Annotated in this window: 105 protein-coding genes (1 of these 105 running past the window's edge); 49 read left to right on the plus strand and 56 right to left on the minus strand. The window is 48.2% G+C overall.

The genetic code is table 11. The features are described 5' to 3' along the window. Positions 1-81: 81 nt before the first annotated feature. Positions 82-1,575, plus strand: coding sequence for a sensor domain-containing diguanylate cyclase (locus CBE68_RS03400; RefSeq protein ID WP_087504658.1), 1,494 nt, complete (start codon positions 82-84; stop codon positions 1,573-1,575). A 485-nt stretch (positions 1,576-2,060) separates the two neighbouring features. Here CBE68_RS03400 and CBE68_RS03405 read toward each other — a convergent pair whose 3' ends face one another. Together CBE68_RS03405 and CBE68_RS03410 are read right to left on the minus strand one after the other, a co-directional pair. Further along, the gene (locus tag CBE68_RS03405; RefSeq protein ID WP_087504659.1) at positions 2,061-2,729 is read right to left on the minus strand and encodes a DUF4386 family protein; all 669 of its coding nucleotides are present in this window, start codon (positions 2,727-2,729) and stop codon (positions 2,061-2,063) included. 163 nt (positions 2,730-2,892) lie between these two features. Beyond that, positions 2,893-3,888: a LacI family DNA-binding transcriptional regulator gene (locus tag CBE68_RS03410; protein WP_158100481.1), complete on the minus strand. Its 996-nt coding sequence runs from the start codon at positions 3,886-3,888 to the stop codon at positions 2,893-2,895. Positions 3,889-4,042: 154 nt separating this feature from the next. Here CBE68_RS03410 and CBE68_RS03415 point away from each other — a divergent pair, with 154 nt between their 5' ends. Further along, complete coding sequence (locus CBE68_RS03415) at positions 4,043-6,502, plus strand: beta-glucosidase (protein ID WP_087504661.1); 2,460 nt, start codon at positions 4,043-4,045, stop codon at positions 6,500-6,502. A gap of 36 nt (positions 6,503-6,538) precedes the next feature. On the opposite strand, the gene dbpA is transcribed toward CBE68_RS03415, so the two are convergent. Further along, complete coding sequence (dbpA, locus tag CBE68_RS03420) at positions 6,539-7,927, minus strand: ATP-dependent RNA helicase DbpA (protein ID WP_087504896.1); 1,389 nt, start codon at positions 7,925-7,927, stop codon at positions 6,539-6,541. 85 nt (positions 7,928-8,012) lie between these two features. Here dbpA and CBE68_RS03425 point away from each other — a divergent pair, with 85 nt between their 5' ends. Next, positions 8,013-8,804, plus strand: coding sequence for a CLCA_X family protein (locus CBE68_RS03425; RefSeq protein WP_087504662.1), 792 nt, complete (start codon positions 8,013-8,015; stop codon positions 8,802-8,804). A 581-nt stretch (positions 8,805-9,385) separates the two neighbouring features. Further along, complete coding sequence (locus tag CBE68_RS03430) at positions 9,386-10,132, plus strand: hypothetical protein (protein WP_143824474.1); 747 nt, start codon at positions 9,386-9,388, stop codon at positions 10,130-10,132. 40 nt (positions 10,133-10,172) lie between these two features. On the opposite strand, the gene CBE68_RS18625 is transcribed toward CBE68_RS03430, so the two are convergent. Both CBE68_RS18625 and CBE68_RS03435 read right to left on the minus strand, forming a co-directional pair. Then, entirely contained in the window at positions 10,173-10,364 is a 192-nt protein-coding gene (locus tag CBE68_RS18625) for a hypothetical protein (RefSeq protein ID WP_143824475.1), read from the minus strand. A gap of 82 nt (positions 10,365-10,446) precedes the next feature. After that, on the minus strand, positions 10,447-13,653 hold the full coding sequence (locus CBE68_RS03435; RefSeq protein WP_087504664.1) for a S41 family peptidase: 3,207 nt from the start codon (positions 13,651-13,653) through the stop codon (positions 10,447-10,449). Between the two features lie 248 nt (positions 13,654-13,901). Here CBE68_RS03435 and CBE68_RS03445 point away from each other — a divergent pair, with 248 nt between their 5' ends. Further along, positions 13,902-15,227, plus strand: a complete 1,326-nt coding sequence (locus tag CBE68_RS03445) for an MFS transporter (RefSeq protein ID WP_087504666.1) — start codon at positions 13,902-13,904, stop codon at positions 15,225-15,227. Positions 15,228-15,421: 194 nt separating this feature from the next. Further along, positions 15,422-15,715, plus strand: coding sequence for a hypothetical protein (locus CBE68_RS03450; protein ID WP_087504667.1), 294 nt, complete (start codon positions 15,422-15,424; stop codon positions 15,713-15,715). A gap of 47 nt (positions 15,716-15,762) precedes the next feature. Here the strand turns inward: CBE68_RS03450 and CBE68_RS03455 are convergent, their stop codons facing one another. After that, entirely contained in the window at positions 15,763-17,979 is a 2,217-nt protein-coding gene (locus CBE68_RS03455; RefSeq protein WP_087504897.1) for a S9 family peptidase, read from the minus strand. Positions 17,980-18,274: 295 nt separating this feature from the next. Here CBE68_RS03455 and CBE68_RS03460 point away from each other — a divergent pair, with 295 nt between their 5' ends. Beyond that, positions 18,275-19,717 (plus strand): tetratricopeptide repeat protein, encoded by a 1,443-nt coding sequence (locus CBE68_RS03460; protein ID WP_087504668.1) that lies wholly within the window; start codon positions 18,275-18,277, stop codon positions 19,715-19,717. Between the two features lie 55 nt (positions 19,718-19,772). Here CBE68_RS03460 and CBE68_RS03465 read toward each other — a convergent pair whose 3' ends face one another. Next, the gene (locus tag CBE68_RS03465) at positions 19,773-20,255 is read right to left on the minus strand and encodes a YajQ family cyclic di-GMP-binding protein (RefSeq protein ID WP_087504669.1); all 483 of its coding nucleotides are present in this window, start codon (positions 20,253-20,255) and stop codon (positions 19,773-19,775) included. Positions 20,256-20,258: 3 nt separating this feature from the next. Continuing rightward, positions 20,259-20,714, minus strand: a complete 456-nt coding sequence (locus CBE68_RS03470; protein ID WP_143824477.1) for a hypothetical protein — start codon at positions 20,712-20,714, stop codon at positions 20,259-20,261. Positions 20,715-20,935: 221 nt separating this feature from the next. Here CBE68_RS03470 and ccoN point away from each other — a divergent pair, with 221 nt between their 5' ends. The 11 genes from ccoN to ttcA all read left to right on the plus strand — a co-directional run bounded on the left by ccoN (position 20,936) and on the right by ttcA (position 30,883). Then, positions 20,936-22,384, plus strand: a complete 1,449-nt coding sequence (gene ccoN, locus CBE68_RS03475) for a cytochrome-c oxidase, cbb3-type subunit I (protein WP_087504671.1) — start codon at positions 20,936-20,938, stop codon at positions 22,382-22,384. 11 nt (positions 22,385-22,395) lie between these two features. After that, entirely contained in the window at positions 22,396-23,004 is a 609-nt protein-coding gene (gene ccoO / locus CBE68_RS03480; protein ID WP_087504672.1) for a cytochrome-c oxidase, cbb3-type subunit II, read from the plus strand. 8 nt (positions 23,005-23,012) lie between these two features. After that, positions 23,013-23,201: a cbb3-type cytochrome oxidase subunit 3 gene (locus tag CBE68_RS03485; protein ID WP_087504673.1), complete on the plus strand. Its 189-nt coding sequence runs from the start codon at positions 23,013-23,015 to the stop codon at positions 23,199-23,201. Next, positions 23,194-24,144 carry a cytochrome-c oxidase, cbb3-type subunit III gene (gene ccoP / locus CBE68_RS03490; protein WP_087504674.1) on the plus strand — a complete coding sequence of 317 codons (951 nt, stop codon included), beginning with the start codon at positions 23,194-23,196 and terminating at the stop codon, positions 24,142-24,144. Before CBE68_RS03485 ends, ccoP begins: the two co-directional genes overlap by 8 nt. Positions 24,145-24,254: 110 nt before the next feature. Further along, positions 24,255-24,749 (plus strand): FixH family protein, encoded by a 495-nt coding sequence (locus CBE68_RS03495; RefSeq protein ID WP_158100482.1) that lies wholly within the window; start codon positions 24,255-24,257, stop codon positions 24,747-24,749. A gap of 16 nt (positions 24,750-24,765) precedes the next feature. After that, positions 24,766-27,171, plus strand: a complete 2,406-nt coding sequence (locus CBE68_RS03500) for a heavy metal translocating P-type ATPase (protein ID WP_087504676.1) — start codon at positions 24,766-24,768, stop codon at positions 27,169-27,171. Positions 27,172-27,173: 2 nt separating this feature from the next. Continuing rightward, positions 27,174-27,344, plus strand: a complete 171-nt coding sequence (gene ccoS / locus CBE68_RS03505) for a cbb3-type cytochrome oxidase assembly protein CcoS (protein WP_087504677.1) — start codon at positions 27,174-27,176, stop codon at positions 27,342-27,344. Then, positions 27,341-28,018, plus strand: coding sequence for a sulfite exporter TauE/SafE family protein (locus CBE68_RS03510; RefSeq protein WP_087504678.1), 678 nt, complete (start codon positions 27,341-27,343; stop codon positions 28,016-28,018). The genes ccoS and CBE68_RS03510 overlap by 4 nt, the downstream gene beginning before the upstream one ends. Before the next feature lie 65 nt (positions 28,019-28,083). Beyond that, entirely contained in the window at positions 28,084-28,839 is a 756-nt protein-coding gene (locus CBE68_RS03515) for an FNR family transcription factor (RefSeq protein ID WP_087504679.1), read from the plus strand. A 143-nt stretch (positions 28,840-28,982) separates the two neighbouring features. After that, a complete protein-coding gene (gene uspE / locus CBE68_RS03520; protein WP_087504680.1) occupies positions 28,983-29,912 on the plus strand; it encodes a universal stress protein UspE in 930 nt (309 codons plus the stop codon). Between the two features lie 83 nt (positions 29,913-29,995). Then, positions 29,996-30,883, plus strand: coding sequence for a tRNA 2-thiocytidine(32) synthetase TtcA (ttcA, locus tag CBE68_RS03525; protein WP_087504681.1), 888 nt, complete (start codon positions 29,996-29,998; stop codon positions 30,881-30,883). Positions 30,884-30,905: 22 nt separating this feature from the next. Here ttcA and CBE68_RS03530 read toward each other — a convergent pair whose 3' ends face one another. Genes CBE68_RS03530 through cobB form a run of 3 tightly spaced genes read right to left on the minus strand, consistent with a single transcriptional unit; the run spans position 30,906 to position 32,856 of the window. Further along, positions 30,906-31,499, minus strand: a complete 594-nt coding sequence (locus CBE68_RS03530; RefSeq protein WP_087504682.1) for a DUF2987 domain-containing protein — start codon at positions 31,497-31,499, stop codon at positions 30,906-30,908. Further along, positions 31,496-32,134, minus strand: a complete 639-nt coding sequence (locus CBE68_RS03535; RefSeq protein ID WP_087504683.1) for a LysE family translocator — start codon at positions 32,132-32,134, stop codon at positions 31,496-31,498. Before CBE68_RS03535 ends, CBE68_RS03530 begins: the two co-directional genes overlap by 4 nt. Positions 32,135-32,160: 26 nt before the next feature. Beyond that, positions 32,161-32,856, minus strand: a complete 696-nt coding sequence (gene cobB, locus CBE68_RS03540; RefSeq protein ID WP_087504684.1) for a Sir2 family NAD+-dependent deacetylase — start codon at positions 32,854-32,856, stop codon at positions 32,161-32,163. A gap of 103 nt (positions 32,857-32,959) precedes the next feature. Between cobB and CBE68_RS03545 the strand changes: the two genes are divergently transcribed. Then, positions 32,960-33,820: an NAD-dependent epimerase/dehydratase family protein gene (locus CBE68_RS03545; RefSeq protein ID WP_158100483.1), complete on the plus strand. Its 861-nt coding sequence runs from the start codon at positions 32,960-32,962 to the stop codon at positions 33,818-33,820. 8 nt (positions 33,821-33,828) lie between these two features. Continuing rightward, positions 33,829-34,284: a tellurite resistance TerB family protein gene (locus CBE68_RS03550; protein ID WP_087504686.1), complete on the plus strand. Its 456-nt coding sequence runs from the start codon at positions 33,829-33,831 to the stop codon at positions 34,282-34,284. A gap of 6 nt (positions 34,285-34,290) precedes the next feature. On the opposite strand, the gene CBE68_RS03555 is transcribed toward CBE68_RS03550, so the two are convergent. Continuing rightward, positions 34,291-35,334: a GMP reductase gene (locus tag CBE68_RS03555; protein ID WP_087504687.1), complete on the minus strand. Its 1,044-nt coding sequence runs from the start codon at positions 35,332-35,334 to the stop codon at positions 34,291-34,293. A 216-nt stretch (positions 35,335-35,550) separates the two neighbouring features. Here CBE68_RS03555 and moeA point away from each other — a divergent pair, with 216 nt between their 5' ends. Continuing rightward, positions 35,551-36,780, plus strand: a complete 1,230-nt coding sequence (gene moeA / locus CBE68_RS03560; RefSeq protein WP_087504688.1) for a molybdopterin molybdotransferase MoeA — start codon at positions 35,551-35,553, stop codon at positions 36,778-36,780. Here moeA and moaE read toward each other — a convergent pair. Genes moaE through CBE68_RS03590 form a run of 6 tightly spaced genes read right to left on the minus strand, consistent with a single transcriptional unit; the run spans position 36,777 to position 40,041 of the window. After that, a complete protein-coding gene (gene moaE / locus CBE68_RS03565) occupies positions 36,777-37,232 on the minus strand; it encodes a molybdopterin synthase catalytic subunit MoaE (protein WP_087504689.1) in 456 nt (151 codons plus the stop codon). The genes moeA and moaE overlap by 4 nt on opposite strands. Before the next feature lies 1 nt (position 37,233). Then, a complete protein-coding gene (locus CBE68_RS03570; RefSeq protein WP_087504690.1) occupies positions 37,234-37,485 on the minus strand; it encodes a MoaD/ThiS family protein in 252 nt (83 codons plus the stop codon). Beyond that, positions 37,482-37,958 carry a cyclic pyranopterin monophosphate synthase MoaC gene (gene moaC / locus CBE68_RS03575; RefSeq protein ID WP_087504691.1) on the minus strand — a complete coding sequence of 159 codons (477 nt, stop codon included), beginning with the start codon at positions 37,956-37,958 and terminating at the stop codon, positions 37,482-37,484. The genes CBE68_RS03570 and moaC overlap by 4 nt, the downstream gene beginning before the upstream one ends. 1 nt (position 37,959) lies before the next feature. Further along, positions 37,960-38,481 carry a molybdenum cofactor biosynthesis protein B gene (moaB, locus tag CBE68_RS03580; RefSeq protein WP_087504692.1) on the minus strand — a complete coding sequence of 174 codons (522 nt, stop codon included), beginning with the start codon at positions 38,479-38,481 and terminating at the stop codon, positions 37,960-37,962. Positions 38,482-38,499: 18 nt separating this feature from the next. After that, on the minus strand, positions 38,500-39,048 hold the full coding sequence (gene mobA / locus CBE68_RS03585; RefSeq protein WP_087504693.1) for a molybdenum cofactor guanylyltransferase: 549 nt from the start codon (positions 39,046-39,048) through the stop codon (positions 38,500-38,502). Positions 39,049-39,084: 36 nt separating this feature from the next. Beyond that, positions 39,085-40,041 (minus strand): DUF481 domain-containing protein, encoded by a 957-nt coding sequence (locus CBE68_RS03590; RefSeq protein WP_158100484.1) that lies wholly within the window; start codon positions 40,039-40,041, stop codon positions 39,085-39,087. 485 nt (positions 40,042-40,526) lie between these two features. Here CBE68_RS03590 and CBE68_RS03595 point away from each other — a divergent pair, with 485 nt between their 5' ends. Then, a complete protein-coding gene (locus CBE68_RS03595; RefSeq protein ID WP_143824478.1) occupies positions 40,527-40,910 on the plus strand; it encodes a hypothetical protein in 384 nt (127 codons plus the stop codon). A gap of 163 nt (positions 40,911-41,073) precedes the next feature. Here the strand turns inward: CBE68_RS03595 and CBE68_RS03600 are convergent, their stop codons facing one another. Genes CBE68_RS03600 through CBE68_RS03625 form a run of 6 tightly spaced genes read right to left on the minus strand, consistent with a single transcriptional unit; the run spans position 41,074 to position 48,596 of the window. Continuing rightward, positions 41,074-42,441, minus strand: coding sequence for an MFS transporter (locus CBE68_RS03600; RefSeq protein ID WP_087504696.1), 1,368 nt, complete (start codon positions 42,439-42,441; stop codon positions 41,074-41,076). A 45-nt stretch (positions 42,442-42,486) separates the two neighbouring features. Next, complete coding sequence (locus CBE68_RS03605) at positions 42,487-44,100, minus strand: glycoside hydrolase family 43 protein (protein ID WP_087504697.1); 1,614 nt, start codon at positions 44,098-44,100, stop codon at positions 42,487-42,489. Between the two features lie 29 nt (positions 44,101-44,129). Continuing rightward, on the minus strand, positions 44,130-45,710 hold the full coding sequence (locus CBE68_RS03610; protein ID WP_087504698.1) for an aldehyde dehydrogenase (NADP(+)): 1,581 nt from the start codon (positions 45,708-45,710) through the stop codon (positions 44,130-44,132). After that, complete coding sequence (locus tag CBE68_RS03615; RefSeq protein ID WP_087504699.1) at positions 45,707-46,894, minus strand: fumarylacetoacetate hydrolase family protein; 1,188 nt, start codon at positions 46,892-46,894, stop codon at positions 45,707-45,709. Before CBE68_RS03615 ends, CBE68_RS03610 begins: the two co-directional genes overlap by 4 nt. 22 nt (positions 46,895-46,916) lie before the next feature. Next, a complete protein-coding gene (locus CBE68_RS03620; RefSeq protein ID WP_143824479.1) occupies positions 46,917-47,786 on the minus strand; it encodes an SMP-30/gluconolactonase/LRE family protein in 870 nt (289 codons plus the stop codon). Between the two features lie 9 nt (positions 47,787-47,795). Next, a complete protein-coding gene (locus CBE68_RS03625) occupies positions 47,796-48,596 on the minus strand; it encodes an SDR family oxidoreductase (protein ID WP_087504701.1) in 801 nt (266 codons plus the stop codon). 408 nt (positions 48,597-49,004) lie between these two features. On the opposite strand from CBE68_RS03625, the gene CBE68_RS03630 reads away from it, so the two are divergent. After that, positions 49,005-49,949: a C-terminal binding protein gene (locus tag CBE68_RS03630; protein ID WP_087504702.1), complete on the plus strand. Its 945-nt coding sequence runs from the start codon at positions 49,005-49,007 to the stop codon at positions 49,947-49,949. Between the two features lie 50 nt (positions 49,950-49,999). Here CBE68_RS03630 and CBE68_RS03635 read toward each other — a convergent pair whose 3' ends face one another. Together CBE68_RS03635 and pyrC are read right to left on the minus strand one after the other, a co-directional pair. Further along, positions 50,000-51,133, minus strand: coding sequence for an endo-1,4-beta-xylanase (locus CBE68_RS03635; RefSeq protein WP_087504703.1), 1,134 nt, complete (start codon positions 51,131-51,133; stop codon positions 50,000-50,002). Positions 51,134-51,407: 274 nt separating this feature from the next. Continuing rightward, positions 51,408-52,445 carry a dihydroorotase gene (gene pyrC, locus CBE68_RS03640; protein ID WP_087504704.1) on the minus strand — a complete coding sequence of 346 codons (1,038 nt, stop codon included), beginning with the start codon at positions 52,443-52,445 and terminating at the stop codon, positions 51,408-51,410. A 246-nt stretch (positions 52,446-52,691) separates the two neighbouring features. Here pyrC and CBE68_RS03645 point away from each other — a divergent pair, with 246 nt between their 5' ends. From CBE68_RS03645 to CBE68_RS03680, 8 genes are all read left to right on the plus strand, one after another. Beyond that, complete coding sequence (locus tag CBE68_RS03645) at positions 52,692-53,393, plus strand: spondin domain-containing protein (protein WP_087504705.1); 702 nt, start codon at positions 52,692-52,694, stop codon at positions 53,391-53,393. Between the two features lie 12 nt (positions 53,394-53,405). Then, positions 53,406-54,119, plus strand: coding sequence for a spondin domain-containing protein (locus CBE68_RS03650; RefSeq protein ID WP_087504706.1), 714 nt, complete (start codon positions 53,406-53,408; stop codon positions 54,117-54,119). A 78-nt stretch (positions 54,120-54,197) separates the two neighbouring features. Then, positions 54,198-54,899, plus strand: coding sequence for a response regulator transcription factor (locus CBE68_RS03655; protein ID WP_087504707.1), 702 nt, complete (start codon positions 54,198-54,200; stop codon positions 54,897-54,899). After that, positions 54,889-56,379: a sensor histidine kinase gene (locus CBE68_RS03660; RefSeq protein WP_087504708.1), complete on the plus strand. Its 1,491-nt coding sequence runs from the start codon at positions 54,889-54,891 to the stop codon at positions 56,377-56,379. Before CBE68_RS03655 ends, CBE68_RS03660 begins: the two co-directional genes overlap by 11 nt. 109 nt (positions 56,380-56,488) lie before the next feature. Further along, a complete protein-coding gene (ppnP, locus tag CBE68_RS03665; protein WP_087504709.1) occupies positions 56,489-56,800 on the plus strand; it encodes a pyrimidine/purine nucleoside phosphorylase in 312 nt (103 codons plus the stop codon). A gap of 69 nt (positions 56,801-56,869) precedes the next feature. Further along, positions 56,870-57,529: a hexitol phosphatase HxpB gene (hxpB, locus tag CBE68_RS03670; protein ID WP_229744637.1), complete on the plus strand. Its 660-nt coding sequence runs from the start codon at positions 56,870-56,872 to the stop codon at positions 57,527-57,529. A 2-nt stretch (positions 57,530-57,531) separates the two neighbouring features. Continuing rightward, positions 57,532-58,263 (plus strand): pteridine reductase, encoded by a 732-nt coding sequence (locus CBE68_RS03675; protein ID WP_087504711.1) that lies wholly within the window; start codon positions 57,532-57,534, stop codon positions 58,261-58,263. 61 nt (positions 58,264-58,324) lie between these two features. Then, on the plus strand, positions 58,325-58,525 hold the full coding sequence (locus CBE68_RS03680) for a CPXCG motif-containing cysteine-rich protein (RefSeq protein ID WP_087504712.1): 201 nt from the start codon (positions 58,325-58,327) through the stop codon (positions 58,523-58,525). Positions 58,526-58,530: 5 nt separating this feature from the next. On the opposite strand, the gene CBE68_RS03685 is transcribed toward CBE68_RS03680, so the two are convergent. Then, on the minus strand, positions 58,531-59,157 hold the full coding sequence (locus CBE68_RS03685; RefSeq protein ID WP_087504713.1) for a riboflavin synthase subunit alpha: 627 nt from the start codon (positions 59,155-59,157) through the stop codon (positions 58,531-58,533). 88 nt (positions 59,158-59,245) lie between these two features. Between CBE68_RS03685 and CBE68_RS03690 the strand changes: the two genes are divergently transcribed. From CBE68_RS03690 to CBE68_RS03700, 3 genes are read left to right on the plus strand one after another with little or no spacing between them, the layout of a single operon-like run. Beyond that, positions 59,246-60,628, plus strand: a complete 1,383-nt coding sequence (locus tag CBE68_RS03690) for an MATE family efflux transporter (RefSeq protein WP_087504714.1) — start codon at positions 59,246-59,248, stop codon at positions 60,626-60,628. Beyond that, positions 60,613-61,704: a DUF3080 family protein gene (locus CBE68_RS03695; protein ID WP_087504898.1), complete on the plus strand. Its 1,092-nt coding sequence runs from the start codon at positions 60,613-60,615 to the stop codon at positions 61,702-61,704. Before CBE68_RS03690 ends, CBE68_RS03695 begins: the two co-directional genes overlap by 16 nt. A gap of 58 nt (positions 61,705-61,762) precedes the next feature. Beyond that, positions 61,763-62,293: an SRPBCC family protein gene (locus CBE68_RS03700; protein WP_087504715.1), complete on the plus strand. Its 531-nt coding sequence runs from the start codon at positions 61,763-61,765 to the stop codon at positions 62,291-62,293. A 52-nt stretch (positions 62,294-62,345) separates the two neighbouring features. On the opposite strand, the gene uvrB is transcribed toward CBE68_RS03700, so the two are convergent. The 3 genes from uvrB to CBE68_RS03715 form a co-directional block, all read right to left on the minus strand. Next, the gene (gene uvrB / locus CBE68_RS03705) at positions 62,346-64,361 is read right to left on the minus strand and encodes an excinuclease ABC subunit UvrB (protein ID WP_087504716.1); all 2,016 of its coding nucleotides are present in this window, start codon (positions 64,359-64,361) and stop codon (positions 62,346-62,348) included. Next, a complete protein-coding gene (locus CBE68_RS03710; protein ID WP_087504717.1) occupies positions 64,358-65,737 on the minus strand; it encodes an MATE family efflux transporter in 1,380 nt (459 codons plus the stop codon). The genes uvrB and CBE68_RS03710 overlap by 4 nt, the downstream gene beginning before the upstream one ends. A 477-nt stretch (positions 65,738-66,214) precedes the next feature. Next, positions 66,215-66,721, minus strand: coding sequence for a redoxin family protein (locus tag CBE68_RS03715; protein WP_087504718.1), 507 nt, complete (start codon positions 66,719-66,721; stop codon positions 66,215-66,217). 131 nt (positions 66,722-66,852) lie between these two features. Here CBE68_RS03715 and CBE68_RS03720 point away from each other — a divergent pair, with 131 nt between their 5' ends. Further along, positions 66,853-67,680, plus strand: coding sequence for a DUF2989 domain-containing protein (locus CBE68_RS03720; protein WP_087504719.1), 828 nt, complete (start codon positions 66,853-66,855; stop codon positions 67,678-67,680). A 7-nt stretch (positions 67,681-67,687) separates the two neighbouring features. Here the strand turns inward: CBE68_RS03720 and msrB are convergent, their stop codons facing one another. The 9 genes from msrB to zwf all read right to left on the minus strand — a co-directional run bounded on the left by msrB (position 67,688) and on the right by zwf (position 81,344). Further along, a complete protein-coding gene (gene msrB / locus CBE68_RS03725) occupies positions 67,688-68,062 on the minus strand; it encodes a peptide-methionine (R)-S-oxide reductase MsrB (RefSeq protein WP_087504720.1) in 375 nt (124 codons plus the stop codon). A gap of 23 nt (positions 68,063-68,085) precedes the next feature. Further along, positions 68,086-68,781: a pyrimidine dimer DNA glycosylase/endonuclease V gene (locus tag CBE68_RS03730; protein WP_143824480.1), complete on the minus strand. Its 696-nt coding sequence runs from the start codon at positions 68,779-68,781 to the stop codon at positions 68,086-68,088. A gap of 85 nt (positions 68,782-68,866) precedes the next feature. Continuing rightward, entirely contained in the window at positions 68,867-70,387 is a 1,521-nt protein-coding gene (gndA, locus tag CBE68_RS03735; RefSeq protein ID WP_087504722.1) for an NADP-dependent phosphogluconate dehydrogenase, read from the minus strand. A gap of 75 nt (positions 70,388-70,462) precedes the next feature. Further along, the gene (glgX, locus tag CBE68_RS03740) at positions 70,463-72,541 is read right to left on the minus strand and encodes a glycogen debranching protein GlgX (RefSeq protein ID WP_087504723.1); all 2,079 of its coding nucleotides are present in this window, start codon (positions 72,539-72,541) and stop codon (positions 70,463-70,465) included. Between the two features lie 85 nt (positions 72,542-72,626). Continuing rightward, positions 72,627-74,816: a 1,4-alpha-glucan branching protein GlgB gene (gene glgB / locus CBE68_RS03745; protein WP_087504724.1), complete on the minus strand. Its 2,190-nt coding sequence runs from the start codon at positions 74,814-74,816 to the stop codon at positions 72,627-72,629. 149 nt (positions 74,817-74,965) lie between these two features. Next, the gene (gene malQ / locus CBE68_RS03750) at positions 74,966-77,182 is read right to left on the minus strand and encodes a 4-alpha-glucanotransferase (protein ID WP_087504725.1); all 2,217 of its coding nucleotides are present in this window, start codon (positions 77,180-77,182) and stop codon (positions 74,966-74,968) included. A 232-nt stretch (positions 77,183-77,414) separates the two neighbouring features. Then, positions 77,415-78,407: a type I glyceraldehyde-3-phosphate dehydrogenase gene (gene gap, locus CBE68_RS03755; RefSeq protein WP_087504726.1), complete on the minus strand. Its 993-nt coding sequence runs from the start codon at positions 78,405-78,407 to the stop codon at positions 77,415-77,417. A 302-nt stretch (positions 78,408-78,709) separates the two neighbouring features. After that, positions 78,710-79,672, minus strand: coding sequence for a glucokinase (locus CBE68_RS03760; RefSeq protein WP_087504727.1), 963 nt, complete (start codon positions 79,670-79,672; stop codon positions 78,710-78,712). 202 nt (positions 79,673-79,874) lie between these two features. Then, positions 79,875-81,344 (minus strand): glucose-6-phosphate dehydrogenase, encoded by a 1,470-nt coding sequence (gene zwf, locus CBE68_RS03765; protein WP_087504728.1) that lies wholly within the window; start codon positions 81,342-81,344, stop codon positions 79,875-79,877. Between the two features lie 335 nt (positions 81,345-81,679). On the opposite strand from zwf, the gene CBE68_RS03770 reads away from it, so the two are divergent. The 3 genes from CBE68_RS03770 to CBE68_RS03780 all read left to right on the plus strand — a co-directional run bounded on the left by CBE68_RS03770 (position 81,680) and on the right by CBE68_RS03780 (position 85,580). Continuing rightward, on the plus strand, positions 81,680-82,543 hold the full coding sequence (locus tag CBE68_RS03770) for a MurR/RpiR family transcriptional regulator (protein ID WP_087504729.1): 864 nt from the start codon (positions 81,680-81,682) through the stop codon (positions 82,541-82,543). A 238-nt stretch (positions 82,544-82,781) separates the two neighbouring features. Continuing rightward, positions 82,782-84,218, plus strand: a complete 1,437-nt coding sequence (pyk, locus tag CBE68_RS03775; RefSeq protein WP_087504730.1) for a pyruvate kinase — start codon at positions 82,782-82,784, stop codon at positions 84,216-84,218. Positions 84,219-84,359: 141 nt separating this feature from the next. Further along, positions 84,360-85,580 carry a GGDEF domain-containing protein gene (locus tag CBE68_RS03780; RefSeq protein WP_087504731.1) on the plus strand — a complete coding sequence of 407 codons (1,221 nt, stop codon included), beginning with the start codon at positions 84,360-84,362 and terminating at the stop codon, positions 85,578-85,580. On the opposite strand, the gene CBE68_RS03785 is transcribed toward CBE68_RS03780, so the two are convergent. The 3 genes from CBE68_RS03785 to CBE68_RS03795 all read right to left on the minus strand — a co-directional run bounded on the left by CBE68_RS03785 (position 85,577) and on the right by CBE68_RS03795 (position 89,638). After that, complete coding sequence (locus tag CBE68_RS03785; RefSeq protein ID WP_087504899.1) at positions 85,577-86,494, minus strand: DMT family transporter; 918 nt, start codon at positions 86,492-86,494, stop codon at positions 85,577-85,579. The genes CBE68_RS03780 and CBE68_RS03785 overlap by 4 nt on opposite strands. A gap of 166 nt (positions 86,495-86,660) precedes the next feature. Next, on the minus strand, positions 86,661-88,979 hold the full coding sequence (locus CBE68_RS03790) for an acyl-CoA dehydrogenase (RefSeq protein ID WP_087504732.1): 2,319 nt from the start codon (positions 88,977-88,979) through the stop codon (positions 86,661-86,663). Continuing rightward, positions 88,976-89,638: a TetR/AcrR family transcriptional regulator gene (locus CBE68_RS03795; RefSeq protein WP_087504733.1), complete on the minus strand. Its 663-nt coding sequence runs from the start codon at positions 89,636-89,638 to the stop codon at positions 88,976-88,978. Before CBE68_RS03795 ends, CBE68_RS03790 begins: the two co-directional genes overlap by 4 nt. A gap of 472 nt (positions 89,639-90,110) precedes the next feature. Between CBE68_RS03795 and CBE68_RS03800 the strand changes: the two genes are divergently transcribed. After that, positions 90,111-91,928 (plus strand): M2 family metallopeptidase, encoded by a 1,818-nt coding sequence (locus CBE68_RS03800; protein ID WP_188708073.1) that lies wholly within the window; start codon positions 90,111-90,113, stop codon positions 91,926-91,928. Between the two features lie 143 nt (positions 91,929-92,071). After that, on the plus strand, positions 92,072-93,226 hold the full coding sequence (locus CBE68_RS03805; protein WP_087504734.1) for a Na/Pi symporter: 1,155 nt from the start codon (positions 92,072-92,074) through the stop codon (positions 93,224-93,226). Positions 93,227-93,264: 38 nt separating this feature from the next. Here the strand turns inward: CBE68_RS03805 and argA are convergent, their stop codons facing one another. Then, on the minus strand, positions 93,265-94,587 hold the full coding sequence (argA, locus tag CBE68_RS03810) for an amino-acid N-acetyltransferase (protein WP_087504735.1): 1,323 nt from the start codon (positions 94,585-94,587) through the stop codon (positions 93,265-93,267). Between the two features lie 191 nt (positions 94,588-94,778). Here argA and CBE68_RS03815 point away from each other — a divergent pair, with 191 nt between their 5' ends. Both CBE68_RS03815 and CBE68_RS03820 read left to right on the plus strand, forming a co-directional pair. After that, positions 94,779-95,324, plus strand: coding sequence for a DUF1415 domain-containing protein (locus CBE68_RS03815; protein WP_087504736.1), 546 nt, complete (start codon positions 94,779-94,781; stop codon positions 95,322-95,324). 87 nt (positions 95,325-95,411) lie between these two features. Further along, the gene (locus CBE68_RS03820; RefSeq protein ID WP_087504737.1) at positions 95,412-96,593 is read left to right on the plus strand and encodes a cystathionine beta-lyase; all 1,182 of its coding nucleotides are present in this window, start codon (positions 95,412-95,414) and stop codon (positions 96,591-96,593) included. 41 nt (positions 96,594-96,634) lie between these two features. On the opposite strand, the gene CBE68_RS03825 is transcribed toward CBE68_RS03820, so the two are convergent. From CBE68_RS03825 to CBE68_RS03835, 3 genes are read right to left on the minus strand one after another with little or no spacing between them, the layout of a single operon-like run. Continuing rightward, positions 96,635-97,915 (minus strand): CinA family nicotinamide mononucleotide deamidase-related protein, encoded by a 1,281-nt coding sequence (locus CBE68_RS03825; protein ID WP_087504738.1) that lies wholly within the window; start codon positions 97,913-97,915, stop codon positions 96,635-96,637. Positions 97,916-97,940: 25 nt separating this feature from the next. Continuing rightward, positions 97,941-98,405, minus strand: a complete 465-nt coding sequence (locus CBE68_RS03830; RefSeq protein WP_087504739.1) for a SixA phosphatase family protein — start codon at positions 98,403-98,405, stop codon at positions 97,941-97,943. A 9-nt stretch (positions 98,406-98,414) separates the two neighbouring features. Beyond that, complete coding sequence (locus tag CBE68_RS03835; RefSeq protein WP_087504740.1) at positions 98,415-99,266, minus strand: putative RNA methyltransferase; 852 nt, start codon at positions 99,264-99,266, stop codon at positions 98,415-98,417. A 123-nt stretch (positions 99,267-99,389) separates the two neighbouring features. Here CBE68_RS03835 and yciA point away from each other — a divergent pair, with 123 nt between their 5' ends. The 3 genes from yciA to CBE68_RS03850 all read left to right on the plus strand — a co-directional run bounded on the left by yciA (position 99,390) and on the right by CBE68_RS03850 (position 100,808). Then, positions 99,390-99,794, plus strand: coding sequence for an acyl-CoA thioester hydrolase YciA (gene yciA / locus CBE68_RS03840; RefSeq protein ID WP_087504741.1), 405 nt, complete (start codon positions 99,390-99,392; stop codon positions 99,792-99,794). A gap of 138 nt (positions 99,795-99,932) precedes the next feature. Next, positions 99,933-100,391 carry a GNAT family N-acetyltransferase gene (locus CBE68_RS03845; protein ID WP_087504742.1) on the plus strand — a complete coding sequence of 153 codons (459 nt, stop codon included), beginning with the start codon at positions 99,933-99,935 and terminating at the stop codon, positions 100,389-100,391. Positions 100,392-100,406: 15 nt separating this feature from the next. Further along, positions 100,407-100,808, plus strand: a complete 402-nt coding sequence (locus CBE68_RS03850) for a hypothetical protein (RefSeq protein ID WP_087504743.1) — start codon at positions 100,407-100,409, stop codon at positions 100,806-100,808. A gap of 39 nt (positions 100,809-100,847) precedes the next feature. On the opposite strand, the gene CBE68_RS03855 is transcribed toward CBE68_RS03850, so the two are convergent. From CBE68_RS03855 to apbC, 5 genes are all read right to left on the minus strand, one after another. Then, the gene (locus CBE68_RS03855; RefSeq protein WP_087504744.1) at positions 100,848-101,156 is read right to left on the minus strand and encodes a GNAT family N-acetyltransferase; all 309 of its coding nucleotides are present in this window, start codon (positions 101,154-101,156) and stop codon (positions 100,848-100,850) included. 91 nt (positions 101,157-101,247) lie between these two features. After that, positions 101,248-103,335 (minus strand): elongation factor G, encoded by a 2,088-nt coding sequence (gene fusA, locus CBE68_RS03860; RefSeq protein ID WP_087504745.1) that lies wholly within the window; start codon positions 103,333-103,335, stop codon positions 101,248-101,250. 269 nt (positions 103,336-103,604) lie between these two features. Beyond that, on the minus strand, positions 103,605-104,084 hold the full coding sequence (locus tag CBE68_RS03865; RefSeq protein WP_087504746.1) for an ATP-binding protein: 480 nt from the start codon (positions 104,082-104,084) through the stop codon (positions 103,605-103,607). Continuing rightward, entirely contained in the window at positions 104,071-104,661 is a 591-nt protein-coding gene (gene dcd, locus CBE68_RS03870) for a dCTP deaminase (RefSeq protein ID WP_087504747.1), read from the minus strand. Before dcd ends, CBE68_RS03865 begins: the two co-directional genes overlap by 14 nt. Positions 104,662-104,759: 98 nt before the next feature. Next, entirely contained in the window at positions 104,760-105,836 is a 1,077-nt protein-coding gene (gene apbC / locus CBE68_RS03875) for an iron-sulfur cluster carrier protein ApbC (RefSeq protein ID WP_087504748.1), read from the minus strand. Between the two features lie 250 nt (positions 105,837-106,086). Here apbC and metG point away from each other — a divergent pair, with 250 nt between their 5' ends. The 4 genes from metG to CBE68_RS03895 all read left to right on the plus strand — a co-directional run bounded on the left by metG (position 106,087) and on the right by CBE68_RS03895 (position 111,232). After that, positions 106,087-108,129, plus strand: a complete 2,043-nt coding sequence (gene metG / locus CBE68_RS03880; protein ID WP_087504749.1) for a methionine--tRNA ligase — start codon at positions 106,087-106,089, stop codon at positions 108,127-108,129. A gap of 16 nt (positions 108,130-108,145) precedes the next feature. Beyond that, positions 108,146-109,048 carry a 1,4-dihydroxy-2-naphthoate polyprenyltransferase gene (locus tag CBE68_RS03885; protein ID WP_087504750.1) on the plus strand — a complete coding sequence of 301 codons (903 nt, stop codon included), beginning with the start codon at positions 108,146-108,148 and terminating at the stop codon, positions 109,046-109,048. Between the two features lie 73 nt (positions 109,049-109,121). Beyond that, positions 109,122-110,693, plus strand: a complete 1,572-nt coding sequence (locus CBE68_RS03890; protein ID WP_087504751.1) for a SulP family inorganic anion transporter — start codon at positions 109,122-109,124, stop codon at positions 110,691-110,693. A gap of 140 nt (positions 110,694-110,833) precedes the next feature. Then, a complete protein-coding gene (locus tag CBE68_RS03895; RefSeq protein ID WP_087504752.1) occupies positions 110,834-111,232 on the plus strand; it encodes a hypothetical protein in 399 nt (132 codons plus the stop codon). A 27-nt stretch (positions 111,233-111,259) separates the two neighbouring features. Here the strand turns inward: CBE68_RS03895 and cobO are convergent, their stop codons facing one another. From cobO to dnaX, 5 genes are all read right to left on the minus strand, one after another. Further along, the gene (gene cobO, locus CBE68_RS03900; protein WP_087504753.1) at positions 111,260-111,859 is read right to left on the minus strand and encodes a cob(I)yrinic acid a,c-diamide adenosyltransferase; all 600 of its coding nucleotides are present in this window, start codon (positions 111,857-111,859) and stop codon (positions 111,260-111,262) included. 49 nt (positions 111,860-111,908) lie between these two features. Next, on the minus strand, positions 111,909-112,901 hold the full coding sequence (locus CBE68_RS03905; RefSeq protein ID WP_143824481.1) for a FecCD family ABC transporter permease: 993 nt from the start codon (positions 112,899-112,901) through the stop codon (positions 111,909-111,911). Beyond that, a complete protein-coding gene (locus tag CBE68_RS03910) occupies positions 112,891-113,694 on the minus strand; it encodes an ABC transporter ATP-binding protein (protein ID WP_158100486.1) in 804 nt (267 codons plus the stop codon). The genes CBE68_RS03905 and CBE68_RS03910 overlap by 11 nt, the downstream gene beginning before the upstream one ends. A gap of 287 nt (positions 113,695-113,981) precedes the next feature. Further along, on the minus strand, positions 113,982-114,308 hold the full coding sequence (locus CBE68_RS03915; RefSeq protein WP_087504756.1) for a YbaB/EbfC family nucleoid-associated protein: 327 nt from the start codon (positions 114,306-114,308) through the stop codon (positions 113,982-113,984). 54 nt (positions 114,309-114,362) lie between these two features. After that, positions 114,363-115,343: the end of a DNA polymerase III subunit gamma/tau gene (dnaX, locus tag CBE68_RS03920; protein WP_087504757.1), read on the minus strand. Its footprint extends 1,602 nt past the window's final position; only the last 981 of its 2,583 coding nucleotides appear in the window; its start codon lies beyond the right edge, outside the window; it ends in the stop codon at positions 114,363-114,365.

Below are 115,343 nucleotides of genomic sequence, written 5' to 3' on the forward strand. Positions count from 1 at the left end.
TTTACTGCTTGGGTTTTAAATTCATCGGTAAAACGTTGGGACATGTTTCCTCCTCAGGACATTCAATTGTAATGCAATTGAGTGTCTAGAGAAGGCTGGTCGATTCATGTCGCCTATAGTCGAGCAATTTCACTGCATCGCGAAATAAGCCGGCACATTGAAACTCTGCGTACATTGGCAGCTATATATGAAACACAACCCAACGTCAGCTGGGAACAGTTCCAACAAGTGTCGACCCCAATACTCGAAAGTTACGTGCACACCCAAGCACTTCAATGGCTTCCAAAAGTTGCTCACTCTGAGCGCAAACTTTATGAGCAAGCGATGAAAAAGCGCTTTCCAGAATTTCGGTTCACGCATCAACAAAACAACAAGATGGTAAATGCCGCCAAAAGAGAAGTGTATTACCCTATTTACTATCTAAATCCGTTAAAGGGCAATAATGAGGCTTTAGGTTACGATGTCGCTTCTAGTAGCGTACGGAGAGCTGGTTTGATGGAAGCCGCCTCCTCGGGAACGCCACAGTTAATCGCTGGCCTGAAACTGGTTCAACAAAAAGACGATGCTCCGCTTTTTTTTGCAGTAGTACCGATCTATAAGCAGCCATCATCCACCCCGCAGGAACGCCTCCATAACTTAAAAGGGTTTGTACTTGGTGTATTTAAGCTCCGAGAGTTGTTTGATGCTTCGGCATTATCTAAGCGCCCTTTGGGAATTAAAATGACGCTGATTGACGAAAGTGATCCATCTCAACAACGCGTACTTTATGTACACGAGTCGAGAACGAGTACACCGATCGTTGAAGGTACAGAAATTCGCCAACCTATGCCTCATTTCTGGGGTAAAACTTGGAGCATTTTGGCTACTCCCACAACATCATTTATGAACCATCACAGTAGTTTTTCGACTTGGGTAATTGCCTTGGTAGGAGGGGGAAGCTCATTTCTTTTAGCTTTCTTTACTCGCTCAATACTCTCTAGGGTGAATCAGATTCAAGCGCTAAATCGACAACTTAAAACTTTAGCCCAGGAAGATGGGCTAACAGGGTTAGCGAACAGAAGGCGCTTTGATGAAGTACTTAGCATGGAACTGTCCCGATCGCATAGGCAAAAAACAAGTCTAAGCCTCGCCCTAATCGATATTGATTACTTTAAGCAATACAACGATGTTTATGGACATATGCAAGGGGATCACTGCTTGCAAAGTTTTGCTGAATGCCTGCGGAAAGCCATCAGAAGGCCCACTGACCTAGCGGTTCGCTATGGTGGAGAAGAGTTTGCCTTATTATTACCTGATACGGGTTCCCCTGAGGGCGTCATTTTAACGCTACAACAGTTACTCAAAAGAGCGGGGATTCCGCATGAGGCATCGAATGTAGCAAGCTTTTTAACAGCAAGTATCGGAGTTGTAACAGTGACAAGTGGTATAGCTAGCGTTTCTCCAAGTGAGCTAATTGAGCATGCCGACCAAGCTCTTTATCGCGCAAAGAATGCTGGACGAAATACTGTGGAATACATACGAATCAGTCATGAAAAAGAGGAAGGCACAAGAGCTTTATTGCGTGCTATATCATAGAACAATAGCCTTGGAGCCAGTGTACATAAGAGTAACGATAAGCAAGATGACTTTCAGAATGCCAAATCATCCGGCTAGATGTATAGCTGAAAAGAATTTAGCTCAAATCTAAACTGCCAGCCACCGCCTCAGAATCGGATATATCTCAGCTCAAGTCTGAGCGCACGTTATCATTTTGTAGATACGTGGATTCCATTTACGTTTTGGGGCAAAAAATAAGTTTGAATGGAGTTAGCCCATTCTGAACTAGCCGAGAATGGGTGCTTCTAGCCATTCTGAAGTATGGCTGCAACCTTTTGATTTACATCGAGCGCTGTTCTGATTCTCAGTGCGAATAACCATGTTGTGGTGTGGAGATTCTACGTAGAACTCAGAACGGCCTTCCGTTCTGAGTTACGTGCTCTATTCTGAGACTTTAACGAACGCCAATATCACTAGGCTGAATAGTCTCGAACGAGTAGTCTGAAAACAACAAGTCACTGAGGTCATGCATTACCTTGCACAGAACTGCCAACGTTGCTTTGGCCTAACATGGCTACGCCAAGCCACAAGAACCAAATAATCTGAGTGATGCCAAAGATCTCTGTCAGTGTTTCATCTGGGTATACGGTGGCAATACCGGAGATACCAACAATGAAACCAAGGTAATTTAACCCTCGAGGGAATACCTTGGCTTTTAGTGCCGCGATACTAATCAGCAGCACCCAAAGCCCACCAACTAATTCGTTTCCTCCACCTAGGCTTTCGATTAGCACAGAGATCATTCTCCACATATCAAACGCTTTCTCGGCGGATACATCCATTAAGCTGACTGCATATGACAGCCCGACATTTGCGAGCATTCCACTTGCAATGACCAGAACAACCCAAACAACACCGAACACGGATCCCACCTTAGCCAGGGGATCATCATTTAGTTTTAGCTTCTCATATAAGCCAACCACCAGAACGGCTAGGAAAACGCCAAAGACGGCGTACATTAAAAAGTAAATCATTGAAAAAATGAGTTGATTGTCAGCCAAATAGGTCATTTTCTCTAATGCGGTGCCGTCTGCGGGATAGGCCCAAAATGCGCCAAAATAGACGAAGGCAGCAATATAGATTAATGCCTCAGAAATAGCTGAAACACCGGCAAATTTTTGTAGCTTATTCATTCATTACTATCCATTTTATGCGCACCACGAGCGGTGAGTTTTATAAGCGTCGTTCGAGGCCATTCTATGCTTTGCCGAGATTAGTTCTCGCTATTTGTTGTAACAATATATTCAAATGTCGAATGAGCAATGAATGAACTAGACGCGCCCTGCTCTGTTTGCGCTAGCTGATTTGCTCAATAGTCGGAATATCCATTCCTTGCATTGGCGCTTCATGAGGGCGTTCAATGGCGTGGATCAGCGCGCGTGCGAGAAAATTGCCAGCCTTGCCGACATCCTCATTGGCGAGCAACAAGTTCTTTCGCAACAATTTAAGAAATGGTGCCGCCTCACGCCCCAGTACATCAATGTCCGCTCCCAGTTCACGTCCGAGCGACTCCAGCACAGAAACAGAAACCATAGCTGCGGTTGAAGAGCTGGCAATGATGGCATCGATATCTGGCATTGCTGACAACATTACCGTCACCTCTTTCTCGATATCTGCTGAGGGCGAATCGGAATGAATCGCTGAGCAGGATACTAATTCCACACCGGTCTGCTGTTGGCCTAAGAGTATGCCTCGCTGCAAATGTTCGGCGTAACTCAACTCTGGCGGCGGCAGAATGACCATGACTTTTCGGCGCCCTTTCAAGCTGAGCTTGTTCACTGACAAACGGGCAAATTCTTGGTTGTCGAAATCAAAGTATGAATGGCGATCGTCCGCACTTGTCCGCCCATGAGTGACGAACGGAAATTGTTGCTCCATTAGGTATCGGACTCTGGGGTCGTCCGGCGTCGTATAGTTGAGGATCAAACCGTCTGCTGAGCGAGTCTCAACAATCTGTTTGACCAGCGCTAGCGGATCGTCGTCTTCAAACCAATAGCTGGTATTTAGGTTATAGCTCGAGCCTTTTAACACCTCAGCGATGGATACCGTCAGGCGAGTCACCACATTCGACATATTAGGTTCTACTGGAAGCACCAAACTAATGACGTTGGTTTTACCGGTGCGAAGACGGACGCCAGCTCGGTCCGGCACATAGCCGAGTTCCCTAGCCTTGGCTTGAATCACTCGCCTTGTCTGCAGCTTGATTGCCGGATCATCTTTGAGTGCTCGCGATACTGTGGTAACGGCGAAACCAAGTGCATCCGCAATGGTCTTTAGCGTGACTTTTGCCATTCTTTTACTGCTCCAATCAATTGTTACTAGCCACATAAACACGCAACGACAATACTTCGGAAAAACGTGATTCAACATGTGGATTTAAACATTTTAAATCGTTACAAATCGAATTTACAACGTTGCAAATGCAGTAAATTAGGAGCAATACAACATGCCACATGACAAACACGTTGACCCTTTGGTTGACCAAATGAGCCTGGAAGAACAAGTGTCTCTACTGTCAGGCGAAGACTTATGGTCATTACCAGCCATTCCGCGTCTAGCAATCAACAAACTTCGGGTAACCGATGGCCCTAACGGCGCACGAGGAAGCGGTACATACGTCGACGCCACCACTGCAGCGGCTTTTCCGGCGGCGATTAGTTTAGGCGCAACGTGGAATACCGACTTAATCGAACAAGTAGGTCAAGCCATTGCGCAAGAAGTGAAATCTAAATGCGCTCACGTGTCATTGGCGCCAACGGTAAATATTCACCGTAGTGTCACCAACGGCCGCAACTTTGAATGTTTTTCTGAAGATCCCGAGCTTACCGCCGCTTTAGCGACATCTTATATTCAAGGACAACAGAGCGAGGGCGTCGCCTCCACCATCAAACACTTTGCAGGCAACGAGAGTGAGTTTGAGCGCACCACGATAAACTCAGTGATTGACGAGCGTACCTTGCGCGAACTCTACCTCCGCCCCTTTGAAGATGCCGTTAAAAAGGCGGGCGTTTGGGCCGTTATGTCTTCCTACAATAAACTCAATGGTACCTACACCGCAGAGAACCAATGGCTACTCACCGATACGCTGCGCAACGATTGGGGTTTTGACGGCGTAGTCATGTCCGATTGGTATGGGTCGCGTTCTACTGCTCCGACAATTAACGCTGGACTGGATCTTGAAATGCCCGGCCCGACACGTGATCGCGGCGACAAGCTGTTAGCGGCGGTGGAAGCCGGTGAAGTCAGTCGAGATACCATTCGCGCCCGCGCAATGGCCATCGTTAAGCTAATGTGCCGCGTAGGTTCTATTGATGACGACCAGCCATTTGTTGAACGCAGTGATGACCAACCAAGCCATCGGGCGCTGATCCGTAAAGCTGGCGCCGAGGGCACGGTACTGCTTAAAAACCAACACAAGATATTGCCGCTCAATACGACAAGCTGCGGCACAATCGCGGTTATCGGGCCCAATGCCAAAACCGCCCAAATCATGGGTGGCGGCTCAGCACAATTGACGCCTCACTATCGTATTTCGCCTTGGGACGGACTGGTGGCTAAACTCGGCGAACAAGGTTTAGTGTATGCCCAAGGTTGCAGTAATTACCGTTGGGAGCCGCTGCATCAAGGCAAAACTACGGTTGCCTTTTATGACAATCAACACTGGGCTGGCGAGCCGGTTTATCAAGAGATACTTGATAAAGCCATCGCATTTTGGGATACCGACTTTGCTGATAACAAGGTCTCAAAGTTCAATTTTTCGGCACTCATCAATACCACCTTTGATGCACCTGAGACTGGGCTGTATAACCTCGGTTTTCATTGTGCCGGCTATGCCAAGGTTTACCTCGATGGCGAATTAGTGCTTGATGCCACAACGCAGTGGCAAAAAGGGCGTACTTTCTTTGAAGAAGGTTGCGATGAAATTGTTGTACCGCTGCAACTCGAAGCAGGCAAATCCTATGACATTGAGATTCGCTTTTGTAACCGCCAACCCGACAACATTATGGTGTCAGGCTGGCGCCTTGGTATTTCCCAACCATTAGGGAACGAAGGGATCCAGCAAGCAGTTCAAGCCGCTGCCAGCGCCGACACGGCAATTGTCTTTGTGGGCCGTTCAGGTGAATGGGATACCGAAGGCAGTGATCTAGAAAACATAAGCCTCCCCGGTTCGCAAAACCAATTGGTCGAAGCTGTGTTAAAGGCCAACCCTAACACCATTGTGGTGTTACAAACTGGCGGGCCAGTAGAAATGCCTTGGCTCGAATCGGTACCGGCACTTTTGCAGGCTTGGTATCCGGGGCAAGAATGTGGCAACGCCATTGCCGATGTCATTTTTGGTGATCAGGAACCGAGCGGGCGATTGCCGCAAACGTTTCCGCGCAGATGGTCTGATAATCCAACCCACACCAATTCTCCGCTCAACTACCCCGGCCAAGATGGCAACGTGGCATATGGCGAAGGTTTGAATATCGGCTACCGTCATTATGATCAGCATGATATTGCGCCGCTGTTTCCGTTTGGCTTTGGTTTGAGTTACACCAATTTTGAATTGTCCGATTTGGTGGTTAACGTCAATGGCCAAAATCGAGTCGCGGTAACCGTCACCGTTGAAAATACAGGTGAGCGTGCGGGCGCCGCAGTACTGCAACTCTATACCTCCGAGTTGTCTCCAACACTCCAGCGACCGAACAAAGAGCTAAAAAGGTTTGCTAAACCAGTCATTGAACCTGGCGAGCGGGCAAGCCTGAGCTTCACGTTAACGTTAAGAGACTTCGCCTATTGCGATGTTGAAAGCAAAGGTTGGCGGGTCAATGCTGGTCAGTTTATGGTGTCAGTCGGCTTTAATGCCGCCCAGATCGATGCCAGCGCTGTCATTACTTTAGAGGATGACTACCAAGGCTACTAACAGCAAACGCCCGCGGCTTATAGTGGCTCGCGGGCCTTAACTGCGCTCCCGCCATACGCGGAACTGCTTACCTTTGAGTTTACCGTTAGTCAGTTTGGTAAAAGCAGTTTTCGCCACAGAGCGTTTTATCGCCACGTAAGCGACAAAAGTAAACACATCAATTTTACCAATGTCGTTGCCATCAATACCGTTATTGCCGGTTAACGCACCAACAATATCGCCTGGACGAATTTTTTGTTTTTTGCCGCCATCAATACACAAGGTCACCATGGGTGGTTTCATTGGCGATTGGTACACCGATGCGTCGTTCGGCAGCGATGAGGGATCGGTGCTGATCTTTATGTAGTCCCCAATCATGGCCAACTTATAGCCTTCTTTGTCGTTAAATAAGGTCAATGCCAGACCTTTGCTACCTGCACGGCCAGTGCGGCCAACGCGGTGAACATGAACTTCTGGATCATGAGCAACATGGTAGTTAACTACCGCATCGAGCGAATCGATATCTAAGCCACGCGCGGCGACGTCCGTTGCCACAAGTATTGAGGTGCTTTTGTTGGCGAAACGAACAAGGGTTTTATCGCGCTGTTTCTGCTCCAAGTCACCATGAAGCGCAGCTGCACTAAAGCCGTCTTCACACAGATAATCAGCAACATCTTGGGTCTCTTGCTTGGTATTGCAAAACACCACGGTTGATTCTGGTTGATGACTGAGCAACAACTGACGTAGCGCTTGGTAACGACTTTCGACATCCGATACTTTGTAGAAGCGCTGAACGATGCTGTTGCTATCGTGAGCTTGTTCTACTTTGACCATGGTCGGATTGCTCAAGACACGTTCCGCAATTGATTTGATCTTGGGCGGAAAGGTTGCGCTAAACAACAAGGATTGGCGCGTCGCAGGTGCATACTGAATGATGGCATCAATGGCATCTTGAAATCCCATTTCAAGCATTCGGTCAGCCTCATCGAGCACCAATATGTCCAGTTCGCTTAAGTCGAGTCGATCTTTTGATAAATGGTCATACACCCTGCCCGGCGTGCCCACAATAATGTGAGCACCATGCTCTAATGAGCCGATTTGTGGCCCCATTGGCACACCGCCGCACAAAGTTAACACTTTGATGTTGTGTATTTGCCGCGCTAGTCGACGGACTTCTTTGGCAACCTGATCGGCCAGCTCCCTGGTTGGGCAAAGAATTAATGACTGAACTCGAAAACGCTTGACGTTAAGCCGTTGTAAAACACCCAAGGCGAATGCCGCCGTTTTACCGGAGCCGGTTTTCGCTTGAGCAATGACGTCCTTGCCTTCAATAATGGGCGGTAGACTTTGAGCTTGAATCGGCGTCATTGATTGATAGCCCAAGGATTCAAGATTGTTGGTCAAAGCCGGCTTTAGGTTTAGTTGGTTGAAATTATGATCGGTCAAGGAAGTCACTCTAGTTGAGGATGATGGCTGCTATGTATAATCGTTGCCAGATAGCTGCACATGATAACAATTACCAAGGAAAATTTTGCGCTTAACCAGCTTTAAATACAAAACGCGTAAAGGTCCTGATTACCGTCATGGCGAACAAGTGTCGTTCATCGACATCCGTGATACCTTTGGCATCGGCAATATTCGTATCGGCCGATGGGTCACTGAAGAAGAAAAAGCGCTAGCAGCAAACTTAATCTTCGATTCGCTGGCGGACCTTGCTTACGTGTTGGCATTACCCCCCAAAACAATTGGCTTGCGTGGCAATCTAAATTTGGCGTTTGGTAGCGGCGGCCGCAAAGGTGTGCAGGCCCATTACGCCCCCAATCAACGTGAGTTGGCATTAGCCAAAAATTTCGGTGCTGGCGCCCTTGCTCATGAGTTCTGGCATGCATTTGATCATTACATTGCCGAAAAAGCCTTTGATATTGGTGATCGGTCAGGCCCTCAATCGCGCATTATCTTTGCAAGTGACTGTTGGTTGAAATCAGCCAATCATATCCCGCACCCTTTAAATACCAAGCTGTTACAGATTTTTGATGCTGTACTGCTGACAGAAGACGGCCAAGACAAGCACGACTATGTTTGTCGAAGTGTTAAAGCTGACAGGTCACTCGCGGCAAATTATTTTTCCCAGCCGACCGAGATGATGGCAAGGGCCTTTGAGGCCGTCGTTGAGTCCTGCTCAGGTATTGACAACTCCTACCTTGTTTCTGGAACAACAAATGCTGAGCACTTTGCGTTATATCCGGACTTGAATCACCGAGCCGTTATTCATCATGCATTACTATCTTATTTTAAGCCTCTAGGCGAAGCATTAAATCGATAAAGGTACTGAGGCAATTCATAGCGCAGATAATAAATAAACTTAAATTTTCATTAACACAAAAGCAAAGGAATTAAACATTAAATAACATGCGACTCGCTAGAAATTGATTTAATTTACTCCACTCAATGAAGTAATCACCATTATTTTACGTAAATTTAGTTTCTATCATTATCGTTATTGATGACAAAAAATTAGCCCTTGAAAATATAAATAAACAATATCAACAACATACACATTATTGACGTCATACTTCTCGCGTTCTCCACTTTAGTTCCCCAATCAGATTTACGCACTATTTTTAGGTTTAACAAGTATATTTCAGTCACAAGTAGCAACCAAAACAATGGTAGTATTGGAGTATCAGTCATTGACAGTCACATTACTGATAATAAGATTGCAAAATAGTCACGCATGTTTGAATGATATTAATTAAAATGAACAAGTTACGGGAACTTTTACACCTAGGAATTGCCGAATTGTTTGTAATTAATTTCCAGCAGTAGAAATTTATAGGGCGCCAGAATCAATATTCGATTTTGACCAAAATCCCTAACTACGATGTAATTTCTGAGGTAACACAATTGAGCACGCTATCTAAGATACGCAAACGAGATGTTGATCGACAGGAAGTCGTGTTCTGTGACTACAAAGGATTCACTGTTTCACTCACTAATCGCAATACGGAAGGCCGGATTATGGTGCATGTTAGTCTGCGCCATAACAGCGAAACCAACGCCTCAATTTTCGTCGCAGAATCGTTGTGTGAGAGCATTTGTTATGCCAAGGACTTTGCAACTTTGGCTGTCAATACCTTACTGGAGCATATGGACATGACGCCGAAAACCGCATCGGTAAGCCTTGCTAAACTAGCCGATGCATTCGACGGCTGGAACGAGTGCTCCGCCCAGCAACTGCTCGAACTCTATTACAATAGCAATGACGAAAACGAGCAATACACCTTGGCATCGCACCTGAAAGACCAAGCCTGCCGTCTGACCGACAAGTCAGTGCAGCCCAGCCCCATTCTGCAAGCGGAGGCAGAACTTCGGGAAATATTAAAAACCGAGTTGGATGAAGCATCGATTACTTCAATTATTCACTCTGTGGGTACCGAAATGTCGGCATTATCCGAAGCGTTGGTTGCCAAAAAAGATGAGATTGAGGCGTTATCATCAAGTTTAAACAGTGAATACAACGCTTACGTTATGGCGGTCATTCAAGACGTTCTTACTGAGTATGAAGGGCTCAGTACAAGAGCGGAGGCTAAACTAACCCGGGCGACGCTTATCCAAGACACCATCGCCAGTCGAGTACAGCAAAATCAATAAATACCCAGGGCACTGTTGAGTCAGCTGCCCTTAGTATTTGTCAGTAATAGTTGAAACTGTCAGTGTGCAGCTGAGGGTCAAGTGATAGCTGTTCACATTGAGCTTGAGTTCGTTCATAACTGCTGCAATTTCGCACCGCAGCTAGACCCGTATCAGCGTCAACGGCTAACACTTCAACGGCTTGGTTTTTGAAGTCGACGATCATTCCACTGCACAATTCATTGGCGTTCATAAGCACCTCCACAGACACACATTGTTATAGGTGAAGAGCTTTAAGATAGATCAATCGGCCACGCCCGCGAGTTGGGTCGCCATTAAAATTTTGATGGTGCTGGCGGCACTGTGAGTGGTTTTTTAGGGTTCTCATTGAGCTCGTTGAGCAACTCAGCAACAGCACGCTCAAGTGATGGATCATTGCCCTGGAAAACAAGTTCTGGCCGGTCAACAACCTCAATGTCAGGTGTAACCCCTTCATTTTCAATAATCCAGTTGCCGTCGTTATCGAGAATACGGAAGGTTGCCGCAATCACTTGTCCACCATCAACTAAGCTCGGGTTACCAGAAATACCAATCAAGCCACCCCAAGTGCGGGTGCCGATTAGTTTACCCAGGCCAGCTTGACGGAAATAGTATGGCAATGCGTCACCACCAGAGCTTGAGTAACCATTGATCAACATCGCTTTCGGGCCGTCGTGAGCAAACTGTGGCGTTTTGGTTGGCTCAACGCCTCGACGTTTCCAATAATTGAGTGGTTTACGTGCCAACCAAGTGATCATGTGCTCTGGAATGAAGCCGCCGCCGTTGTAACGATCATCGATGATCAAAGCATCTTTGGTAGTTTGTGGCATGAAGGTTTTGAACATCTCACGGTTACCGTCAAATGCTGTATTTGGCAAATGAACGTAGCCAATGCGGCCATTTGACAGTTTATCGACGTAGGCGATGCGCGATCTTACCCAGTCGAGATAACGCAACCCTAGCTCGCTGGCCACAGGTTTAACTGTTACCTTCCAAGTCCGTTTGGTGCTTGGCGTTTCACTCAGTAATAGCTCAATGGCTTGGCCTTGGGTGTTCTCAAGCAATTCATAGAAATTGCTAACACTATCGGTGCGTTGGCCCTGAACAGCGACGATAAAGTCTCCTGCTGCTGCTTTAACACCGGGCTCACTCAATGGCGCTCTAAAGTTTTCGTGCCAATTCTCGCCCTGATAGATCGAACTTATTTGTGCAAAGCCGCTCTTGTGCTTGATGATTTCAGCTCCGAGTAAACCATGTTTCTTGCGCTCAGCTTTTGGCATGTCACCCGACTGCACGTAAATATGACCAGCATTGATTTCGCCAGCAATTTCACTGAACACATAATCCAGATCCGAGCGGTGTGCGACTGCATTGGCCATGGGCTGATAGCGTTTTAGGATCGCATCCCAGTCTTGGCCATGATGATTTTCATCGTAGAACCAGTCTCTCAGTGTGCGCCAACCCTCAACATACATTTGTTGCCATTCAATGGCAGGATCGATTTTCAACATCATTTGGTCGAGATTCAGCTGGCTCTTAGCCAGATCTTGCTTCTCTTTTGGTTCAACAATGCTGAAATTATCGCCATGCTTCACCAACAGATGCTTGCCGTTAGTAGACACCGTGAAGGAGTCGACTTTATCGGCCACTGTTTTGACTTTGCCATCCCGACCCGTCTCGATCAGTTTCAATTCACTATCAGACATTGCCAATACAGCATCTTTCACTGCATGTAGCGAACGGTAATTACCAGCTTTGGCCGTTAATACCTCGACGCGCTGCATAAAGTTGCGCGGATCTAGTTCTGTTGGAACATCATCGTTGTCTTCATCGTCATCGCCAAACGCAACTTCATCGCTAGAGAAACGATTCAGTGCTGCAACTTCGTTATTAACGGCCACGCCATAGATGCGTGTTGCTTCGTTAAACAAGTAATCGAACTCGAAGCTTGAGAACGTCAGATTAAAATCGCGCTGCGAACTGAAATACAGGTACTGGCCATCGGGTGAAAATGTTGGCTCCTGTTCGGACGTCATGTCGTCAGTCAAACGAGTCACTTTGCGTCTCTTGAGGTTGTAATGCCACAACGAGCTGTAGCGATTTTCATTGTTCTTAACGAACACGATATCTTCGCTGTTTGGTGACCAAACGTACGTTCTGAGACTATTTTCGTTGTACTTAGCAACATCGATTTTGGTCTGCTTACCGCTTTTGGCGTTAAGTAGCCATAAGGTATGGTTCTTGTCCGCATACATTAGATATTTGCTATCGGCAGACCACACAGGAGTAAAACGCCAAATGCTGCCATCTGATGTTAACTGTTTGACTTTATTATTGTTGGAACGATCTTTTAAGTAGATCTCATACTCGCCCGTAGCATCGCTCATGTAGGCAATGTAACGGCCATTGGGCGACCAGCTCGCATCAATTTCACGAGCACTAGGGGTTAGCGATAAGTTACGAGTGACACCGTCTTTTTTTGGTACTGAGAAGATTTCACCACGAGCAGTAAACAGCGCTCGATTGCCGCCATTATCGACACTCATGGTGTCGATAAATTTACTCACATTTTTACTATATGGTTCGGCGTATTGACGCAGCCCAGCAATGTTAATGGTCAGCTTGCTTGACTGTTTGGTGCTCGGGTCAAAGCGATACAGGTAACCACCATTCTCATAGACAATGGCATCTGGTCCAGCTGATGGCCACAGCACATCAAATTCTTGATGATCGGTCAGTTTTATCGGCGCACCACCTTGCTGATACTGATATAAGTTAAGGGTGTACTCTCGATCCGAGACAAAATAGATCGTGTCGCCAACCACGGTTGGCTGATGGTCAGTAGCACGGTGGCTGGTCAGTTGTTCGGATGTGTTGTTCTCTAAATCATAAACCCACACATCTTGCGCTCGGCCGCCGCGGGTCCTCTTCCAGGTGCGAAACTCTCGATCAATCGGTGTATAAACATATTTACTGCCATCGGCAGTTAGCATGCCGCCGCCCGTTTCCGGCACAGCTAAAGGCTGCTCCATGCCACCATCGATCGATACGGTGTATGGCCGCCCCATCCGCTCGCCCCATGGCAAGCGATTTGCGCGGAACAATACTTTTTTACCATCTGGCGTCCAGTCCAGAACGCGGTAATCGTAGCCACCGCGCGGCGGCATAGGGCCAACATCGTTGTAATACGTGAGCTGTTTTAGCGCCGAACCGTCGGTATTCATCACGTACACCTGACGGCTACCATTAAATTCGGCAGAGAACGCGATCTTACTGCCATCTGGCGAGAATTTAGGAAAGGCTTCATAGCCGATATGATCAGTGAGACGTTGGCTTTCGCCTGTCTTGTGATTGGCAATGTAAATGTCACCAGCATAAACAAAGGTCACCTGATCCTTGTGAATGTCGGCAAAGCGTAACAAACGAGTATTGTCAGTTGAATATGCGTGCGCCATACCAGTTGCCAGCATGGTTATTGCAGCAGCTATGTTTTTAATTTTCATGTTGTTCCCTGCTTCTGTCGGTTCGCATATTGTATGCCACTTTATTGCTTGGTGGATTGGTCATCACTGCAATAAAGTTTTACAAAACGTAAAGAACAGCTGTCAGTTAACAACCAGTCAAGTGAACGCCAGTTATTTGCGTCGATCTCACACTCTGACCATTTTCGCTTGTTCCATTCACCCAAAACCGGTACAACAATATGACACTATGAAAACGTTATCATGAGTAGGAGTTCGTTTTGGTCAAGATGGAAAAGCTTAAGCTTAGCGAAAAAGTGGGTTATGGCTTGGGCGATGCGGCCTTTAACTTCGTGTGGATGACATTTATCTATTTCCAAATCTATTTTTACACCGATGTGTTTGGAATTTCAGCAGCAGCAATTGGCACTATGTTGCTACTTACCCGAGTATGGGACACCATCAATGATCCAATCATGGGCATCATTGCCGATCGTACCGAGACACGCTGGGGAAAGTTTCGTCCCTACCTGTTGTTTGGGTCGGTGCCTTTAGCAATCGTTGCCACCCTCGCCTTCACCACACCGGATCTTAGTACCGATGGCAAACTCATGTATGCCTATGGCACCTATTTTCTGGTGGGGATGATTTACACGGCTATCAATATCCCTTACTCGTCGCTAATGAGTGCCATCACCAATGATCCGAAAGAGCGCGCGTCTTTGTCGTCTTGGCGATTCATGGGTGCCTATGGCGCCGGCATCTTGGTGCTTCACTTTACCTTTGATTTGGTTGAACGTTTAGGCGGCGGCGATCAAGCGCTCGGTTTTCAGCGCACCATGGCTGTATATGGTGTTGTATTGGCGATTTTATTGGTGCTGTCGTTTGCTCTGACCAAAGAACGCATTCAGCCAGAGAAAAGCAAACACAATGTCAAAGTTGAGATTGCCAAGTTACTGCAAAGCCCGCCATTCATTCTGTTATTTATCGTCGGCATATTTTCACTCGGCTTTGTAGCGATTCGAAATGGCATTACCATGCACTACTTCAAGTACTTCCTCGAGGATGAGAGTGCGGCAAAGTGGTTTCTAGTTGGCGGTTCAATCGCCAATTTAGTTGGTGCAGGTGCGACGCAATGGTTCATCCGTTGGGCCGATAAAAAGTACATCTATATGGTGTTAATGGTGTGCAACGCAGTGATGATGGCGGCCATTTACCTCTGTGGAAACACCAATCTAACCGGTATCTACCTGCTTCATTTCATTAGTTCGTTTTTGTCTGGTCCAACCGTCCCTATCGTATTTGCCATGTATGCCGATATTGTCGATTACCAAGAAGTGAAAACTGGTAGTCGCGCTTCTGGCTTGGTGTTTGCCGGCGCGTCATTTGGCCAGAAGATGGGATGGACCATTGGCGGTGCAGCAACGGGGTTCTTGTTGGCCGGCTTCGGTTTTGAGGCCAACACAACACTATCAGATTCAACCGTACATGGTATTCAAATGATGTTCACGCTAATTCCTGGTGGTATTGCCCTGCTAGGCGCCATTGCTATGTATTGGTACCAGTTGACTGACAATGAAATGAACCATATCCAAACTGCATTAGGGCGGAGTTAAACCAGCTTTTTGGTTAAACAATTAATGGTTTAGTTGACCGACTGCTTTGGTTGCCGGTCAATTGTTCAAAAATTAACCTTGCCAAAAGTGTGAACTAGATCAACAATCAAGCCGTTGATTGATTGTGAGTGCCACCACTCAAAATCAATGTTTGTCGTACGTTTATTGCATTTTTTATTCTGCGGAGGTTGATCATGAAACCACTAGTTGCCCTTACTGGCGCATTAGTCGTTATCGCTAGTCCAGCATTTGGCTCAACATCTATGAAGTTCGTTGCGGCCAACCAAAGTATTGAAAGCCAAGTTTGTGTGGTTGCTGCCCAGCAGGGAGTTGAAGCGGCCACAGCAACTGGTTCGGAATTGGGTTTAAGCAAAAGCGAAGTTCGAAATTTGGTCTGCAATGGTCGCTTGCTAACATCGTTCTCTCGCAAGTACCAACGTTTACAGGCAGCCCAGGTGAGCGACAAAGCCGATGACTCCGGCTCTTGATAAATAGTCTCTGGTAAAAAAGCCGGCTTTAACGCCGGCTTTCTTGTTTATTGCTTCAGGTGACGCTCAAAGAAATTCATGATGGTGTGATTCAGGTGCACTTTGGTCGCCTTACCACGCATCGAATGCTTTGCACCCGGGTAAGTCATCATATCGAACGATTTGTTTTGTTTTTGCAACTCACTGAAAACCTTGGTGGCATTGGTAAACAGTACGTTGTCATCTGCCATTCCATGATAAATCAATAGCGGTTTTGCTAAATCGTTGACATAAGGAAACACTGCAGATGCCTGATAGCCTTCGGCATTGGTTGCCGGGTGACCCAAGTAACGCTCGGTGTAATGGGTGTCATACAGCAACCAGTCGGTAACAGGGGCTCCAGAGATCCCCGCAGCAAATTGCTCACCGGCTTTAAACATCAGCATTTGCGCCATGTACCCGCCGTAGCTGTGGCCAAACACGCCTATTCTGTCGCTGTCGACATAAGGCAATGATTTCAAGAACGCCACCCCTTTCAGTTGGTCGGCGACTTCAACAACGCCTAGGTGTTTGTAAATCGGGGACTCAAATGCTTTACCCCGGTGGTAGCTACCCCGGTTATCAAGCGAGAACACCACATAACCTTGCTGTACCCAATACTGAGTAAGAAATTGGTTACGGCTCCAGCTATTGGTCACCTGCTGACCTACCTTTGGTCCGCCATAGACGTAAAGAATCACCGGTAGTTTTTGACCCTTGTCGATGGTAGCTGGTTTATACAGCTCGTACAGCAAGGTCTGTCCATCATCGGCCTTTAACTCGCCATACTCTGGCGCCACCATACCAGAACGATATGGCTGATAAGGGTGAGTGGCGTCGACTTTGTTTTGCTCCAACCAAGTCAGGTGCTTGCCATCGGCATTATGAACACTGACTTGCGGTAAAGTTGACGTTGATGAAAAGTTGTCGACGTAGGTGCCACCCTTTTTGGCAAAAGTCACTTTATGCATGCCGGCACGAGTCGAGACTTTGTCAATGCTGCCGCCTGCTAGAGGTACTCGATAGAGGTGTTGTTCGCGTGGCGTATCTTTACGGCCGGTAAAATACACCACACCCGCTTTTTCATCGACACGCTTGAGCTCGTTGACGACCCAGTCACCCTTAGTGAGCTGACGCACTAATTGACCATTAGTTTTAAAAAGATAGAGGTGTTTAAAACCATCGCGTTCCGACGCCCAAACAAAGTGCTGTTTGTCTTTTAAAAAGTACAAGTCGCTATGCAGGTTGACCCAAGAATCTGATGTTTCAGTGATTAGTGTCGATTGCTGTTTCGTTTGCAGATCATAAGCGCGTAGCTGGAGGTTTTGCTGATCGCGACTTTGGTATTGGAAAGACAGGGCTTTACTGTCCGCAAACCACTTCACTCGTGGCAAATAAAAGTCGGTGTTATCACCTAAATCAATCCAAGTCTGGTTGCCGGTAGCAAGGTTCGATACTGCCAGCTCAATTACCGCATTAGGCGTGCCAGCAGCAGGATAGCGTTGTTCGAACAACTTAATTTGATCTGCGTAAATCTCATTGCGAACTTGAATCTCAACACCAGTTTCATCCGTGCGGGTATAAGCAATATGGCTTTCATCTGGTGACCACCAATAGCCAGTCATCCGCTCCATTTCTTCCTGAGCGACAAACTCAGCCATACCAAACTTTATCGCGCCACCACCCTTGGTAGTGATTGCAATTTCTCGACCGCTAGCGATTTCCTTAACGTACAGGTTTTGCTCGCGGATATAAGAAACGTAATTCCCTTTGGGAGAAAATTGTACGTCAGTCTCAAATTCAGGCGTACTGGTTAGCTGATTGCCTTTACCGGATTGCAACTGATAGTGGAACACGTCACCACCGAGGGGAAACAATAACGCCGAACTGTCCGCCGCCCAGTGGTACTCCATGATGCCCTTACCATAGATGCGCTGGCGTTCTCTTCTTGCCTTCTCTTCATCAGATAGCTGTTCGGGTCCCTGATGGAATTTATCGGAGTTGACCAACATTCGGGTTTCGCCACTCGCGATGTGGTATTCCCACAAGTCATAGTGGTTGTAATCAGAATCACGGCCCTGCAAGAAGGTTACTCTGGAACCATCGGGCGCAACTTTAACGCCTCTGACGCTTTTACCGAGAAGCGTCGGACTTGAGAAGATACGTTCGATCGTCAATTGTTGCGCATTTGCGCTAACAGCAACAATAGATGGAATAACGAGCGCGAGGCGCAACCAGTTTTTCATAGCCGAATTCGTTTCATTGTGGGGATTACCGAGCCACACCTTACCGAGTTAAACCAATAACTCAAGGCTGAAGCGATAAATTGTATACAATATTTTTGATGCCCGATCAGAGCAATACAACGGCAAAATCCAACAATGGCTAATCCATTCAAACGCAAACACAACGTCATCAAATGTAAAGTTTGTGTAAAGGCCAGGCCGTTTACTTGACGATCTGGGGTATTGGACGTAGCGTTAAATGAACGTTTTTGTAGTTTTATGATTGGTTTAGCCGCAAAATAACGGGATTATCGAAATGTCTAAACAGTTACTCGCTGCCATCATGATCGCCTTACCTTGCTCAGTGTCGGCAGCTGACGTCTTGAAAGCAGATCGCCTGTATAAAGAAAGTAATTATCCGCAGGCTCTGGTTGAGTATGAAAAAGCGGCCGATTTGGGGCTTGGCCATGCTCATTATCAATTAGCGGTGATGCACAATTTTGGCAAAGGCACCGAGCAGGATAGCCTTAATGCGCTGATCTACTTCTCGATGGCCGCCGATAAAAATTATCATGATGCAGCCAACATGGTCGATAAAATGCTGGCCAAGTTACCTGCTGACAACAGAGCTGAAATTAATGCAATGCTGGCTAAGGTCAAAGCTCAGCTGCAGCAAAACAATAACGCCACCACATACAACCCCGCGATTAATCCACAACACATTGGCAAGCGAGTCACCTTTGGCGGTAAACAAGAATTGCAACAGCGATTCCACCCTGATGATTGGGAGACCGACAGCTTGTATGAGTTTCTCGAGGAAAGCGCGGAGTACAGCGGTGAAACGGCATTCATGATGTCGACGCCAAGTAAACCCTTTCTGATCGTCGACAATGACATCAGCGAAGATGGCACAGTGCGAAACCTTTCCGAGATTCAGCGCTTTGGCTGGACGAAAACGCTGGTCGACAATTATGCCCTGTTCCCTGGTGATAAACCGGAATTTGACGGCGAGCCGGTGGAGTTTGTTAATCGCGCCTATTTGGGGGCCGCCGCCTTTAACCGAGATGCTTTGAGAAATGATAACGAAAAGCTCTATGAGGGCATTCGTCGCCACGTTTACAAACTAAAAGAAGGCACTACCCTTAGCGAGCGCTACGAGTATGCCATTGCCCTGCTGAACTTCAGTTGGATAAGCCGCGAGGAAGGCGAAGTAGAACAGCGCTTGTTGGCGTTGGCGAACGAAGGCCATCCATCTGCCATGTATGAATATGGTATGAAGCTGTATCGCGAACAAAGAGACATTGAAGTGGCGGTCCATTGGATCACTCAGGCTAGCAAATATGGTTTGGCGCGCGCCGAATATCGCTTGGGCAAATTGTTGCAAACCAGCCCTTGGGTCATTCATGACGATAAAAAAGCGCTGTTCTGGTATCAATCGGCGATAACCAAAGACCACCTTGCGTCCACGCTCCGAGCCATTGATATCAAGCTGAATTCTAGCGACAACTCGCTGCGTGATCTTGATGGTGCTATTGCTTATTTAGAACAAATTAAAGAAAGCCATAACCGCCATCCGGAATATTTCTACTTACTTGCAGTGTCGCACATCAATCGCGAAGGAAGGGATTTCACGCAGGTGGTGAAGAATATGCGTCAGGCGATTAGTGAAGGCCAGCGCAAAAATTGGGATGTCAGTGCTTGGCAATATCACCTTGACCAATTGACCGAAGGCAACGTGTACATCATCGAAGAAAGCTAATCATAAAAATGGGCACCAATCGGTGCCCTTTCTTTTGCCACAAGGCGTTGTTCAACTAGTCGCGAAAGTTATTGAATTGCAGCGGCTGATCGGTATCAGAACCTTTTAGTAGCGCGATCACCTGTTGCAGATCATCACGCTTCTTGCCAGTGACACGCAGTTTGTCACCTTGAATACTGGCTTGAACTTTGATTTTGCTATCTTTGATTTGTTTCACCAGCTTTTTAGCACAACCCTGCTCCAAGCCTTGCTTGAATTTGATCGGCTGGATAAACATTTTACCGGTGCGGTCCAATTTACCCAATTCCATCGAATTAGGATCGACATTCCGCTTGGCCAGATTCTTTCGCAAAATATCTTCCAACTGCTGCAGTTGAAAGTCCGACTCAGTTTTTAATGTGACTACCATGTCAGCAAGGTTAAAGCTTGCATCAACACCACGAAAATCAAAACGTGTGTCAAGTTCGCGAGTTGAGTTACTCACAGCATTATTCAGTTCTACTTCATCGACTTCAGAAACAATGTCGAACGAGGGCATATCTTACTCCGTATGTGTCATTAAAAAAGGCCAATGGGCTTGGACAACCTGACCGTCTGCTAATTCTACATCAAGCTCCAGCTGCCACACCATATCAGGACGGGTACATGCGATAACTAATAACTCGCCATCCACAAAACCTTTTGGTGATGGAGGCGACAACGCGATTGGGATCTGGCCCATGTACATGTTTTTACCGACCAAACGCGCGGCTGTTTTGGTAACAGACCAACTGCTCGGCCAACTGATCTGAAAACTGATGGGTTGTTCAATTTTTAAAGGTTGACTGAGAACTATTTTTACTGCGCTTTGATCTAGCGCAAAACAACTGCGGTTTGTGTTTAGGCAGTATTGATTTTGCGTGGGAGCTGGTTCTTGTGAACACGCTGATAACAAAAGCATGCATAAAAGTAAGCTAACTATTCTGTTGATGTGGGGGGGCTGCTGACGGTGATTCATGGCATTCGCAAATTTGAATTGCTCCGTTGGTTCGCTATCTTTTTAATGAGTTCTAACGTAGAATCGCGACGCTTTTACTGAAAGGTAACAAAATCTTTCAGTTTTTGGCGTTGGGTCTTCATACGTTAGCAAAGTACTCGTATAAATTCTCCTATCGTCAGGCGGTTAGCCGCTATATATAACCCTAACTAATAACGAATCACAGCAGCGGAAGCAGAGCTATGAGTGAGACACAGGCAACAGCCGTAGATTATAACTACAAGGTCGTTCGCCAATTTACAGTGATGACTGTAATTTGGGGCATTGTAGGTATGGCCGTCGGCGTATTAATTGCAGCACAGCTGTATTGGCCAGCACTGAACTTTGATGTGCCATGGCTAACTTACAGTCGAATCCGACCCCTACACACCAACGCGGTAATTTTTGCGTTCGGTGGATGCGCATTATTTGCAACTTCTTATTACGTGGTACAACGTACTTGTCAGGCTAAGCTGTTCGGCGGCTGGCTGATCCCATTTACCTTCTGGGGCTGGCAATTAGTCATTCTGAGTGCCGCAATAACCCTACCCTTGGGTATCTCGACAGCGAAAGAATATGCTGAACTCGAATGGCCAATCGACATTTTGATTGCGCTAGTCTGGGTCTCTTACGGCATCGTCTTCTTCGGTACCATTATCAAACGCCAAACGTCTCACATTTACGTAGCCAACTGGTTCTACGGTGCTTTTATTATCACCGTTGCTGTGCTGCACATTGTTAACTCGATGGCGATTCCTGTTTCACTGTGGAAGTCTTATTCGATTTACCCTGGCGCTGTTGATGCCATGGTGCAGTGGTGGTACGGCCACAACGCGGTGGGCTTCTTCTTGACCGCTGGTTTCCTCGGCATGATGTACTACTTCGTACCGAAGCAAGCCGGTCGCCCTGTTTACTCGTACCGCTTGTCAATTATCCACTTCTGGGCATTGGTATCGATTTACATCTGGGCTGGTCCGCACCACTTGCACTACACCGCATTGCCAGATTGGACTCAATCACTCGGTATGGTGATGTCTTTGATCCTGTTTGCGCCAAGCTGGGGTGGCATGATCAACGGCATTATGACGCTATCAGGCGCATGGCATAAACTTCGCCATGACCCAGTGCTGCGCTTCTTGATCGTCTCCCTGTCGTTCTACGGCATGTCGACCTTCGAAGGTCCAATGATGTCTATTAAGACCGTTAACGCGCTGTCTCACTACACGGACTGGACTGTCGGTCACGTTCACTCAGGTGCGCTAGGCTGGGTTGCAATGGTATCGATTGGTGCAATGTACCACTTGATTCCTGTACTGTTTGGCCACAAACGCATGTACAGCACGCAATTGATTAATACTCACTTCTGGCTCGCTACTATCGGTGTTGTTTTGTACATCGTTGCGATGTGGATCGCTGGTGTAATGCAAGGTCTGATGTGGAGCGCGGTGAATGCCGATGGTACCCTGACCTACTCCTTCGTTGAAGCCTTAGAAGCAACGAAACCTTACTACTTGGTTCGCTTTATTGGTGGTGTATTCTTCGTCGCCGGTATGTTGCTGATGGCATACAACATGTTCAAAACCATCTTCGCGCCAAAAGGCACGCTCGATGACGTTCATGAAGAGCCAGAGATGGCTGCGCAACCAGCGTAAGGAGTACGAAGATGAAATTTAATCACGAGTTTTTGGAAAAAAACATTGGCCTGATGGCGGTGTTCATTGTGATCGCTATCTCTTGGGGTGGCCTGGCGCAAATTACGCCATTGCTGTTCTCCAAGGAAGTGGTAACGCCAGTGCAAGGTTTGAAACCTTACACGGCGTTAGAAATGGAAGGCCGTGACGTTTACATCCGCGAAGGTTGTAACTCTTGTCATAGCCAAATGATCCGTCCATTCCGCGCTGAGACCGAACGTTATGGTCACTACTCTGTTGCTGGCGAAAGCGTTTGGGAACATCCATTCCTATGGGGTTCCAAGCGTACCGGCCCTGATCTCGCTCGAGTTGGTGGCCGTTATAGTGATGAGTGGCATCGTATTCACTTAATCGATCCGCGTGCAGTGGTACCGGAATCCAACATGCCTGGTTTCCCTTGGTTGAGTGATGCAGAACTCGATGGCAAAGAAACAGCGAAGAAAATGGCTGTGTTCAAAAACATGTTCGGCGTGCCTTATACGGACGAAGACATTGCCAACGCTGAAGCTGAGGTTGCCGGTAAGACTGAAATGGATGCGCTAATCGCATATCTGCAGTCTTTGGGTACTGCCCTCAAGTGAGGTGATTTATGAGTTACGGTGATTTCCAAGGCATTATCACATTGGTTTTAATGGTTATATTCATTGGTATCGTACTGTGGGCTTATAGCTCACGGCGCAAAAAAGCCTTTGAAGAAGCCGCAAATCTAGTGTTTGCCGACGAACAAACGGAACAAAAACAAACAAATAAGAAGCGGGAGCCAGGCACACATGACTAGTTTCTGGAGCGTTGTTGTAACGCTGATTACATTAGGAAGTATTGGCGCATTTGCCTATTTGCTATGGGTCTGTGCGACGGATCGCATGGGTAAGCCTGAAGGCGAATCCATGGGTCACGAGTTTGATGGCATTGAAGAGCTGAACAATGATCTACCAAAATGGTGGACCTACATGTTCGTTGTCACCATCGTGTTCGGATTGGGCTACCTTGCCCTGTTCCCAGGCCTTGGTAACTTTTCTGGGCTATTGAATTGGACCAGTGCCAACAAGCAAGTGACTTCGTTAGAAGAGTCTCGTGCGGCATCAGCTAATTCGCAAGGACTTGTTCAGTATGACCAGCAAGTAAAAGACGCCAACGAGCAGTATGCACCCATCTTTGAAGCCTTTGCGGCAACACCCGTTGCAGAATTGGCTTACAACGAAGATGCAATGAAAGTCGGTAAACGTCTGTTCTTGCAAAACTGTTCACAATGTCACGGCTCTGATGCCAAAGGCGGTACTGGGTTCCCTAACCTGACCGACGACAAGTGGAATTGGGGCGGTGAGCCAGAGCAAATCGTTCACACCCTGCTCTACGGTCGCGTTGCTGCGATGGCACCTTGGGGTGACGTATTGGGCGACGATGGCGTTGACGCTGTGGTTGAATACGTACTGTCACTGTCTGGTCGCCGCGGCTTGGACGTCAAATTGGTTGAGCAAGGCAAAGCCAAGTTCGGCTTGTGTGCCGCTTGCCATGGCCCAGACGGCACTGGTAACCAAGCATTGGGCGCGCCAAACTTAACGGACCAAACTTGGCTGTACGGCGGTTCGCGCTTGGCCATTGAAGAATCTGTTCGCAATGGTCGTGCTGGTGTGATGCCGGCGTGGAAAGAAATCTTAGGTGAAGATAAGGTCCATGTCCTATCTGCCTACGTATATCGATTGTCGAATCCACACAAATAATTACCATTAAAAGTGCTAAACGCCCCTATGATGGGGCGTTTTTTTTAGCAGAAAATGCGTACACTACGCCTTGAACAAAACATATTAAAAAAACTGGAGAGAAGTTTTCCGTGCAAACTAAACGTTGGTATCAGCAGTTTTGGCCATGGTTTCTGCTGGCGTTCCCTCTTTCAGCGGTCATCGCTAGTTTCGTCACTTTGTTTATCTTTCTTGGTGCTCAGCCTGACATGGTGGTTGACGACTACTACAAGAAAGGCAAAGCGATTAATTTTCAAAAAGAAAAGCAAAGCAAAGCGTTGGAGCTTGGCTTAGCCGCTCAAGTCAGCTTCGGCGATGGCCAAGTTGTGGTTGAATTCACTAGTGGTAATGAGACGCTTGATGGTAGCGCGCTGCACCTCGACTTCTACCATACAACGCAAGCAAAACGTGATTTTTCAGTTCTAGCGGCAAAAAACGGCTTGGGTCAATATGTCGCCACGCTGCCAAAAGAAATCGTTCATAAATGGCAACTATCGATTATGCCGTTTGACCAATCATGGCGTTTGCGTCGCACAATCACTCTGCCGCATCCCGGAGCACTTGAATTCGACCCATATAGTCATTGATAAGAGCTAGTAAACCATGACGCAAGGTTCTTGCTTTCATTGTCACGAGCCTATTCCTGATGGGCTCGACTTAACGGTCGAAATATTTAACAAGCCACGTGCGATGTGCTGTCTTGGCTGTCACGCTGTTGCAGAGTCCATCGTTAGTGCTGGTTTAACGGACTACTACAAACATCGCACCGATGTCGCCGGTAAAGTCGAGGGCGATTTGGTACCTGAAGCGTTGAAATTACAGTTTCAACGCCTCGACATGGAAGAAATTCAGGATGAATTTTGTACCAATGAGGGAGACTTCAAAGAAGCGCTCCTGTCGCTAGATGGTGTCCGCTGTGCTGCATGCGCTTGGCTGATTGAAAAACACTTGTCTAGGCAAGTTGGTGTTGTGCGAGCGACCGTCAATTCATCAACTCATCGCCTGCTGTTGCGTTGGGATCCTGCCAAGGCGGCACTCAGCCAACTACTAAGTTCGCTTGCGAACTTGGGTTATCAAGCTTTGCCTTACGATAAAGAAGTCGAGGATAAGAGCTACCAAGATAGAAAACAGAGCTTTTTGATTCGCATCGGTGTTGCGGCACTCGCGAGTATGCAAGTCATGATGTTTGCCGTGGCTTTGTATTTTGGCGTTTTCGACATGGAGCCTCATCAACAAAGTTACCTTCGATGGGTATCATTGCTGATGGCAACACCAGTGATTTGCTACGCCGCTTGGCCTTTTTATCGTTCAGCTGTTACCAGCCTAAAAGCGGGTCATCCCAATATGGATGTGCCGGTTTCCATTGCCTTGATATTAGCCTTTGTTGCCAGCAGCTACGCCACTATATACCAAACCGGCGAAGTCTATTTCGAATCAATTTCGATGTTCACCTTCTTTCTGCTTCTGGGCCGCTACGCTGAGCTTGTTGCCCGCCATCGCGGCAACGCAAGAAGTGCTAATGCAGTGAAGTTACTGCCAGCTGTAGTCCATCGTTTGACCAATGCCGGCGTCGAGACCGTACCAGTTAAGCAAGTGTTGGCTGGTGAGCTGTTGTTGCTGAAGCCAGGCGAAACCTTGGCGGTCGATGGCATTATTAGAAGTGGTCACAGTCATGTTGATTTATCGGTGCTAACTGGCGAACACGAACCCATTGCCAAATCCGTTGGTGACACTGTGTTTGCTGGTGTGATCAATCAAGAGCAACCGCTTGAGATTGAAGTAACGGAAGTTAAAGACACCATGGTTGCATCCATCGTCCGGATGCAAGAACAAGCACTAGCAAGTCGCGCTCGCCCCGTTCAATTTGCCGATAAGGTTGCCAGATACTTCGTTGTCGCGTTATTAATCGTGGCCAGCGCAACAGCAACCTTTTGGTACTTTAACCGCCCCGAGGATGCACTTTGGATCACCCTAGCCGTGCTAGTGGCAACATGCCCCTGCGCATTGTCGCTTGCCACTCCAACAGCAATTACTGCCGGTATTAGCCGACTAGGTGCTAGTGGCGTTATCGCTAAAACGGCAGATTTGCTCGACCAGCTGGCTGCAATTGACCGCATTGCTTTTGATAAGACTGGTACCCTCACCCACGGCACTCTGTCTGTGAGTAATGTTAAAACCTACACCGGCCAATTCGATCAACAGCAAGTCTTGGCCATCGCAGCAAGCCTTGAGTCGGGCGCTAACCATCCGCTGGCCGACGCCATCTTGGTTGCCGCCAATGCCGACAAGCAAACCATTACAGTAGCGAATAACATTGAGTTAGCTCCCGGATTTGGCGTCAGTGGCGATGTCGACGGCATGGCAGTTTATTTAGGCAGTCCGCAATATATCGCCCAGCACACCTCTCATTCTGTGCCGAGTCATCGGGTTGTACTTGCCAGCAACGACGCGGTGTTGGCAGGCCTAGACTTTATTGACCCGCCTCGAGATGATGCCCAACAGCTGGTCGAGCAATTGACCGAACTTGGGGTGTCGGCTGCTATTGTCAGCGGTGATCAACAGAGCCACACGGCACAATTGGCCAACACACTTGCTATTGACGATGCTATTGGCAACTGTACACCTGAAGATAAGCTTGCTTGGGTCAAACAAAAGCAATGCCGCGGCGACAATGTGCTGATGGTTGGTGATGGTATTAATGATGGTCCGGTGCTGTCACAAGCCAATGCATCAATTGCCATTTCGACCGGCACTGACATCGCTAAACGTAGTGCTGATGCGGTACTGCTGGGTTCAAAACTAATGCCAATCGCCACCGCTGTTCGCGTTGGCCAACAAACCAAGCGTATTATCCGCCAGAATCTTGGCTGGGCGCTGGGCTACAATCTGGTGGTTTTACCGCTCGCTGTGTCAGGTATGCTACCGCCTTATATTGCTGTCATTGGCATGTCCGCTTCGAGTTTGATTGTGGTGGTCAACGCCATGCGTATCGAGAGTATGAAAGGATAGTTATGGCGATTATTTATGTCCTGATCCCAATTGCAATACTGTTTATTTGCGTTGCCATCGGGGTCTTTATCTGGGCGGTTAAGTCGAATCAATTTGACGATTTAGAGCGTCACGGCACTAGCGTGCTGTTTGACGATGACCAGCCTGATGACAAGGACAAACCATCACAATGATCGACTGGGGCTTTGTTTCCAGCTTATTCATCATTGGCCTGTTTGGTTCAGGCCACTGTTTGGGAATGTGTGGCGGGTTGTCAGTTGCGCTTGGGATGGGCATCGAGGGCAACCGCAGCAAAAAGTTCATGCTGCTGACAGTGGCGCAAGTTGGTCGCATTACTAGCTATGCCATCATTGGCGCCCTATTTGGGTGGTCATTGAGTCAACTGCAATTGCTCTTTGGTGCCAAAGACGTGTTACTGATGTTTCGGGTCTTAGCCAATGTCATGATCATGTTGATGGCGCTGTATATCGCCCGATGGTGGTTTGGTCTAGCTCGCTTGGAGAAGCTCGCTGCACCGCTGTGGCAACGCATCAAACCCATCCAGCAATCATTCTTACCAATTAACAACTACCCCAGCGCTGCGATCGTCGGCGCCTGTTGGGGCTGGCTGCCTTGTGGCTTAGTTTATTCAGCAACGGTGACAGCAATGGCAAAAGGTGAAGCTTTGACCAGTGCTTTGGCCATGCTAGCGTTCGGTGTAGGGACAATTCCTGCGGTATTACTAGTGAGTACGGGGAGCTCAACCTTGGGTCAATGGATTCAAAAACCTTGGTGTCGCTGGCTTGTCGCGTGCGTGTTGATGGTATTTGCCAGTATACAACTCATTGAGTTGTTGATCAGAGATTGACTAAGATGCGAGAAAACATGTTAAAATGGTGAAGTTAGGCCGTCGAAATTTTTTGGAAACCTTTTATGACTTCAACTAAGCGCCCTTTTACTGGCGGATGCGGAGCAATTCACTGCCAGAACTGCAGTATCAGTCAATTGTGCATTCCATTCTCGCTTAATTCCAATGAGTTAGATCAACTCGATGACATTATTGAGCGAAAAAAACCTATCCATAAAGGGGACGAGCTATTCAAAGCTGGTGATAACCTCAAAAGCCTTTATGCGATTCGCTCTGGTTCGGTAAAATCCTACACCATCACTGAAAATGGTGAAGAGCAGATTACTGGTTTCCATTTAGCCGGTGATTTAGTTGGTTTCGACGCCATCTCCCGCGACCATCACCCGAGCTTTGCTGAGGCTCTTGAAACGTCAATGGTATGTGAAATTCCATTTGAGACACTTGATGATCTGTGCGGCAAGATGCCGAAACTACGCCAGCAAATTATGCGCTTGATGAGTACTGAAATCGGCTCTGACCAGAACATGCTGCTGCTACTGAGCAAGAAGAGTGCTGAAGAGCGCTTAGCCTCTTTCATCTACGAACTATCACGCCGCTTCGGTGAACGCGGTTTCTCTTCTCGTGAGTTCCGCCTAACCATGACTCGCGGCGACATCGGTAACTATTTAGGTCTAACTGTAGAGACCATTAGCCGTCTGCTTGGGCGCTTCCAGAAAAGCGGCATGATCGCGGTACAAGGCAAATACATCACCGTACTTGATACCGAAAGTTTGGCTTTGGCTGCCGGTCAACAGCCCGCCGATCAGGCACAAGTCAGCTAACGGTCGACGAACTGTTTAGCAGCTCACAAAGGCGCGATCTTGTTCGCGCCTTTTTTGATCCTTCTCAACTCTGAGCACTACCTCAACCGCCAAATATTGCTATGGTTAAATCGATCGGATCCCTGTTTCACAGGAGTTTAGCCATGAACAATTATAAGAAATTTTTGGTTGTCATCGATCCCGCTTCCGATAAGCAACCAGCGCTATCTCGAGCTTTTCATCTTGCCGATAAAACCGGCGCATCGGTTCACGTCTTTTTGTCGATTTATGATTTCTCGTACGAAATGACCACCATGCTGTCGGTCCAAGAGCGCGAAGCAATGCGAGAAACCGTCATTGCTTCACAGCGCGATTGGTTAGCGGATGTGCTCGCCCAGTACCCTACCCAAGTCAAAACTGAAATCCATGTGATTTGGCATAACCGGCCATTCGAGGCAGTCATACATCATGCACTGCGTTGCGGCATTGATCTGATTATCAAAGCGACTCGTTCTCACGACACCTTGAAATCAGTCATTTTCACGCCAACTGATTGGCATTTGCTTCGTAAGTCGCCTGTACCAGTGTTGTTGGTGAAAGAACATGACTGGCCAGAAAATGGCAAAGTCATTGCGGCGATTGATGCAGGTAATGACGACGATTCACATGCAGGGTTGAATCAGGCCATCATCAGCCAAGCAGTGAAGTTGACCCAGCTAGTTGGTGCGGATGCCTATTTAGTGAACTCCTATCCCGGAGCACCGCTGAATATCTCGGTTGAAATCCCCGATTTTGATCCCGAGTCCTATAACAATGCAGTGAAGAAACATCATCAAGCTGAAGTGAAGAAATTGGCTGAAGGCTTTGATATTGATGATAATCACTGGCATGTCGGTGAAGGACTGCCGGAGGATGTGATCCCAGCTTATGCCAGGCAGCTCGATGCTGAGCTCGTTGTGATGGGCACCGTCGGTCGCACCGGTATTTCCGCAGCACTAATCGGCAATACTGCTGAGCATGTCATTGACCAGCTCAACTGTGATGTCTTAGCAATTAAACCCGAAGGCTTTGAAAGCCCGGTTAAATTGGATTAATCAACACCTCACAATGGGGTCATGAGTTTACTTGGTATCGACGATCCGTATAATACCGTCGATTTTTCCATCAGGTAGGCCACATGACCCCGAAATCAAAATACAACGCCAACAAGCTTGAAAAGCGCTTGTGCCGCAATGTTGGTAAAGCCATCGAAGACTTCAATATGATCGAAGATGGTGACCGCGTCATGGTGTGCCTGTCTGGCGGCAAAGACAGCTATGCCCTTTTAGACATTCTGCTCAAACTGCGTTCGCGAGCACCGATTCACTTTGATATTTTCGCCGTTAACTTGGATCAGAAGCAGCCAGGATTCCCAGAGCACATCTTGCCGCAATATTTAGACTCGCTAGATATCGAATACAAGATCGTTGAGGAAGATACCTACAGCATTGTCAAAGATAAGATCCCGGAAGGTAAAACCACCTGTTCGCTATGCTCTCGTCTGCGCCGGGGCATTCTGTATCGTACGGCAAAAGAATTGGGCGCCACTAAAATCGCCTTGGGTCATCATCGTGATGACATGCTCGAGACGTTGTTCTTGAATATGTTCTATGGTGGGCGACTCAAGTCGATGCCAGCGAAACTAGTATCCGACGATGGTCAACACACAGTGATTAGGCCTTTGGCATACTGCAAGGAAGCGGATCTGATCCGCTATGGCGATATTCAGCAATTCCCAATTATTCCTTGTAACCTCTGTGGTTCACAAGACAACCTGCAACGGCAAGCGGTCAAAGCAATGCTCCACGAGTGGGACCGCCGTTATCCGGGGCGCTCAGAGACAATATTTAAAGCGATGCAAAACGTTGTGCCAAGCCACTTAGCGGATCGCGAACTGTTTGACTTTCTGTCGATGCAACCGACTGGCGAAGCCAATGCCGATGGTGACACGGCGTTTGATCGACCAAGCTTTAGCGAAGTTAAGCCGGAGTATGCCAACGACGTGCAAATCGTTGAGCTCAAGTAGTACGAGTTAAACCACTAGGCGGCTAGTCAGCCGCCATGCTCAACCGCACGTGATCGACATCTGCGGCTAATTCAATCATCTGCGGAAACTGATCGCGATCGTATTGCAGTTGTGTACCGTCACTTAAGTGCAGCACCACCGCGCGCCAATCGGGCATAAAATAGCTAACTGAACCGGCATAATTTTCCATCAATGCATAGATTTGCTCTGCTAGTTGATGCAATTCTTGCCCTGCGAATCGTCGTTTATACATCCGTCCAACAGCGGCCACTTGCAGTTTGCAAGTATTCGGAGCTTGGAACACCAAGGCCCCGCGACCATCTTTGATCCGTTTATCAAAGGGCACAAAGAACTCACCATTATCGACATTCGCCACCAGCGGATATCGGATTTCGCCAACGACTATTTCGGCATCAGCCACACAACTACGCTCAGGATGTTCTGGATTATTGAGAAAGAACGCCGGTTTGACTCGATTATACTTTGCGGAATTGGCACTTTTGAGATAGTCATAAAAACCAGCGTATTCAAGTCGCAACTCTTCAGCCTGACAACTAAAACCAGTTAAGCCTAGCCCAGTAATTAGAGCTGCAGAATAACGATTCAACCATTTCATACCGTCACCTCGGTCACTAGTGTCCAGACGATTCGGGCCGCAATTAAAATCAGCAAACTACTCATAATGATATTGACCAACTGATAGCTGTCTTGCATACGCTGCTGAAGCTTTGGATGCCCAACAACACAAGACAACAAGGCAAACCAGGCAAATGTTGCGAAAACCAAGTAAATGCCATAACCGGCTTTGTCTAACATTGGTGTCGAGTCAGACACCACGGCGGTAAATAGGGCAATGAAAAACAAGGTTGCTTTAGGGTTTAAGCCGTTGGTGATGAGGCCGTTGATAAATGGTCGTGCAGTGGCTTTACGGTCTACCGAGTCACCAAAATCTGCATCTCCTGAGGCGGCTCGGCTGAGCAAGCCATTGACGCCAATGTAACCAAGGTACAAAGCCGCGAGTATCATCATTACCTGCTGCAACCAGGGGTAATGATGCAACAAATAACCAACCCCAGCGACCGAATACAACACATGGACAATAATGCCACAGCCAACTCCTGCTGCGGTTAATACCCCAGCCCGACGGCCAAACTTAATGGCATTGTTGAGCACAATCGCTGTGTCGGGCCCTGGACTCATCACCGCTAGCAAATGGACGCCAGCGATGGTGACAAATTCACTCCAAACCATAACAACCAACCAAAACAAAAGACGCGCTATTGTTTCATTAAATCATCCACGTAGGTAGTCACAATTTGCGATGCTGGACCGTAATGACATTCATTAAAGTTGTGGTTGACGCTCGAAGGTTCAAGGTTTAGTTCAACCGTATGGGCGCCAAACTGAGCTGCTTGTTGCACGAATCCGGCGGCAGGATAAACATTGCCCGAGGTACCAATTGAAATGAACAAGTCGCATTCGGCAAGAGCATCATATATTGCATCCATCTGTTTGGGCATTTCGCCGAACCACACAATGTCTGGTCGCAAGCCACCGACAGCCGCGCATTGCGGGCATGAATCGGCTTCTGAGGTGGCTTCCGTTGTGCGAAATTCATGGCCACAGTGCTGACAAACAATGGCTAACAACTCGCCGTGCATATGAACGACGTGATCGCTATGAGCTCGTTCATGCAAGTTATCGACGTTTTGGGTGACAAGCATTAGTTCATCAGCCCATTGTTCTAATTGCGCTAGCGCATAGTGCGCCGGGTTAGGGGCAATTTCAGGATCAAGAAGCTGTTGACGTCGCTCGTTGTAGAAACGATGAACCAAAGCTGGATTACGGTGAAACCCCTCCGGCGTAGCCACATCCTCGATCGAATGCCCTTCCCACAAGCCGTCAGCTCCGCGAAAGGTTTGAATACCTGACTCGGCAGAGATCCCTGCGCCGGTTAAAACCACTATTTTCATCACTATTCCTTAAGATGGATAAGCGCATTCGACCTTAGCTCGACTTGATTGATGACGCAAGAAAGGCCATAAAGGTGTTATGTTCCGATCGGTTACGAATAATATGGCAAATCAAGTTCCTGATCCCCAATGCCGAATTCTGATAGCAGGCTTTGGTGCGATTGGTAAAACCATGTGCCGACAAGCACCTCAATCATCGCTCATCAGCTTAAGCCGGGCACAAAACTCGCTGGCGAAGCAGCACATACAAGCCGATTTACTGCACCCCGAGACACTGTTGCAAATTCCCGCTATCGATTATGTGGTGTTTACCGCAACGCCTGATTGTCGCACAGAGTCAGCCTATGAGGCCACGTATAACAGGGCATTAGCCAACCTACTGGCCAGCTTGTCTAGACATCAAGTTAAGCGGATTTTCTTCGTCTCAAGTACCAGTGTCTACGGCCAACACAATGGCGAACGAGTTGATGAAGACAGCGAAACGGAAGCCACTAGTTTTAGCGGCAAGATCATTCGCCAAGGTGAACAAATTTTGGCCCACCACCCTATTCCTTCAACTATCGTGCGGTTTGGTGGTATCTATGGCAATGGTCGTTCTATGCTGATTCGTCACGTTAAAGCAGGAGTAGACGTCGCCAATAAGCCCGCTCCGTTGACTAATCGCATCCATGAAGAAGACTGTGCCGGATTGTTGCTCCATTTAATTGCCATGGACTACAGCGGCAAATCACTGGAACCTTGCTATGTTGCAGTCGACAACAACGGTGCAGATAAAGCTGCGGTGTATCAATTCATTGCCGAGCAAATGAATCAACCGGAGTTGGTGAACTTGTTGCCAACAGCTCCGTCTAATCTCGGTAAGCGCTGTGACAACAGTAAAATGCTGAGCACCGGCTACCAGCTGAGCTATCCGGATTATCGATCTGGCTACCAGCAGATGGTCGAAGCAATGGCGCAGGAGTAAATAATCTTATGCTAAATAAAATTTCGCAGTTTTTTGATCAACTAACAACGACGCAATCCAACGAAACACAAACGATTGATCAAGAGTTGGCAATTGCTGCACTGCTAATTGAAATGGCTAATAGTGATGGCACCAGCAGTGATAGAGAGTTATCTGTCATTAGCCAATTGCTGACCAAATTGTTTGGTGTTGCTAAAACTGATGTTGACGCATTAATCAGCAAAGCCAAGCAGTCAAGTGAAGATGCCGTGTGTTTGTATCGTTATACATCTGTGGTGAAGGAAGCATCGATTGACTTGCGCAATCAAGTCGTATTGGCGCTGTGGAAGGTATCCTATGCCGATGGTGTGCTTGATCCACACGAAGAAGCAACGATAAGAAAAGTGGCTGACCTGCTTTATGTCAGCCACAGTGATTTTGTGCGCAACAAGTTAGAAGCCCAAACCATTATGGGCATCGCTTAGCGGCACTTATTCTTTGCCAAATACTTGGTTTTCTTGCTCTTGCACACGAATGAAGGTTGTGCGCTTAGACAGCTCTTTAAGCTGACGGGCGCCAACATAAGTGCAAGCAGAGCGAATACCACCGAGGAAATCCAGCACAGTGGCGTTGACAGGGCCACGATACGGCACTTCAACTGTTTTACCTTCTGAAGCACGATACTCGGCAACACCACCCGCGTGTTTGTCCATTGCCGTCGCGCTGCTCATGCCATAGAAACGTTTGTACTGTTTGCCATCGCGTTCAATCAATTCACCGGCAGCTTCATCGTGACCAGCTAGCATGCCACCGAGCATGATAAAGTCCGCGCCACCACCAAAGGCTTTCGACAAGTCGCCAGCAATTGCGCAACCACCATCCGAAATGATTTGACCGCCAAGACCGTGGGCCGCATCGGCACACTCAATGACTGCGGACAATTGTGGGTAGCCAACACCAGTTTTAACCCGGGTCGTACAAACAGATCCTGGACCGATGCCAACCTTGATAACATCGGCGCCAGCAAGAATAAGCTCTTCAACCATTTCGCCAGTAACAACATTGCCAGCAATAAGCGTTATCTCAGGATATTGCTCTCGAACACTACGTACAAAATTAACGAAAGCTTCGGAATATCCATTGGCGACATCAACACAAATAAACTGCAATTGCGGATGTGTCGACATCAGGGTATTGAGCTTGGCCATGTCTTGCGTCGATGTGCCTGTACTCACCATGATGTGATTAAAAATGCTTTCATCCTGAGCCGCGAGAAATTCACTCCACTGCTCTACCGAGTAGTGCTTATGAACCGCGGTGATCATCTTATGCTCTGCAAGCGCAATGGCCATCTCGAATGAGCCAACCGTATCCATGTTGGCGGCGATAATCGGAACGCCAGTCCAAGTTTTACCGCTATTCACAAAAGTGAAGGTGCGATTGAGTTCAACTTGGGAGCGAGAGCTCAGCGTCGAGCGTTTGGGGCGGATGAGTACATCTTTAAAGCCCAATTTGATATCCGATTCGATCCGCATGTGGAAAACCTCTGAATGTTTAATTTACTTGCCTATTATGGGGCTGAACAAGGCAGACCCAAGGGCAACGACAGCTATTAAGTGTATGGGAATTTAATGAAACTGCCTGCCCAGGTTTTGATACCGAACATTAAATTGCCGGTTAGCACCGCTTTCCTACCATTCTAGTGACGCTTTGTTAGTATTGCTGCAACAACAATTACATGTAGGTGTTTCATGGCGGATTGCTATTCAAATGGATTAATGCCCTTAGCTGAGGGAATTCGAATTTTGCTCGACAAGGTCATGGCGGTGAGCGGCAATGAGCTCGTGCCTCTTGCTAAGGCCACCGGTCGGATCGTCGCTCAAGCCATCGACTGCCCAATTAATGTGCCGCCAGCAAACAATTCAGCAATGGATGGTTATGGCGTTAGATCAAATGATTGTAACGCTGCAGTGACGCTAACATGCGTTGGAGAAGCCCTTGCCGGACAACCATATGTTGGCGCAATTGAAGCTGGCCAATGCATACGTATCATGACCGGAGCGATTATTCCTGATGGTATTGATGCCGTAGTGATGCAGGAAAATGTGACGCGCGATCAGCAACAAGTAACGCTCAATGCAGGCGTCAAATCAGGCCAAAACATTCGCCTAGCCGGCGAAGATCTGACATCAGGGCAACTACTATTTGAGCCTGGACATCGGATTAAACCCGCCGATATTGGCCTGCTCGCATCGTTGGGTATTGCAACCGTGACGGTAAAGCGAAAACCTAAAGTGGCTTTGCTATCCAACGGTGATGAATTGGTCGAGCCAGGTCAGCCGCTGGCTTCTGGGCAAATCTATGAAAGTAATCGCTATGCCCTCGCAGCGATGCTCAAGCGTTTACCTTTAGATGTCGATGAGTTTGGGATTATCCCTGATCAACCGCAATCGATTCGGCAAGCATTTAGCACCGCGAGCGAATACGATGCGGTGATCAGCAGTGGCGGTGTCAGCGTCGGTGACGCTGATTACATCAAACAGATCCTCGAGGAAATGGGCCAAATCGATTTTTGGAAATTGGCAATTAAGCCGGGCAAACCATTCGCTTACGGCCGTCTTGGCAACGCCCATTATTTCGGCCTACCAGGCAATCCAGTGTCGGCAATGGTAACTTGCCACCAGCTCGCAGTACCCGCGCTTCGTCAGTTAACTGGTGAGCACAGTGAGCCGCCGTTAACCATCACTGCTACAACCACCGAGGCGATTCGCAAGCGCCCAGGACGATTAGATTTTCAACGTGGCGTTGCCCAACGATCAGAAGATGGTCGCTTGCTGGTAACAACCACTGGGCGACAAGGCTCTGGCATTATGTCATCGCTCAGCAACGCCAATTGTTTCTTGGTACTAGAGCAAGAGCGCGGCAACATTGAAGCCGGTGAACAGGTTGAAGTGTTATTGTTTGATCAACTACTAAGTTAATCCCAGCTTGCCGATGCGTCAGAGTCGCAGGCTCTGGCATCAAGCCAACGATCACCTTGTTTCGTGGTTTCTTTCTTCCAGAATGGCGCTTGAGTTTTTAGTTTATCCATTAAAAACCGAGCGCCTTCAAAAGCGGCATCTCGATGAGCGGAGCTTACGCCAACAAAAACGATCGGATCGCCAGGAATGAGCGCACCAACGCGATGAAACACACTCACTCGCAGTAACGGCCAACGTTCACTGGCTTGCTCAATTAACGCCATTAGACTCTTTTCCGTCATCGCAGGGTAGTGCTCAAGTACTAAGCCAGTGACTTCATCATCGAGATTTTGTTGGCGTACCTGACCGATGAAGTTGACCATGGCGCCGGCATGATGATCCGCCGTTAGCCACGCCAAGTGCTCACCTACATCTATCCAATTGTCGTTAACCGCTAAGCGAATGTCAGTCACCTCAACCTCCGGTTACTGGCGGGAACAGCGCGATTTCATCACCATCATTGATGACCACCTCATCTGCTGCCATTTGCTGATTGACGGCAACAAGTAACGCATCATTTTGTATTGCTGTTTTAATCACTGGGTATTGGTCTGCTAACTGATTTTTTAGCATTTTGACTTCACAAGGCAGCGTCAACGCAGCGCTGATTTGGCCTTGTCCGATTGCCTCGCGTAAACTGGCAAATACTAAGATTGACGTCGTCATGCTTGCCAGTGCCCCGTCTTACCGCCTTCTTTACTCAAAACACGAATACCGTCAATTCGCATTGCCGGATCAGCAGCTTTACACATGTCAAATAGGGTCAGCGCGGCAACTGAGCAAGCCGTTAATGCTTCCATTTCCACGCCCGTTTTGCCTGCCAACTTGCACAAAGCTTCAATCCGAATACGGCTTTGCTCGGCCTCAATAGCAAAATCGACGGACACTTTGGTAAGCGCCAGCGGGTGGCACAAAGGGATTAACTGTGAGGTTTGCTTCGCCGCTTGAATACCTGCGATTCGAGCAGTAGCTAACACGTCACCTTTAGCATTGGTTTGTTCAATCACTGCCGATAGAGCGGCGGCCGACATGTAAATATACCCCTCTGCAATCGCGCTTCGTTGGGTGACTTGCTTATCGGAGACATCCACCATATTGGCTTCGCCAGCCGCGTTAATGTGGCTTAACGGATTACTCATGTTATTCAACCGGGCTGACGTGCGGAGCAAAGTTACAAGGACGATGACGACTGTCTAATTGCTCTTGTAAAATTCCGGTCCAAGCTGTTTTGCAAGCGTTTGTCGAACCAGGCATACAGAAAATAGCGGTGCCGTTTGCAAAGCCAGCAAAGGCGCGAGACTGAACAGTTGAGGTGCCAATTTCACCATATGAAATGTGGCGAAACAGCTCGCCAAACCCTTCAATCTGGCGATCAAACAATGGCGCGAATGCCTCTGGAGTGGTATCGCGAGCGGTAAAGCCGGTGCCGCCAGTAGACAACACGACTTGGATTGATGGGTCGGCAATCCATTGTGATAACTGGGCACGGAGTTGATATTTGTCATCAATACAAATGGCCTTGGCTACAACGTTGTGACCACTGGCTTTTGCTTGCTCAACCAGATAATTGCCAGATGTGTCAGTGGATTCATCGCGAGTATCAGAGACTGTTAAAACTGCGATTTGAAGGGGTGTTAGGGTATCACTAGCAAGATGTGCCATGACTATTCCTTGTGTATTTTATAGGGTTTTATTGGCCAAAAACTGCTGCCATTGCTCGGGTGTATTAATGTTACCCAACACTGCCCCAGCGGGGTCAGCAACAGCTCGACATTGCTCGCTGGCAAGCCAGTGTCGAATTGACCAGTGTTTGTGATTATTACTTTTGAGGCAAGCTCTAATATTGGCTAAGCATTCATCGCCTGAAGCAATATAAAGCGGTAGTACTGACCTCGCAAAATGAGCACAAGTATGAGCCATTTCGCCATGTTGGATCAATTGCCGCAGCACGGCTTCATCCAACAGCGGCATGTCGACAGGCACAACCAGCCAACGGGCATTCGGCTTAGCACTCAATACCGCTTCAATGCCGGCCAACGGCCCCTGCTCGATGAATTGATCTGCAACGTCAACACCACTGACGACGACGTTATCTATGCCAGCTGAGTGCAGCAACTGCGTCATATACTGCTGTAACGTCATATCGGCGACCACTAAATCGCCCTTGGCAGTTCCCATACGCGACGACTTGCCACCATTTAAGATCAGACCATAAAGAGGAAACTGCACAACAACCTCGTTAGCTTCATGATGTGTTCCAGATTATTAGTAATCAATGCCAATGCCAACCACCATGCGATAATCGTCTTTCTCAGGGATCACACCATCTTCATCGGCTCGAGGGTTGTCAGTGCGGTCCCAAACGACCGATACGTCGAGATCGATATACTTGGTAATCTCAGCAGAGATAGTAGACACCAGGTGGTGGGTGTAGCGACCAGAGGCTTCATTGACAATCATCATCTGCATACTGGTTTTCCAGTCAAGCCAATGAGTGAGCTCGGTATCGTAGACCGATGATGCGGTTAGTGCAGGAGTGCGTTCATCGCCGTCTTGCCCTACTTCGACAGATTCAAACCGAGTTACTTGATAGCCTAAAGTGGTGGACACGTCCCACTCGGTACTATCGTCCTCGATGAGCCGATAACCAAAGCCACTACCAGCAGTAGTTCGGCGCTCAATGTTTTGAAATTTGTCAATAAACAGTTCGCCTTGAAAGGTACGCCAAAAAAACTTACGACTAACAAAACGGTCGTATACGCCCTTTAAGCGATGATTGTTTGCGGTCTGAGAGTCGTCCTTTACCGAGATATAGCCTAGGTAATCAATTGTCGCTCTGGTATTCGCTGTCCGACGCTGCACATCCGCACTGGCATTAAATTCACTTTCGTCATTGTTACCTTGTCTAACGGAGTAGCCCAACGATACCTTTGCCGACCATTGAGAAAAAGCTCGTTCTTCGCGCGGCGCAATCGAAACAATGTCGTAGGCATCAAAAATCTGCTGCTGTTGCGCTGTTGCAATCACTACCTTGTCACCAATTCGATCCAGTTGACCAATGATCTTGCCACCGGATTCGGTGAAAATACCAAACTCACCGCTAGCATGAATGGTGACAATGTCGCTCCAGTCAATGGTCAGTAAGCCAAGCTTGTCACTATCAAACTTGACGCTGTCTTGGTACATAGAGATGACATCACCTTTGACCCATTCTCCGGACACCAGTTGAATCCAAGTAGCTTCAACACTTTTGGGTGGCGGTGGCGTCCAGTTATTTGCGCAAACAGGACCAGCTGAGGCCACAAATCCGATTGTGGCAAGCATTATCCATAGCCGGCGGCGGCCGATTTGCTTTGAGAACTTCATCCAGTAAGCCGTTACTTATTTAATAATCAAGCTGATGCAATGACATTGTCATGCCATAAACATTATATGAAACTACTTATTTTACCGAGTAAAATATGATCTGTAACAGCGGTGAGCTGCGGAGACCACACAAACCAAAAATCAACCACTAACAGAGCAATATCAGAAGCTTACCAGAGCAATTAAAAAAATTAATGAAAAAAATGTGAGCAAACTCACTCGTTTCTGCTAACTTACGAGGGGTCGCAATGAACGTTTGCCGCTGTTTATCGGTTGACGGTCCCCTTGCAACTTGATGACGCACTCAGCGCACAATGCACTCTAAGACATGGAGATGACTCATGGAGTCTTTAGGAGTTTTGGATTCGGAATCTCGAGGCTGCCCGAGAGTTTCCCTCGCTCAAGGAATTGTCCAAGCCCGCCTACCGATGCCAAATAATTGGAATTGGTTCACTAACGTCAGTACTGTCGACGTAATCAATGTTTCTCAGACCGGCTTAGGAGTCGCCTGCCGACTGCCTTTAACTGGCTGTATCGACCTGTTATTTAAGCTAAAAAACGAATCAAGCTTGAAACTAAAATGTATCGTAAAACATCAGCAAGTGACGTTAGATGGCGTTTATCTCGGCATTGAAATTATCGAAGGCAACACCTGCAATCCGTCATTGTTTGAACGTTGCGTGTCAAACGAATTGCACCCCGAACTACAGCTCGTCAGCCATTAATCATTCGTTTCTTTAGGCCATCTTCCATTGGAAGGCCTATTTCTTACACGCTAATGAAAACGTTTACCAAGGCACCTTGATCTTTCAATGAAAACGTTTTCCTTACTTACTAGTCAATGGTCGTTAACAGGTATGTGGGAAGGCACTAGGTGCCTTTGCCCAATCAAGCAGCTAAACGACGCTGGCGCAATTCATCCTCAACTTGCTCCATCGTTGCTTCACTAAAAGGATAGAAAATGATCATTAGGCCAGAGAGCAAGGCAAAGGATGCCGGAATGACACTAACAAGCATGACGATGGTTTCGAGTGCTTGCTGGTTTTGAGGCTGATTCGCGACATAGCCTGACAACCCAAGTAAGTACCCTGCTAGCGCACCACCAACAACCAAACCGGCTTTAACGCCAATCAGCATGGTTGAGTAAATTAATGCCATGACCTTTCGACCAGTTTTCCACTCGGTGTAATCGGCTAAATCCGCATACAGCACATACAACAGCACAGGAATCGGGCCAGCGACAAAGGACGCACAGCAGTTAAATACCAGCATCAAGCCATAGGCATCAGGCGGCAATAGATAAAACGCAAAGAGCATGACGCTAGTACAGCATGTCAAGGTCACCAGTAAATGTTTCTTGGCAAACTTTTTGACCAGGAAATTAGCCAACAAGATACCCAGCAGAAATGAGACGCTGCCAACACTAAAAAACAATGCTGCTTTCGATTGGTCACCGACATAATAATCAAAGTAAAACAGCAAGGCGCCATTGCGAACCGCGACATGAATCAAATTGAATAATGCGGAGACAAAAAGCACGCCCCACCCTAGGTTGGTCAACAAGGCTTTTAGATCACCTTTAATATCAGAACTTGGCTGGCTCGAATCTAGCGTTTTGCCGTCATTGACTCGTTCTTTGGTGCTGATAAAAGTGAACGCATAAAGTAGCGTTGCCAAGATCATAAACAATGCAATCGTCGTTCGGTAGCCCGACGACAAGTCCCCTTCAGCGCCACCAAAAGAATCAATCAAGTACAAGGTGATCGCGCCAGTTAATAGTTGCGCGCTGAACGCACCAAAAAACCTAAAACTCGACAATTGGGTGCGTTGCGCTGCATCTGGGGTCATTACTCCCATCAGCGCCGAATAAGGAATTTGCACCACTGTATACAGCAACATTGCTAGCGAGTATGAAATCCACGCATAGATAAGCTTACCGTCAGGGCCCAAATCCGGTGTAATGAACATGAGGTAACCACAAAGCCCTAAGGGTACCGAACCAAACAATATCCAAGGTCGATACTTGCCCCATTTGCTGCGAGTCCTGTCCGCCCAAATTCCAACCATAGGGTCGGTGACAATATCCAGTAATCGAGTAATGGCAAACATGGTGGCTGCAGCCGTCGCTGAGATGCCGAACACATCAACGTAGAACTTGAGTAAAAACAAATTCCATGTATGAAACAGCAGATTGGCGGCGAAATCGCCGCTGCCATAGCCCAGCTTTTCTACTAACGATAGTTTTTCGTTCTGCATGTTACTTCTCGCAGTCAATGATTAAGACAACCACCGGCCATTCGGTTAACGGTGAGATAATTCCTTGTATTCAAACCAATCGAAGTCAGCATGAACGCCCTGGCCTGATAAATCCTGACATGCCATACCAACAAAGGCGCCAGTGAACGCAGCATGAAAACGCTCCTTGAAGTTAGCGGCATGCTCATCAGAGAGAATACTGCCATCTAGCACGGGGCCAATTTTGTGCCATTGATGTTCATTGATACCGTAATAAAACTGCAAATCTGCGCCGTTGAAGTCCGCTTTCAAATAAACGCGCTCGGCACCGGTAATATCAACAGGCTCGGTCAATGGATAGTCGTAATGCACCCGATCGGCGCTGATGATTGAGAGAAATTTTTTGTTGGCGTCACCGCCAAAATCATCACCGTGAATGTGCAGATAATGGAAGTAATAGGTGTTGTAGTAACACACCAATCCCGCCATTTGCTGAAAGTTGCTAGGGGCAAATTCTACACACGTGGCAGTTTCTGTGTGATGCTCCTGCACGCGGCGCGCCACTAAGCTTTGGTTAAAACAAGACGCCAATGACTCACGACCGTATAAACGCAAGTAACCTGGCCGGTCGCTTTGATTGACCCAAACTGGCGACATTGGCACTCGCGGTGATTGAAAGTGCAAATCTATCTGTTCACCATCAAAATCCTGCCGCTCAGGTGGCGGTGGAAATGGATGTTCCAGTAAACGCGGCGCTTCAACTTCTGGGCGAGGCTGACAACCGCCACAACCCAAATACAGCCAGTCATCATCACGCCACTCAACTCGTTCTATGGCAGTTTCGCGCCCAGTAATACAGCGACCCCGTTCGGTCAATGGACGACCGGTGAGAAACACCGCGTACCACTCTCCATTTTGAGTTTCTACTAGATCGCCATGTCCGGTGCGCTGCAAATAAGCACTCGGATCTTCTAATGCAGAGACAATCGGATTATGTGGGTGCACTTCATACGGGCCAGTGATCGACTTCGCGCGAGCCAACGTCATGGCATGTTCATAACCCGTGCCGCCTTCGGCGGTGAGCAAATAGTAATAGCCGTTACGCTTATAGAGGTGCGGTCCCTCGGTACGCCCCCGCTCTGTGCCTTCAAAGATGTAGTGAATATCACCAACTAATTTCTTTTGTCGCTTACTGTATTGCTGTAATACGATGCCACCAAAGAACTTGTCGTTTCGGTGATCGACCACCATATTGACCATCCAAGTTTTGCCATCATCATCATGGAAAAACGATGAGTCAAAACCACTGGAATTGAGATAAATTGGCTCCGACCAAGGCCCCTCAATGTCGGTCGCGGTAACGACATAATTGGGGGTATCTTTCCACGGGCCATCAAAACGTTTGACGTTGGTGTACAACAAATAGAACACGCCATCATGATGCGATAAGCATGGCGCCCAAACGCCGCATGAATCGGGTATTCCAGCCATATCTAATTGCGAAACACGATCAAGTGGGCGGCCGATCAAGCGCCAATTTTTGAGATCTTTTGAATGATGCAGTTGGTAGCCAGGAAACCACTCAAATGTCGAAGTAACAATATAGTAGTCGTCTCCAACACGAAGAATACTAGGGTCAGGGTTAAAGCCACGAATAATTGGATTAGTTATTGTTGTCATGGGTTTTGCTCACGTTCTCAGGTGTTACGTCAATCGATTGCTGCGGTTGTTAGCTCATTATTCAATCGGCGATTAATTGCCAGTGGATTGGAATTCTTCAACGCAGCGGGCAGCAACTCGTCAGGTGCGTCTTGGAAGCTGACAAAGCGAGCGAACCTTGTGATCGCATCGGCGCCAACACTAGTTGTTGATGGTGCCGATGACGCCGGATACGGGCCACCATGTTGCTGCGAAGGACAGACTTCGACACCAGTCGGAAAGCCATTGCTAATCACTCGACCAACGCGTTGGCTCAACGCCTCGAATAGCCGTTTTGCAATGCTGCTCTCGTCAGGTTGATGGTGAATGGTTGCAGTTAAATTACCGTGGCATGCATCAGCCACCAGATACATTTGTTCCAACGAGGAGCACTCTACGACTAGCGTTGAAGGACCAAAAACTTCTTGTTGCAATGTATCATCGGCTAGAAATGCCTCCGCGCTGGTGACCAATAGCTGGCTTTGAGGCGTCATTGCGGATTGATTCGGTTGGTAAACTGTCAGCAACTCAACCGCCGGTTTTGCTGCCAGCTGCTTCATGCCTGTCTGGAACGCTTCAGCGATTTGTTGATTAAGCAGTTGGCCCGCCGGCATTTGTTCGAACGCCGCGAGTAATTGATCAATAAACTGTGGCTCCCGCAACACAACAGCAATTCCTGGAGAGGTACAGAACTGACCACAGCCCAAAGCAACCGATTGAGCAAATTGTATGGCAATTTGTTCTCCGCGCCGGGCAATTGCACCAGGCGTTATAAATACCGGATTGACACTGCCCATTTCGGCAAACACCGGAATCGGCCGCGACCGAGCTGCGGCTAAATTCATTAACGCTCGCCCCCCGCGCAATGAGCCGGTAAAGCCAACTGCCTCAATCGCTGGATGAGTGACCAAAACTCGTCCCAACTCATGCGTGACGCCTTGCAGCATTGAGAACACGCCGTTGGGCAACTTGCATTGTTTGATCGCACGATCAATTGCCACCGCAAACAGCTCATTGGTTGCCGGGTGACTCGGGTGACCTTTGACGATCACGGGATTACCGGCTGCCAGTGCCGAAGCGGTATCGCCACCAAGCGTGCCAAAAGCAAATGGAAAGTTTGAAGCGCCAAACACGGCTACTGGGCCTATCGGTCGTAACATCCGCCGCAAATCGGGTTTTGGCAAAGGTTGGCGCTCGGCATCCGCAGTATCGATTGAGGCTTGCACCCACTCGCCAGTTGCAACAATGGCGGCAAATGCGCGCAGCTGGCCACATGTGCGGCCACGCTCTCCGGTTAGGCGGGCTAAACCTAGGCCAGTTTCTGCATCTGCAACTTCAAGTAGTTGATCCCCCAGCGCTTCAATTTGATCTGCGATCGTGGATAGAAAGTTGGCGATGTGATCATTACTCAATTGACTGTATTGGTGGTAGGCGTACTGAGCGCTCTCGAGCGCTTCGGCAACATTCATCTCAGTACAGCTTTGATACATCGCCATGGTTTGCTGCGCCACCGGATCCATACCATAGAAGCTGGTTCCCAAAGGCAGCAGCCATTGTCCCGCGATATATGACTGTTGGGTAAGTTGAATCATGACAGCAATCCTCGTTGCGCTAGATTTTCCATTAATGCACTGATACCGAACGTCCAAGGCGGTGCTTGGTTAGACCAAGTGACAGTGTTTTCCAACGCCCCTAACTTTGGGGATGCAATGCGGACTGTATCGCCCTGCTTATGGGTAAAACCGTTGCCTTCGCCATCACGATCTTGAGTGGGCGCAAATAAGGTGCCGGTAAACAAAGCAAAACCGTCTGGATATTGATGATTTTCCGAGTAAGTTTGGGCAACCAAATCCAACACATCACGGCTTATTTTGCTCATGTCGCTACCGTCTTTCAGTGTGTATCGATCTGACTCGCCGGTAATGGTCAGATCAACAGCCGCGCATCGAACATCGTCGATACTAAAAGAGCTATCAAATAGGCGAATAAACGGCCCCATCGCGCAAGACGCATTATTGTCTTTCGCTTTGCCCAACAGCAAAGCACTGCGCCCTTCGACATCACGTAAGTTCACATCATTTCCCAATGTCGCCCCCACCACTTGACCGCTACCATTGACCGCTAGCACCACCTCAGGCTCGGGGTTATTCCAACTTGAAATCGGGTTCAAACCAACAGCAGCACCAGTACCCACTGATGACATTGGCTGTGATTTAGTGAAAACCTCGGCATAGGGGCCAATACCAACTTCAAGATATTGCGACCATAATCCTTCGGTTTGCAGAATTTGTTTTAAGGTCTGTGCTTGCGACGAACCTGGCACAATCGCGTTAATGTCATTGCCTATTCGATCAGCAATCTTTGCTCGCACAATTGCGGCTTTAGCGGCATCACCTTCCGCGCGTTCTTCAATCACTCTCTCAAGCATTGAGCAAATAAAGGTCACCCCGCAGGCCTTAATCGCCTGTAAATCGAAAGGCGACAGGAAGTGTGGCAGTTCTAAATCCCCGTGATGGTTCATGGTGTTGGCCATGATGTCATCAAACTTGCCAATATTGACTAGGACATTGACCTGTAGATTGACTAAATCGATGTCACTGTTTAACAGCTGAGCACAAGTCGGCGCTAACGGCGACAAGTCAAAAACACCTTGTTCAGTAATTAACACTGGCGCAGGACCAGCGATTGAACCAGTAGTCGATGCCGGTAGCCATGCTCGTCCAAGCAAGGTGCCAGCATAACCATCGACCGGTAGATAATTTGCTAATTGATTCATAATGAAACCTGTGTGGGAGCTCTTAGCCGCGGAATAAATTGCTGGGCAGACCTTGCGGACCCGGCTGACAAACAAATAGGCTGCCAGCCAGAGGAAAGTCGATAAGCTGCTGATCGGACATCAATAAGCGGGCCGTCGTAATGTACAAGTCGCGATAGTCTGCGCCGCCAAAACAAACGCTTGTCACATTTGGCGCCGGAACAGTGATTTGTTCCACTAGCTGACCATCTGGCGCAAATCGACTGACCTTGCCACCACCGAAATGAGCAAGCCAAAGATGATCATCGGCATCCACGGTGATGCCGTCCGGGCAACCGTCTTCGAGGTCTAATTGGACAAACAATCGTTTATTGGAAAGATTAAAGTCAGCATCAACGTCAATGGCATAAACATGACGCTTGATGGTGTCATTGTGATACATAGTGCGGCCATCTGAGCTGAACGCGGGGCCATTACTAATGATGTAACCGCTATCGGCCTTGAGCAATTCGTGCTGTGCGGACAACCGGTAAAGCGCGCCGGATTCATTCGTTTCGGTCTCATCCATCGAGCCGGCCCACAAATTTCCAGCGCCATCAACTTTAGCGTCATTAAAACGATTGTCTGGCATGTGCGCCTCAGGAAGCACTATTGGTTTGACCAGACCAATGTTCAGATCGATGGCAACGAAACCATTGCGATTAGTAGCAATAAACTCGCCTTTATTGCTGCGCGCGAGGGAAGTAATTTCTTCATCAAACTGCCAGACCTTTTGTTCGTCTGTTGCGGGAATATAACGTAGGATTTGATGTTGTTTAATGTCCAGCCAGTAGAGTGCTTGCTCTTGCTGATCCCAACAAGGCCCCTCTCCCAGTTTTGCTTGGTAACGCCATGCGAGTTTTAAATCGGTCATGGATGCCACCTAATCTCTACCCGGAAATTCAGAGCTTTCGCCAATACCTTCACCACCAAGCCCTAAATAGCCACCATCAACAGGCAAGTCGGTACCGGTGATAAAACTAGCCTCTTGGCTGAGCAGAAACATCACCGCGCTGGCCACTTCCTCGGGATATCCGCAACGGCGAAGCATGTGATAGCTGCCCCATATCGGGCCGTACTTCTCTCGGTTGTAACCTGCGGCTTTGTCTACCTCACGGGTCCATATCCAGCCCGGAGAGATGCTATTGACGCGAATATTCTTAGGAGCCAAATCAAGCGCAGAACACTTGGTTAGCTGACCGACGGCGCCTTTCGCTGAGTTATAGGTCCAGCGTCCTGGTTGAGCGATATGGGCAGAGATACTGCTAATGTTGACGATAGCGCCACCGCCGGCCTTGGTCATGTACGGCGCAACGAATTGGGTCATCGCGGCAAAGGCCATCGGCCCAACTGTCAACGAGCGCAACCATTGCTCGCGAGTCGCTTCCAATCCTCCAGCAGTAAATGCAAACGCATTGTTGACCAGAAAATCGACGCCACCCATTTTGTTGCAAGCGTATTCAACCAACTGCCGACAGAACTTATCATCCCCCATATCGCCATGGAGAAAGTGAACATCACCACCTTGACCACGCAACTCATCAACAGCATCAAGGCCAGATTGTTGCTCAATATCACTGATGGTGATTTGGCACCCATGAGCAAGCAGTGACTCGACGCATGCCCTGCCAATACCTTGGGCACCTCCGGTGACAATGGCTCTTTTGCCGGCTAGTCCTCTCATCGTTCTCCCCTCTCCAGTCGCCCTATCGTTATTATTAGCTGCAGTTCTTTGCCTGCGACTTGTTACCGCAACAATATATGATTGCGTTAACAATGATATTAAAAACAGCGCTCTCTAAAGTCATGCGCACGCACACACGCATGTCGCTTTTAAACCACACTTAAATTAATAAATGCACCGTTTCGGGGGGGCGAAAACTAATTAATTTGAGAGCGCCGGAATAAACTGTTACCGTTAACAACTGTTAGTCAGCATAACGTTAAACCAACAATTTGTTAAAGCGCTAACGCTGGTTTTATCGAAATGAAAATCAATATTGAGATCTGGACCAAATATTCATCAACTAACCGCTTTAGTCTCCAGAGAGACAAATAATTCCAACAATACCGCGCTGTTGAGGGCCCATATATGAAAGTAGTTGTGACAGACTGCACCTTTGAGTCATTTGCACATGAACAAGCAATGTGCGATCGCAATGGTTACGAACTGGCAATACATCAATGCCTTGGCGAACAGGAGTTAATAGACGCTGCTGCCGATGCCGATGCGCTCTTTGTTCAGTACGCCCAAATAACCGATAAGGTCATGGCCAACTTAAAACGCTGTAAGGTTATTGTTCGCTATGGGATTGGTGTCGATTCAATTGATTTGGATTCAGCTCAAAAGCATGGCATTGCCGTGTGCAATGTGCCCGATTATGGAATATCTGAAGTGGCAGAACATGCCGCATCACTAGCATTGTCGCTGGGGCGACATCTGCCTTGGTGGGATCAACAAATCCGAGCCGGTAACTGGCCAGCGAGCACTGCAACCGCTCTGCATTCCTATTCTCAAATGACTGTTGCAATTGTAGGGGCTGGGCGAATCGGTAAGGCCTTGATTGAGCGCTTGCGGCCCTTCGGTTTTTCCTTCATTGCTTATGATCCCTTTATCGAGGCGGCAGAGTTAGCGGCACTCGGAATCAGTAAAGTGACCTTAGATGAAGCCTTTGTGCAAGGAGACATTGTCAGTCTCCATCTGCCTTTGACGCCAGACACAGAACATTTGGTTAATCTTCAACGGCTACAACAAATGAAATCAAGCGCAGTGTTGATCAATACATCTCGTGGCGCTCTGGTGGATACTCATGCGCTTGCACAAGCTCTTAAACACGGCAGCATTGCCTTCGCCGGCATCGACGTTTTTGAGCAAGAACCACTGGCCGAAAATCACCCCCTTTATGCTTGTGACCGGGCATTTCTTTCGCCCCACATCGCATATTACAGCTTAGAAAGTGTTGCGCGGCTGCAGCAATATGCAGCCGAAGAAGTCGAACGAGCACTAAGCAATTACCCGCTTCGCTGTCCAGTTTAATATCGCGACAAAAAAGCCCGCATCGGCGGGCTTGATTCGTCGGAACTCAGTTATTGTCGTTTCGCCATATCGATGAGTTGCTGCACTGCTGCTTTCGGCTGGTTGTCACGGTCAAACAACAACGGATAATCAGTCCGCCCCTGCATCGGCCAGTAATTGCGCCAGGATTGACCATCATTAACTCCCCAGAAAGTTACTCGGCTGATAGCGTCACGGTGACGCAAGAACATGGCAAACAGTTCAACATAGTAATCATTCAGCTGTTTCAATTCAGCCTCAGGCATACCGTCGACGTATGGGTTTAGCTTTTCTTGTAGTGCTAAATCAATGCTGACGTCAGCACCCTGCTCTTGTTCTTCTGGGAATGGCAATACCGAGATATCTAATTCGGTGAACATAACCTTCACACCCAAAGCGGCAAAGGCTTTAACTGATGCTTCAAGCTCATTGAGATCCGGATAGCCAAGTCCATAGTGGCCCTGAATACCGACGCCATCAATACGGATACCGCGGCTCTGTAAATCTTTTACCATGTTTACTACGGCTTGGCGCTTAGCCGGCTTAAACAAGTTGTAGTCGTTGTAGTAAAGCTCAGCATGTGGCGCTACTTTATCGGCTAATTTGAACGTTTCCGCAACGTAATCATTGCCCAACGTTTGATACCATTTAGAGTCACGCCACGTACCATCATCATTAAACACTTCGTTAGCAACATCCCAACCTTGCACACGCTCGCCAAAGTGTTTGCCTATTGTGGTCATATGGGTTTCTAGTCGTTGCAGTACTAGCTCCCTTGGGGCAAGCTCGCCTGCTTCGTCAGTAAACACCCAGTCAGGAGTTTGTTGATGCCAGAGCATGGTGTGACCAACAACGAAAATATCATTTGCTTGTGCCAGTGCGATCATTTGATCGGCAACATCGAAAGTGAACCTACCTTCCTCAGGCTGCAGCGACTCCCACTTCATTTCATTTTCAGCAGTGATCGTGTTGAAATGCTTATTCACTACAGCTAGGGCGCCTGGCTCGTAACCCAAAGCTTGAGGCTTGTTTAACGCCCCACCGATCATAAAGTGGTTTTTATAGGCATCTTTGAGCCCTTCATCGCTAACGCTCGGTTGAATCGACTCACTGCAGCCCGACAACATCATTATCAAGCTCAAAGCGCTCATTGCGGCAACTTTCATACGAACTGATCTCCATTAATTGTGTAAGCGTTACCTAGGTAGCAATCAATATTGCCGGTGGCGCTAAGTAACGATGCCTATTTAACTTATCAAGTTGTAGTCATTATGACTATATAAAAATTAAATGAACAAACACTGTAAGAAAATAATGTGATGTGACGCAGGCAAAGCATTAAGCGCAAGCACGACATCGCATAAAGGGATTAAAAGATTGGTAAAGAGAGTTCGACTAGGCGGTTAAATGCCGCCTACCCGTTGAAACAAAAAACTTCGGCTAGCGTTGCACTTGCCAATTGAGTGTTTGGCCTGCATAAAACGGCACCATGTCGTCACTGCCTACCTTGACTGATTCAGGCATTTGCCAAGGGTCTCGGACCAAAGTAACAGTTTTGTCGTTAACCGGCAGGCCGTAAAACTTGGGGCCATGAAGGCTAGCAAAGCCTTCCAGCTTGTCTAAACAACCAATATCATCGAAAATGTGGGCATAAAGTTCTAGCGCAGCTGGCGCGCTGTAGCAACCAGCGCAGCCGCAGCTGCTCTCTTTTGCGTGTTTCAAATGAGGCGCTGAATCCGTACCCAAAAAGAACTTGTCGGAGCCCGTTGCAACCACTTCACGCAGGGCTTGTTGGTGGGTATTGCGTTTTAACACTGGTAAACAGTAGTTGTGCGGTTTCACGCCACCAACCAACAAATCATTACGGTTGTACATTAAATGCTGCGGTGTAATTGTCGCCCCCACATTGGCAGAGGTAGAGGCGACGAACTCTGCAGCATCGGCGGTGGTAATGTGTTCAAACACCACTTTCAGATTTGGGTTGTCAGCAACAATTTTGGTCATATGACGATCAATGAATTCTTTCTCACGATCAAATACATCAATATGAGATTCGGTGACTTCGCCATGAACAAGCAGCAATATGCCCTGTTCTTCCATCGTTGCGAATGTCTCTTTTAGTAGTCCGAGATCAGTGACACCGTGAGCAGAATTTGTTGTCGCATTGGCAGGATATAGTTTACAGGCTTTAACCACACCTGCTTGCTTAGCCTCAACAATCATTTCTGGAGTGGTATGGTCAGTCAGATAAAGTGTCATCAAAGGTTCAAATGAATTACCTGCAGGCACACAGGATTTAATGCGCTGATAATAACTAATTGCTTCTTGAGCAGATACCACGGGCGGTTGCAGGTTTGGCATTGCAATGGCGCGAGCAAAAACTGCTGCTGTTGCAGGTACCGCAGTTTGCATAATGGCATTATCACGCAGGTGAATGTGCCAATCATCGGGTTGGCGAATTGTCAGAGTTTGAGTCACGTATCGAAGTTCCTGTGATCGATAAAACTTGGAAGTGTTTGATGCCGCATAGTTTATAACAAACGGCAACGGTTGGCAGCTTCAGCGCAGACAGAACCACCTTTAGCCAAGCCAATAACCTAAAACAGCGTGCGATCAAAACGTAATAGTTCGTGATACTAATGTGATAAACATGTGACTCGGTCGGGATTTTCCTTTCATAGCTTTATAGCTAACCCAAACGGCAACAAAGAAAGGAAACCACTCATGTTGAAATCAACCTCAACAATCGCTGCGCTGCTCATGTCTGCTACTCCATTAATGGCATCTGCGCAGGTTATCGACGTCAAAATCACCAATCTAACCCAAGGGATCTACTTCACCCCTATTCTTGCCACAGCCCATAGCCCAGAGTACAGCTTGTTCCAAGCCGGTCAAATGGCTAGCCCTGAATTACAAGCGATGGCTGAGGGAGGCGACATTGCCGGCCTTGTGTCGATTGCAGATTCTATTGGCGCAAGCTCACAAGCCAATCCGGCTGGCGGCTTACTAGCCCCCGCGAGCTACACCATGGTGACGGATTGGGATACTGGCACTAATACTGCGCTGACAGTCGTTGCCATGCTATTGCCCACCAACGATGGTTTTGTCGGTCTAAACAGCTGGACCATTCCTGAGCAAGCCGGAACCTACACTGTGTATTTAAACGGCTACGACGCCGGCACCGAAGCTAATGATGAGATTGTTAACGGCGGCGGCATGCCTGGCGCACCTGGTATCCCAGCAAATCCTGGTGGCAATGGCGGTATGGGCGCAACTGGTGTGATTGCCGAGGAAGTCAACACCATGATCCATATCCACCCCGGTAATGTTGGCGATAGCGATCCAGAAGGTGGCATGAGTGATTTGGATAGCCGTATTCATCGTTGGCTTAACCCGGTTGCCAAACTAACCGTAACCGTCAAGTAACGGGAGGCGACGATGAACAATTACCTGGTAAGCGGTTTAGCAATCGCGACGTCTTTAGCCTTGGCTGGTTGTGGTGGTAGTAGCAATAACTCCGCTAGCACCCAAGACACCGATATGGACATGACGCCCGTTTATGAATACCAAGTCACGGTGGTAAATCTCACGGCAGCGCAACCCTTTTCACCTTTAGCCGTGGTTTTACACGGCAGCGACCAGATGCTGTGGCGCATTGGTGAAGCCGCCTCAGATGGTATTGAGATGATGGCGGAAAGTGGCGACAACAGCGTATTGCTTGATGCCGTCGCTGGTCTCCCGGTCAGCGCTGGCGCCGGAATCATCATGCCCGGAACGAGTGAAACGGTGATGATCAGCACCGAAGATATGGCCATGATGCGTCTGACAGCAACCACCATGTTGGTTAACACCAATGATGCTTTCGCGGGCGTAAACTCAGTCGATATTAGCGCCCTTGCAAATAATGAAAGCATGACTTGGTACCTCAATACCTATGATGCAGGCACCGAATTCAACAGCGAAACAGCGGCGTCAATTCCCGGACCTGCTGGTGGTGGTGAAGGTTTTTCTGCAATTCGTGACGACGTGATGAATAAAATCAGCCGCCACCCCGGTCTGGTTACTCAAGCAGATGATTCTATGTCGGCTCTGTCGCCATGGCATCGCTTCGATTCAATCGTTGGCAAAGTCACTGTCACCCGAATGAACTGATGCCTGACCGTGCCATGCGTGAACTAACGCATGGCACCATCGTCTGCTTAGCGACCACAGCAACAGGGAGCAGCGGCGATGAACGCTCGTATTCTGGTAATAGAAGATGACCATGACATTAATCAGCTGATCAGCATGAACCTGCAAGACTTAAATCATCAGGTAGATAGCTGTTCAGATGGCTCAAGCGGCTGGCGCCGCGCCCAGCAAGATGCTTACGATTTGATCGTATTGGATTTAATGTTGCCGGAAAAAGATGGCCTAGAGATCTGTCGTGATCTCCGTGCTCAGCAAAATGCCACACCAATCTTGATGGTCACCGCTCGGGATAGCGAGGCTGACCGTGTGGTAGGCCTTGAGATGGGTGCGGATGACTATCTGACTAAGCCATTTAGTGTTCGGGAATTGCAAGCCCGAGTAAAGGCAATGCTGCGACGAATGGCAATGAATCAAGCAGCGCAACAAACGCCTGCTGCTGCCAAATTGACGTTTGGCGCACTGAGCATTGATAGCGCCAAACGAATTGTCTGTTGCCATGGCAAAGTCATTGAGTTGACCTCGACAGAATTTGATTTGTTGTATCACATGGCGAGCAGCCCCGGCATGGTGTTTAGCCGCACTCAATTACTCGATCAAATATGGGGTTACAAACATTCAGGTTATGAGCACACAGTGAACTCTCATATTAACCGTCTTCGGACCAAACTTGAGGCCAATCCATCGCAACCGCAATATGTGATCACGGTGTGGGGCGTGGGCTACAAATTCAATGATGAGTAAATTTTTATCTTCTTTTTACAGCAAGCTAGCCATTGCCGTACTGATTTGCTTTGTCGTCATCGGTGCTTTGCTATTATTGCTTGCGCACAATGTATCAGGCCGTTATCAACAAGAGGTTGAACAAAAGCTCCATGCCCAGCTGGCAGAGCACTTAGTTCATGACACTGAGTTGTTTGTGCAAGGCGACTTAAACCAGAAAGCCATTAAACAAGCATTCCACACCATGATGATTTTAGGGCCTCGCTTTGAGTTCTACATTATTGACCCAGCAGGCAAAGTACTGACCTACTCAGCCGAGCCTGGCAAGGTCAAACGAGAACACATTGATTTGACCCAAGTCGAGCAGTTCATCGCCCAACAATCGCCCATGCCGATTCTCGGCGACGACCCACGTAACCCACTCAAACAGAAAATATTTTCTGCTGCCCCAATCTACGAAAACGAACAACTCAAAGGCTACCTGTACATCATTATTGGTGGTGAAATATACGACAATATTGCCGATGTTATCCGCAACAGCAAAATCATGACCTTGGGCGTTTGGGGGATTGCGTTGACGCTGACTTTTAGTCTGTTGTTGGTGTTATTGATTTTTGCCTTGTTAACTCGACCGTTGCGCCGTTTAGCCAACGACATGATGGCATTACAGCGCCATGGTTTCGAACGCGGTATGACGGCAGTCAATAAATGGCAACAGGACTCTAACGATGAGATCCAGAAACTTGGCACTGCCTTTAACACCATGGCAGCGACACTCGATCGCCAATATCGTAAGGTCCAAAGCACCGACCAATTGCGGCGCGAGATGGTTTCCTACGTCTCTCATGATTTACGAACGCCGCTCGCCGCTTTACAGGGCTATCTTGAAACTTGGCAACTAAAGCGCCAACAACTGACTGACGAGCAAAGCCAACAGCTGATTCAAATTGCCTTGGATAATGCACGTAAAACCAGCCAGTTGGTGGAGCAACTTTTTGAGCTGGCCCACCTCGATGGCGATAACGTCACCCTGAACTTAGAGCCGGTGGCAATCGCTGAACTGATTCAGGATGTGATTCAAAAACTGCACTTGCAGGCGCTCGAAAAACAAGTGTCGATTAGTGTGTCGCCACAAGATCCATCACTGATGGTCACGGCCGACATCCAGCGCTTAGAACGGGTGTTTACCAATCTTATCGATAATGCTATTCGTCACTGCGACCATGGCGATACTATTTCGGTCCAACTCAGTGCCCGCGGCGACAAGCTTGAAGTTGCCGTCATTGATACTGGTTGTGGCATCCCCAAAAGCGAGTTAGCCCATATTTTTGAGCCTCATTTTCGCGCCAGCAATAGTGCCAATGGCAAGCGGATTCATAGTGGCTTAGGCCTAGCTATTACCAAGCGAATATTGCAACTTCACCAAGCCAGCATTGAGGTTATTTCAGAACAAAACGTTGGCTCTGAGTTTCGTTTTTCGTTGCTCGCTTCGGCCAGCTAATGGCATTTTTTGGCTAATCAGGGTATAAGCAGGGCCGTATTGGAGAAAACCTCACCAATACCAATCAAACAACAATAACCCTCACCCTGAATTAGCAAGGAGCAGTTTTGTGAGCCAATTTGATAATGTTTCAATCATCAAAAAAGCCAATATCTATTTCGACGGCAAGGTATCGAGTCGCACCGTTTTGTTTGCTGACGGCAGTAAAAAGACTTTGGGGCTGATGGCTCCTGGTGAGTACACTTTTGGTACCGAAGCCGCAGAGCTAATGGAAATCCTCGCCGGTACAGTGCAGGTTAAATTGCCCGGTGCTACCTCATGGTTAACGGTTGCTGCAGGCCAGTCATTTGATGTTCCAGCCAACTCGTCGTTTGATATTCAGGTTGAATCTCTCACCGATTACTGTTGCTCTTATCTGTAACGAGCAGTAATGATTATCGAGGGCTAGCTAGTACCAGCCCTCTCCTTCACTGACTTACTGAGCAAAAACATGCAAGCAATCATTTTTGACATGGACGGCGTCATCATCGACTCTGAGCCGTTTTGGCAACAGGCGGAAGTTGAAGTTTTCCAGCGCTACGGTGTTCCGGTTAGCGCAGACATGACGCTTCAAACCATGGGATTGAGAATCGATCTGGTGGTCGATTATTGGTTTAAGCAATATCGCTGTGACACTCCAAAACAAGTCCTAGTCGACGAAATGTTGGCGCGAGTAAATCAACTAGTTAGTCAACAGGGCCAGGCGCTGCCCGGTTTCCACGCCCTCCTTCAGTTGATCAAAGAACAAGGGATAACCGTTGGCTTAGCCACCAGTTCACCGCTCAGCATGGCAGACAATGTGATTGAGCGACTTGGTATCGAAGGTCAATTTGATGCCGTTAATAGTGCGGAGATCTTGCCTTACGGCAAACCACATCCGCAGGTCTATCTCGATTGTGCCGCAGCATTGGGAGTCGACCCGCTCGACTGCTTGGCCATCGAAGATTCAGTCACCGGCTTAACGGCAGCCAAAGCAGCTCGCATGACAGCCATCGCAGTACCTCCGCAGATCAGTTTTGAAAAGCCACAATATGGTATCGCCGATACCAAGGTAACGAGCTTAGAGCAGGTTAATCAGACGTTGCTGTCGCAGTTAGGCTTTGATTTCTAACCATGACACAAACGCAACCAGTTGTTGTTATTACCGGCGCCGCCAAACGCATTGGTAAAGCAATAGCGCTGCTTTTTCATCAGCAGCAGTATCATGTCGTTATACACTACAACCGCGCTGAAACCGACGCGTTCGCATTAGTCCATTCGCTCAACCAACAACGGGCAAATAGCGCGTCTTTGATCGGCGGAGATTTGTCGTTACCCGACACTTATCAACAACTAGCTGACTTTGTCAGCAACAAGCTCGGCCGTTTAGATGTGCTGGTCAATAACGCATCGAACTTCTATCCAACTACAGTTGGCCAATGTGACCTCAACAATTTTCACGATCTGATGGCGATCAATGCCCAAGCGCCATTGTTACTCAGCCAGCAGCTTGTTCCATTGCTCAACCAAAGTCAGGGCTCGATCGTCAACCTGATTGATATCCACGCCACCAAACCCTATCGCAACCACGCGGTCTATTGCATGGCTAAGGCTGCACTAGCCAGTTTAACGAAGAGTTTAGCGTTGGAGCTGGCACCGAACATACGGGTTAATGGCATCGCTCCAGGAGCCATTTTGTGGCCGCAAACAATGACGCCCGAGCAACAGCAGCAGCGTGTGAAGGAAATACCACTGCAACAACTCGGCGCACCGAATGACATCGCCAATGCTGTGATGTTTTTAACCACGGCGAACTACATTACTGGCCAGATCTTAGCGGTGGATGGTGGCGCTAGTTTGGTCTAGTTTTTAATAGGCAATAGTTATTTCCTCTCGCTCAACATGCTGACAAGCTCAGGAGTTCGGTATGGACTTAACCAGACGCGGTATCAGTTGCCCTACCTGTGGCCACTCCTTTGTGATCGATCTCGATTACTCGCGCGGCAGCCAAGATTATTACGATGATTGCCCCAACTGCTGTACCTGCTATCATGTCCGATTGGATTATGATGATATCGAGCAACAAGCTCGTGTGACCATCGATGCAGATGATGAACAGTACTATTAATTGCGCTATCGGCCACTATTGCGTTGTGCCGCTAGGATTCGCTCAACTGTATCGACAACGGCTTGGGTCTGACTGTCTATTTCGATGTTGAACAAACTGCCGACAGGCTTGTCCCCAATAGTGGTGATTGTCCTTGTTTCAGGAATTAGGTGGAGGCTAAATTGGCCTTGGTCGACTTGCTCACCAATGGTTAAGCTGATGCCATCAACGGCGATGTAGCCTTTGCTCAGAATATACTTCTGATGTTTGGTGGCGACTTTTAATTGCAGCGCTAAATTGCCTGCACTCTCCTCGCGCCCGATCAGCTCGGCTTGGCAATGAATGTGACCAGATAACAAATGACCACCAATTTCATCGCCAAATTTCGCCGCTCGCTCAAGGTTGACCGCATCCCCAGAATTAAGCGCCGCTAAATTGGTCAGCCTCAGCGTCTCATCAATGACATCAAAACGAACCACATTGTGGTCAAATGATACAACGGTCAAACAAACGCCATTAACGGCGATGCTGGCACCGCAAGCCAAGCCGGATAGCATATCGGCCGAAGGCCATTGGATTTCAAGTTGCATCACTTGATCAATGACATCAGCTCGCAATACTGTCCCTTTTGTTTGCACAATTCCGGTAAACATAGCGCCCCCTTCTGATAAACTTGGCGCCAAGCTTATCATATTCATCTGGCCTGCCCTCAGGCCCGCTTTCGTTTGGATTCAAGGTAGTATGCAATCAAGCAAAATCTATTCACGGCGCGCTGAAGTCAGCCATCTCGTGCGTCTCGCTGCGCCCATTGTCGCCGCGCAAGTAGCCGCTACTTTGATGGGCTTTATCGATGCAATGATGGCAGGTCAAGTCAGTGCCACTGATTTGGCGGCGGTCGCTGTCGCTAACAGTATTTGGTTTCCTGCCATATTGTTGGTGATGGGCGTATTGATGGCATTGCCGCCGATTATTTCTCGTCATTTAGGGGCACAACAGCCTGATAAAGTACCAAACGATATGTGGCAGTCCGGCTGGCTGGCGCTGATATGTGCCATAGGTGCCATGCTATTGGTGCAATTGGCACCAATGATCTTGGCTCAGATGACGGTAGAAGCCGACCTGGAGTCGTTGGTTTATGGCTATCTCGATGCAGTGATTTGGGGGGCTCCAGGTTTCGCTGGCTACTTGGTGCTTCGCAATACCTCAGAGGGCTTATCCTTTACCAAGCCGAGCATGTGGATTGGCGTACTCGGCTTGCTACTCAATATCCCGCTGAATTACGCCTTTATCTATGGCGCTTGGGGCGCTCCGGCAATGGGAGGTGCTGGCTGTGGTGTTGCAACTGCAATTGTTCAATGGCTGATGTTTGCAGGCATGTTGCTATGCGTACGGTACCATCACTTTTATCGGCCTTACCATTTGTTGTCGGCGATTCAAGGACCCAATTGGTCTGCGATGTTGGCATTATTCAAAATTGGCTTTCCGATGGCGTTGGCATTTTTCTTTGAAGTGACCTTATTTGCCGTCGTTGCAGTGCTGCTAGCACCGATGGGAGCGACCGTCGTTGCCGGTCATCAGGTCGCACTTAACTTCAGCTCGATTATTTTCATGTTACCGATGTCACTTGGCATGGCGATCTCCATTCGCATGGGCTATCGATTGGGGCAGCGCGATCCAACTGGCTGCTTTTTCTCGTACAAAACAGGGCTTGGAGTCGGTTTGGCACTAGTCGCCTGCACGGCTTCGTTTACATTAATTTTTAGGCATCTGATTGCTGATGTATACACCAATGATGCGGCAGTCATTGAGCTTGCCACTAGCCTTTTGGTGTTGGCGACTGTGTATCAGTTGTCCGATACCATCCAAGTAATTGGAGTGAGTGCGTTGCGAGCATTTAAGGATTCAAAAGGTATTTTGTACATCACATTGTTTGCATACTGGTGTTGTGGCTTGGTGGTAGGCGTCGTACTGGCTATGACAGACATCATTGTGCCAGCGATGGGCCCATATGGTTTTTGGATCGGCTTCTGTGTTGGTCTCACCGCAGCCGCTGTGTTGCTATCGCTGCGTCTGCGTTATTGCCGTCGCAAGTTGTTCGCAAACCCAGAATGGCAACTAAGCTAACTTCTGCAGCAGTCAAAGCCATGGTCCTGTTGGCATTATTTGCGGCAGGCGTCTGGCTCGTACTAACTATATATCGTGCATCGGACTCAGATTATCTGCTGCAAGATTATCCCAACCGACTGGCTCGTGTACTGTCTACCGAGCCGGTTGCATTCACACCATTAGAACTGGAATTAACCCCGCTCTCTGGCCGCGCTACCGCGAGCGCGATGCAGGCCTACCAGTTATCTGTGCGCCAATGGTGGCAACTTAAGCCATGTCAGCTCAATGATCGTCTCGCCGAACGCAACAGTAACTTAGGGCGGGTGCAATCGCCGTCGGTCCGACTCAGTTACGAAATCGATATGCTACAAGCTCTGATGCGATGTGCGTCTGACACGCAGCCAACAGAGACACGAGATTTGTTATTAGAGCTACTCAGTCACAAACGTCAACAGCTACGTCAAGTTTGGCAACATATGTGGTTAAAGGAGCCTGCACTCACCAAATTGGTGACACCTGCTCACTCTCATTTCGATTTTGGTCAACAAGGTGACTCCGAAATCACCGCGGTGGAGCAAGCATTGCAATACCTGATCACGGTATCAGAAGCCATTGCTGTGTTGGCCAACCCGCAATCAGATAACAACCAGTTGTCGGCGCTTAACTGGGATTCAGACTTGTTTGAGCAACACCTCAAAGTGTTGTTTCATTCTGATGTGGTGCCGCAAATACTTCACAGTCAACACCAAGCCATAGCCAGTTTGTCAATGTCCAGTGCGCTTTTGCAGGCCAATCAGCAGCTGTGCAATGACGGTCAACACAACCGGTCGAGCAAACTAACCAAAGCCTTCTTTGGCCAATATTACCTCGGCACTATTCAACCTTTGCTGGGCGAAGTCAAACGAGCCAGCGACCGTTTAACGCCGCTGATGTTAAAGCTACTTACCAACACCCCAAGTCACTATCAAGTGCGCTTTCACCAAATACATCAACAGCAACGCTTTGTTGAAGTGATCAAAGCTCATAGCAAGCAATGGCAACAACTTTTTGCCCATTGTGGCGTCACCTCCGGAGAACAACTGAAATCTCGTTGATTGTCAGTACCGGATTTAGTTAGCATGCCGTCTACTATCCAACGCAAAGGAACGACGCGTGAAACTGATTTTAAAGAGTCTCATCGGCCTGTGGGTCATCATTATGGTCACAGGGCTATTTTTACCTAAAGACTATCGAATAGAACGATTTACTATCGTCGATGCAGATTTAGCCACCCTACACGCTTATGTTCAAGATTTAGAGCAATGGCAAGTGTGGTCACCTTGGCTTGAGGCTGATCCTACGATGGCCGTCACCTTGGGCTCAATTACCGCTGGTCCGGGAGCTTTTCAAAGCTGGCAGGGAGAAAGCGGCAACGGCGAACTACTGTTCACCCAGGTCAATGAGCAAACAGGGGTCAGCTACGACATTTGGTTTAACCAGAAAGCAGACAAAGCTCAGGGAGCCATTCAATATGAGCCACTTGACGGCGGCCAAATTAAAGTAATTTGGACCATGCAAGGCGAAGTGAGCACGCCTATTTTTGGTCCTTACTTGGCACTCTTTATGGATGGGATGGTAGGACCATCATTTGATTTAGGCTTGTACAAGCTCAAATCACTGGTAGAAACCGGCACTATTCACTGATGAAAGCCACATGACTCTGCTGCAATGATTTCGGCAGAGTCATGTCAATAGGTTAAGAGCTCGCGATCATTTTTTGCTGCAGTTGTTGGATTTGGTCTCGGACCGCAGCAGCCTTTTCAAACTCAAGCGCCTTGGCGTGCTCGAACATTTGTCCTTCGAGCTTAGTGATTTCCGCCATAATCGCCTCAGGGCTCATTAATGCCTTGTAATCTGCCTCTGGCTCTGCTGCTCTCGCCAGCTTCTTACTCTTTGACTTCTGATATGGCTGACCGATATCCATAATATCTGTGACACTCTTGTTGAGTGCCTGCGGGACGATACCGTTCGCTTCATTGTGAGCAATCTGCTTGGCCCGGCGGCGTTCAGTCTCATCAATCGCCTGTTTCATCGCTGCAGTTACTCTATCCGCATATAGAATGGCCTTGCCGTTGAGGTTTCGAGCCGCCCGACCAATAGTCTGGATAAGCGAGCGAGTGGAGCGCAAAAAGCCCTCTTTGTCAGCATCGAGTATCGCTACTAGCGATACTTCCGGCATATCCAGCCCTTCCCGCAACAGGTTGATGCCAACCAGTACATCAAACTCTCCCAAGCGCAGATCACGAATGATCTCCATGCGTTCAACGGCATCAATATCGGAATGCAAGTAGCGCACCCGGTAACCATGCTCGGTGAGGTATTCACTCAAGTCCTCTGCCATTCGCTTGGTGAGGGTGGTTACCAGCACCCGTTCCTGCTTATCGATTCGAAGCTGCACTTCAGACATTAAGTCGTCAACTTGAGTCGCGACCGGTCTGATTTCGATTTCTGGATCGACAAGCCCCGTCGGCCTAACAACCTGCTCAACCACCTCGCCCTCTGACTTATCCAGCTCATATTGACCCGGTGTAGCCGAGACATAAATGGTTTGCGGCGAAATGCTCTCAAACTCATCGAATTTCAGTGGTCGGTTGTCCAACGCCGATGGTAATCGGAAGCCGTAAGTCACGAGGTTTTCTTTGCGTGCCCGGTCGCCTTTGTACATGGCGCCGACCTGCGACACGGTGACATGGGATTCATCGATAATCAGCAAGGCGTTATCAGGCAAGTAATCCATTAAGGTCGGAGGCGGCTCGCCCGGTGCTCTGCCGGACAAATAGCGCGAGTAGTTTTCAATACCGGAGCAATAGCCCAACTCCTGCATCATTTCAATATCATACTGAGTGCGTTGACTTAACCGTTGTTCCTCAACCAACTTGCTAGCGGAGAGAAGCTCTTCCTTTCGCGACTTCAGCTCAACCTTGATATCGTCAATGGCCTGCAGAATCCGTTCACGTGGGGTGACATAGTGGGTTTTGGGGTAGACGGTAAAGCGGGCCAAATCTCGTTCAACGGCCCCAGTCAATGGATCAAACTCACTCAGCCGTTCAATTTCGTCGTCAAATAGTTCAACTCGAATGGCATAGGTGTCCGATTCTGCTGGAAAGATATCAATGACTTCACCGCGAACACGATAACAGCCGCGTTGAAAATCGATGTCATTGCGAGTGTACTGCAACTCGGCAAGGCGGCGCAGAATCGCCCGCTGATCGATAATATCGCCGCGCCGTAGGTGCAACATCATTTTCAGGTAGGCATCAGGATCACCAAGGCCGTAAATTGCCGATACCGAAGCGACCAGAATCACGTCTGGGCGCTCGAGCAACGCTTTGGTAGCCGACAGACGCATTTGTTCAATGTGTTCGTTTATCGATGCATCTTTGTCAATAAAGGTATCAGTCGACGGCACATAAGCTTCGGGTTGATAGTAATCGTAATAAGAAACAAAGTATTCAACAGCGTTGTTGGGAAAAAACTCTTTCATCTCACCATACAACTGCGCCGCCAAGGTCTTGTTGTGGGCCAGAATGATCGCTGGCCGATTGGTATTCGCGATGACGTTGGCCATTGTGAAAGTCTTACCTGAGCCGGTCACCCCAAGTAATGTTTGGCATGCTAAACCCGATTCCAAGCCATCAATTAACTCCGCAATTGCTTGCGGCTGATCACCGGCTGGTTGGTATTTCGAAACTAGCTCAAACGCCTTAGTCATAATTGTGGCTCACCCATTACGTTTGAATGTTGCTCAAAGCGACTAAATGTACCATTTATCCACCGCCACGCAATGAACGCCGTGACAATGTTGCCAATGACACTACCAATGAATAACCCATACACCCCCATTAGCATGCCACCGATGTAAGCGAGCGGAATGTAACAAACGAAGAAGCGAATGATGCTTAACAACAGCGCATTATTCGGTTTGTGCAATGCGTTAAAGGACGAGTTTGCCAAGATCACAATACCTTGCAGGCCATACCCTATTGGCATAATCACGACGTACCAGCGCAATACCTGCTGGACTTCCGGGTCAGACGAGAATACTTGTGCTAACCAATATGCAGTGATAGCAAGCGCGAGCGCCATGACAAGCTGCCAAACAATGACAAATTTTGCTGCAATTCGATATGCGTCATGGGCTCGTTGAATTTGTCGCGCCCCAAAATTTTGACTAATCACCGGCGGCAAAGTCATCGACAGCGCGAGTATGACGATACTTGCTATTGACTCTATTCTGCTCCCCACCCCCAGAGCCGCAACCACAGGCTCACCGTAACTGGCAGCAATAGCCGTCATCACAGCCATGGCCAGCGGAGTTAACATGTTAGCACCGGCAGCGGGAAGGCCTATGGCGAGGATTTGTCGACTGGCGGCAAGGGTTGCAATCAAATCACGAGGCCAAAAGTAAATTCTTTTTTGTCGCGCCCCTAAAACGTAGAAAATTAGCAAGCATGCACAAGACCAGGAGATCACACTGGCCAGCGCTGCACCTTGAATCCCCAACGCCGGTATTGGGCCCAAACCAAAGATAAGAATCGGGTCTAAGATGGCGTTCAATAGGCCCGCGCCAGCCATACCATAACTGGGTAACTTGGTCTCACCGTTGGCACGAAAGATGGCGTTGCATATCATCGGTAATATCAGCAACACACAGCCCCAGAGCCAAACCGTCATGTACTCCATCAATAAATCATAAGAGCTCTGCGTTGCTCCCATGGCAAAAAATACTTGCTTGCTAAAAGCGAAGAAAGCCAATGCAATACAAGCAACCAGTATGGCCGACAAATAGAGTGCTGCAGTGGCATACGTGCGCGCTTGTTGCTGATCGCCCTGGCCGATGATTTTGGCGATCACTGCTGATGTGCCAATCGACAAACCAATCGACAAGCTGATCACTGCAAAAGTGACGGGAAAAGTGAAGCTCACCGCCGCCAGTGGTTGGGTACCCAATAGACCAATAAAAAAGGTATCGACCAAGTTAAACGTCATCATGGTGATCATGCCAATGATAACCGGAGCAGTCATTTTTTTGAGGGTAATGGTCAAGTCACCATTAAGCAGATCATTGGCAGATGAAGAGGTCGACATTTTGTGAGCTAATCCAAGCTTTTTGGGGCTAGCATTCTATGAAAAACAGCCGCTACCACCAAACAATAATCGTAATTAAATTTGTCTAACGCACTAAAGATAAGGGCTGCGTGGCGACAAAGTCGTATGAGGTCAAATCTAGTCAAGAAAGTACCCCATTTTCATTCTGTTAGCGCATTCGCCCCAAAAGAATGCACAGGCTGGATTTGTCAAACCAATTGCTGTTCACTTTTTGTTCAATTTAAGTAATGTTAAATTACCAACAAGGCTAAGATTATGTTTTTTATGAAATAAAAAAATTATTTCGAACTATTTCAAAAAACATATTGACACGATTCCATGCGGCATTGAGCTTAACTCTTCATGACAATTCACATAGTTATCCACAAACTTGGTGGATAACTGAAATATCAACGTCAAATAAGTAACTTAACGTTCTGATGCTTATTTGACCAAGTTTTCCTAGTGCCGATCCATTCACAACCCGAGCCGCAACGAAAGCCCTATTTTAGTGCTAAAACCAACACCTCGTTCAATCACCTCAAGTTGCTCAGACAAGACATAAAAAGATGGGAAAACCGATATCTGAAATTGTGATTGCACCACTTCGTTACCCAGGTAAACCGGTAGAGAAAGTCCTAAATCGGCGACAAAATTTCTCACTTCACTATCGTTTTGATAAGACAATGCGATAGCTACAATGTCAACATCGGGATGCTCTTGGGCCAAGGCATCAACCGCAGGCATTGATAGGCGGCATACACCGCACCAAGGCGCAAAAAAATACAGTAGCTTTTTGTTCTGGTTTAGGGCCAATGGCGATTGCGCCAGTTGAGCACCTGTTGTAGTCAATATCGGCAGAGGTCCAGAAGGGGCTAATTGCTGGCCTTGCACCAGCATAGGTTGTTCTCGATACCATTGGATAGCGACGAACACCAACAAAACAACAGCCACGGATCCCAATGTTTCTTTAATCTTTTTCATCTCGCCTCTTTGCAGTAAACAACAAAACAAATATCGTCACAAACAACAGACCGTAAAGCTTGACATTTTATTACCCAAATCTGTCATACTTCGGGCCTTTAGGAACATTTATCGAAGGATTTCGATCGCTTATGATTCGCGGCAAGCAGAGCCTCTTTGTAGTTTCGATGCTGTTGGCATTTCCACTGCTCATTGTCGGATGCGACACTCAACCCAGCATTAAGCGTATTTGTAAACGCAACCCAGATATTTGCCAAGGTTTAAACCGTGACGGCTGGTGTCAAGAACAACGCGATGTGGTTATTAAAGCCGACTATCAAGTAGAGAGCACCAATCGTTCTGAACCTGCGCTATACAACGCACTGATAGGTTGGGAAGACTACCGAGCATGCATCGAGTTAGCTGCTCAGGTGGAAATGAAACGACTTAAAATCCGTCAGTCACAACGCGTTGAAGGTTACATCAAAGCCGAACAGATGCTGCTTGATTTGAACGAAGAAACCCGCAATGCCAAAATGCCAGAACTACTTTGGTATCACTGGACTCGAAACCAAGATAAAGAAGCTTATAAAACCTACATTTCTTATCAAGATACCGATCTGCTCAACAAGCCAGAGTTGCAGTTAAATCTTGCTGCCCACTACGCGCAACGGGATCAAGAAAAAGCAATAGAGGTGCTGCTTAAGGCGTTATCGCTTTATCCCAATACGGATTCGATGGATCAGAGTATTTTTACTCAGCTGGCAACCCTCACCTATCAGCTGGAAGATTATCGACATAGCTATATTTGGACTTTGGTGACACAGAAATTAGAAATTGCACCAGTAAACTTGCAGCAATTTGAAGAAGACAATGTGCTCACCATTCGCGACAAACAAACAGCAGAGAAAATTGCCGAACAATTGGCCCAGGATTTAGCCGAAGGTAATTTTGTTGCTAAGCGCAGTTATACGTTTTAAGTGCTAGTTAACTGTTGTCGTCAAACTCCAACGACACTGAATTGATACAATAGCGATCACCAGTCGGAGCTGGGCCGTCCGGAAATACGTGGCCCAAATGACTATCACAATTAGCGCAACGAACTTCGGTCCTACGCATACCATGACTATTATCTTCAAGGTATCGAATCGAGCCCTCGATCGATTGATAAAAGCTTGGCCAGCCACACCCTGAATCAAACTTAGCATCGCTATCGAACAGCGGATTGCCGCAACACAAGCAGGTATATTGGCCTGCTTCATTATGGTGTAAAAAGGCACCGGTAAACGGCGCTTCTGTGCCACGTTGCCAACATACGCGATACTGCTCGTCAGTTAATTCGCTTTTGTCTTTGACAGCCATCTGTCTACCAACCTCTATTGCAATTATTCAACAATGTGACAGCATGCCAAATCAGTCAATGCTGTGGTCTGCCAAAGTTCTGGCCACTTGTATTTGCTGGCTAGAAATTGAATTGCCTTCATTTTTCTTCGCGGTTCTCGTCTGTTACTAGAAAAGGTAAATGCCTCTGGCGCTTGCTCACAATAACGCCACATAGTGGCAACGACGCGTTCTAAGTATTCGACTTGTACCGGCCTTCTGATCACTTCTGTGACTTCTCGTTGCACTTCAATCAATTTCAAACGGCCACTTTGATTTTCCCGCTGTAGATACTTATACAACGAAGGCTCCCTGGCCATAATCGACAGCGCATTTTGTTGCAACAACTCATCTGGCTTTGTCGGGCTCTTGAGCCGCGCATCTTCGCTGGTGGCAGCAAGTTGCTCAAACTGAATGCCAACGCCAATATCACTGCTCATCGCAGGCCATTGAATAGCTGAGCCATTAGTTGTCACAGGGCTTTTATGCTCAATATCCAGTAAACGCATTTCTTCGACTAATTGTTCATGCCGAGCAGCAATTGCGTGAGGATGTTCTAGCCAACTGGCGATGTATGGATCAGCGGATTGATTGACCGTTTGGCCACGCTCAACAATCTGTAATAAGCCGTGAAGTTCACGATGCTCAGCAACCAGCATCGACTGGCAAAGGTATGCAGGATAACAATCCCAAATTTTCATCGGTGGATCGCGTTGTTAACGGGAATGATTAAAATATTACGCAACAAAACAAGGCCATGCCACCACGGCATGGCCAATTGGCGAGTTACTTCACGCGAACTTGTTGGCGCTCGGGCTGGCTCCATTCAATGTGATAAAACTCTCCGGCCGGTTGATCGACTCGCTCAAAGGTGTGAGCACCGAAAAAGTCTCGCTGCGCCTGTAATAAATTGGCAGGTACCACAGCATTTCGGTAGGTATCGTAATAAGCCAAAGATGCGCTAAACACTGGCGTTGGAATACCATTGATAATGGCGTTAGCAATTGATTTACGCCAGTTCGTTTGACGCTCTTCAATCTGCTCAACGAAAAATGGATCAACCAACAAGTTGGCCAACTCACCGTTGCGCTCAAAAGCTTCGGTGATTGATTGCAAGAAGATAGCCCGGATGATACAGCCAGCACGGAAGATTTTAGCAATTGAGGCAAAATCGAGATCCCAACCTTGTTGTTCACCAGCAAGCTTCATTAAGTGGAAGCCTTGGGCGTAAACACACAACTTGGAACAATAAAGGGCGTCGTGCAATTGCGCAATCAACTGCGCTTTTTGTTCCTCGTTTAGCGCTTCAGGTTGTGGCCCTTTGAGCACCTTACTGGCCGCAACGCGCTCTTGTTTCATTGAGCTAAGGGCTCGAGCGAACACAGACTGGGCAATCGATGGATTGGGAGAACCAACTTCCAATGAGCTGATCGCAGTCCACAAACCAGTGCCCTTCTGACCAGCTGTATCTTGAATCACATCAACCACAGGTTTACCGGTAGCCGGATCTTTTTGCTTTAGGATATCGGCGCTAATTTCAATCAGGTAGCTATTGAGCGGTCCTTGATTCCACTCGGCGAACACATCACCAATCTCATCACAGCTCATACCTGCAACATCGCGCATGACTTGGTATGCTTCGCAGATTTGCTGCATATCAGCATACTCAATACCGTTGTGAACCATTTTGACGTAGTGACCGGCACCGGCAGGGCCTATGTAGGCAGCACATGGCTCACCTTCGGTGACAGGCTGGCCAGGAACAAATGATTCCAGTGGCTTGCCGGTTTTAGCATCAACTTTTGCAGCAATCGCTTCCCAAACCGGAGCGAGGCGTTGCCACTGCTCCGCATCGCCACTAGGCATTAGCGCTGGACCAAAACGAGCGCCGACCTCACCACCGGATACGGCTGTTGAGAATAAGGTAAACTGGCCTTCATATTTTGCCGTACGTTCGACTGTATCGGTCCACAAGGTGTTGCCGGTATCAACCACTACAGCGTCAGTTTTCAACCCAGCCTTCATCAAATTTTCACAAACGATATCAACTGGTTTGCCAGCTGGAACCGACAAGATGATTAAATGGGGTTGAGCAGAGTGAGCCAGCAACTCTTCCAACGTATGACAACCAACAATTCGCGGCGCCTTGTCGCCACGCTCTAATTCATCTTGTTTTAACACACCTTCAATTTTGTCTTGGTCAAGATCGAAAGCAGCAATGGTGTAACCGTGGTCTGCCAAGTTCATTACCAGGTTTTTACCCATTACACCGAGGCCAATAAAGCCAATGTCACATTGTTGAGTCATAGCGTTTTTGTTCCAGCAATAATAATGCGCCGAATAGCAGTATTCGGCGAAGTGTTGGTAGGCACTCTGCGTTGCCTAACTAATTGGCCGACCGCCAAGCACTACCGTTGAGCGCGCTTTGGCTAGGTAGCGATTGGAGCGGATTCGACCATTTTTAATTCCATCTTCAGCATCAGTATCGATCAATACTTTCCAGCGACAACTTGCAGGCAAAGTAAATTCCTGGGTTGACTGACTGGCGTTGAAAATCAGTAGCAGGTGTTGTTCTTCTGCGTCAGCTTGGTCGGGCTTAAGCCAAGTTGCAACTGCTTGTGTTGCCGGGTCATGCCATTCGGCATGGGTCATCGCCCGTCCGGTAGCTGCCAACCAGTCGACGTTGACTCGGTTGTTGCCTTGATAGAATGGATCATCCTGCACACAATGACGATTGAGGATGGCGTGGGATTTTCTCAGATTTATAAGCTGTTTGACAAATTTAAGTTGGTCTAACTGCTCATTGCTCAATTGCCAATCGATCCAGCTAATATCTGAGTCTTGGCAATAGGCATTGTTGTTACCCTTCTGGGTACGAGAAATTTCGTCCCCGGCGAGTAAGTGCGGGACGCCGCGAGACAACATCATTGAAGCAATAAAATTACGTTGTTGCCGACGCCTGATCTTATTGATCGCGCGGTCAGGAGTCTCACCCTCGACGCCATAATTAGCGGAAATGTTGTGACCATGACCATCTCGCGAATTTTCTTGGTTGGCTTCATTATGGCGTTGCTCATAAGTCACCAAGTCATGCAGCGTAAAACCGTCATGGTAAGTAATAAAGTTGACGCTGGCATGAGGATGCCGACGATGACCATGGAAAATATCGCGAGAGCCCATTAAACGAGTGGCAAAGTCTGCCAAATAGCCAGCATCACCGCGCCAGAACGAGCGCATCGAATCGCGATAACGATCGTTGCACTCAAGCCAGTTGTTGGGGAATTGACCGAGTTGATAGCCGCCAAGTCCAACATCCCAAGGCTCGGCAATGAACTTGCAATGTCTCAGAACCGGATCTTGGTAAACAGCTTTCAAAAATGCACCGTTGGACTTGAATCCATCTGGTTCTCTGCCCAAAGTAACGGCCAAGTCAAAACGAAAGCCATCGACTTGCATCTCTACTGCCCAATGACGCAATGCATCTAGAACTAACGCAAGGGTGTCTGGGTTATCGAGGTTCACTGCATTACCACAGCCACTATGGTTCAGGTAGTGGTTGTAATCAGCCTTGTGTTCGTGCTGTGCAAACCAATACGATGATCGATTATCCAATCCTCGAAAACTCAATATTGGTCCATCGCCACCAGATTCTGCAGTGTGGTTGAACACGACATCAAGGATCACTTCGATGCCTGCTTTATGCAGCTCACGGACCATGACTTTGAATTCGTCGTAGGCATTTTCCACCGCGTAACGGGGATCTGGGGCGAAAAAGTTGATGGGGTTGTAGCCCCAAAAATTACTTAGTTTTCGGTCGACTAACCAAGCCTCTGACATAAAGGTGCTAACCGGCAACAGCTGAACACTGGTGACACCGAGTTCCTTGAGGTAATTCACTGCACCAGGATGCGCCAAGCCCAAGTAGGTACCGCGAATGTCTTGTGGCATCTCATCCAGTAGGTAGGTCATGCCTTTGACATGAGCTTCGTAAAGAATCATGTCGGCATCTGGGATATTCGGTTTTTCGGCACCTTGCCAGTCAAAAGCATCCGGATGCACCGGGATAGCTTTAGGAATCATGGTCTGGCTATCGCCTTCATATTGACGATTCGACCAATTGAGTGCACGGTTCAGCGATTTTGCATAGGGATCAATCAGCAGTTTGTTGGCATCGAAATACAAGCCTTCTTCCGGCTTATATTCACCTTTGGTGCGAATACCGTACATCATTCCAGCTTTGAAGCCATCGATATGACCGTGCCAAACGTCACCACTGCGATGCTCCAACGGCACACAGCAAATTTCTTGCTCGTTTTGGTCGTAAAGACAAATCGCCAATTGCGCCGCATCGGGCGCTCGTACAGCAAAGTTACAGCCAGTTTCAGTTAATGTAGCGCCAAGCGGGAAGACATTGCCCTTGCCAACACTAAAACTAGCCTTAAGAGAGTTAGCCTTTTTCACAGATTAAGGTACCTGTAAGACAAAGAATGCCGCATATAGCGGCATTCTTATTGTGTTATTTGCTTTTAAACGGAGGTTAATACGATCAACCTACCCGCTTCAAGAAAATTGTTGCAAGTGGCGGTAAATTAATCGCAATTGACTGCTCTCGACCATGCCATTCTTGCGGCTCAGCCTCGATCCGTTGTGCAACGTCATAGCCAGAGCCCCAAAATTCTTCTTGGTCAGTGTTGAGAACCACTTCATAAACACCCGGTTCATTAACACCTAAGCGATAGTTATCGCGTGGTACCGGCGTAAAGTTGGACACGACAACAACTTGGTCTTGGGTGCTTTTTGCTTTGCGGACGAAGGCCATGGTGCTGTATTCAGCGTCTTCGTGCGATATCCATTCAAAGCCCTCACCTGAGACGTCAAGCTCAAACAGCGCGTTCTCCGCTTGGTAAAGCTTGTTCAGTGCCCGAGTGAGATTTTGTTGACCTTGATGGCGCGGGAAATCAAGCAAGTGCCAAGACAAGGATGCAGAATGATTCCACTCAGCGCCTTGGGCAATTTCGTTGCCCATAAAGTTTAGCTTTTTGCCCGGATGGCCCCACATAAACGCGGTGTAACAGCGTAAGTTTGCCGCTTGTTGCCATTCATCGCCCGGCATTTTATAGAGCAACGAGTTCTTACCATGGACCACTTCGTCATGGGACAACGGCAAGATGAAGTTTTCATCATAGGCGTAAATCATTGAGAAGGTCATTTCACCATGATGATACTTGCGGTAAGCCGGATCCTTTTCCATGTATGACAACGAATCATGCATCCAACCCATGTTCCACTTGAAACCAAAGCCCAAGCCACCACTAAATGTTGGTCGACTGACGCCTGGGAATGCAGTTGATTCTTCGGCAATGGTCATCGCATGAGGGAATCGCTTGTAGACTTCTTCGTTGCACCAACGAAGTAAGCTAATGGCTTCATAGTTTTGATTGCCACCATCGACGTTAGGTATCCACTCGCCATCCTTACGAGAGTAATCCAGATACAGCATTGATGCCACGGCATCAACGCGCAAGCCATCAACGTGGAAGTGATCGAGCCAGAATAAAGCGTTAGCTACCAGAAACTGGCGGACATGGTCTCGACCGAAGTCGTAAATGCAGCTGTTCCAATCAGGGTGCCAGCCTTTACGAGGGTCAGAGTATTCGTACAGATGGGTACCATCAAAACGAGCGAGGCCATGGCTATCGTCAGGGAAGTGAGCCGGTACCCAATCAATAATGACACCGATACCGTTTTGGTGGCACTGGTCAACGAAATACTTGAAATCATCTGGTGTACCGAAGCGGCTCGTCGGTGCAAACATGCCAACAGGCTGATAACCCCAAGAGCCATCAAATGGATGTTCAGAAACCGGCATCAATTCGATGTGGGTGTATGCCAAGTCTTTAACGTAAGGAATCAACTCATCAACTAGTTCACGATAAGTCAGCGGCCGCTCGGTACCATCTTCTTCAATGACCCGGCGCCATGAACCTAAGTGCACTTCATAAATCGACATTGCGCGGAAACGTTTATCGTCGAGGTTATTGCGCTGCCAATCGCTATCATTCCACTGATAGTTTGAGTGATCATATAGGATAGAGGCATGAGATGGATACTGATCAGCATGGTAACCGTATGGGTCGGCCTTATGCGGTAATCGATTGCCGAGCGGATCTTTCATTTCGTACTTGTATTTTTCACCAGCTTGCAATCCTGGGATAAACAAGCCCCAACAGCCGTTATCCAGTTTTTGCATCGGATGGAAACGGCCATCCCAGCCATTAAAGTCGCCAACAATGCTTATCGATTGGGCATTGGGTGCATAAACAGCAAACCGCACACCTTCGATACTAACGCCATCAACCTCAGCGGTTTGGAACTGCGCTCCCATGTGATCATAAGCATCTGCGACATCTTGATACATGTGATGAACGTGATACATGGCTTGGTGATGAATTTGGTATGGGTCGACAATTTCATACTCGTGTTCCCCAGCTTCAACCACCAACTTGTATGCAAAAGGCTTGGTCAGTTTTGGCAACTCTGCCTCAAACAAACCATCTTCATCGACACATTCCAGTTCAACAGGCGCCCTTTTGCCCTTGAGAGCCACTGCTGTGACCTTGGTTGCGCGTGGTTGCCATACCCTAAGGACATAGCCAGGACCTTCTTCCACAGGAAGAAGCCCCAACTGACCGAATGGATTGGCACACTGTGCCTGTTGTAGCTGGTTTAATAGCATCTAAATCACCTGATATCCGTGTTCGTGACAACTACCGAACAGACTCCCTGCCCGGCTATTGCCACTAATATTAGCGTGTTGACGGAGAAAAGCCCGTACTTTATTGATAACTATGGTAATTAACCATTGATATCACAAAATCATAGGGCTCACTTGAGCCCTACACCATTCGCGCTCTCGCGCGTTGTTGTTAGTTCTGCGAGTAAACTTTCGATATCGGTATCGGCGAAAATCTCTTCGAGGTTACGAGACAATTTGCGACGCCAATTTGGATACTCACTGCTGGTGCCTGGCACGTTGACGGGTTTATCCATCTCAATCCAGTCTTCAAGTTGCAACGCCAACAATGCGCTACTACCCGCCGCTAAATGCAGTTGCATGCCGTAGTTCAACTCTTTTGTCATCGCGACCCAGTTGACATCGGTAGAGACACTCTGAGGAATCGTTCCCATGCCATGCAGACTATCGAGAATACGCTGCTTGGACTCGTGGCGGTCAGCATACAAACTACGCAATACTTCTTCATCGCGATAGAGTCCCAGCTCTTTACCGAGCAACAAGTCATCGCATTGCCAGAAACCTTTGAGCGTTGGCATATCGTGAGTGGTTAACGTCGCCATAGCCTGCACGGGATAATGTTGCGGTGAATAGAAACCACCGTCCTCTTTCGAGCGCTCAAAGAAGAACACGCGATACGAGTAAACACCATTTTCTTGCAATGTTTCGAAAATACCATCAGGCACTGTTCCGAGATCTTCACCAATGATCAAGCATTCGTTGCGGACACTTTCCAGCGCCAGAATGGCCAACAAGTCATCGATTGGGTAGTAAACATAAGCTCCCTTATCGGCGGTTTCGCCTGCTGGAATCCACCACAAGCGTAGCAATGCCATCACGTGGTCAATGCGAAGCGCACCACAGTGACGCATGTTGGAGCGGAATAGATCGATAAACGGCTGATAAGCTTGCTGACGAGCTGTTTCTGGTTCAATGGGTGGTAATCCCCAATTTTGTCCAAGTGGCCCCAAAATATCTGGTGGCGCGCCCACAGAGGCACCCTGTAGATAGAGTGATTTATTGGCCCAAAGTTCCGTGCTGCCTTCACTGACACCGACCGCTAGATCTCGGTAAATACCTAACTTCATGCCTGCATCAACTGCGACTTTATTTGCCGCTTGCAACTGCTCATCGGCAACAAATTGCAAGTAGGCAAAATAATCTACTTTGCTCTTCTCTTTTTTGATGAATTTGGCGACCGCTTCATTACTGAAATCTTGGTACTCTTCTGGCCACGCAGGCCAGCCCCAAGCATTCATACCTTGGCTGATAAATTGACGTTGTAAGGCGTCAAAACTAGCTTGCTCTAACAAGCTCTCTCCGCCAGCTTTAACAAACTCACGGAACGCCCGAGCGCGCTTCGTGTTACGGCGCAACTCTTGCTCTTTGAAGGTCTCGAACACCAAATCAAGCGCTTCGAGTTTAGCTTCCATGACGCCTGTATAGTCAACCCATTGGGCTTCGCGAAGTAATTCAAGGCGATGTTTAAACGCATCGCTATCGACCAATTGTTTGGCGGCATCGCAGGCCGTGTATTCTGGAATTGCAGTCACATCGATGTAGACAATGTTTAACCAGCGGCGGCTCGAAGGTGAATATGGACTAGCGCTCTCAGGGTTCGATGGGTAAAGCGCATGAATTGGGTTCAAACCAACAAAATCACCGCCTTTGTCACCAATTTGTTGGATTAGAAACTCCAAATCAGTGAAATCACCAACACCCCAGTTACGAGTTGAACGCAAGCAATACAACTGTACGCTTGGCCCCCAGAGCTTAGCCCCTTGTTTCACTGTATCTGGTGTAAAACAAGCCCGTGGCGCGACGATCACAGATGTTTCTGCTATCACCTCGTCAATGGCATTGCTCAACGTTAGCGTGTGGTAGCCCAGTGGCAATTGCTGGTGAATAGAAACGCCGTAACGCTGATACAGGACGCCATCGACTTCCGACTCAGCGACTTTTTCACCTTCAATCGGCGTCAGCGTGCCTTGATGAGTGGCACCATCTTCTTGCGTAATAGTCCATTTGAGGAGAGCAGAAACTTGTTGTTGAGCAACGCTCACTTCAAAATGGAGTTGATGCAAGTCGCGACTGACAATAACCGGAGCCAACGGGTCCTGCCACTTACGAATTTGCATTTGATGAATTTGTTCTCCGAGTGCTTCGGCGTCATCAACAGCGTAGCCCATCGCAGCTAATAGTTTCTCCTTGCTCTCTGGAACAACAGTAGCGGGATTTCCCCACGCATCGACATAATTTGATTCTATACCGTGCTCTTCACACAGCAATTGTATTTGCTTATCGACCATGACATTACCTAACCTATAAATCTTTATTTTTATTCGAACAATGCAATTTTAAGAATGCCTTTAACAGGTTAAAAGGTAGCACTAAAAAAGAAACCGGTACCTTTTTTACCAGGTTAAAAATATGCAGATTGAGTCACACTTTACTTGAGTCAATAAAGCATAGTTTTGTATACAAAACAGGCATAAAAAAAGTCCGCATGAAAGCGGACTTTTTGAAACAAAATTGATCGACTTAGGCGATGTGAGCAACCAAGTCCAATACTTTGTTTGAGTAGCCGATTTCGTTGTCGTACCAAGATACAACTTTAACGAAAGTATCAGTCAGTGCGATACCAGCGTCAGCATCGAATACTGAAGTGTTGATTTCGCCAACGAAGTCGTTAGAAACAACTGCGTCTTCGGTGTAACCCAAAACGCCAGCCATTGCGCCTTCAGAAGCCGCTTTCATTGCCGCACAAATTTCTTCGTAGCTAGCAGGCTTCTCTAGGTTAACAGTCAAGTCAACAACAGACACGTCTGGAGTTGGAACGCGGAATGCCATACCAGTCAGTTTGCCATTCAACTCAGGAATTACTACGCCTACAGCTTTAGCAGCACCAGTTGAAGATGGGATGATGTTCTGACCAGCGCCACGACCACCGCGCCAGTCTTTCGCAGAAGGACCGTCAACAGTTTTCTGAGTCGCAGTAGTAGCGTGAACAGTAGTCATCAAACCGTCTTTGATGCCCCAGTTGTCGTTCAGTACTTTAGCGATAGGAGCCAAACAGTTAGTAGTACAAGACGCGTTAGATACGATGTCTTGACCAGCATAAGTGTCGTGGTTAACGCCCATTACGAACATTGGAGTTGCGTCTTTAGAAGGAGCAGACAGAACAACTTTCTTAGCACCAGCTTCGATGTGCTTACGTGCAGTTTCGTCAGTCAGGAACAGACCAGTTGATTCAACAACAACTTCAGCGCCTACTGCGTCCCATGCCAGAGCAGCTGGATCGCGCTCAGCAGTAACACGTACAGTTTTGCCATTTACAACCAAGTTGCCGTCTACGACTTCAACAGTACCGTTAAAACGACCGTGAGTTGAATCGTACTTCAGCATGTATGCCATGTACTCAACGTCGATCAAATCGTTGATACCTACAACTTCGATGTCAGCACGCTCAACAGAAGCGCGGAATACAAAGCGACCGATACGGCCGAAACCGTTGATGCCTACTTTAATAGCCATTTTCGTTCCTTAAGTTGGATTAATTCATCATCTTACGGGGGTGCATTATAATAGCACCGAATGAAATAATGTTGATATTAATCAATCAAAAAAACCCTTCAGAAAAAGGGTTGCTGGCATGACCAGCTTCACATTTACATGCTCAAATGTTCGTAATAGTACGAACATTTGAGCGAATTCGTTAATTTTAGCCTGAAAGACTTACAGTTTTGTAGTCAGCTAAATTGCTGAACAACTATAGTCCAAAAAAGGGAAAGGAAAAGTAACATAGCGTTACATCCAATCTCTCCCTTTGCTGGTCATTAGTTGAAGCCTTCTTGCATTAAATAAGCGGCAGCACCAAGCAAACCTGGTTGCTCTTCGGTAATCAAGAACGTTGGTACTCGGCGGACGTAATCAGTAAAGCGCCCTTTCGCTTCAAAGCGGGCACGGAATTCACTCCGCTCAACAAAATCAGTGAAACGCGGAACGATACCGCCAGCGACATAGACACCACCAAAGGCGCCTAGGTTCATTGCCAGGTTACCGGCATGGCTGCCCAACACTTTACAGAATTGCTCAACTGCAGCTTGGCAAAGCTCGCACTCGCCGGCCACGCCCAACGTGGTGATATCTGCCGGAGTGCGCTCAATGACAGTGACGCCACGCATTTCGCATAGTGCCTCATAGATCTGAATCAAGCCTAAACCGGATAGTAGTTGCTCATAAGAGACGTGCGGGTAACGTTTGTTGAGATACTTCCAGATGTAGTTGTCAACGTCATCGATAGGGGCAAAATCAACATGGCCGCCCTCTCCCGGCAAGCTATGCCAATGACCTTCAACACTGACCAAGTGAGCAACGCCCAACCCAGTACCCGGACCAAGTACAGCTTTCGGCGCTGCGGGCTCGATCATCCCCGGCCCGACTTGCACCATCTGATCGTCTTTGAGGAAAGGTAATGACATAGAGATGGCGGTGTAATCATTGATGATGTAGAGCGCGTCCAAGCCTAGCTCTTCTTGCACCTCGCGACGAGAGAATGCCCAACTATTGTTAGTCATATCAATCCAGTCACTATTGGTTGGACAAGCAATGGCAATACAGGCGTGGCGTACGGAAGCATTTACCTCTTCAAGATAATGCCGAATGACATCAGTAATAGTTGGATACTGAGCGCAAAGGTATTTGCGCAATTCGGTATACTCAACGCCTTGTTCGTCAACAAGTGCAAGGCGAATATTGGTGCCGCCTACGTCGGCAATTAGGCCAAGTTGCTGAGTCATGAAATTACTCCGCTAAAAATTGTTGTGTGGTTTGTTTGTTATATAGTCGCGCGACATTACAACATTTTTTTGAGTCAAAAAAAATAAGCTATGCACGCTGCTCAGTCATATTTTTTTGAAACCGCGATAATTATTGACCAAACACAAAAAAAGGCACGAAGTTTTTCCTCGCGCCTTTCAAGAGCCGGTTTATCCGTTGGCATCACTCGTGCCAGCTGCGATCATCTTTGGCTAATAGAGCAACGGACGACACAGGTCCCCAAGTGCCAGCTTGGTAAGGTTTAGCTCTCACGCCACAATGCTGCCAAGCTTCAATAATTGAATCGGCCCAAGTCCATGCTTGCTCCACTTCTGGGCGGCTGACAAACAGAGTTTGATTACCGACCATGGCCTCGTACAACAAACGCTCATAGGCATCTGCAATTCGTTCGTTAGCAAAGGTTTCAGAAAAACTCAGATCCAATTTAGCCTGTTGCAACTTCATTGGCTCATCAAGACCCGGTACCTTATTAAGGAACTGGAACTCAACACCTTCGTTGGGTTGCAAGCGGATAGTTAACTTGTTTGGCGGTAGGTTACGGTAAGCATGAGCAAAAATATTATGGGGCTGCTGCTTAAAGTAAACGACAATTTCACTCAACTTGCTTGGCAGTCGTTTGCCGGTGCGCAGATAGAAAGGAACGCCAGCCCAACGCCAGTTGTCAATATCAACGCGAATGGAGACAAACGTTTCCGTTTCGCTACGCTGATTTGCACCCTCTTCTTCCAGATAGCCAGGTACTGCATGACCTTTCAAAAATCCGGAGGAGTACTGACCACGAACCGTTTTAGCATCGATATTGGTATGAGTAATAGGTCGCAAGGCCTTGAGTACTTTAAGCTTCTCATTGCGGACACTGTCAGCATCTAAATCAACCGGCGGCTCCATGGCAATAATGGTCAACAACTGCAGCAAATGGTTTTGTACCATATCGCGCATCTGTCCAGCCTTGTCGAAGTAACCCCAACGACCTTCAATACCCACTTCTTCGGCGACTGTTATCTGCACATGATCAATGTTGTTGTGATCCCAGTTATTGGTAAACAACGCATTGGCAAACCGTAAGGCAAACAAGTTGAGAACCGTATCCTTACCTAAGTAGTGATCGATTCGATAGATTTGGCCTTCGTCAAAAAACTCTGCGACTTGGTCATTAATCACCTTGGATGATTCAAGGTCTTTGCCGATTGGCTTTTCCAACACCACTCGGCACTGGTCATTCACTAGCCCAGCTTGGTTCAGACCTTTACAAATGGTGCCATAGGTTGCAGGTGGCATGGCAAAGTAATAGACGCTTGGCAACTGAGAATCACCAACAAACGCTTTAACGGCGTCGTAGGTCGCCTGATCATCAACATCAAGACGGAAAAAGAACAGACGCTGGACAAATCGCTGCCAGGTTTCTTCACAAATTTCATCTGACATAAAAGATGTAGTGTTTTCTAACACAACATCACGATACTGCTCGTGATCATAATCGCGACGAGCAGCACCAATAATACGTGTATCTGGGTGCAACAACCCTGCTTTATCGAGTTGATATAAAGAAGGCAATAATTTACGACGGGCTAGATCGCCCTGCGCACCAATTAAAACAAAATCGCACTGCGCGGTATATTCACCCTGCGACATAGCTTCTCCAAACCTATTTAAGAATGTGGTCGCTGCGGTTAGTGACCTTAGTGAGCTTAGCTATAGTTGTTATCTAGATCTCACTGAACCACAAAAATTCCAGAAAATTACAATTAATTGATCAAGATTGTGTATTTACTACAAAAACCTGCCCTAGAATCTCGTAAATTCATGACTTCACGCTTACTTTTACGTAAATTTTTTACAAAACGTGAGCCAGATCTGAATAGTTACTACTAATCAGTGTCAGTATTGAACGTTTATTACGGAGTCATTTTACAAGGAACCCATATGAGCTTCATTGCATCATGTTGGGGTCGGACAGGCCAGGCATAATGAATACCCTTGATAAAATATCAAAACACTTAAACAGTTTCAGCAAATCTGAGCGAAAAGTTGCGGAAGTTATTCTTGCCGCGCCACAGACTGCCATTCATTCGAGCATCGCAACGTTGGCAAAAATGGCAGACGTCAGTGAACCAACTGTTAATAGATTCTGCCGTCGACTCGACACCAAAGGTTTTCCGGACTTCAAGTTGCACTTAGCGCAAAGCCTCGCCAATGGCACGCCTTATGTGAACCGTCATGTCGAAGAACAAGACGGTCCAGACGCTTACACATCAAAGATTTTTGAATCGACAATGGCCTGCTTAGATACAGCCAGACAATCTGTCGATACGGCACTGATCAATCGAGCCGTTGATATCCTTACCCAAGCCAATCAAATCTCATTTTTTGGCCTTGGCGCCAGTTCTGCGGTCGCTCACGACGCGCAAAACAAATTCTTCCGCTTCAACGTGCCAGTAATTTGTTTTGACGACGTGGTCATGATGCGGATGAGCGCAATAAATTCAACTGACGGTAATGTTGTTGTTTTATTCTCTCACACTGGCCGCACCAAGCACTTAGTAGACATCGCCCGATTAGCACGTGAGAACGATGCAACCGTGATTGGCATTACAGCAGCCGATTCACCATTAGCAAAAGAATGTCATTTGGTGTTATCCATGGATGTACCAGAAGATACCGATATTTATATGCCGATGGCTTCTCGCATCGCTCAGTTGGTGCTTGTTGATGTGCTTTCTACTGGTTTTACCTTGCGCCGAGGGAATAAATTCAGAGAGAACCTAAAACGCGTTAAAGATAGCCTCAAGGACTCTCGGCTAAATAAGGATGGCTTTAAAGCTGTCTTGTAATTTACGTATCGCCCGGTCTTTGCACCGGGCTTTTTCCAGATCATGTTTTTTTTCTGGAACCGACTACAATACAAATCACTTTTTGACCGATGCTGCAATATTTGAAAACTTATTTCAGCTATCGTGAATTGATTGCCAGAAATCAATGTTTTGGTTGTTTTTTTACAAAAATGTCAACAAAAGCTGTGGTAATATTTCGCCCGCTTCATAATCACACACCTAAATCTCGGAGCTAGCAATGCTTAGAAGAACCAAGATCGTTACGACGCTGGGACCAGCGACAGACCGTGATGGTAATCTTGAAAAAATCATTCGTGCCGGTGCTAACGTTGTTCGCATGAACTTCTCTCACGGCTCCCCAGAAGACCACAAAAAACGCGCACAGGATGTCCGTGAAATAGCTGAACGCTTGGGCGTTCACGTCGCTATTCTGGGTGATTTGCAGGGCCCGAAAATCCGCGTTTCAACTTTTAAAGATGGCAAAGTTCAACTGAAAGTTGGCGATAAATTCTGTTTAGACGCGTCAATGGAAAAAGGCGAAGGTCACCAAGATGCAGTTGGCCTCGACTACAAAGAGCTACCAAACGATGTTCATCACGGCGATATTCTGTTGTTGGATGATGGTCGCGTACAACTGAAAGTTTTAGACACTCAGGGAACAAAAGTTTTCACTGAAGTTACAGTTGGCGGTCCACTATCAAACAATAAAGGGATCAACAAACAAGGTGGTGGTCTTTCTGCCGCGGCGTTGACCGAAAAAGACAAAGCGGACATTAAAACAGCTGCTGATATTGGCGTTGATTACCTGGCAGTGTCTTTCCCTCGTAGTGGTGAAGATTTGCAGTATGCCCGTCAACTGGCCAAAGAAGCAGGCTTTGAGCCGCAAATTTGTGCCAAGGTGGAGCGTGCAGAAACCGTTAATACTGAAGCCGCCCTTGATGACATTATCTTGAACTCAGATATCGTCATGGTTGCGCGTGGTGACTTGGGTGTTGAAATCGGTGATCCAGAACTAGTTGGTGTGCAGAAGAAAATCATTTCTCGCTCACGTGCGTTGAACCGCGTTGTGATCACCGCGACTCAAATGATGGAGTCGATGATCACCGCGCCAATGCCAACTCGTGCCGAAGTAATGGACGTTGCGAACGCCGTTCTAGACGGCACTGATGCTGTGATGCTCTCTGCTGAGACAGCCGCTGGTGACTACCCAGAAGAAACCGTGCAAGCTATGGCTAAGGTAGCTGTAGGTGCAGAAAAACATCCTCGCGTGAACATCTCACGCCACCGTATGAACCAAACCTTCACCACTATTGAAGAAGCAATTGCGATGTCTGCTATGTACGCAGCAAACCACCTTGAAGGTGTCAAAGCAATCGTTTGTTTGACTGAATCTGGCCGCACTGCATTGATGACTTCGCGCATCACTTCTGGCCTGCCAATCATCGGTCTAAGCCGTCATCAAGCGACGCTGAACAAGTTAGCCTTGTATCGCGGTGTTGAGCCTATCTTCTTCGATAGCCGCCAAGAAACACCAGAAAGTGTTGCTCACGCCATCTTCAACATGCTGAAAGGCCGTGATTTGCTAGAAGCTGGTGACTTAGTGATCCTCACTAAAGGTGACATCATGGGTCAAGCTGGCAGCACCAACAACTGTAAAGTTATTCGCGTTAACTAAGTTAACCGTGCAACAACTGATAAAGGCGCCTTTTTGGCGCCTTTATTGTTTGTATGCCAAGCAGTTAGCGATGCGTCGCTTTTCAATCTACGGCGCCTGTGTAACTATGGTGACCTGTGTAGTTAAACCTAACGCTTTATCATGTTGCAGTTGTACCCATTTCTTTGGCCCCTGATCGTTGTAATTAGCCTGATTTGGGCCAGTCAGTTGCCAAGTCTATGGTCGAGCGAGTATCTCTCCGTTTATCAAGCAGTGCCCTACGGGCTCGGCGCTCTATTGGTTGCACTGTCGATTCCCTTTCGTCAAGGTCGAGTTGCGATCCTAGCCGTCATGTACATGGCTATTTTTGCCATCATCCAGATTTGGCTGCAACAACCGATGGAGATTGCATTTAGCCAGAAAGTATTCGTCATCATCGCCGTTGCTGTGCCTCTAAACTTAGCAGTGATGAGCTTCTGCTCCGAGCAGCCTCTGCTCTCTCCGCTCGGCATGATGTCTTTAGCCGTAGCACTGTCGCAGTTCCTAATCGCCTATTTGTTAGTCCAACATGAGGCTAGTTTCGACAGCTGGCTAGAATCTTGGTTGGCCGTACGACCTGTTAGTTGGTTGTGGCAGCCCATTAGTTGTTTGCTGATGGCCCTCGCCTGCCTGATGACTCTGGCTTGGCGCTACTACAAGTATCGACAAACGTTCGATTTAGATTTGGCGGTCACCATTGTCATTGCCACCTGGATGCTGGCTATGTTCGAACAAGCATATGTTTCAGCAACAGGTGTCATCGCCATGCAGCTTATTCTGTGTCGATCGTTCTTGAGTAGTAGTTATCGCATGGCGTTCTACGACGAACTGACGCAGTTGCCAGGCCGTCGCGCACTAGTCTCTGATCTGAAACATGCTAGTCGTAGCTATTGCATGGCTATGACGGACGTCGACCACTTCAAAAAGTTTAATGATACCTATGGTCACGATACGGGCGATGACGTACTCAAGTTGGTCGCCGCCAAGTTGGCCAACGTAACTGGCGGCGGCCGCGCATATCGGTTTGGTGGTGAAGAATTTGCGGTGGTATTTCGTAATGCCGAGCCCGCTGCTTGTGTGCCGCATTTAGAGGCATTGCGAGAGGCCATCGGTTGTTATGACTTAATCGTGCGTGATGCGTCTGCTCGCCCTGACAGCAACAAATTGGGCCGCCAGCAGCGTGGACAGAAACCGAAAAAGTTGAAAACCACCCACGTCACCATCAGCCTCGGCCTGGCTCAACGGCAAACGGGCGAAGACTACGAAGCGGTGATGAAACGAGCAGACCAAGCGCTTTATAAGGCAAAGGAGAATGGTCGCAACCGGCTCGAGTTAGCTGACTAAGTACGTTTGCCTAACGCCGCAACAATAGAACCAACAATCACCATAGCGGCACCGAACATAGCCAACATATTGAGTTGTTCGGCTTGATAATACTGTGGCAGCCACCAAGCTAAGATATCAATAACAACAATCGTAATGAGCGGCGTTATTGCCAGCACCGCACTCACCTTCGACGCCTGCCAGTGGTTCATTGCTTCAGCAAATGCGCCGTACGCAATGACCGTGTTCAAGCAGCAGAATATCAGCATTGCCCATTGCCAAGCATTCAATGCCAACACTTGCGAAGGTGTTGCCAAAAACAAGAAAGCAATACCGCCGAATAGATTAAACACCATCAACAACTGCACCGACGTAAAGTGGCGCAATAGGCCTTTTTGAATCAAGGCATACACCGCCCACGTAAAAGCGGCAAATACAATCCACAGCACACCCAAGGTATAACTGCCTAAGCCGGCAATTAGTTCAGCGGCGCGTTGGTTAAAAAACAGCATCAGGCCAACGAGCAAAGTAATGGCACCGAGCGATTGCCACATTGAAAACTGCTCTTTAAACCAAATAACACTGCCAATTAATAATAAAAATGGCGCTAACTGAATAATGACCTGGGCAGCTTTGGGTTCAAGGTAATCAAGCCCAATCAAATAGCCACCATAATTCAACGACAAACTCAGTGCTGCAACGAACACCCCAATGGCTATCGGACGATTGAACTGTCGGGCTGTTGGCAAGCCTCCTCGAAAAGACAACCAGCACGCTAAAATAAGACCCGAAGACATGAAGCGAAAAAAGGTAATGGTGTAAGGGTCGACGTCGGTCAAGACATCTTTCAGTGCAATGGGCAGCACTCCCCACATGATGCTAGTCAACATCGCTAACGAAAAGCCAAACACTGAACGGCCCGAAACTGTGTGCATGATCACTCCTTTGTGGAGGCGTTAGTCTACTCCGATCATGGCAATATCCAAGCAAAAAGCAGTGTTGCAAGCTTCACCTGGCCGTCAACTAGCAGTAACAGAATAAAAAAGCCGGTCTTACCAAGACCGGCTTATGGCATCAATGGTAACAGCAAAAAAGTCTCAGCTACGCGGCATCGTGAGTGTGCTGTTGTTGACCTGCCAAACTGCGCTCAGTATCAAACTCATCGACACCGATCGCATCAGCGGCCAAAGCGTATGCCTGGCTTAGCTGTTCAGCCTCTACTGCTGATATAACATTGTTTTCTAAAGCCAACCGCATTAACTCATCAGTAGCAAGTTTGACTGGCAACACGCCGCTGCGCTGCGCACCTTTGAGCTTTCTCTCAATATCCTTAATGTTGTACATGGCAATAAAGGCTTGTTCCATTAAACCGGTCGGATCGTCTTGGTTGTCACCAACAAAGCATAGATGAGTTAATCGCTCTCTCACCACACTCGGGGTCATGAGCATATCGGCAACTTGATTGATAATGGTGTCTGATGCAGGTGCAAAATGGTTACCGAGTGGAAACACACAAAGCTTCATAATTCGGCCAACAAAACGATTCGGGAAATTATTGAACAAGCCAGCAAACGCTTTACCAATCTCGTTTAGGTGCCGTTGCATCGCATAATGAACAAGGGGTAAGTCACCTTGTTGACGTCCATCATCCTCGTAATGTTTGAGCACCGCTGAGGCCATATACAAATGACTTAACACGTCACCGAGGCGTGCCGAAATCATTTCTTTACGCTTCAAATCTCCGCCCAACACCAGCATCGAAAAGTCAGCACACATGGCTAAACCGCGACTAAATCGGCTCAAGTGTTGATAATAGCGTTTAGTCTCGCCACTCACTGGCGCAGAGGCAAAACGTGAGCCGGTTAAGCCCATAAACAACGAACTTGCGACGTTGCCGGTAGCAAACAGAACATGTTGCGACAGCAGTTGATCAAACTGACGGAGTCCTTCATCAGGGTTTGGATTCGCCGCGGCTTCCATTTCTTTCAGAACATAGGGGTGGCAGCGCGTTGCGCCTTGGCCAAATATCATTAAGTTGCGAGTGAGAATATTAGCGCCCTCGACCGTGATCGAGATAGGGATCCCCATGTAGTGGTGACCTAGGTAGTTTTTAGGGCCAAGCTGAATGCCTCTGCCAGCGTGGATGTCCATCGCATCATTGATCACTTGACGGCCCATTTCAGTCATATGGTACTTGGCAATGGCAGTAACAACAGACGGACTAGTGCCTAAATCGAGCGCTCCAGCAGTCATCTTCCGCACCGCCTCGAGGCTATAGGTGAGACCACCGATTCGAGCCATGGCTTCCTGTACCCCTTCGAATTGACCGATAGGCAGTCCGAACTGGCGACGAACATAGCTATAAGCACCAGTCATTCTTGCTGATAGGTGCCCTGTGGCAGAGGCCAATGCTGGTAACGAGATACCGCGCCCGGCTGATAAGCACTCCACCAACATCCGCCAACCGCGACCAGCGTAGTCGGGTCCGCCAATGATCCAGTCAATAGGAATAAAGACGTCATTGCCGTAAACGGTGCCGTTCATAAATGCCAAGCTCAACGGGTTGTGTCGCTTTCCGATTTCAATCCCTGGATGTTCAGCTGGGATCAGAGCACAGGTGATACCGGGGTTGGTGTCACTGCCAATCAAGCCATCTGGATCGGATAGCTTAAACGCCAAACCTACGACTGTTGCTACTGGTGCCAATGTGATGTAACGCTTGGCAAAGTTAAGCCTGACGCCGAGCACCTCTTCGCCGTTGTGAATACCTTTACACACCACACCTGTGTCTGGAATTGCTCCGGCGTCAGAGCCTGCCTGTGGGCCGGTCAAGGCGAAGCAAGGTACTTCTGTACCGTTAGCTAAACCCGGTAGCCAGCGCTGCTTTTGCTCTTCGGTACCATAATGCATCAGCAATTCGCCTGGCCCAAGCGAGTTTGGCACCATCACAGTTACCGCCGCACTTAAGCTTCTACTCGCGATAGCGCTGACGATGGCACTGTTGGCGATTGCCGAAAATTCCAAGCCGCCATACTGCTTGGGAATGATCAGAGAGAAAAAGCCTTGTTGGCCCAAGTACTCCCAAACGGGCTTGGGTAAGTCATTTTGCTGTTGGACAATTTCGTAGTCATCCAACATGGCCAACAAAGTCTTCACTTGATTGTCCATAAAGGCTTGTTCTTCAGCGCTCAACTCTGGCTTCGAAATGCTAAGCAATTTTTGCCAATCAGGCTTGCCACTGAATAGATCGCCGTCCCACCAAGTATCACCGGCTTCCATTGCCTCTCGTTCAGTTTTAGATAACGGTGGCAACACTTTCTTAAACACACTGAATATCGGTTTGATGATTAGCGTACGACGAATATCGCCGACCAACAGTACGACCGCCAACAGAACCAGCAACATCATTATAATTGTCATTTTTTCACCCCATTATTCAGGCTGATGGTGCTCACTGGCGCTCCTACGCCAGCAGCTAGGAAAGGAACCAATCGACGAACCAATCCTTCGACGTCTAAGTTTTCATTAAATTCGCTACGCGCAATGTCTCGTAACGCTTCATTGGACGCCAAGGTGAAGACCACTGTGCCCAGGGTAAAGTGCATGCGCCAAAAGAACTCACTCGGCGATAACTCAGGGTTTGCTCGTTTTACCGCAGCCGTAATCTTGGTTAACACATCACCGTACTGGGTGGTCAGAAACCAGCGCAAGTGCCCCTGGCTATCGCTATAACCCCGCCCCAATAGCTGCATAAAAATATTGGTGCCACTGGCCCGGAAATTGTTCAGTGCCAGCATTGGTTCAACAAAACTATCGAACACTTGATGCAATGTCGGTTGTTGTTGCGATTGTAAGAGCTCATCCAAGGCGTCACTTAACCGCGGCATAAATTGTTCGAGGTAGCGGGCCAAAACAGCCTTAATCAGCGCTTTCTTGGAACCAAAGTGATAGTTAACCGAAGCCAAATTAACGTCAGCCTCACTAGTAATTAAACGTAGCGACGTATCAGCAAATCCTCGTTCGGCAAACAAGCGCTCTGCAGCATCGAGAATTTTGTTTTGGGTAGTTTGTCGACTCATAACCAAGTTCTAATTCAAACAGGTGTTTCAAATCTATGTTTGTTTTTTTAACCTGTCAAGCCTTGTTATGTACTGTAAATTAACCATACGGCGCATTACTTTTCATAATAAATACAGTAACTAAAAAGTTTTTTACCAATGATTTTCTGGTCTCACAAAGGACCTAAAAATGACGTGAATGTGACGAAATTTTCGTATATGTGTGATTGATCTCTAATCACATTACCACAAGCGAATAAATGCAAAACAAAATGAACTTTCGTGAACAATTCGAGTCATACACGTTAGCAAGAGGTAAACACCTTTTCCTACTTCCCTGACCCAGCGACCTGATCTGTCACCTTAGCGCTGGGTTTTTTTTATCTTTTTTGTACAACTATTGTTCGCCGATCTATTTGGCCTCTTTCAATTACCAAATTCATTCATTAGCATTTCAGCGCGACTACCGATGATAAAAAATATAGGGATAATCATGAAACTATTCACCACTGCCAAGCCGATAGCGCTAGCAGTTACAGTGTCACTAATGGCTCTAGGCTGCAGTGAACAGCCAACCAAGCCAACTGCTACCAAACAAGACGCAATTGATTTCGTTGCCGAAGCAGAAGCAACTCTCGCTGACTTGAGCGTTGAAGTAAGTCGTGCAGAATGGATCTATCAAACGTACATCACTGAAGACACCGCGTCTCTGGCTGCGGACGCCGGCGAGAGTTTTACCGCAACAACGGTGGCGCTAGCGCACAAAGCGGCAAAGTTTGATGACTTAGAGCTTCCAGATGAAGTTCGCCGTAAACTCGACAAACTGAAGCTTGCCCTAGTGTTGCCGTCTCCGTTGGACAAGGAAAAAAATGCCGAACTAGCGAAGATTGCTGCTGACCTTGGCGGTATGTATGGCAAAGGCAAATACATTACCAATGATGGCCAAGTATTGTCGCTGCCGGAGATGGGCCAAATCATGGCAAATTCCCGCGACGCTGATGAACTGCTCGAACTGTGGCAAGGCTGGCGTCAAGTATCGCCACCGATGCGGCCGCTTTATCAACGTCAAGTTGAGCTGGCGAACCAAGGAGCCCAAGGCCTAGGATTTGCCGATTTGGGTCAAATGTGGCGTTCAAATTACGATATGCCAGCGGATGATTTTTCCACTGAACTCGATCGCCTGTGGGGCCAGGTTAAGCCGCTCTATGATGCCCTACACTGCCATGTCCGAGCTGAACTCGGTGAGCACTATGGCACCGATCTTGTGCCGCAAGATCAGCCAATCCCAGCTCATTTACTGGGTAACATGTGGGCCCAAAGCTGGGGGAATATCTATGATTTAGTCGGTCCAGAAAATGCCGATCCTGGATTCGATCTAACCAAACAATTGGCCCATCATCAATACGATGAGCGCGATATGGTCAAAGCTGCCGAGGGCTTTTTCACCTCATTGGGCTTTGATCCGCTGCCAGAAACCTTTTGGCATCGCAGTCAGTTCATCCAGCCTCGCGATCGCGATGTCGTGTGTCATGCATCGGCCTGGGACTTGGACAACAAAGACGACATTCGGATTAAGATGTGTATTCAGCGCACTGGCGAGGAATTCGCAGTGATCCACCATGAATTGGGCCATAACATCTATCAACGCGCCTACAAAGAGCAACCTTACTTGTTCCAAGGCAGCGCCAATGATGGATTTCACGAAGCCTTAGGCGACACTGTTGCACTTTCGGTGACTCCGAAATATTTAAAACAGATGGGCTTAATCGAACAAGTGCCAGATGAATCGGCTGATTTAGGCCTGTTAATGAAAATGGCCCTGGATAAAGTCGCATTTATTCCTTTTGGCTTACTCGTCGATCAGTGGCGTTGGCAGGTGTTCTCTGGCCAAATAACGCCAGAACAATACAACCAAGCTTGGTGGCAACTTCGCGAGAAATACCAAGGCGTCAAAGCTCCTATTGCGCGCTCAGAAGCTGACTTCGATCCAGGTGCTAAATACCATGTTCCAGGCAACACGCCATACACCCGCTACTTCCTTGCCCATATCCTGCAATTCCAATTGCATCGCTCTTTGTGCCAGACGGCAGGTGATTCCGGCAGCATTCACCGCTGTTCGATCTTTGGCAGCGATGATGCGGGCAAGGTACTGGCGCAGGGCTTAGAACTTGGCGCCAGCCAACCATGGCAACAAACCCTTGAGGTGATGACCGGCTCCAAGGATATGGATGCAACCGCGATTTTGGATTACTTCGCACCGCTTAAAGTATGGCTTGACGAACAAAATCAAGGCCGTCAATGCGGGTGGTAAGCCCTTATCAATAAAGGCAAATCCAAGCTCGGCAAATGCCGAGCTTGGATTATTTGAATCGCCAAAATCAAGTTCAGCAACCGTTCAGTTTCGCCATCTAAAGTAGCCGCAAATCTTCTTTCGAACTTTGCGGATACAACGACATGAACGACTCACAAGCGCTACAACAACCACCGAATCAACCACCTCGCCAATGGCGTCAATGGCTAGGCATAGCGCTAGCCGTATATATAGTTCTACTGGCGGTTAATTCAATTGGCGATGGTTTCAAATTCCTCTCTGGCGGCTCCCAAGGTGCCGAACAGATCTTCGCTTTTGCTACCCATCCAATCGCCGCTTTGTTACTTGGTGTGGTCGCCACATCGCTGGTGCAATCATCAAGTACAGTGACCTCGGTAATCGTCGGTTTAGTTGCAGGTGGCTTACCTATTTCAATGGCGATTCCGATGATCATGGGGGCAAATATTGGCACCACCATCACCAATACCATGGTCAGCCTCGGTCATCTTCGCCGCGGGCAGGAATTTCGGCGCGCGTTTGCTGCTTCAACCATTCATGACTTTTTCAATTGGTTGGCGGTGATCATTCTACTGCCGTTAGAACTGATGACTGGGTTTCTGGAAAAAACCTCCACGGCACTGGTCAGCGCATTTATGGGATCGGACAATCTGTCGATGAGTGGCCTTAACTTCATGAAACCCTTATTAGCACCGGGCGAGTCCGTTATTTCTTTCGTGTTGTCATGGTTACCTGAAAATGGTCAAGCAATGGCTCAAATCATCTGTGGTATCGGCCTGATTCTGCTGGCGGTAACTGGACTCTCAAAACTGCTACGCTCGGTGATGGTTGGCAAAGCCAAGGACATTCTGAAGCGGGCTCTGGGGCGGGGTCCATTGTCTGGAATTGCATCAGGCGCCGCGGTCACCGTGTTAGTCCAATCATCGTCAACGACTACTAGCTTGATCGTACCGCTTGTCGGCTCTGGCACCCTCAAGTTACGAGAAATCTACCCCTTTACCCTTGGTGCCAATATTGGCACGACAATCACAGCCATATTAGCGGCCACGGCAATCACCGGAGCCACAGCTCAAGCAGCGATGACAATTGCAATACTGCATCTACTATTCAACTTGCTCTCTACTGTGGTTATTTACGGCATCCCAGTGCTTCGCAACATTCCGCTGCGGTGTTCAGAAAAGCTAGCCCAAGCCGCCGCCAGTCCAAGACAGTGGGTCGCCGCAGGTTATCTAGGAACAGCGTTTTTTGCCCTACCGGCAGGTATTCTTAGTATTACTTAATACGAGATAGACAAAAGCCCGGCATCACCGGGCTTTTGCTAGTGCAGATCCATCAATAACACTTTTGACTTGCGCTGCAAGTTGTACAGCTGCTGTTTACTCGGCGGCAAATCGCTGACATCAGCCATCACAAAACCATGTTCTAAGAACCAGTGAATACTGGTGGTGGTCAACGCAAAGATCTGCTCGCAGCCCATGTGTTTAGCTCGTTGTACTGCAGCTTTAAGTAGCACCTCTCCGCGTTGTGCGGCTCGATAGGTAGGGTGAATAGCTAGGCAGGCAAATTCGGCACACTTGTGCTCAAGAAACGGATACAGTGCAACGCAACCGATGACCAAACCATCGCGTTCGACAACATTGAAATGTTCAATTTCGGTTTCCAACTGCTCCCGCGAACGGCGCACCAGTATGCCCTGTTGTTCCAGTGGCCGAATCAAGTCCAAAATACCGCCAATGTGCGAAATGTCGGCTGAAATCATTCGCTCGGCGCTTTCGATCACCAGCTGAGTACCAATACCATCGCGAGAAAAGAGTTCCTGCAACAGCGCGCCATCGTCTTTATAACTCACCAAGTGGCAACGATTGACGCCACTGCGACAAGCGCGAATTGCGGCGTTAAGAAAGTTATGTGCCGCTGGGCATGCATAAACTTGATGTTCTGGTTGGCGCAAGACATTTTCTGCTTGGCGCGGCAGCAACTCCGCAATGACTTGCTGTTGCTCGTCTAAGATTCCCGGCAACTCAGAAAAGCCGATCATTTTTTCCGCTTTCAGGCGAATGGCAATTTGAGTGGCGATTTCTTCTGCCGTCAAGTTAAAGCTTTCGCCAGTAACTGATGCCGCAATTGGGCCGTGAAGGACGATATTGTTGCTTTGCAGTAGTTGCTCGATACATTCAACATCAATGCGACGAACTCGGCCGCTGTGACAGTGATCGATGCCATCAATCACGCCAATGGGCTGGGCGATAACGAAATTGCCCGTAATAACATTGATATCTGAGCCCTGCATCGGCGTGTTGCTCAAACTCATCGACAATCGCGCCATAATATCGAGCTGCATGCTGCCGGTGATCTGCTTGACCTGCTCCAATACGTCGCTGTCGGTAATTCGAACCTCGTTGTGATACTGCGCATCAATGCCCTGTTTTGCCATTGCACGGTTAATCTGCGGTCTGGCACCGAACACCAATACCAATTTAATGCCCAAGGTATTTAACAACGCGATGTCGTTAAGAATATTTCGAAAATTGGGATGGTCGACAGCTTCACCACCGAGCATCACAACAAAAGTTTTACCGCGGTGGGCATTAACGTAGGGTGCAGAGTGACGGACTCCGCCGACGAGATCTGTGGTGCGCACTAGCCTTTCCTGTATCGTGCTATAAAGATAGGGGCTTAGTATGCCTGTCAGCCTCGATAAAGCAATCGATGACAAACGTTATCTCGGTAGCAAGTTATTGATCCATGCGATGAATATCGACGTTATTCGAAATACAATAGCTTGAACACAGCGCCACGACCAAACTATTAATGCCCTGATGGTTAACAAAAATGATTGAATCAATACGACAGGAAGTCGAGCAATGGCTTAAGGATGTTGTGATTGGCCTCAACCTGTGCCCATTTGCTGCCCGCCCTCACCGTTTAAACCTAATCGATATCATTGTTTCGACGGCGACCGATGAACAACAACTGCTACTGCAACTTGATGATGAAATGCGCCGGCTATTGGCTGCTCCAGTCGATGAATTGGAAACCACCATCATCGCCGTACCTAACATGTTGCAACAGTTTGACCGCTACAATGATTTTTTGGACTTAGCAGACGCACTGCTGGAACAACAAGGATTTGCTGGCCAATTACAAATTGCCAGCTTCCACCCCCAATATCAGTTTGTTGATACTGAGCCTGACGACACTAGTAACTTAACCAATTGCTCTCCCTACCCATTACTGCATTTAATTCGCGAGCAGAGCCTAACTGACGCGCTGATGAACTACGCCGACCCCGACAAGATCCCAGAGCGAAACATTGCCAAGTTAGAACGATTGAGTTGGGAGCAGTTACGTCATTACTTTCCATACATATTTAAATGACAGCAGGCTAATCATTGCAAACGGCTTGAATACTGCAATCAATGTGTTACAACCCTAATCACTTTTCCCCGTCACAAGTGAACAGGAATGACTAGCAAGCACAAAGCGACAACTGTGGTATCGGCCGGCCGCGATCCGAAATGGACCAAAGGGGTGGTCAATCCGCCAGTTATGCGCGGTTCAACGGTCGTATTCGAGTCAGTCGCACAAATGAAACAAGCGACCGGTAATCGCGCTAATCAAACGTTGTTTTATGGCCGTCGCGGCACTGAAACTACCTTTGCTTTTGCTGATGCCATGACGCAACTGGAAGGCGGTGCGGGTTGCGCTGTTTACCCTTGCGGTACCGCTGCCATATCTGGCGCCTTGCTATCGTTCTTAAAGGCTGGCGACCATCTGTTAATGGTCGACACTGTCTATGAACCGACTCGCGACTTTTGCGACAAGATGTTAGCCAATCTCGGTATTGAGACCACCTACTATGACCCGATGATCGGTGACAACATTGAATCTTTGCTCCAAGCCAATACCAAAGTGGTGTTTACCGAATCGCCCGGCTCAATCACCATGGAAGTACAAGATGTACCTGCAATTGCTGAGGTCGCTCATCGCCATGGCGCCATTGTGATGCTCGATAACACATGGGGAGCTGGGGTCCTGCTCGATGCGTTCTCGTTAGGTGTTGATATCAGTATCCAGGCAGCCACTAAATACATCGTTGGGCACTCCGATGTCATGCTCGGTACGGCGGTGGCGACAAAAGAATTTTGGCCACAACTGCGCGAAAACAGCTACCTACTTGGCCAATGTACGTCACCCGATGATTTATATTTGGCTTTGCGTGGACTTCGGACTCTCAATGTTCGGATGCAGCAGCACCAAGAAAATGCCTTGAAACTGGCCAATTGGTTAGCTGAGCGACCTGAAGTCGACCACGTCCGCCACCCAGCCTTTGCAAGCTGTCCGGGTCACCAAGTCTGGCAACGAGACTTCAGTGGCTCAAACGGTCTATTTTCGTTCGTGCTCAAACAAGGCCATCAACAAGCAACGACGGCAATGCTTGATGGCATGCAGCATTTCAAAATGGGCTATTCATGGGGCGGCTATGAGTCACTGATCCTTGCCGTTTACGGTATTGAACGTTTGCGCACCGCCACTCAATGGCAAACAAACGGGCCACTCATTCGACTCCATGTTGGCCTCGAGCATGTTGATGATCTAATTGCTGATTTGGAAGCAGGCTTCGAGCGTTTTAACGCCACGCTATAAACAAACCAGCGACAACGGCCCATCTTCGTGGGCCGTTGTCATTAAACCATGTCACTCTCCACTCGCTGAATGCCAGAGTAATTGGCAAACACCTCTATTCCGGTCAAGTGACGGCGCAGCATATCCAACGCAATCGCAGCACTTTGTTTTCGAATCATCGAACGCCCACGATTTTGCAGTATCAATAATTGCCGGTACGTGTTTGTAGGCGTTTTTAATGCAAAGGCGACAGTCCCCACGGGTTTATCGGCAGTAGCGCCCGTTGGCCCGGCAATACCACTGGTTGATACCGCATAATCAGCTTCGCTGGCAGCCGCTGCGCCAATAGCCATGGCCCCCGCAACTTCCTTGGACACCGCGCCGAATTGCTCCAACAGATCCTCGGCAACGGCTAAGTCGGCCATTTTTGCAGCGTTACTGTAAGTGACATAGCCACGGTCGAAATAGCCAGAAGAGCCTGCTTCGGCCACCAACCAGTCGGCAATCATGCCACCCGTACAGGACTCTGCGGCGGCCAAACGGAGCTGCTTTGCTAACATCAAATCCTGAATACGCTGCGCCAAACTGCTTTTACCAGCAACAAAGACGTAATCACCGAGTTTGTCGCTAATGGTCTTTAGTACCTGCTCTAACACATCGTTTTCAGTGTTTGCTGGCACACTCAATTTGATTTCAATCGTTGGCATCGACGAGCGGTAACCAAGCGTTGCCCCGCCCGGCAACGTCACATCATCCAATAAATCGGCGAGTAGCGATTCACTCAACCCGACGGTCAACCAACGATGCAGTTGGGGTGTTATTTGCTGCGCTTGAGCCAATAGCGATGGGATGACTTGTTCATCAATCATGCGCTTAAATTCATGAGGTACGCCTGGCGTGAACATTAGCCGACATTGATTATGGCGAATAGCAAACCCACATGCAGTGCCAACAGGGTTATCGATCATCTGCCCAGAGGCTGGAATCATCGCTTGCTTCAAATTCGACACCGGCATCGAACGATTCAGTTGCGCATAATATTGTTCAAGCTTTTCGCGCCACTCAGGTAGTTCACGCAAGCCTTCGTCATTGAGTTTAGCGGCAGCTTCGGCGCTCAAGTCATCACTGGTTGGCCCCAAGCCACCATTGACAATACAGGCATCGCTGCGCTCGGAGGCTAACCGAAAGGCATCAAGCAGTGATGACATATCGTCACCAACCGTAATATGCCAGCTAAGTTTCAAGCCTGCTTCGGACAGCCGTTGCGCTAACCACGCTGAATTGGTGTCAACGATATCGCCATTTAATATTTCTTCCCCGGTGCTGATCAGGGCAATTCTCATTGTGTTACTCCATTAAAATGAGCAATTAAGTATTCTTTGGATAATCAAATTCGAACAATTCACTGGCATCTTTAGTGATGCCAAACTTTGCCACTGCCAGCGTTGGGAAGGCCTCAATCTCGTGCCCAGCTAAGGTTTCACTGAGCTCATGAATGCTAGGGTTGTGGCCGACAAGCCAGATCACCGATTCGTCGCGTTGTTTTAGCAATGCCAACATATCTTGGGCATCGCCGGGATAAAGCCTAGGTTCAACCAACAAGATTCGCGGCTCAAGTTGCATTGAAGCAATCAAACTGCCGGCCGTGGTGTAGGCTCTAACAGCTGGCGAGCACAAAATAATGTCTGGCTTGCTGGACAACAAAATATCACGCTGGGCCATGGTTTCAGAGGCCTGATAGCCTCTGACATTGAGTGGCCGTAAATGATCAGCAACATCGTGTCGCCAACTTGATTTGGCATGGCGAATTAACAAGATTTGTTGGTTCATCATTGGTAGCTCTTATTGCTTGTCGAGCAAGGTTAACAGTCGAAATTGCACATCCAACGTTACTTCCAACTGTTGCAAGGACGCCAGTTTCGATCTGTTTGCTGCAGGCGCACGAAAGAAGTGCGGCGTCATCAACGCCAGAGTTTGAATTTGCTGTTGCGTTAACCTTGCCTTAAATGGTGCCAGCGGCTTGTGCTCAGACAGCTCGAAACCAGCATCTAGCGCAGGTTCAGCGCACCAGTCTTTGTATGGCTTTAAATCGTCATAGAGAATCGAACGAAGCTCAACTAAATGTTGTGGTCCGGCATCAACCAATAGCAACTTGCCACCAACTGACAGGGTCCGAGCAAATTCGGAAAACACCGGAAAGCCAAACATACACAGCATGACATCGAGGTAGTTGCTTTCAATGGGTATGTTTTTGCTACTTGCAACCAGCCAGCGGATCGCTTTACTGCGCTTGGTTGCTGCTTGAACCGCCCACTTGGAAATATCAAACCCGATGAAATCAAGATCCACTTCATCGCTTAGTTGCGAGGCAACTTGGCTAAGATAATAGCCTTCGCCGCAACCGGCATCAGCGACCCGCAGAGGTCGCTGAGTGATACTCGGTAATGCCGCCAAATACTGTTGTAGTTGCTGGGCGACAGGTTGATATGCACCACTGTCTAGCAACTCTCGCCGAGCCTTGACCATTTCTTTACTATCACCGGGGTCAATCGAGCGTTTTTGTTGAACTGGCAGTAAGTGGCAATAGCCCTGCTTGGCAAGATCGAAACTATGCCCGTTGGAGCAACAAAGTCGACCTTGTTGTGAGGACAACCTGGCGCCATCCAAAGGGCAAACTAAACCGTCTGATTTCACGTGTTTTAAATCCCAAAATGTTTCGCCCGTAGTTTAGCCGCAGCAGCCGATGCAAAGCAAAACAATGACTTCATGATGAAAAGTGATATATTTCACAGTAATTTTGATGGAGTAGGAAAAATCATGGACAACAACAATCCGCAAGGCGAGCTACTATTGCGTACCTTGGCAATGCCAGCTGACACCAATGCTAATGGTGATATTTTTGGCGGTTGGATCATGTCGCAAATGGATATTGCCGGTGGCATCATGGCAAAAGAGGTGGCAAAAGGCCGAACCGCGACCATCGCCGTCAACAGTATGAAGTTCATCCAACCGGTAAAAGTTGGTGATGTTGTGTGCTGTTACGGTCAGATTGAAAAAGTAGGCAACACCTCAATGACACTGGCGTTAGAAGTTTGGGTGAAGCCGGTACTGCGAGAGCATGGTGTTGACGAGCACTTCTTGGTAACAGAAGCTTGTTTTACCTACGTTGCCATCGACTCGAGCGGTAATAAACGAGAAATCCCCAAGGATTATTCCATCTGATTGATGTTTTTTAACCACATCCTTATGCGTAAACAAAAAACTCTCGGTTAGATCGCAATAATAAGCTTGTACCAAACTTAAAACTCATTAACCTATGGGCCGATTGTTTTCGCAACTTGTAAATGGACTTGACCACTCATGTCTGAGCTTCGCTTTGAAGTATCCGATCCCTCATCGAAGTTAGCAACGGAGCTGCTACGTCAATTCAAGAATGAGGTGAATAATCGTTACCCTGACGAGTTAGTCCGCGATATTGATATCGACGACTTTATTACCCGTGGTGGCGTATTTCTTATTATTTACAACGGCCAAGAAGTCGCTGCTTGTGGCGCGTTTTATCCCCTAAGCAAAACTGATATTGAGCTGAAGCGCATGTACGTGCTGCCTGATTACCGGGGCAAAGGTTTGGCTCGTCGACTTATTGCACACTTAGAAGACATCGGCCGTACCCAGGGTTACAGCAAAATGTTGCTTGAGACCGGACGCCGTCAACCTGAAGCCATTGGCTTATACTTGAGTGAGGCCTACCATGAGGTCGACCCATTCGGTCAATATGTTAACGATCCAAACAGCATTTGTTTTGAGAAGCCACTGTAACTCCCACTCCTGCATATGACTCACATCGCCAACCTGCTATTGGTTTTGATTACCGCAGCTGCGCTACAAACGTTGGCAATGCTGCTAACCAATCACACTGTTGATGTGGCGTTACCAGCTTGGTTGTTTGATCAATTTGGATTCGACTTTGGCAATTTTATTGCTGAGTTGGCAACCTACCTGCTGCCTTGGCTGATCCTTTCCGCCGTTGTCACTATTCCGCTTGTAACGTTCACCAAGGCATTCGCAACGACCGCCGGTATGCTGGTGTTTATTTGTCTAATTGGCCTTGACTACGTCGGCCCTCAGCAGCTTGATATTGTCTCCGATAGCATCTGGCACAGTATCCCAACCCTATTGGCATGGGCCTGCCCTATTATCACCTGCTGGCTTCACCGCTTGTGGCTAAAAAGTTGAAACAGCCACTGACAAAAGTTGCCGTGGGCTTGGTTTGAATTAGTTGTGCTTGGCGATTAAATGTTGAAGCTGGTCGCTCCGTTCTAGTTTTTTGGCAATGTAACTGCAACTTGGAATAATCTGCCATTGTTGCTGTTCAGCTAAACTAATCAGCGCATTGAACAGTAGGCCGGCAATCCCCTGTCCCTGATGATTGGGCGATACCACGGTGTGATTCGCATCGATTACACCATTATTGGGGCCAATAAACGTTAGTTCGCCAACACCTTCTATCACCAAACGGCCGTGCGTTTCTGCCAACTCCGTTGTGACGTCTGACACCGAGAATAGTTTTTGTTGGTCGCTCATAACAACCTCCTATCGCTGAGCTTATACCCAAAAAAAGAAAAAGCCCCGAAGGAAACCTTCAGGGCTTTTTAGAATAGATGAAGAAGTCAGATTACTTCTTGTCTTTCTTCTCTTTCTCAGCAGCAATTACAGCTTCAGCTACGTTCGCAGGACATGCGGCGTAGTGGCTGAATTCCATTGAGAACTGACCACGGCCAGAAGTCATGGTACGCAGGTGGCCGATGTAACCGAACATTTCAGACAGCGGTACGTCACCTTTAATGCGAACGCCGGTAGCGCCAGCTTCTTGGTCTTTAATCATGCCGCGACGACGGTTCAAGTCACCGATTACGTCACCAACGTGGTCTTCTGGAGTGAACACGTCAACTTTCATGATTGGCTCAAGAAGTTGTGGGCCAGCTTTTGGCATTGACTGACGGTATGCACCTTTTGCTGCAATTTCAAACGCTACAGCAGAGGAGTCAACGGCGTGGAAGCCACCATCAAACAGTTCGATCTCAACGTCCAACAATGGGAAACCAGCCAGCGGGCCTTCTTCCATCATGACCTTGAAGCCTTTCTCAATTGCTGGGAAGAATTCCTTAGGAACGTTACCACCAACAACAGTAGACTCGAACTTGAAGCCAGAGTTTTGCTCACCTGGCTTGATACGGTAATCAATCTTACCGAACTGACCAGAACCACCAGACTGCTTCTTATGGGTGTAGCTGTCTTCGACTGCTTGAGTGATGGTTTCGCGGTAAGCAACCTGAGGCTGACCAACAACCAACTCAACACCGTAAGTACGCTTCAAGATGTCGACTTTAATGTCTAAGTGAAGTTCACCCATGCCTTTAAGGATGGTTTCACCAGAATCTTCGTCAGTTTCAACTTGGAACGATGGATCTTCTGCAACCATTTTACCGATAGCAATACCCATCTTCTCAACAGAGCCTTTGTCCTTCGGCGCAACAGCAATCGAGATTACTGGCTCTGGGAAGATCATTGGCTCTAGGGTACAAGGGTTCTTCGGATCACACAGCGTGTGACCAGTTTGAACATTCTTCATACCAACGATGGCGATAATGTCACCAGCTTGAGCAGTAGTCAGTTCTGTACGGTCATCAGCGTGCATCTCCACCATACGGCCAACACGCTCAGTTTTACCCGTTGCAGAGTTAAGGATGGTGTCACCCTTGTTCAATACACCTGAGTAAATACGGATAAAGGTCAATGCACCGAAGCGGTCGTCCATAATTTTGAACGCCAACGCACGTAGCGGCTCATCAGCAGATACGATGGCTTTTTCGCCAGTCGGCTCACCAGTTTCTTCGTCAGTCAAATCTTGTGGATCAACTTCAGTTGGGCTTGGCAAGTAGTCAACAACTGCATCCAGAACCAACTGAATACCTTTGTTCTTAAACGCAGAACCACAGTAAGTTGGGAAGAACGCCATGGTACGAGTACCTTCACGGATACAACGCTTGATGTCTTCCAAAGAAGGCTCTTCACCTTCCATGTACGCCATCATCAACTCGTCGTCCATTTCTACCGCAGTTTCGATTAGCTCTTCGCGGTAAGCGGCAGCATCGTCAACCAAGTCAGCTGGGATATCAGTGATTTCATAGTTTTCTGGCTGGCCAGAATCATCCCATACGTAAGCTTTTTGGCTTAGTACATCAACAACACCAACGAAATCGTCTTCTTCACCGATTGGCAAGGTCATTACCAGTGGGTTGGCACCCAAAACGTTTTTGACCTGGTCAACAACGCGGTAGAAGTTTGCACCCAAGCGGTCCAACTTGTTTACGAAGATCAAACGAGATACTTCAGATTCGTTCGCGTAACGCCAGTTGGTTTCTGACTGAGGCTCAACACCACCAGAACCACAGAATACACCAACACCACCGTCAAGAACTTTCAGAGAACGATAAACTTCAACAGTGAAGTCAACGTGACCTGGGGTATCGATGATGTTTAAACGGTGGTCTTTCCAGAAACAGGTAGTCGCAGCTGACTGAATGGTAATACCACGCTCAGCTTCCTGTTCCATGAAGTCAGTAGTTGCTGCACCATCGTGCACTTCACCGGTTTTGTGGATCTTACCGGTCAGTTTCAAAATACGTTCTGTAGAAGTAGTTTTACCCGCATCTACGTGGGCAAAAATACCGATGTTTCTGTACTTTTCTAAATCAGCCATTGTCTTACTCAGTTGGTCATGAGCCTAAATTTGCGCGCAAGTATACAGGAATTCAGGCAAAGAATGCCAAGCTTGTTTTGCTAAACAACGACATTCCTTTATTCGCGCGGGTTGTAAGGGATTAGTTACAGTTTTTCTGTACTGTTCCAGCGGTGTCTATACCGTTATCGCCATGCAATATGTAGCCATAACAAGCAATATTCAAGTGTATAGACTAGCTGGGATGCAAATATTCGCGTTGAAATAATGATTTTGAGTGTTTAGTCGATTTACCAGGGATTGAAAGGCTTGTCTTGGTCGGCTTCAAAATTCGCCGCCATTTGCTCAATGACGTCCAGCGTAACTTGATGCCGATTGGCTCTAGCACATTGCTGTTGTTGGCCAATATTGCGCGGGTCACCGACCAGTATTCGTTTAACTTGATAGCCTAAGGCTTGCGCTGCCCGTTGATATGGCAGGTATTCCCACGCCGCCATGTTGGTATTGTCGCAAATGACCAACGGATAGCCGGCTTGTAAGCCATCAATAAACTTGACCAAATTCAGGGCGTGATATTTCGGCAGCAACTCAGGCTGAAATACATACTTGGTGCCCTGTTGAAAATAATCATCGGTACTGCAAATGATCTGTTCGCTGCGATATTGCGCGGCGTGCTGCTGCCACCACTGACGAGCTAAACGCGATTTCCCAGAGCCGGGTAAGCCGCGCATGATGATGGCAAGTCGATGCGCTGGATTAGCGTTTTCCATCTTCGCTGATGCGACTGGCAACGGCGGATTGCTGATCGCGATATTTAGCATCAGCGCGTTTGTTGTAAGGACGCTCAGCAGCAAACTCTAATTGTTCGAAGTTAAGCGCGCCGATTTTCATTTTCGGTCGCAGCGCCAACGGTAACTTACCGCTGTTCATAAACTCCAACACGATGCGGCCAGACCAACCTGGGTCAATTCGATGCGCCGTAACATGAACCATAAGCCCTAAGCGAGCCAACGAAGAACGGCCATCAAGCCAACCAACAATATCTGCTGGTAATGTCACCGACTCATGGGTCACTGCCAATGCCAGCTCACCGGGATGAAGAAAGAATGCATCACCATCCTCAATGTAAATCTCATCGCTCATGACCGCATTGAGTGCCGCTTCCACTTCCTCACGTTGACCGCTGAGATCAATGTACGGCGCGGTGTGGTCTTGAAACACCCGAAAGGTATTACCGAGCCGAACATCGAGACTGACGCCACTAATCATTTCGCGCGCCGGTCGTGGCTCAATGGAAATTCTACCGCTTTCCAAGGCTTGTTCGATTTGGACGTCATTCAGTCTCATGGGGCTCTCAATCAATTATTACAGCTGTCAATTTTGCGCGTAGTGTATGCGCATGTCGCGCCAAGATCATCTACCGGCAGCAAAATTACTAATTTGGATCAATCATCGGAGATATCAATCGCCACCGGCTCTGGCTGTTCACTATTGCCAAGCCACAGCTGAAATGCCGTTGCAACGGCTGCGTGGCGGTAGCTTTGAGCCAGCAATGAATCTGGCTGGGCAACGACTGTTGGTGTACCTGCATCGACATCATCACCGATTTGCCGATCAAGAGGTAGCGCTCCGAGCAGCGGTACATCGTATAAGTCAGCGATCCGCTTGCCACCATCTTTACCAAACAAGTAATCATGATGACCACAGTTGGTACAGGCGTGAAAACTCATGTTTTCAATGACTCCGGCAACCGGCACATCAACTTTTTGATACATCGCTATGCCTTTGACCGCGTCGGCTAAAGCGATGGTTTGCGGTGTGGTAACAATCACCGCCGCAGATACTGGCACCACTTGCGCCAGTGTTAATTGAATATCACCAGTACCGGGCGGCATGTCGACCACCAGATAGTCGACTTCCCCCCAGATGGTATCGCGGAGTAATTGTTGTAACACGCCTGCAGCCATTGGCCCACGCCACACCGTGGCGGTGTCCGCCGCCACCAAAAAACCAACGGAATTGACCACCAATCCATGAGCACTGATCGGGATCATCATTTTCTGGCCATCAGGCAATCCCGGCGTTTGCCCCTCGCAGCCAAGCATCAATGGTAATGAGGGGCCATAAATGTCGGCATCCAACAGTGCCACCTTGGCACCCTCTTGTTGCAGCGCCAAAGCCAAGTTAACCGCTGTGGTTGACTTACCCACCCCACCTTTACCGCTGGACACGGCAATAATGTGTTTAACCTTTTGCAGGCTTGGCAATCGCTCTCCAACCTTGGCATCAATATCATGGCTAATATCGAAATGAATGGTTTTTCCTGCTGCAAGGTGTTCGAGAGTTTGCTGGTCTTGGGCTGACAATCGCTGCCAAAGCCCTTGATTGGGGAACGGCATGACTAATTGCACGTCAATTGACGTTGACGTTTCGACGACCTCGATGGCCAAACAGAGTTCGGCCAGAGGCAGGCCCGACACAGGCTCCACAATTTGGATTAAAGCATTTTGAAAATCAGACATTTAATAGACCGTTTTGGCATCACAGGCGTGCTTGTGACAAATAACTGTGGCAAATAGTGGCACACTCGCTGTTGTTACGCCAAGCACAGCTGATGAGTTCAACACTGCGGCTCGGCGCCATCAATATGCCAAAACGGCGCAATTTCGCGGCAAATCAAATTTCAATTGCCCTGTTTCGGTGGAGTTACTAGCCTAACCTGAGTTACCATTCGCGTTCTTTCGTTAAACTCAAAATTAAGTCCCAATTCAGATGACAAACACCGTTCGCGACATTTTGGTCACTTCCGCGCTGCCGTATGCTAATGGCCCCATTCACTTAGGTCACATGTTGGAGTATATCCAGACTGATATCTGGGTTCGTTTCCAAAACCTCCGTGGTCACAATTGTACGTATGTTTGTGCCGACGACGCCCACGGCACACCGATTATGCTCAAAGCCCAGCAAATGGGTATCAGCCCAGAGCAGTTAATCGCTGAAACAGCCAAAGAGCATCAACAAGACTTCGCGGACTTTATGGTGGACTTTCACCATTACCACAGCACTCATAGTGACGAGAACCGCGAACTGGCTCAGGGAATCTATATTGCGCTGCGCGATGCCGGTCATATTAAGACCAAGACCATTAGTCAGCTGTTCGATCCCGAGAAACAAATGTTCCTCCCGGACCGCTTTGTTAAAGGCGAGTGTCCAAAGTGTGGTGCCGAAGACCAAAACGGCGATAACTGTGATAACTGTGGCGCAACCTATAGCCCAACTGATCTGAAAAATCCTGTGTCAGCGGTATCGGGTGCAACGCCAGAGCTACGTGACTCAGAGCACTACTTCTTTGACTTGCCAGCATTCGCTGACATGTTGCAGCAATGGACTCAATCGGGCCATTTGCAAAGCGAAATGTCCAACAAGCTTGCCGAGTGGTTTGAACAAGGCTTACAGCAATGGGATATCAGCCGCGATGCGCCCTACTTTGGTTTTGAGATCCCTGATGCGCCGGGCAAATACTTTTACGTTTGGCTTGATGCACCCATTGGTTATCTAGCCAGCTTTAAAGCCCTTTGTGATAAAACCGACGGTCTAAATTTTGATGACTATTGGGCGCCAAGCTCTAATGCTGAGGTGTACCACTTTATTGGCAAGGACATCATCTATTTCCATAGTTTGTTCTGGCCTGCGATGCTCGAAGGTGCTGGCTATCGCAAACCTAATGCGGTCTACGCCCATGGTTATGTCACCGTGAATGGCGCCAAGATGTCAAAATCACGGGGCACCTTTATTAAAGCCCGGACTTACCTTGACCACCTCAACCCTGAGTATCTGCGTTATTACTACGCCGCTAAGCTATCTAGTCGCATTGATGACTTGGATTTGAACTTAGAGGACTTTGCTCAGCGAGTGAACTCTGATTTAGTGGGTAAGGTAATTAATATTGCATCCCGATGTGCTGGTTTTATCACCAAGCGATTTGAAGGCAAGTTAAGTGACACCATTTTAGATACTGATTTAGCAGCAGAATTTACATCGGCAGGCGACAGCATTGCGAACTTGTATGAACAACGTGAGTTCGGTAAAGCGATTCGCGAAATCATGGCCTTGGCCGATAAAGCTAATGGCTATATTGCCGACATGGCGCCTTGGCAGTTGATCAAGGAAGAAGGTAAGCAAGAGTTGGCCCACCAAGTTTGCTCCATGGGTATCAACTTGTTCCGCATTTTGATGGTGTACTTGAAACCTGTATTGCCAGCAACAGCAGTTAACTCTGAAGCCTTCCTAAACGACACGTTGACATGGGACAGTCACAAGTCGTTATTAACTGGTCATGACATCAGCAAATTCAAAGCGCTGATGCAACGTGTTGAAATGGACAAAATCAATGCCATGGTCGAAGCATCAAAAGATAACTTGGTAGCGGCTGAACCCGCCAAGCAAGAACCAGTTGTGGAAGCAGCAACTGACTTTGATCCAATTGCTGATGAAATTCAGTTTGATGATTTCGCTAAGGTCGATTTGCGCGTTGCCAAAATTGTCAAAGCCGAACACGTCGAAGGTGCCAAGAAGCTTCTTAAACTGACCCTCGATATCGGCATTGAAAACCGTCAGGTTTTTGCCGGCATTAAATCAGCCTATGCCCCTGAAGAATTAGAAGGCCGCCTCACGGTGATGGTTGCTAACCTAGCGCCACGCAAGATGAAGTTTGGTATGTCTGAAGGTATGGTTTGCGCAGCAGGCCCTGGTGGCAAAGACATTTGGATTTTGAGTCCTGATAGTGGTGCTACCCCAGGCATGCGCATTTTCTAATTAGTCTTCTTAGTTTATGTCCAACAAATCAACGCCTGGTCAATTCAACGCATGGTTGCTCGCCATGCGACCCAAAACGCTACCGGCGGCAATCGCGCCTATTGCGGTTGCTGCGGCTATAGCTGTTAGCCATAGCGCGACACCAGATTACGACCTGATTGCTCTGGCCTTTGTTTGTGCGTTGGCGTTACAGGTGTTGGTGAACTTTGCCAACGATTACTTTGATGCCAAGTCTGGCGTTGATACCGCCGAACGCAAGGGCCCTATCCGTGCAACTCAATCTGGCTTGATCAGCGAGCGCGGTATGGTTATTGGCATCTGCTTGGCGACTCTGGTGAGTATCATTGCCGGTATACCGCTGATTGTCGCTGGCGGCCTGCCATTCGTATCTTTGGGAATACTTTGCATCCTCGCCGCTCTGGCCTATAGTGGCGGGCCATTGCCGCTCGCCAGTCATGGTCTTGGCGAAGTCACAGTATTTGTATTCTTTGGCTTAGTCGCAGTCGTTGGTGGTAGCTATTTGTTTACTGGTGAGTTACTTGACGTCGCCTGGTGGCAAGCATGTATCGTCGGGGCGCCCATTAGCGCAATTATGCTGGTGAACAACACTCGCGACATTGATACCGACCAACAAGCTAACAAGTTAACGTTGGCCGTTCGCTTAGGCCGCCGGCACAGTGAGCAATTGTTTAGCCTGTTGGTGATGACGCCAGCTATCGTTAGTTGCATCGCATGGGGTTTAGGTTTGGCGCCCTGGCACTGGCTAACAGCTGGCGCAGTGACTATGCCGTTGGCAATGCGACTAACTCGCTTGTTACACCAAAGTGACGCTGGTGAGTTAAATATTGTACTAGCCAAAACCGCACAATACTCGCTGATCACAGCGTTAGCATTCGCTGCTGCTATACTGATGGCCTGATCAATTTTTCCAATCTTGATCACAATCTGCTAGCATACGCGCCAAAATGTGACCCCCATCAATATTCGAAGCCATGTTATTTCAACTTGTTTTAAGGCATCAGGCGAACGCTAAATCGGACATTCTATCCGGCTTAACCGTCGCACTGGCGCTCGTTCCGGAAGCTGTTGCTTTCGCCTTTATCGCTGGCGTTCACCCGCTAGTGGGTTTGTATGCTGCCTTTATGGTCGGCTTGGTCACTGCAGTCTTCGGTGGCCGCCCAGGGATGATTTCTGGTGCAACTGGTGCCCTTGCAGTCGTTATGGTTGCGCTTGTTGCCCAGGCTGAACGTCAGTTTGGCGATGGTGCGGGTGTTCAGTACTTGTTCGCAGCGGTCATTCTCATGGGGTTCATTCAGTTTGCCGCTGGCGCATTGAAGCTGGGTAAGTTCATTCGTATTGTGCCACACCCAGTGATGCTAGGTTTCGTCAATGGACTCGCCATCGTAATTTTCCTCGCCCAATTACCTCAGCTGCAAAGCTTGACGCCAGAAGGCAAGTGGGGTTGGGTATCAGGTGATTGGCTGAGTGGCATGGCGATGTTCTGGATGGCCGGATTAATTGGCTTAACCATGTTGATTACTTGGGGCCTTCCAAAGCTCACCAAAGCCATTCCCTCTGCACTGGCCGCAATTGTCGTTTGTAGTTTGTTGGTAATCGGTCTTGATATTGATACCAAGCGCGTTGGTGACTTGGCATCGATTGCTGGTGGCTTGCCTGATTTCTCTGTACCGCTAGTTGCTTTCAACCTCGAAACCCTATTGTTCATCGCACCCTATTCAATCATTTTTGCCGCCATTGGATTGATTGAATCGCTGCTAACCCTCACCGTGATCGATGAAATGACCGAAACTCGTGGGCGCGGCAACAAAGAATGTATGGCTCAAGGCGCGGCGAACATCGTCACCGGTTTCTTTGGTGGCATGGGTGGCTGTGCCATGATTGGCCAGTCGATGATTAACGTCAATGCCGGTGGCCGAGGTCGGCTGTCTGGTATCGCCGCCGCCCTATTCCTGCTGTCGTTTATTCTGTTTGCCTCACCATTGATTGAACAAATTCCAATTGCCGCACTCACTGGTGTCATGTTCATGGTCGTTATTGGCACCTTCGAATGGTCAAGTTTCCGTATTATGCGCCGTATTCCTCGCCATGATGCGTTTGTACTGGTATTGGTGTCGGGTGTTACCGTAGTGACAGATTTGGCCGTCGCTGTTGTGGTTGGTGTTATCGTCTCAGCGCTGGTATTTGCTTGGGAGCATGCTAAGCATATTCGTGCTAGTACCTACACTGATAAACAGGGCTGGAAGGTCTACGAGTTGAGTGGTCCACTGTTCTTTAGCTCGGTGTCAGACTTTAAAGACTTGTTTGATCCAAAATCAGACCCTAGTGACGTCGTTATTGAGTTTAAGCATTCACGCGTTTGTGACCATTCCGCCATTGAAGCAATTGATACCGTGGCTGAACGCTACTCAGCTGCGGGCAAGACCTTGCATTTGCGCCACGTATCACCAGAGTGTCGGAAGTTACTTAAGCGCGCTGGTACCCTAGTAGAAGTTAACCTTCTCGAAGATCCCAACTACAAAGTTGCGGTGGACGAACTGGCATAATCGGCAACGGCCGATAACTTGAAGAAGCTCCCACAAGGGAGCTTTTTTGTTTAAGTCACTTGGCTCATTAGACCAGTATGTCGGCAAGCTTCCATACAATCTAACGACACCAAGATTGCAACAACCGACGGCGGAAGTTGATGAAGTTTGAAGCACACGGCCATTATAAAATTCATGTTGAATCGAATGTGCTCCATATCGACGGCAAAGGCCCTTTTAATAAAGAGTTGGTAACCGAATATACAGAGGCATTGGAAACTTGTGTCGCCGAGCTCGAAAGTCAAGGCGCTTGGTATCAACTTGTCGTTTTATACCAGCTATGCTTGATGACACCGGATTCCGAGAGCGTCTTTGTCAAATCACTCAAGGAGCGCAAATCAAGAGGTTTGATGGCATGTGCAGTGGTGCTTTCCAACCCACAAGGACAATCACTTATCACCGAACAGTTTGGTAAAGCTTACCTTGCCTCCGGCGTTGAGCATCAATTCTTCAATGATGTCGAGCAAGCAATGGCTTGGCTTAACGCTATTCGCCAATAGTGGCGCCGCTAATTGGCGCCATAGCCCCTACCAGTCAATTCCTTTTTGCACTTTAATACCCGAATCAAAGGCATGTTTGACCGATTGAACTTCACTGACGGTATCAGCCATTTCAATAATCCGACGATGGCAAGCCCGGCCTGTGATCACTACATGTTGATGTGCTGGTCGACTCTCAAGCGCGGCGATTACTTGTTCTAAATCGAGATACTTGTAGCTCAGCATGTAGGTCAACTCATCAAGCAGTACCACATCAATCGATGGATCGGACAGCCACTGCTGCGCTGCTTGCCAGGCAATCTCGGCATGTTTGATATCTTCTTCTCGGTTTTGAGTTTCCCAAGTAAAGCCAGATGCCATGACGTGAAAATCAACGCCGTGTTGCTGCAGCAAGTTACGTTCGCCACACTCCCATTGGCCCTTGATAAATTGCACCACTGCCGCGCTCATACCATGACCAACGGCGCGAGTAACCACGCCAAATCCAGCAGTCGACTTGCCTTTACCATTGCCGGTTATGACAAGCAACAACCCTTTGTCTTCCGTTGCAGCGGCAATCCGTGAATCGACCGTCTGTTTCAGCTTTTGCTGGCGTTTTTGATGGTTATCATTGCTATCTGTCGTCATTGCTATCCCGTGATTAAAACTAAGAAATTGTTTACTCATCGTGCAGAGCCTAGGCACGTTTCGCCCGACCCATCATGGCGAGAAAGAACACGCTACCAATGGCTGCAGTCACGACACCGATCGGTACTTCTTGATACGGCAACGTCGTTCTGGCGATAGCATCGACCAGCACTAGATAGCTGCCACCAATCAAAACGCACCCTAGAATTTGCAAGGTCGTGTTACTACCCAAGATGACGCGCACTAGATGGGGGATCATCAAACCGACAAAACCAATACCGCCACAAAAAGCCACGATAATTGCGGTCACCAAAGCGACCAGCGCCATCAGTATCAATCGCAACCTTACTAATCGAATCCCCAAGGCATGGATAGCATCATCGTTCAATTGCACCGCATCGAGCAATCGCGCAGCAGCAAAACAAACAATAGTTGCCACCACTACCAACGGCGCGATCATCGCAACGGCGCGCCAATCGGCCGTAGCCAGTGAGCCCATAAGCCAAAACAACACCCGGTTGGCAGCATGTGGACTTTGCAAATAAAGCAGAAAGCTAGTGATTGCAGTGCACAAAAACGACATCGCAACCCCTGCCAACAGCATCCGCTCGATATATTGCCACCCTTGCCAATGCATCAGGGCGAAGACACTCAGAGCGACAGCCATTGCACCGGCGAAGGCGAGTACCTGAATGGCAATTTCTAGCCCAAGCCAGCTAGCGACGATGTGCCCTACCACCGCCCCCAAACCTGCTCCGGCAACGATCCCAAACAAATATGGATCGGCCAGTGGATTGCGGCTGATCCGCTGTAACACACTGCCACTGAGGGCTAAACCAGCACCGACAAAGAACGCCAACAGTACGCGAGGTAACCTAACCTCGGTCAAGATTAACCAGGACGTCGCGCCCATGGCGCTTTGGCCATTGGCTTGCAAAGACGCTATAACCTCTCTGAGATCCATGGTGCTGGCGCCAAACAAACTGGCACCAACTAGTATGATTAAGCTCACAGATACGAGCGCGACAACTTTATTGATCACATCCACGCTCCTGCTCAACGAAATTCATCCACAAAGCATCTGTAAATGGGTGCCGATCGACACGCACGGGGTGGTCAAACAAAGCCGTTAAATTAGTGCAGGTAAACACTTCTTCGACCGCACCAAAAGCCAATAAGCAGCCATGTTTGAGCATTAACAAATCATCGCAGAAGCGCGCCGCCATGTTGATGTCATGAACACTTGCGATCACTGAAATGTCCAGCTGTTTAATCCACTTCATCAAGGTCAGTTGATATTGCGAGTCAAGGTGGTTGGTTGGCTCATCGAGCAATAAGCATTGCGGTTTTTGCACCAAGGCTTTGGCAATAAGTGCTCGTTGCAACTCGCCGCCACTCAGCGTCGACAAGGGACGTTGTCGTTTGTCGGCGAGACCAACCTGATTAAGAATCGAGCTCATCAGATCATGATCTGCAGCGTTGTTGGCTTGAAACCAGCGCTTGTAAGGAATCAAGCCTGTGGCGATCAACTGTTCGACCGTCCAGCTTGGATCAACATCAGCTTGTTGCGTCACCACCGCCAATTTTCGGGCTCGCTCGCTGCTCGACCAACTCGCGATGTCTTTTCCCAGTAAAGACACCGAGCCGATTTCTGGAGTATAAAAACCGCTGAGACAACGAAGCAATGATGTTTTGCCTGCGCCATTAGGGCCAATAATGCCGGTAAATCGATGACTGGCAATTTTCGCGTTGATGTTTTTCAGAATCAGATTTTGGTCCTGACCCCAACTTACATTTTCAACGTCGAATGCATAATTTGCAGCGTGTCGTGACATAACTACTCTCGTGTCGCTGCAGGTTGAAAAGATGCCCCAAAAGCACCAAAAGCTCATCGTTGATGAACCAAGTGTTCCCGCTTGGACAATGAATACGGAGGATTTACCGAAGGCGATCTGACTGATTATCGCTGCCACATGGCTGGCCGATAAAACACAGTTGCGGGTACAGTTGTGGGTTTTCACCACATTCATTCTTCAGCGCTGAAATTTATACACTAGGGTCATGGCTACTAGCAATAAAAAAGGCCGCGAAGCGACCTTTTTTATTGAATGATGTGAACATCTTAGAATGGCATTTTCATACCTGGAGGCAATTGCATGCCGCCGGTGACATCAGCCATACGCTTCTTCGATTCATCTTCGACACGACGCGCAGCATCATTACAAGCGGCGGCTATCAAGTCTTCGAGCATATCTTTGTCATCTTCCATCAGGCTATCATCGATCTCAACACGGCGAACACCGTGGCTGCCGGTCATAGTAACCTTAACTAAGCCCGCACCAGCTTCGCCAGTGACTTCCAATTGAGCTATTTCTTCCTGGGCTTTTTGCATGCGCTCTTGCATCTGCTGCGCTTGCTTCATCATATTGCCCATTCCACCTTTAAACATATCAACTCTCGCTATTTGAAAACTTTACTATTGAAGACGCCAGTTAATGGCCTTTCAAATTGGCCTAATTGTATCTTGGTCAACGATGGCGTCAAAGGTATCTTGCAATTGTCTAACAATTGGATCGTTGGCAATCGTCTGCTCAGCTTCCATTTGTCGCTCCTCGGCCCTGCGGCCTTGCGCTTGCCGAGGTGTTTCCGCTTCAATACTTGCCTCGTGGACCACATCAATCACGGTACTAAGACCCACATAACTGTGGATCCGTTCAAGCAAAATATTGATATTGGCATCGCTGGCTAAGTGTTTCGCTTTAGTCGGAACGCGCAAGCAATAACCATCTGCAACTGGCTCTAACACACAATCCAAAGCCAATTGACGTTTCAAGGCATCAAACCCCAAAGTATCAATTAACTGTTCCCACCAACTTTTGACTTGTCCTTTGCCTGCTTCACCGGGTGCAGCAGTGACTTGAGGGCTATCTGGCTCAACCGCTTGTTGTGCTGATGCCGCGGCCGCTAAGGGCGCGTCACTGTCATATTGCTCATTAGACGGCTCAACCTGAGTGGCTTCTGGTTCAATCGGAGAATCGAATTCGCTAGCCGTATTGGCAGCGTCATCACTGACCTTGGCGGCTGGCTCGCCAGCCTCACTGATCTTGGCAGCGGCCTCATGGTTTGTTTCAGCGAGCGGCTGCGGCGATGTATCCTCATCCGCCGATAATTCAGCGGCTTCAGGCTTTTTTGCCGGGGTTGCCCCCCCAGTAGAACGGTCCGATTCGAGCTTTTTAATTTGACTGCGCAGTTGATTGCGGGCCGACAACATGGCACTGATGCCAGAAGGCGGCGCTTGCAAGTCATTGCCTGAATCCGTTGCACTCGAGGCTTCGGCGACAGTTTCAGGTTCTGGCTGCCGCGACACTGGAACTGAGCGTTGTGGTTGCTCAACCTCAGTTTGCTGCTCGTAACTTGGCGCCTCTGTTGGCGGATTAAACCCTTGGTCTTCAGCCATTTCCATGACATACGCCTGTTGAGCTTC

Origin of the sequence: Neiella marina (assembly GCF_002165625.1) — a bacterium.
GTDB lineage: Bacteria > Pseudomonadota > Gammaproteobacteria > Enterobacterales > Neiellaceae > Neiella > Neiella marina.

Coding starts and splice junctions, on each gene's coding strand:
- CBE68_RS03405 (WP_087504659.1), bottom strand. CDS start 2,729: ATGAATAAGCTACAAAAATTTGCCGGTGTTTCAGCTATTTCTGAGGCA.
- CBE68_RS03410 (WP_158100481.1), bottom strand. CDS start 3,888: ATGGCAAAAGTCACGCTAAAGACCATTGCGGATGCACTTGGTTTCGCC.
- CBE68_RS03415 (WP_087504661.1), top strand. CDS start 4,043: ATGCCACATGACAAACACGTTGACCCTTTGGTTGACCAAATGAGCCTG.
- CBE68_RS18625 (WP_143824475.1), bottom strand. CDS start 10,364: ATGAACGCCAATGAATTGTGCAGTGGAATGATCGTCGACTTCAAAAAC.
- CBE68_RS03435 (WP_087504664.1), bottom strand. CDS start 13,653: ATGAAAATTAAAAACATAGCTGCTGCAATAACCATGCTGGCAACTGGT.
- CBE68_RS03445 (WP_087504666.1), top strand. CDS start 13,902: ATGGAAAAGCTTAAGCTTAGCGAAAAAGTGGGTTATGGCTTGGGCGAT.
- CBE68_RS03450 (WP_087504667.1), top strand. CDS start 15,422: ATGAAACCACTAGTTGCCCTTACTGGCGCATTAGTCGTTATCGCTAGT.
- CBE68_RS03455 (WP_087504897.1), bottom strand. CDS start 17,979: ATGAAAAACTGGTTGCGCCTCGCGCTCGTTATTCCATCTATTGTTGCT.
- CBE68_RS03460 (WP_087504668.1), top strand. CDS start 18,275: ATGTCTAAACAGTTACTCGCTGCCATCATGATCGCCTTACCTTGCTCA.
- CBE68_RS03465 (WP_087504669.1), bottom strand. CDS start 20,255: ATGCCCTCGTTCGACATTGTTTCTGAAGTCGATGAAGTAGAACTGAAT.
- CBE68_RS03470 (WP_143824477.1), bottom strand. CDS start 20,714: ATGAATCACCGTCAGCAGCCCCCCCACATCAACAGAATAGTTAGCTTA.
- ccoN (WP_087504671.1), top strand. CDS start 20,936: ATGAGTGAGACACAGGCAACAGCCGTAGATTATAACTACAAGGTCGTT.
- ccoO (WP_087504672.1), top strand. CDS start 22,396: ATGAAATTTAATCACGAGTTTTTGGAAAAAAACATTGGCCTGATGGCG.
- CBE68_RS03485 (WP_087504673.1), top strand. CDS start 23,013: ATGAGTTACGGTGATTTCCAAGGCATTATCACATTGGTTTTAATGGTT.
- ccoP (WP_087504674.1), top strand. CDS start 23,194: ATGACTAGTTTCTGGAGCGTTGTTGTAACGCTGATTACATTAGGAAGT.
- CBE68_RS03500 (WP_087504676.1), top strand. CDS start 24,766: ATGACGCAAGGTTCTTGCTTTCATTGTCACGAGCCTATTCCTGATGGG.
- ccoS (WP_087504677.1), top strand. CDS start 27,174: ATGGCGATTATTTATGTCCTGATCCCAATTGCAATACTGTTTATTTGC.
- CBE68_RS03510 (WP_087504678.1), top strand. CDS start 27,341: ATGATCGACTGGGGCTTTGTTTCCAGCTTATTCATCATTGGCCTGTTT.
- CBE68_RS03515 (WP_087504679.1), top strand. CDS start 28,084: ATGACTTCAACTAAGCGCCCTTTTACTGGCGGATGCGGAGCAATTCAC.
- uspE (WP_087504680.1), top strand. CDS start 28,983: ATGAACAATTATAAGAAATTTTTGGTTGTCATCGATCCCGCTTCCGAT.
- ttcA (WP_087504681.1), top strand. CDS start 29,996: ATGACCCCGAAATCAAAATACAACGCCAACAAGCTTGAAAAGCGCTTG.
- CBE68_RS03530 (WP_087504682.1), bottom strand. CDS start 31,499: ATGAAATGGTTGAATCGTTATTCTGCAGCTCTAATTACTGGGCTAGGC.
- CBE68_RS03535 (WP_087504683.1), bottom strand. CDS start 32,134: ATGGTTTGGAGTGAATTTGTCACCATCGCTGGCGTCCATTTGCTAGCG.
- cobB (WP_087504684.1), bottom strand. CDS start 32,856: ATGAAAATAGTGGTTTTAACCGGCGCAGGGATCTCTGCCGAGTCAGGT.
- CBE68_RS03545 (WP_158100483.1), top strand. CDS start 32,960: ATGGCAAATCAAGTTCCTGATCCCCAATGCCGAATTCTGATAGCAGGC.
- CBE68_RS03550 (WP_087504686.1), top strand. CDS start 33,829: ATGCTAAATAAAATTTCGCAGTTTTTTGATCAACTAACAACGACGCAA.
- CBE68_RS03555 (WP_087504687.1), bottom strand. CDS start 35,334: ATGCGGATCGAATCGGATATCAAATTGGGCTTTAAAGATGTACTCATC.
- moeA (WP_087504688.1), top strand. CDS start 35,551: ATGGCGGATTGCTATTCAAATGGATTAATGCCCTTAGCTGAGGGAATT.
- CBE68_RS03570 (WP_087504690.1), bottom strand. CDS start 37,485: ATGACGACGTCAATCTTAGTATTTGCCAGTTTACGCGAGGCAATCGGA.
- moaC (WP_087504691.1), bottom strand. CDS start 37,958: ATGAGTAATCCGTTAAGCCACATTAACGCGGCTGGCGAAGCCAATATG.
- moaB (WP_087504692.1), bottom strand. CDS start 38,481: ATGGCACATCTTGCTAGTGATACCCTAACACCCCTTCAAATCGCAGTT.
- CBE68_RS03595 (WP_143824478.1), top strand. CDS start 40,527: ATGGAGTCTTTAGGAGTTTTGGATTCGGAATCTCGAGGCTGCCCGAGA.
- CBE68_RS03600 (WP_087504696.1), bottom strand. CDS start 42,441: ATGCAGAACGAAAAACTATCGTTAGTAGAAAAGCTGGGCTATGGCAGC.
- CBE68_RS03605 (WP_087504697.1), bottom strand. CDS start 44,100: ATGACAACAATAACTAATCCAATTATTCGTGGCTTTAACCCTGACCCT.
- CBE68_RS03610 (WP_087504698.1), bottom strand. CDS start 45,710: ATGATTCAACTTACCCAACAGTCATATATCGCGGGACAATGGCTGCTG.
- CBE68_RS03615 (WP_087504699.1), bottom strand. CDS start 46,894: ATGAATCAATTAGCAAATTATCTACCGGTCGATGGTTATGCTGGCACC.
- CBE68_RS03620 (WP_143824479.1), bottom strand. CDS start 47,786: ATGACCGATTTAAAACTCGCATGGCGTTACCAAGCAAAACTGGGAGAG.
- CBE68_RS03625 (WP_087504701.1), bottom strand. CDS start 48,596: ATGAGAGGACTAGCCGGCAAAAGAGCCATTGTCACCGGAGGTGCCCAA.
- CBE68_RS03630 (WP_087504702.1), top strand. CDS start 49,005: ATGAAAGTAGTTGTGACAGACTGCACCTTTGAGTCATTTGCACATGAA.
- CBE68_RS03635 (WP_087504703.1), bottom strand. CDS start 51,133: ATGAAAGTTGCCGCAATGAGCGCTTTGAGCTTGATAATGATGTTGTCG.
- CBE68_RS03645 (WP_087504705.1), top strand. CDS start 52,692: ATGTTGAAATCAACCTCAACAATCGCTGCGCTGCTCATGTCTGCTACT.
- CBE68_RS03650 (WP_087504706.1), top strand. CDS start 53,406: ATGAACAATTACCTGGTAAGCGGTTTAGCAATCGCGACGTCTTTAGCC.
- CBE68_RS03655 (WP_087504707.1), top strand. CDS start 54,198: ATGAACGCTCGTATTCTGGTAATAGAAGATGACCATGACATTAATCAG.
- CBE68_RS03660 (WP_087504708.1), top strand. CDS start 54,889: ATGATGAGTAAATTTTTATCTTCTTTTTACAGCAAGCTAGCCATTGCC.
- hxpB (WP_229744637.1), top strand. CDS start 56,870: ATGCAAGCAATCATTTTTGACATGGACGGCGTCATCATCGACTCTGAG.
- CBE68_RS03675 (WP_087504711.1), top strand. CDS start 57,532: ATGACACAAACGCAACCAGTTGTTGTTATTACCGGCGCCGCCAAACGC.
- CBE68_RS03680 (WP_087504712.1), top strand. CDS start 58,325: ATGGACTTAACCAGACGCGGTATCAGTTGCCCTACCTGTGGCCACTCC.
- CBE68_RS03685 (WP_087504713.1), bottom strand. CDS start 59,157: ATGTTTACCGGAATTGTGCAAACAAAAGGGACAGTATTGCGAGCTGAT.
- CBE68_RS03690 (WP_087504714.1), top strand. CDS start 59,246: ATGCAATCAAGCAAAATCTATTCACGGCGCGCTGAAGTCAGCCATCTC.
- CBE68_RS03695 (WP_087504898.1), top strand. CDS start 60,613: ATGGCAACTAAGCTAACTTCTGCAGCAGTCAAAGCCATGGTCCTGTTG.
- uvrB (WP_087504716.1), bottom strand. CDS start 64,361: ATGACTAAGGCGTTTGAGCTAGTTTCGAAATACCAACCAGCCGGTGAT.
- CBE68_RS03710 (WP_087504717.1), bottom strand. CDS start 65,737: ATGTCGACCTCTTCATCTGCCAATGATCTGCTTAATGGTGACTTGACC.
- CBE68_RS03715 (WP_087504718.1), bottom strand. CDS start 66,721: ATGAAAAAGATTAAAGAAACATTGGGATCCGTGGCTGTTGTTTTGTTG.
- CBE68_RS03720 (WP_087504719.1), top strand. CDS start 66,853: ATGATTCGCGGCAAGCAGAGCCTCTTTGTAGTTTCGATGCTGTTGGCA.
- msrB (WP_087504720.1), bottom strand. CDS start 68,062: ATGGCTGTCAAAGACAAAAGCGAATTAACTGACGAGCAGTATCGCGTA.
- CBE68_RS03730 (WP_143824480.1), bottom strand. CDS start 68,781: ATGAAAATTTGGGATTGTTATCCTGCATACCTTTGCCAGTCGATGCTG.
- gndA (WP_087504722.1), bottom strand. CDS start 70,387: ATGACTCAACAATGTGACATTGGCTTTATTGGCCTCGGTGTAATGGGT.
- glgB (WP_087504724.1), bottom strand. CDS start 74,816: ATGCTATTAAACCAGCTACAACAGGCACAGTGTGCCAATCCATTCGGT.
- malQ (WP_087504725.1), bottom strand. CDS start 77,182: ATGGTCGATAAGCAAATACAATTGCTGTGTGAAGAGCACGGTATAGAA.
- gap (WP_087504726.1), bottom strand. CDS start 78,407: ATGGCTATTAAAGTAGGCATCAACGGTTTCGGCCGTATCGGTCGCTTT.
- CBE68_RS03760 (WP_087504727.1), bottom strand. CDS start 79,672: ATGACTCAGCAACTTGGCCTAATTGCCGACGTAGGCGGCACCAATATT.
- zwf (WP_087504728.1), bottom strand. CDS start 81,344: ATGTCGCAGGGTGAATATACCGCGCAGTGCGATTTTGTTTTAATTGGT.
- CBE68_RS03770 (WP_087504729.1), top strand. CDS start 81,680: ATGAATACCCTTGATAAAATATCAAAACACTTAAACAGTTTCAGCAAA.
- pyk (WP_087504730.1), top strand. CDS start 82,782: ATGCTTAGAAGAACCAAGATCGTTACGACGCTGGGACCAGCGACAGAC.
- CBE68_RS03780 (WP_087504731.1), top strand. CDS start 84,360: ATGTTGCAGTTGTACCCATTTCTTTGGCCCCTGATCGTTGTAATTAGC.
- CBE68_RS03785 (WP_087504899.1), bottom strand. CDS start 86,494: ATGCACACAGTTTCGGGCCGTTCAGTGTTTGGCTTTTCGTTAGCGATG.
- CBE68_RS03790 (WP_087504732.1), bottom strand. CDS start 88,979: ATGACAATTATAATGATGTTGCTGGTTCTGTTGGCGGTCGTACTGTTG.
- CBE68_RS03795 (WP_087504733.1), bottom strand. CDS start 89,638: ATGAGTCGACAAACTACCCAAAACAAAATTCTCGATGCTGCAGAGCGC.
- CBE68_RS03800 (WP_188708073.1), top strand. CDS start 90,111: ATGAAACTATTCACCACTGCCAAGCCGATAGCGCTAGCAGTTACAGTG.
- CBE68_RS03805 (WP_087504734.1), top strand. CDS start 92,072: ATGAACGACTCACAAGCGCTACAACAACCACCGAATCAACCACCTCGC.
- CBE68_RS03815 (WP_087504736.1), top strand. CDS start 94,779: ATGATTGAATCAATACGACAGGAAGTCGAGCAATGGCTTAAGGATGTT.
- CBE68_RS03820 (WP_087504737.1), top strand. CDS start 95,412: ATGACTAGCAAGCACAAAGCGACAACTGTGGTATCGGCCGGCCGCGAT.
- CBE68_RS03825 (WP_087504738.1), bottom strand. CDS start 97,915: ATGAGAATTGCCCTGATCAGCACCGGGGAAGAAATATTAAATGGCGAT.
- CBE68_RS03830 (WP_087504739.1), bottom strand. CDS start 98,405: ATGATGAACCAACAAATCTTGTTAATTCGCCATGCCAAATCAAGTTGG.
- yciA (WP_087504741.1), top strand. CDS start 99,390: ATGGACAACAACAATCCGCAAGGCGAGCTACTATTGCGTACCTTGGCA.
- CBE68_RS03845 (WP_087504742.1), top strand. CDS start 99,933: ATGTCTGAGCTTCGCTTTGAAGTATCCGATCCCTCATCGAAGTTAGCA.
- CBE68_RS03850 (WP_087504743.1), top strand. CDS start 100,407: ATGACTCACATCGCCAACCTGCTATTGGTTTTGATTACCGCAGCTGCG.
- CBE68_RS03855 (WP_087504744.1), bottom strand. CDS start 101,156: ATGAGCGACCAACAAAAACTATTCTCGGTGTCAGACGTCACAACGGAG.
- fusA (WP_087504745.1), bottom strand. CDS start 103,335: ATGGCTGATTTAGAAAAGTACAGAAACATCGGTATTTTTGCCCACGTA.
- CBE68_RS03865 (WP_087504746.1), bottom strand. CDS start 104,084: ATGGAAAACGCTAATCCAGCGCATCGACTTGCCATCATCATGCGCGGC.
- dcd (WP_087504747.1), bottom strand. CDS start 104,661: ATGAGACTGAATGACGTCCAAATCGAACAAGCCTTGGAAAGCGGTAGA.
- apbC (WP_087504748.1), bottom strand. CDS start 105,836: ATGTCTGATTTTCAAAATGCTTTAATCCAAATTGTGGAGCCTGTGTCG.
- metG (WP_087504749.1), top strand. CDS start 106,087: ATGACAAACACCGTTCGCGACATTTTGGTCACTTCCGCGCTGCCGTAT.
- CBE68_RS03885 (WP_087504750.1), top strand. CDS start 108,146: ATGTCCAACAAATCAACGCCTGGTCAATTCAACGCATGGTTGCTCGCC.
- CBE68_RS03890 (WP_087504751.1), top strand. CDS start 109,122: ATGTTATTTCAACTTGTTTTAAGGCATCAGGCGAACGCTAAATCGGAC.
- CBE68_RS03895 (WP_087504752.1), top strand. CDS start 110,834: ATGAAGTTTGAAGCACACGGCCATTATAAAATTCATGTTGAATCGAAT.
- cobO (WP_087504753.1), bottom strand. CDS start 111,859: ATGACGACAGATAGCAATGATAACCATCAAAAACGCCAGCAAAAGCTG.
- CBE68_RS03910 (WP_158100486.1), bottom strand. CDS start 113,694: ATGTCACGACACGCTGCAAATTATGCATTCGACGTTGAAAATGTAAGT.
- CBE68_RS03915 (WP_087504756.1), bottom strand. CDS start 114,308: ATGTTTAAAGGTGGAATGGGCAATATGATGAAGCAAGCGCAGCAGATG.